This is a genomic window from Mycobacterium sp. NGS50, assembly GCF_059812545.1.
On the sequence record NZ_JCALCW010000022.1, the window covers coordinates 1 to 83805 of the forward strand.

Below are 83805 nucleotides of genomic sequence, written 5' to 3' on the forward strand. Positions count from 1 at the left end.
TGAGAGTGCCGCTCGCGCATCGGGGTAGCTCGCAACCCGAGGCAGCTACACGTCGACCCAGTCCAGCGTGCGCTGCACGGCCTTTCGCCAGCCGGCATAGGCCTCGGCGCGCTGCTCCTGCGTCCAGGACGGCGTCCAGCGTTTGTCTTCCTGCCAGTTCTCCCGCAGCTCATCGGGGCCGTGCCAGAAGTCGACGCCGAGACCGGCCGCGTAGGCCGCACCCAGCGCCGTGGTTTCAGAAATCCGCGGCTTGACGACGTCGACGCCGAGCACGTCGGCCTGGATCTGCATGCACAGATCGTTGGCGGTGATCCCGCCGTCGACTTTCAGAACACCCAGGTGCACACCGGAATCGGCTTCCATCGCATCGACCACGTCGCGGCTCTGGTAGCAGATCGCCTCCAGCGTGGCGCGCGCCAGGTGCGCGTTGGTGTTGTAGCGGGACAGGCCCACGATCGCGCCCCGGGCATCGGATCGCCAGTAGGGGGCGAAGAGCCCGGAGAAGGCCGGGACGAAGTACACCCCGCCGTTGTCGGCGACTTGGCGCGCCAGAGATTCGCTTTGGGCGGCACCGCTGATGATACCGAGCTGATCCCGCAGCCATTGCACGGCCGAGCCGGTGACCGCGATCGAGCCTTCCAGCGCGTAGGTGGGTTTGGCGTCGCCGAACTGGTAGCACACGGTGGTCAGCAGCCCGTTGTCCGAGCGCACGATCTTCTCACCGGTGTTGAGCAGCAGAAAGTTTCCGGTGCCGTAGGTGTTCTTGGCTTCGCCGGTCGCCAGGCATACCTGGCCGACCATCGCCGCCTGCTGGTCGCCGAGGATGCCGGTCACGGGCACCGCGCCTCCGACCGGGCCGAGCTCGGAGGTGATGCCGAGCGGCCGCCGCGACGACGACGGCGCGATCCGCGGCAGCATCGATCGCGGGATCGAGAAGAACGACAACAACTCGTCGTCCCAGTCCAGGGTTTCCAGGTTCATCAGCATGGTCCGGCTGGCGTTGGTGACGTCGGTGACGTGCACGCCGCCGCGGGGGCCGCCGGTCAGATTCCACAGCAGCCAGGTGTCGGCGGTTCCGAAGATCGCGTCACCGCGGTCGGCGGCGGCGCGCACCCCCTCGACGTTCTCCAGGATCCACTGCACCTTGCCGGCGGAAAAGTAGGTGGCCGGCGGCAGCCCGGCCTTGCGCCGAATCACCGCGCCGCGGCCGTCGTGCTCCAGCGCCGCCGCGATGTGATCGGTGCGGGTGTCCTGCCAGACGATAGCGTTGTAGTAGGGCCGTCCGGTGTTCTTGTCCCACACCAGCGTCGTTTCCCGCTGGTTGGTGATACCCATCGCCGCCAGGTCACCGGCCTGCAACTTGCTGCCGTTGAGCGCCGACGTCACCGCGGCCGCGGTGCGCTCCCACAGCTCGAACGGGTTGTGCTCGACCCAGCCGGCCCGCGGCAGGATCTGCTCGTGTTCGAACTGCTGACGACCCACCTCGGCGCCGTCGTGGTCGAAGATGATGCAGCGGGTGCTGGTGGTGCCCTGGTCGATTGCAGCGACGAAGTCGGCCAACGGTGGTGCTCCTCTCGTTGCATCGTCCATGATGTCCTACGTGGCCGGCGAATCCCGCGACATCACGCGCATGCCGCGCGGGGGTTTCGACGCGTCGTGCCTGGACCGGCGACTACAGACCGACCGCCTGGAGTATCTGGATCGCGACGACGCCGATCAGCTCAAGCAGCAGGTGGTGCGCTCGCTGGAGATGGCCGGTGCCTTCTTCGGTGATCACCAGCGCTACGCCCGGCTGGCGCTGGCCGAGATCGCCGAGGTTCCCGACCCCAGGATTCTGGAGCTGGGCGCCGGGCATGGCGCGCTGTCGCGGGCGCTGCTGGAGGACCATCCGACCGCACACGTCACCGTCACCGACATCGAACCCGCCTCGGTGGCGGCGATGGCGGCCGGACCGCTCGGCAGGCACCGCCGCGCCAGCGTGCGCGAGATGGACGCCACTGCCATCGACGCACCGGACGGGTCCTTCGACCTGGCGGTGTTCGCGTTGAGCTTTCACCATCTGCCGCCGGTGCTGGCGTCGCGGGTGTTCGCCGAGGGAACCCGGGTGGCGACGACGCTGCTGATCATCGATCTGCCCCGGCCGCCGGCGCCGCTGCATCTGCTGCAGGTGGCGGCGATGCTGCCCTGGACGGTGGTGCCGCTGCTGCACGACGGGGTGATCAGCTCGCTGCGCGCGTATAGCCGCTCGGCGTTGCGGTCGCTGGCCGCCCATGCCGATCCGGCCCTCACCGTGCAGCTGCGCGGCGGCGGGTGGGGTCTGCCGCTGCGGGGGCGCCCGCAGGTGGTGGTGGCGTCGCGGCGATAGCCCAGGTTGCGCAAACCCCCCGATCCCGGTTGCATCGTCGGTGTGGGCGACGAAGTCGAGCAGACCGCCTATAGCCGGACCCGTCGCGACGAGTACCGGCGCAAGGTGCGGCGCTGCCTGGATGCCTTCGAGACGATGCTGGCCCACGCCAGCTTCGAGGTCGGGCGCCCGCTCACCGGCATGGAGATCGAGTGCAACCTGGTCGACGCCGAGTACCGGCCGGCCATGTCGAATCAGGATGTGCTGGCGACCATCGACGACCCGGCGTATCAGACCGAGCTGGGCCGATACAACATCGAGTTCAACGTTCCGCCGCGGCCGCTGTCCGGCCGATCCGGCCTGGATTTGGAGAACGAGGTGCGCGACAGCCTCAACGCCGCCGAAGCCAAGGCGCAGGCCAGTGGCGCCCACATCGTCGCAATCGGCATCCTGCCGACCTTGATGCCCGACGATCTCGATCGCGGATGGATGAGCGAGTCGACCCGCTACACCGCGCTGAACAACTCCATCTTCGCCGCCCGCGGTGACGACATTGTCATCGATATCGCCGGAGCCGAGCGGCTGACGCTGCAGACCTCGACGATCGCCCCCGAATCCGCCTGCACCAGCATGCAATTGCACCTCCAGGTCGCTCCGGAGAATTTCGCCGGCACCTGGAACGCCGCGCAGATGCTGGCCGGACCGCAACTGGCGCTCAGCGCCAACTCGCCGTACTTCTTCGGCCGGCAGCTGTGGTCGGAGACCCGCATCGAGCTGTTCACCCAATCCACCGAGACGCGGTCCAACGAGTTGAAGGCGCAGGGGGCACGGCCACGGGTGTGGTTCGGCGAGCGGTGGATCACCTCGATCCTGGATCTGTTCGAGGAGAACGTCCGCTACTTCCCACCGCTGCTGGCCGACGTCTCCGCGGAGGATCCGCTCGGTGAGCTCACCGCGGGCCGCGCGCCGCAGCTCTCGGAGCTGCGGCTGCACAACGGAACGGTGTATCGGTGGAACCGGCCGGTCTACGACGTCGTCGATGGCCGCCCCCACCTGCGGATGGAAAACCGGGTGTTGCCGGCCGGACCGACGGTGGTGGACATGCTGGCCAACGCCGCCTTCTACTACGGCGTGCTGCGGACCCTGTCCGAGCAGGACCGTCCGTTATGGGGCGAGATGCCGTTCGCCGCCGCCCACGACAATTTCCTCGCCGCGGCCCGTCACGGGATGGGGGTGCGCCTGTACTGGCCGGGGCTGGGCGAGGTGGCCGCCGGCGAACTGGTGCTGCGGCAGCTGCTACCGATGGCCGAGGAGGGATTGCGGCGTTGGGGCGTGACCGCCAATGTGCGGGATCGGTATCTCGGCATCATCGAGGGCCGCGCGGCGACCGGCCGCAACGGCGCCACCTGGCAGGTCGCCACCGTGCAGGAGCTGGAGTGTGGCGGGATGACCCGGCCGGCGGCGCTTCGCGAGATGCTGCGGCGCTACTGCCAACACATGCACAACAACGAACCGGTGCACACCTGGCCTGCGGTGTGAGTGTGCCCGCGCAGCGGATCCTGCGGTGAAAACCGCGCCCAACCGGTGCGCAGCGGATCACACTGGGCAGTATTTCGTCGAGGATTTAGGACGGCAGACGTGACGGACGCCCGGAGGCTCACGATGCCTGAGCCACCGCTGATCGAGGTCCGCGAGTGGGGCCAGCGTCCGCGCCGCATCGCGCTCAACGGGCCGATCCTGGTGGGCCGGGACTGCCCCGGCGTGCAACTGGCCGACGACAAGATCTCCCGCCGGCACCTGCGGCTGTTGCCGGGCCCGACCGCGCTGTCGGTGGTCGATCTCGGCAGCCGCAACGGGTCGACGCTCAACGGTGTCACCCTCACCGGTCGTGCGGTATTGACCTCGGGCGACGTGTTGCGTTTCGGTCGTTCGGAGATCATCGTGCTGCAGGCGCCGTCGGCGGCCCCGGACGCCGTCGAGGACGAGCACGACGCGACCCGGCTGATCCACCTGACGTCGGCCACCCCGCCGCCGCTGCCACCCACCGCCGATGCGGTCCGGGGACCGCTGATCACGGTGGCCGAACGCGTCCTCAACATCGATCCCACCGGTGAGCGACAGCTTTTTCCCGCCTACACCGAGCTGCGCAGGCATCTGAAGCCGGGCCATTGGCGCATCATCCGCGTCGCCAGCGTCACGGCCTACCTGCTGGTGATCGCCTTGATGTTTGTCCGCCCGGCGGCCGGGCTGTTCGTCTTCTTCGGGGTGATCGTGCCGCTGTGGCCGATCCTGTTCCTCGTCGCACCGGGGCTGTGGCGCAACATCTGTCCATTGTCCGCCTCCAATCAGACACCGCGGGTGCTGGGCTTCACCCTGGGCCGCAATCCGCCGGAATGGCTGCGCCGCTACGGCTTTCTGATCGCGTCGGTGTTGTTCTTCGGGATCGCCGGTTCGCGGCTGGCCGGACTCGACCGCAATGGTCCGCTGATGGGTCTGGTGCTGTTCGCCGTCATGGCCGCCGCGTTCAGCGGCGGCCTTGTGCTGAAAGGCAAAAGCGGCTGGTGCAGCAGCATCTGCCCACTGCTGCCGCTGCAGCGAGCCTACGGACAGACGCCGTACGTCACGGTGGCCAATTCTCACTGCGACACCTGTCTGGGCTGCGCCAAGAACTGCTACGACTTCAAACCCCGCGCGGCCTACCAGGCCGACGTCGTCGACCCCGAACCGGGTTGGAGCGCATCACGTCTGCTGTTCGCGGCCGCGCTGCCCGGCTTCATTCTCGGGTTCTTTCTGATCAAGGCGCAGTCGGATACCGAGCTCCCGCACCGATACGGCCTTTTGGGGCTCTGCGTACTGGCCAGCATCGGAGTGTTCTACGCCGCGCAGGCGGTCCTCCCGCTGAGCCCGGCCCTGCTCGCGGCCGGCTGGGCGGCGTTGGCACTCAACGTCTTCTACTGGTTCAGCGGACCCGTCCTGACCGACTCGCTGCGCCGGATAGCCGGCATAGACCTGCCCTGGTTGCACTGGCTGATCAGCGTCACAGTCGCCGTGCTCACCGTGCTGTGGATAGCGCGGACCCGGGTCAGCGAGCTGCAGTTCGCCTGGACCACCGGGGCGCGCGCGGAACCGGTTCTGCTGATGGCGCCCAAACGGATCACGCACGAACCGGCTGCCCAGGTCCGATTCGGTGCCGACGCCGCACCGGTCGTCGCCGAGTCGGGCACCAGTCTCTTGGAGATCGCCGAACGCAACGGGCGACGTATCGAGGCCGGCTGCCGGATGGGGGTCTGCGGAGCCGATCCGGTCGCGGTCCTCGAGGGTGCCGCCTGTCTGTCCGCGCCACAGCAGGACGAACTGAACACGTTGCGCCGACTCGGCCACGCCTCGTCCACCCGGATGGCCTGCTGCGCCCGGATCAGCACCGGGACCGTCACCGTCTCGCTGACCCCTGAACCCGGCGACACCGACGCTGAGCGGCCGCGACGATACGACCGGTCGATCATGAGCGTGGTGGTGATCGGCAACGGCATCGCCGGTGTCACCTCTGCCGACTTCATCCGCCGTGGGCACCCCGATTGCGAGATTCACCTGGTCGGGCAGGAACCTCACGCGCTGTACAACCGGATGGGAATCTCCCGGTTGGTGTACGGGCGCTCGGCGATGCAGGGGCTGTATCTACTGCCCGATCACTGGTATGACGAGCACCGGGTCACCGCGTGGCTCAACACCGTCGCCACCCATATCGACCTGCGCCAACAGCGGGTTCTGCTGGGCACCGGTGAGACGCTGCCCTATGACCGACTGATCCTGGCCACCGGCGCCAGCGCCGCGCTGCCGTCGGTCGACGGCGTCGGCCGCCCCGGCAGTTTCGTTCTCCGGGAGGCCGGCGACGCGATGCGGATCCGCGCCTACGCCCAGCAACACCATTGCCACCGAGCGGTGGTAGCCGGCGCCGGTCTACTCGGGTTGGAGGCGGCCTATTCATTGTCCCGGCTGGGATTGCAGGTGACGGTGCTGGAGAAATCCGAGCGGCTGCTCAGCCGCGTGCTCGACGCGCGCAGCTCGGAACTGGTGGGCGCGCACTTCGCCAAGGCGGGAATCACGGTCGTGCCGAGCGCCCGGGCGACGCGCGTCTTGGGATCGCCGGCGGTGAGCGCGGTGGAAACCACGAGTGGCCCGATTCCGTGTCAGCTATTTCTCGCCGCGACCGGCATCCGACCCAACGCGGATCTGGCGCGCAACGCCGGTCTGCAGGTGCACAAGGGGGTGCTTGTCGACGACCGGCTGCAGACTTCGATGCCGGGTGTCTTCGCGGCCGGTGACGTCGCCGAGCACCGCGGACAGGTGTTCGGGTTGTGGCCGATCGCCACCCAGCAGGCACAGGCCGCCGCCGTCAATGCGCTCGGCGGCAACGAGTTGGTGCCCGCCGAGTTGCCGGCAACCATCCTGAAAGGCGTTGATCTGGAGTTATTCTCGATCGGCCGCGTGGAGGCGACGACACGCTTCGATGAGGTCATCGTGGTCGAAGATCCGGCACGGCCGTCCTATCGGCGCCTGGTTCTCAGCGCGGACCGGGTGGTGGGTGCCATCGTGCTCGGACACCATCCCGGCGATGTGGCCGCCGTCCAAGACGCTGCGAAGAGCCGACTGATCCTGGATGAGCGGGCGAAAACGGCTTTGCGTTCCGGTGATTGGAGCGTGCTGCGCGGACCGACCGGCTAGATCTTGCGGTAGGTCAAAATTCGATCGGCGATCCGCACACTCCAGCCCGGTTTGAACTCGATGGGTGCCACACCGATCCGGGTCCAGTCCGCAGCGCCCGGAGCCGCGATGAAGGTACCGGCCGGTGTGCCCGCGTCGCGGATCCAGATCACCTCGCCGTGCCCCCACACATAGGCGTGCACCCGCGAAACCCGCGGATCCTCGCGCAGAGTGATCGGCGACGCCATGCCGGTGCGGGCGGAATCATCCAGCATCGGCTGGCGGCCGATCACATAGGGGCGATCCAGGACGAAGACCCCGCCGTCGTCGGCCACCAGGGCACGGTCGGCGACTTCGACCTGGACCGTCTCCCCACCGACAGGCTCCGTCACGCGGCCATCGCCGCGCGGCGCGTTCGGGAGTTGGTTGATCACGGGTGTGTCCTGGGTTGGGCTGTCTGCCGGCCTGGCAGAAAGTTTACCGCTCACTTGGTCGCGAGCGACACACCAAAATCGCCGGCACTATCGGTCCACCAACGCATCTGGTGCAGCCCCGCGGCGGCCAACTCCGCAGCCACCCCTTGGCGGCGGAATTTGCAGGACACCTCGGTGAGCATCTCCTCGCCGGCGGCGAAGTCAACCGTCAAATCCAGGGCTTCAACCCGGACGCGCTGCGGTCCAACCGCTCGCAACCACATCTCCATCCGCTCCGCGTCGGTATTCCACCGCGCGACATGCTGGAATGCGTCGACGGCGAAATCGGCATCGAGTTCGCGATTGACCACCGACAGCACATTCCGGTTGAAGGCCGCGGTCACCCCGGCCGCGTCGTCGTAGGCGCGCACCAGCCTGTCGCTGTCTTTGACCAGGTCGGTGCCCAACAGCAGACTGTCTCCCGGCGCCATGACGGCAGCCAACGCCGCCAGGAATGCCGCGCGCGGACCCGGGGTGAGGTTGCCGATCGTCGAACCCAGGAACACGAACAGCCGCCGTCCACCGCCGGGGATCTCGTCGAGGTGCTCCTCGAAATCTCCGCAGACAGCGGAGATCTCCAGGCCGTGATACTCCTGCTGGAGCGCACCGCCGGCAGCCTCGAGCACTCCGGCATCGACATCGAACGGGATGAAACGGCGCAATGTCCCGGCCGCCCGCAGGGCGTCCAGCAGCATCCGGGTCTTCTCTGAGGTGCCACTGCCCAGTTCGACCAGGGTGTCCGCACCGGTGGCCGATGCGATCTCGGTCGAGCGCACGCGGAGGATCTCCGCTTCGGTGCGGGTCGGATAGTACTCGGGCAGCCGGGTGATCTGCTCGAACAACTCACTGCCGAGCGCGTCGTAGAACCATTTGGGTGGAAGGGTTTTCGGGGTCTTACCCAAACCTTCCAGGACGTCACGGCGCAGCGCCTGATAGGCCGAGTCGGCCCCCAGGTGGTTGGCCAGTGCTATCGAAGCTCCCGACATCACAGTCCTTTCAGCGGTGTCACCGTGACACCGTCCGTGCTGACCTCGACCAGGTGGCGATCCGGCACATCCCGCCACTCGGGGTCGTCATCGTAGGGTTCGCTGGCCACCACCACGCCGTCCGCGCGGTTCAGCACCGACAGGGAGTCGCCCCAGGTGGTGGCCATCAGCCGGGTACCGTTGGCGGCCACAATATTCAATCGGGCCCCCGGGTCCTTGGCACCGATCTCCGGGATCAGCTCGCTCAACGCATCCACGCCGCGGGCGAAGATCGATGCCGCCAGAATCGCGCTGTCACAGACTGATTCGGCTCCCGAACAGGTAGGTAGCACCCCGCGGTCCACGACACCGTTATGCGACAACAACCAGTTCCCGTCGGTGAACGGCGCGGTCGCGGTGGCCTCGATCGGCATCCCGACGGTCGCCGAGCGGACCGCCGCCACCACGCAATGACTGTGTAGCGCCGGCGCAACCGAGGCAAACGACGCGTCTCCCCACAACGGTGCCGGACTGCGCCAGCGCCGCGGTGTCACTCCGTCGAAGAAGCCGACGCCCCAGCCGTCCGCGTTGAGCAGGCCGTAGCGCTGGCGCCGCGGCGCATAGGACTGCACCGCCAGCCCGTGTTCGGGTTCCACCACCAACGATGCCACCGACACCGGCGCCCCGAGCCAGCCCAGATGCCGGCACATCAAGCGTCCCAAGCCAATCGGACACCGGAGAAGATCTGCCGGCGATACGGGTGGTCCCAGTTACGGAAGCTGGGCCGCAGAATATCCGCTGCAACCGCCCACGACCCGCCACGCAACACCCGATAATCGCCGCCGAAGAACGGCTGCGAATAGCGTCGGTAGATCATCGGGACAAAGCCCGGCCAGGGCTGCAACACGGAACTGGTCCACTCCCAGACGTCGCCGAGCATCTGCTCGACCCCGTACGCCGAGGCGCCCTGCGGGTAGGCACCCACCGGCGCCGGGCACCGGGCGGCGCCTCCGAGGTTGGCGTGCGACGCCGAGGGCTGCGCGCCACCCCACGGATAGCGGCGGCGGGTAACTGTATGCGGATCCCAGGCGCACGCCTTCTCCCATTCCATTTCGGTGGGCAGCCGCGCCCCGGCCCAGGCGGCGTACGCCTCGGCCTCGAAGTAGGTGACATGCTGCACGGGCTGGTCGGCGGGGATGTCCTCGACGTGTCCGAATCGGATGCGGCTGCCGTCATGATTCCAGAACTGCGGCGCAGTCAACCCGGCACGCCGGCGGTGTTCCCAACCGCGCGACGACCACCACCGGGGCTCGGTGTAGCCGCCGTCGTCGATGAAGGCGCGCCATTCACCGTTGGTGACCGGTACTCGTCCGATGCGGAAGCTGGGGATGTCCACCCGATGGGCGGGGCGTTCGTTGTCCAGCGCGAACGGTTCGGCCAGGGCTCCGGTGGCGTCCACCCCCAACACGAACGGCCCACCGGGTATCAACACCGACGTCCCGGCCAGTTCGGGTCGACCGGCCGGCAGCGGGGCCCCGCGGTCCAGCAGGGGGGCGCCGGGACGAAGGTTCAGGGCCTGCAGCATCGTTTCGTCGTGCTGATGCTCGTGGCTGACCACCATCGCGAACACGAACCCAGAGACGTGGAAGTCTTCGACGGGCAGCGCGTCCAGCGCGTCCAGCGCAGCCGATCGCACGGTGCGGCAATACGCGCGCGCCCGGTCCGGGGCCAGCAGCGGCAGGTCGACCCGGCTGGCGCGGGAATGCACGAAGGCGTCATAGAGCCCGTCGACGTCGGCGGGCAACAGACCGGGCCGCCGCGGGTCGCCGCCGCGCAACAACCACAGTTCCTCCTGCTGGCCGATATGCGCCAGATCCCAGACCAGCGGACTCATAAGCGGGTCGTACTGGCGGTGCAGCTCGGTCTCGTCGAAGTCGGTCAGCGTCAGCGTGCGTTCGCGGGCCGCGGTCAGGTTGTCCGCCAAGGCATCGCGGCCGCTCACCGGTCTCCTTGTGCCAGTTCGGTGACCGCCACCGGTACGCCGGCCTCGATCACCCGGTCGGCGAAATCGTCGGCGGGACAGCGTCGCCGCTCGATCAGCGCCACCAACCGCGCCATCCCCGCCTGTAGCCCGTCGGGTACGCGCTCGGCGGCCACTGTCACACACCGGGTCGCTGCGGCGTGGATTCGACGGTCGCCCAGCCCGAGTCGGGCGGCGGTGTCCCACGCGGTGGCGACCGGCTCGACGGCTTCGGCGGCAATGTCGGCGGCCTGCGGGTCGTCGAGCAGGGTCACCAGCATGAACACCAGCGCCGGCCAGAGTGTGTCGCCCACGCAGTCCAGATAGCGGATCTCCAGCCACCGGCGCGGACGCACCGGCGGGAACAAGGTGGTGAGGTGATAGTCCAGGTCGGCCTGGGTGGGGCGACGCCCGCCCAACAGCGTCCGCCCGTCGGCCCAGTCGGCGAACGGGACGTGGCGAGTCAACGCCACCGCATCCGGGGTGTGCGCCAACATCACCGGCGCCTTCATCGCGTAGCGCGCCCAGTCGATGCCGGGGTCTGCACCGATTCCGCCCAGGATGGGTCCGCAGCGGGCCGTGTCGAGCTGGCCCCACACCCGCTGCCGGGTGGAGACCCACCCGGTGAATTCCCCGGCCAACAGCGGGGAATTGGCAGCGATGGCCACCATCGTCGGGCCCAGCGCGTGAGCCAGCCACACCCGCGCCGCCCACCCGGCGCGCGGCCCGGTGTCCAGGTTCACCTGGATGGATGCCGTGGACGTCATCATCGCCGCGCCGGCGGTCGCGGTGTGACTGGCCGCGAAAAAGTGCTCCATGGCCTGATAGCGGGCACCCGGGTTGATCCGGTGGGCGGGTCGCAGCGGGTCCGCGCCCAGCAGTACCAGGCCCAATCCGGCGTCGGCGAACGCCGCACGCAGCACGGCCTGATCGGCGGCCATCGCCTCGATCGCGGCCAGCACACCGGATGCCGGCGGGCCGGACAGCTCGACCGCACCGCCGGGCTCGATGGTGATCACGCCGCCACCGGGCAGCGGCGGCAGGGTGTCCAGGATCCCGTTGATTTCGTCCCAACCGGGCCGCCGCCACGGGGCGGACAGGTCATAGCAGTGCGCTTCGAGTTCCAGGCCGACCCGGCCCAGCGGGCTATCGATCAGGCAGGTGTCCGCCAGGTGTTGCGCGGCGTCCGACGAGCTGACCAGGCATGCGTCATCGAGGCAGACACCATCACGCTGCGACGCGACGGCGATCGCCATATATCCGATGTCCCTCCGGGCCCCCAGACGCGGGCCGTTGGCTAGCGGCTACTCAGCCAGCGTAACCATTTCCTGGTCCGGCGCTACTGGCCCAGGGTGTTCTGCATGGCCCCGGCCAACACGTTGACCGCGGGACCGCCGTTGCCGGACTGGCAGACCTTGGCCTGCAGCAGCACGTTCTCGCGCAGCCGGGTCTGGGTGAAGCAGCGGCGGTCGGTGCCGGCTTCCTGTTTGGTCCAGGCCGCGTCGGTCGCCGCGACCGGACCGCCGTCAAACGACCACACCTGGGTGGCCCCGCTCTCCAGGTGCATTGCGGTGCTCTGCCCGGAGCAGCCCCCGGTGCGGTCGACCACCCGGTGAAATGCCCGATCGGCGGCCTCGGCCGTGGCGAACACCCCGATGGCCTGTTTGACCAGGTGGGACTCGTCGGTGGCCGTGGTCTGGGTGACGGCGCTGTTGAACGACGCCAGGTCGGGGTCGTTATAGACCTCGGGTAACCCGATGTCCGCCCAGTTGTTGCAGATCGGGTCGTCGACCCAGTAAGCCTGGTAGGGCTCGCGGGACACGGTTTCGAAGCCCATCGGCGCACCGACGATATTGCCAATGGAGCCCTTGCCCAGCACGGCATAGGACACCACACCGGGATCCGACGGATTCGCCGCAGCCGGCGCGATGCCGACCGCCGCGATACCGGTCAGGGCGAACAGCGTCGCGGCCGAACACCGTCTGCTCATAGCGCTCGATACTAAGCGCAGGTCCGTTACGGACGCGGCGGTGCCGGCGGCGGCGGCGGGGGCGGCAGGTGGGCGGGGCCGCCCGATCCGGCAGGCCCGTTACCCGGTCCGGCCGGTCCGTTACCCGGTCCGGGAGGTCCGGGAGGCGCGAATTCGGGGCCCATCATGTCCGAATCCGGTCCCGGCCCGCCGTGGTGCATCATGCATGGGCCGTGGTGATGGTGGTGGCCGTGCCAACCGTGGTGGCTGACGAAGACGCCGGCGAAGAAGATCGTCGAGACGATGAACACGATCCCGGCAACGATGCCCACCCAGGCCGCGACGCGGTAAAGCCAGTACGGCTTCTCCGGTTGCGGCGGCGGGCTGCTGGATTCGGCTGTTTCAGTCATGACAGCCATGATGCTCGGGCGATTCCGCCTCGCGGGTGGGTTCTACCAATGAATCAGCTATGTGTTTGCCGACCCGGGCATGGCAAACGCCCCCCGGGATTCGGGCGCGGGGGGCGTTTGCGTCTGGGTGGGTGCGGTCAGGGAGTGTGCGGGGCCGGCGACGACGGTGCGACGGAGCTCGGAGGCTGCTCGGGACCGGGCGGCAGCTGTCCTGCCGGCCCGCCGTGCCCCGGACCGTGGTGCCTCGGGTGATGCCCGGGATGAATCATGGCGTGGTGGTGGCCGCCGTGGTGGTGACCGTGCCATCCGCCGGGATGGGCGAGCCGGGCGCCCGAGAAGAAGATGACCGCGACGGTGAACACGATTCCGGCGATGATCGCAACCCAGGCCGCGACCCGGTAAAGCCAGTACGGCTTGGGCGGTGTGGTGGCGACCGGGGTCGCCGTGGTGGCGGTGTCGGTGTTTTCGTCCATGGGGGCAATCCTGGGCCCCCGACAGTGGTGCCAGCTAGGCGTCGGCTATGTGGCAGCTATGTACCTCGGCGCCCCGGTTCGGTCAGGGCTTGACCGGGTTGACCGCGAATTGAATAACCCGGTAGGGACCCCGTTCGCGTGGTGTGGTGTCCCACTGGCTGACGAACACCCGCAGCTCGTCCAGCGTTGATCCGGGCGAGATGTATCCGCCATAGGGTTGGGCGAGCCGGTTGTCGAAGGGCGGTGGCAGGCTTTCGGCCGGTTCGGGCCACTCGTCATGCTGCACAACGGTGGTGGCCGGCGCTTCGCCCAGCGACATCGGATCGCTCGCGACCCTGACTTCGATGTTTCCGGTGGTGCCGTTGAAGTAGGACAGCACCGTCATGCCGTCGATCTGCCGGATGCTCAGTTCGCCGATCTGCTCGTCCCACAACGGTGTCGGCGACTTGTTCCAGCCGGCGACGGCGGACCAGCCCTGCCAGCTGGATCGGTCGGTGAAGGTTCGCGGCGCGGCCCGATAAAGCGTCACCGGCCCGCTGCGGTCGAAGTTGTTGGCCACGATGTACACCCAGCCGGCCGGTGAGTCCGCGGTCGGGATCGGGTCGTAGTACCCGCTGATCTGGGTCTGCAGGCCGCCCTGATAGGCGGCGGGACGCGCCGATCCCGGCACCGTCGGCCAATACCCGCGGGCCGCTTCGGCTTTCACCAGCCGAGACGTCTGTGGCACCAGGCTGGTCGTGGTGGTGATCAGTAGATAGTTGGTCCGGTTGATCCGCACCACCCCGGCGGGCAACTGCGAGGAGGCCGGCGGTGTCGGCTCGGCCAGCAACGGCTGCCACATCCCGGTGACACCGGTATACCGCAATCCGGCCGGGTCGTTGACCGAGTCGGTGTCCACGTGCAGCGCGATCGGTGAGTACCAACTGCCGAACCCGACGCCCTGGCCGGAGAAGCTATCACCGCAGATCTGGAGAACTTCGGTCGGGAATTCCATGAACTCGCACAGATCCGTGGCACCGATCCCGTAATCCCTTGTGTCAGTTCCCGTCCCAGCCGCCGGGCCGATACGTATCACCTGACCTTCGGCCAGCGGTGTCAGAATCGGCTCAGGCATCGGAGCGGCGGGTTCGGCGTAGGCCGGAGCCGATAACAGCAGGCAGACGGCGCACGCGCCGATGGTGCGGGCCGCGTTCACCCGAGGGTCACAACTGGGCGGCCAGCAACTCGGCGATCTGAATGGTGTTCAGTGCCGCACCTTTTCGCAGATTGTCCCCGGACACGAACAGTGCCAAGCCACGACCGTCGGCCACCCCCGGGTCGCGCCGGATCCGACCGACCAGGGAGTCGTCGGCACCGGCGGCGGCCAGCGGCGTGGGCACATCGACCAGCCTCACCCCGGGTGCCGACCCCAGCAGTTCAGCGGCCCGCTCCGGCGTCAGCGGCCGAGCGAACTCGGCGTTGATGGACAGCGAGTGTCCGGTGAATACCGGTACCCGCACGCAGGTTCCGCTGACCGCGAGGTCGGGAATCCCCAGGATTTTGCGGCTCTCATGGCGCAACTTCTGGTCCTCGTCGGTCTCCCCGGAGCCGTCGTCGACCAGCGAACCCGCCAGCGGCACCACGTTGAACGCGATCGGCGCAACGTACTTCTCGGGCGCCGGGAACTGCACCGCGCCGCCGTCGTGCACCAGTTGCTCGGCCCCGTGGGCCACCGCCCGGATCTGCCCGGCCAGTTCGTCAACGCCCGCCAGCCCGCTGCCGGAGACGGCCTGGTAGGTCGAGACCACCAGGCGAACCAGCTGCGCTTCGTCGTGCAGCACTTTGAGGACCGGCATCGCGGCCATGGTCGTGCAATTCGGGTTGGCGATGATGCCCTTCTTCAGGGTCACATCGCGCACGTCCCGGTCGAAGTTGACCTCGGACACCACCAGCGGCACGTCGGAATCCTTGCGCCACGCCGAGGAGTTGTCGATCACCGTCACCCCGGCCGCGGCGAACCGCGGCGCCTGCACCCGAGACATGGTCGCCCCGGCGGAGAACAGTGCGATGTCCAGACCCGCCGGGTCGGCGGTGGCGGCGTCTTCGACCTCGATCTCCTGGCCGCGGAACGGCAGTTTGCGGCCCTGTGAGCGCGCCGAGGCGAAAAACCGCACGCTGCTGGCCGGAAAGTCGCGGGCTTCCAGCAGGGCGCGCATCACCTGGCCGACCTGCCCGGTGGCGCCGACGATACCGATGGCAACCATTACCGCCCCGTCCCCGCGTATACGGTGGCGTCCTCGTCGCCGCCCAGCCCGAACGCGCCGTGCAACGCCACGACGGCCTTGTCCAGATCGGCTTCGGCGCACAGCACCGAGATGCGGATCTCCGAGGTGGAGATCAGGTCGATGTTGACCCCGTTCTGGGCCAGGGTTTCGCAGAATGTGGCCGTCACCCCGGGGTGGCTGCGCATCCCGGCGCCGATCAGCGAGACCTTGCCGACCCGGTCGTCGTAGAGCACCTCGGTGAAGCCGATCTCGTTTTTCTGCGACTCCAGCATCGCCACCGCCGCCGGCCCGTTGTCGCGCGGGCAAGTGAAGGTGATGTCGGTCTTGCCGTCCTCGATCTTGGAGACGTTCTGCAGCACCATGTCGATGTTGATGTCGGCGTCGGCGATCGCCCGGAAGATCTTGGCGGCGTAGCCGGGCAGGTCGGGGATGCCGACGACGGTGACCTTGGCTTCGCTTCGGTCGTGGGCGACTCCGGTCAGGATGGCGTCTTCCATGGGGATGTCCTTGATTGATCCGTTGACGATGGTGCCCGGCTTGTCCGAGTAGGAGGACCGGACGTGAATCGGCAGGTGGTAGCGGCGGGCGTACTCCACGCAGCGCAGCATCAGCACCTTGGCGCCGCACGCGGCCAGTTCGAGCATCTCTTCGAACGTGACGGTGTCCAGCCGTTTCGCGTTCGGCACGATCCGCGGGTCGGCGCTGAAAATGCCGTCGACGTCGGTGTAGATCTCGCAGACGTCGGCCTGCAGCGCCGCGGCCAGCGCCACCGCGGTGGTGTCCGAGCCGCCGCGGCCCAGCGTGGTGACGTCCTTGGTGTCCTGGCTGACGCCCTGGAACCCGGCGACCAGCACCACCTGGCCGTGGTCGAGCGCGGACTGCAGCCGGCCCGGGGTGACGTCGATGATCTTGGCCTTGCCGTGGGCGCCGGTGGTGATGACCCCGGCCTGCGACCCGGTGAACGACCGCGCGTCACAGCCCAGCTCCTCGACGGCCATCGCCACCAGAGCGTTGGAGATCCGCTCGCCGGCGGTCAGCAGCATGTCCAGCTCCCGGGCCGGCGGCGCCGAGCAGACCTGTTGGGCCAGGTCCAGCAGGTCGTCGGTGGTGTCGCCCATCGCCGAACACACCACGACGACGTCGTGGCCGGCCTTTTTGGTTTCGACGATGCGTTCGGCGACCCGGCGGATCCTGTCGGCGTCGGCCACCGAAGATCCGCCGTACTTCTGCACGACGAGCGCCACTGTCGTCCTTTCTGTGTCGACGGCGATGATCCGCCGCGCCCGGCGTCGTCGCCGAGCCTGCGATCATCGCTATGCCGATCGCGATGACCTGCGGCGCTCGGCGTCGTCACCGAGCTTGCGACCATCGCTGTGCCGATCGCGATGACCCGCTGCACGCGGCTTCGGCGCGCTGGCGATCATCACGACAGGCTCGTCCCAGGATAAGGGGAAGCGTGCGGACCCGTTGACCGCGCCGGGGGTGCCGACCGGCTTCGGTGGGACTACCTCGGCAAACCGTGGGCACACCACCTGGTGAGCACGCAGTCAACGTGTAAACTGGCCGACGTGCAGCGGGTGCTCCTTCTCGGACGCCGCGACGGGGTCTGATCCAGACCGGCCTCCCGTCGCGGGTGTTCGCGATGCGCCGGTCTGAGGTCCATCTCACAAACCGGAGCAATCACCGTGACTAGTTCTTTCTCATCGTCGGCCGACGCGTTCTCCTCGGCCCGCACCATCACCACCCCGGCCGGCCCGCCGAATCCGGGCCAACCAGCCTGGAACACCCAGCGCGCATCGTCGATGCCGGTCAGCCGTTACCGCAGCTTCGCCGCGGAGGTTCCGGGCGGCAGCCCGGCATTGGGCGCGGTACCGATTCCGTTCGACCGCACCTGGCCGGACAAGGTGATCGACAAGGCCCCGATGTGGTGCGCGGTGGACCTGCGCGACGGCAACCAGGCGCTGATCGACCCGATGAGCCCAGCCCGTAAACGCCGCATGTTCGACCTGCTGGTGAACATGGGCTACAAGGAGATCGAGGTCGGGTTTCCGTCGGCCAGCCAAACCGACTATGACTTCGTCCGCGAGATCATCGAAGCCGGCGCGATCCCCGACGACGTCACCATCCAGGTGTTGACCCAGTGCCGCGACGAGCTCATCGAACGCACCTTTGAGGCCTGCGTGGGTGCGCCCCGGGTGATCGTTCACTTCTACAACTCGACGTCGATCCTGCAGCGCCGGGTGGTGTTCCGCGCCGACCGGCCGGCCGTGCAGGACATCGCGGTGGCCGGCGCACGCAAGTGCTTGGAGGAGCAGGCCAAGTACCCCGGCACGCACTGGCGATACGAGTACTCGCCGGAGTCCTACACCGGCACCGAACTGGAATACGCCAAGCAGGTCTGTGACGCAGTGGGCGATGTGATTCAGCCATCGCCCGATTCGCCGATCATCTTCAACCTGCCGGCCACCGTGGAGATGGCGACCCCTAACGTCTATGCCGACTCCATTGAGTGGATGAGCCGCAACCTGAACCGGCGGGACTCGGTCATCTTGAGTCTGCACCCGCACAACGACCGTGGGACCGCGGTTGCCGCAGCGGAATTGGGCTACCAGGCCGGGGCCGACCGGATCGAAGGGTGTTTGTTCGGCAACGGTGAGCGCACCGGGAACGTGTGCCTGGTGACGCTGGGACTCAACTTGTTCTCCCGTGGCGTCGATCCCCAGATCGACTTCTCCAACATCGACGAGATCCGTCGCACCGTGGAGTACTGCAACCAGCTGCCGGTGCCCGAGCGGCACCCCTACGGCGGCGACCTGGTGTACACCGCGTTCTCCGGCAGCCACCAGGACGCCATCAACAAGGGCCTGGACCAGATGAAGGCCGATGCAGATGCCGCGGATTCAGATGTCGACGACCTGTTGTGGCAGGTGCCGTATCTGCCGATCGACCCGCGCGACGTCGGCCGCACCTATGAGGCGGTGATCCGGGTCAACTCGCAGTCCGGCAAGGGTGGGGTGGCCTACATCATGAAGGCCGACCACGGGCTGGTGCTGCCGCGGCGGCTGCAGATCGAGTTCTCCCAAACGATCCAGAAGCTCACCGACGGCGAGGGCGGCGAGGTCTCGCCGAAGGAGATGTGGGACGCGTTCGCCGAGGAGTACCTGGCGCCGGTGCAGCCGCTGGAGCGGATCAAGCAGCGGGTGATCGCCGCGGAGGTCGACGGCGGCACCGATCGGATCGAGGCCGTCGTCAAGATCGACGGCGTGGAGACCGAGATCAGCGGCGCCGGCAACGGCCCGCTGGCCGCGTTCGTCGATGCGCTGGCCGGTGTCGGTATCCACGTTCAGGTCCTGGACTACTCCGAGCACGCGATGAGCGCCGGCGACGACGCCCAGGCCGCGGCGTATGTGGAGGTTTCGATCAACGGCAAGACGCTGTGGGGGGTGGGTACCGCGCCGTCGATCACCACCGCCTCGCTGCGCGCCGTCGTCTCGGCGGTGAACCGGGCCGCGCGGGTCTAGCGGCGAGCGGCGCCGAGCGGCACCGTCACGACACGACACGCCGGCGGCGCGTCGTGAAGGTGCCAGTCGTGGACGCCAGGGTGGCCGCCGTTGCCGAGATCAGAACAGCGCGAACTGCGAGCCGGTGTGCGCCTCGGTGAACTCTTCGATGCCGGTGCCGCCGACGACCCCGTCGACGCAGTCCATGAACTGTGCGTCGGAGACCACCGGCACCCCGAGCTCGCGAGCCAGATAGCCCTTGCCTTGGTCGGGCGAAGGTTCGTTGCAGATCACCAGTGAGGTGTCGATGTCGACGCTGTCGCTGTAGGCCAGCCCGGCGTACAGGATCCGCTCGACGAGTTCTTCGTGGGTGCGACTGCATTCGGCGGACAACGCCACCCGCATGCCCTGGACCAGCGGCCGGCCGCGCACGTAACGGCCCGGGTTGACGTAGGGGCAGGGCATGCGGGACGCCAGCATCTTCAGCGGACGCAGTTCGTCGTGGGTGACCCGCCCGTTGGGCCAGCGCCGCCGCGTCACCGGGCGCACCGGCAGCCAGACATCGCGTTCCCGGGCGCGGTGCAGCGCCGACGTCAGGACCTGCGAGAGCACCAGCGCATCGTCGAATGCGTCGTGCGCCCGGGTCTGCGGCACCCCCCAGTGCGCGGCCAGCGTCTCCAAACGCAGATTGTCCACCCCGAGTTCGAGGCGCCGGGCCAGCTCGACGGTGCACATCACGTCGTCGACCGGCAGTTCGATCCCGGCGATCTCGGCCTCCGCTGCCAGGAACCCGTAATCGAACGCGACGTTGTGGGCGACCAGGATGCGCCCGCGCAGCAGGTCGACCACCTCACCGGCGATGTCGGCGAACTGCGGCTGTCCGTCGAGCATGGCGGTGGTCAGTCCGTGCACGTGGGTGGGTCCCGGGTCGACCCCGGGGTTGAGCAGGCTGGACACCGAACGCCGCACCTGCCCGTCGGCGTCAACTGCCAGCACGGCGATGCTGAGGATGCGGGCCGGGTCAGGTCGAAAACCCGAGGTCTCGACGTCGATGACGGCCCAGCCGACGCCGGATTCGCCGGGCGGCCGACCCCATATGGTGCCCATCAATCGAGGATGGCACGTCACGGCGACATCGCCGGGTCGCTGCGCGCCGTGTCGCCGCTTTAACTACCCGAGGACGACCCGCAGCGCCCGGCGCAGGCACCGCGCTTGCGATCGCCCTAAACTCACGCGCGTGATCACCACCCGTGGACGCCTGGCGCTGGGCGCCGGTGCAGCTGCCCGTTGGGCGTCGCGGATGACCGGGCGCGGCGCCGGCGCCATGATCGGCGGCCTGGTCGCGATGACTCTGGACCGCTCGATCCTGAACCAACTCGGCGCCCAGCGGCGCGCCGTCGTCGTCACCGGAACCAACGGCAAGTCCACCACCACCCGGATGACCGCCGCCGCCCTGGGCACGCTCGGATCGGTCGCCACCAACGCCGAGGGCGCCAACATGGACGCCGGCCTGGTAGCGGCGCTGGCCGCCGACCGAGACGCCACGTTGGCCGCACTCGAGGTCGACGAGATGCATGTGCCGCACGTCCTCGACGCCGTGCAGACGGCCGTCATCGTGCTGCTCAACCTGTCCCGCGACCAGCTGGACCGGGTCGGCGAGATCAACGTCATCGAACGCACCCTGCGGGCCGGTGTGGCCCGCCATCCGGCCGCGGTCGTGGTCGCCAACTGCGACGACGTCCTGATGACGTCGGCTGCCTACGACCACCCCGAGGTGGTGTGGGTAGCCGCCGGCGGTAGCTGGTCGGGTGACTCGGTGAGCTGCCCGCGCAGCGGCGAGGTGATCGTCCGCGAGGCGGGCCACTGGTATTCCACCGGCGCCGACTTCAAACGGCCCACGCCGCACTGGTGGTTCGACGACGACACCCTCCACGGTCCCGACGGGTTGCAGCTGCCGATGCGGTTGGCGCTGCCCGGCGCGGTCAACCGCGGCAACGCGGCGCAGGCCGTCGCGGCGGCAGTGGCGCTCGGCGCCGATCCCGCTGCCGCGGTGGTGGCGGTGTCAGGTGTCGACGAGGTCGCCGGGCGGTACCGCACCATCCAGCTGGGTGCGCACACCGCGCGGATTCTGCTGGCCAAGAATCCGGCCGGCTGGCAGGAGGCGTTGTCGATGGTGGACAAGCACGCCGCCGGGGTGGTGATCTCCGTCAACGGCCAGGTGCCCGACGGCGAGGACCTGTCCTGGTTGTGGGATGTGCGCTTCGAGCACTTCGAAGACACCCAGGTGGTGGCCGCCGGCGAACGCGGCACCGACCTGGCGGTGCGGCTCGGCTACGCCGGCGTCGAGCACACCCTGGTGCACGACACCGTGCGGGCCATCGAGTCCTGCCCGCCCGGTCACGTCGAGGTGATCGCCAACTACACCGCGTTCCTGCAGCTCAATCGGCGGCTGGCATGACCGCCGCCGCCGATGCAGGGCGCAGTGATGAGGAGAAGGCGGCGCGACAATGACCGTGCGGATCGGGTTGGTGCTGCCCGACGTCATGGGCACCTACGGCGACGGCGGCAACGCGGTGGTGCTGCGGCAACGCCTGCTGCTGCGCGGCATCGACGCCGAGATCGTCGAGATCACGCTGGATGACCCGGTGCCCGACAGCCTCGACCTCTACACCCTCGGCGGCGCCGAAGACTACGCGCAGCGGTTGGCCACCCGGCATCTGATCAAGTACCCGGGCCTGCAGCGGGCGGCCGATCGCGGCGCACCGGTGCTGGCGATCTGCGCGGCCATCCAGGTGCTCGGCCACTGGTATGAGACATCGGCCGGGGAGCGGGTCGACGGGGTCGGCCTGCTCGACGTGACGACCTCACCGCAGGAGGTCCGCACCATCGGCGAGGTGATCGCCACCCCGAGGGTGGCAGGCTTGTCGCAGCCGTTGACCGGATTCGAGAACCACCGCGGCGGCACCGTGCTCGGCTCGGCGGCCACGCCGCTGGGGGCGGTGACCAAGGGCGCGGGCAACCGGGCCGGCGACGGCATCGACGGCGCCGTGCAGGGCAGCGTCGTCGCCACCTACCTGCACGGCCCGTGTCTGGCCCGTAACCCGGAGCTCGCCGACCTACTGCTGTCCCAGGTGGTCGGCGACTTGCCGCCGCTGGAGCTGGCCGAGGTGGCACTGTTGCGCCGCGAGCGGCTACACAGCTAGGGACGTATCGGTCCACCGAGATCGACGCGAGCGCGCGAAGGGTCGAGTAGACATCGCGCCATCGTCGATCTCGACGCAAGAAATTCAGACCATGGCGCGGCGGCCGGTGAACGCCCGGCCCAGTGTCAGCTCGTCGGCGAATTCCAAGTCGCCGCCCATAGGCAACCCGGACGCGATACGCGACACGGTCAGGCCCGGAATATCGCGCAACACCCGCAGCAGGTAGGTGGCGGTCGCCTCGCCCTCGGTGTTGGGGTCGGTGGCGATGATCACCTCGGTGATGTCGACGCCGTCGATCCGTTCCCCCACCCGGGTCAGCAATTCGCGGATCCGCAACTGCTCGGGGCCCACCCCCGACAACGGGTCCAACGCCCCGCCCAGTACGTGGTAGCGGCCGCGGAACTCCCGGGTGCGCTCGATGGCCTGGACGTCCTTGGGTTCCTCCACCACACAGACCTGGGAAAAATCCCGGCGCGGGTCGCCGCAGATCCGGCAGCGTTCGTCGTCGGAGACGTTGCCGCACACCGCGCAGAACTGCACCCCGTCGCGGACCCTGGCCAGCACCGCGGTCAGCCGGTCGATGTCCGGCGGCTCAACCGACAGCAGGTGAAACGCGATCCGCTGCGCGCTCTTCGGGCCGATTCCCGGCAGCTTGCCGAGCTCGTCGATCAGGTCCTGAACCGGCCCCTCAAACATGTCGGCACACGTCAGAGCCCGGGGATGCCCAGCGCGTCGCCCATACCGCCGGCCAGCGGCCCCAGCCGCTGCTGCGCCATAGTGGTGACCCGGCCGGCGGCGTCGGCCAGCGCCCCGACAATCAAGTCCTGCAGGGTGTCGATGTCCTCGGGATCGACCACCTTGGGATCGATGACGACGCCGACCACCTCGCCGCTGCCCTTCATGGTGACCGTCACCAAGCCGCCACCGGCCTGACCCTGCACTTCGGAATTGGCCAGCTGTTGCTGGGCGGCCATCAGCTGCTGTTGCATCTGCTGTGCCTGTGCGAGCAACGCCGACATGTCGGGTTGGCCTCCGGGTTGCATGACAGTCCCCTTGCGTATTGGTCTCGACTTGGTTTCGCCTGCGCGTCGGGCGCGGTTTGAAGTACTCAGCGTAGTCGCCGCGGAGCTACGGTGACGCCGTGCGTGTTCGAGTTAGCCCGCGTGTCGGGATCGCGATCGTCACCGGCGTGCTGGTGGCCGCATCGACATCGATCACCCCCACCGCGGCCGCAGCCCCGACCAATATCGCCGGCATGATCGTGTTCCTCGACCCCGGTCACAACGGGGCCAACGACGCGTCCATCAGCCGTCAGGTGCCCACCGGCCGCGGCGGCACCAAGGACTGCCAGGCCAGCGGGACCACCACCAACAGCGGCTACCCCGAGCACTCCTTCACCTGGGACACCACCCTGCGGGTGCGCCAAGCGCTCAGCGCGCTGGGGGTGCGCACGGCGATGTCCCGCGGCAACGACGACGCATTGGGACCCTGTGTCGACGAGCGCGCCGCCATGGCCAACGGGCTGCGCCCCAACGCGGTGGTGTCCCTGCACGCCGACGGCGGCCCGGCGACCGGGCGCGGCTTCCACGTCTGCTACTCGGCTCCCCCGCTCAACCAGGCGCAAGCGGGTCCATCGGTCCAGTTCGCCAGGATCATGCGGGATCAGCTGCAGACCTCGGGGATCCCGCCGGCCACCTACATCGGCCAGAGCGGGCTATACGGGCGGTCGGACCTGGCCGGGCTGAACCTGGCGCAGTATCCGTCGGTGCTCGTCGAGTTGGGCAACATGAAAAACCCCGTCGATTCGTCGCTGATGGAGTCCGAGGCCGGCCGGCAAAAGTACGCCAACGCGGTCGTGCAGGGCATCGCCGGGTTCCTGAGCACCCAAGCCCAGGCGCGCTAGGTACCGGGGTCGGCCGTTTTGCGGCGGCGCCCGCGGACGGTCAAGGCGCTCAACACGATCGCCGTGATCAGCAGGCCAGCGCCGAACAACGTCTCGACCGTGCCCTCGATACGGTTCAGCGCACTCTGACCGTCGACGGACTTACCGCCACCGGCCGGAACGGTGGCGGTGATCGTGGGTAGATCACCCCACACATCGGGGACGTCGTCGCCCATTGCCGGCGGGAACGTCGGCCGTGGCGGCAGCGTCAATATCGTCGTGGTCGGGGACTGCAACCGTTCGCCGCCCCGGCCGTAGTGGCTGCAGGTGTCGTCGGCGGCCATTGCCCGTCCGTCGCAGGTGGCCGAATTCGTCAGATCGTGGACGCCGGTAAACAGGCAGTAGGCGGCCGCGGCGGCGAGCATCACCAGCATCATCACCCGAGACGCCAGCGACGTCTGCTTTGGCGGTTCGGCCATGCTGGCCGTCGGCTAGCCTTCGACCTGCTTCTTCAGGTTGGCCAGCACCTCACCCTGAATCCGCTTCAACCCCAGCGGCGCGAACGTCTTCTCGAAGAAGCCCTTGACGCCGCCGGCGCCGGTCCAGGTGGTCTTCATGCTGACGGTGGAACCCTCGCCGGCCGGTGACACCGTCCAGTTGATCACCATGGTGGAGTTGGCGTCTTTTTCGATGACGGTGTGCCCGGCGACGTCGACGTTGGCCTGCACCTCACGCACCCGCGATTTGGTGGCCTGCAGCTTCCAGGTGGCGACGGTGCCGCGGCCCTGGCCACCCTCGAGCACCCGGTAGGCGCTGTAGGCGTCCGACAGAATCTTCGGACGCACCTGCTGGTAGTCGCTGATCGCGTCGAGCACCGCCGCGGGCTCGGCGTTGATCAACACGCTGCTGGCTGCACTGACCTGTCCCATCAGGCAAAACTCCTGTCATTGTGGTCTGCAGACCTGGTGCGGCGCGTCGCTGCGTCCGTGCACCGGCTGCTATCGCGGACTAGCGTATATGTAGTGGCTGTTCGTGCAGGTGGCCCGTCCGCATCGCACGCCGCGGGAGTCCAGCGTCTGCTGGAGAGCTACCGATCCGTCCCCGCGACGGCGTCGGTGCGGTTGGCCAAACCCACCTCGAACCTGTTTCGGGCTCGTTCGACACCCGACGCGCCGGGACTGGACACCTCCGGGCTGACCGGGGTCATCTCGGTCGACCCCGATGCCCGCACCGCCGATGTCGCCGGCATGTGCACCTACGAGCATCTGGTGGCGGCGACGCTGCCCTACGGATTGTCACCGCTGGTGGTGCCGCAGCTGAAAACCATCACCCTCGGCGGCGCCGTCACCGGGCTGGGCATCGAATCGGCGTCGTTCCGCAACGGTCTGCCGCATGAATCGGTGCTGGAGATGGACGTGCTGACCGGCGCCGGCGAGCTGCTGACCATATCGCGTGAGCAGCACCCGGACCTGTTTCGCGCCTTCCCGAACTCCTACGGAACCCTGGGCTATTCGACCAGGCTGCGCATCGAGCTGGAAGCCGTCAAACCGTTCGTTGCGCTGCGCCATATCCGGTTCACGTCGGTGCGCGACCTGCTTCAGTGCATGGAGCGCATCATCGACACCGGCGGGTTCGACGGCGTCACGGTCGACTACCTGGACGCCGTGGTGTTCGGCGCCGGCGAAACGTACCTGTGCGTGGGCGCGCAGACCAGCCGGTCAGGCCCGGTCAGCGACTACACCGGCCGGCGGATCTATTACCGCTCGATCCAGCACGAAGCCGGTGTCACCGACGACCGGCTGACCATCCATGACTATCTGTGGCGCTGGGACACCGACTGGTTCTGGTGTTCGGCCGCCTTCGGTGTACAGAATCCGCGGCTGCGGCGGTTCTGGCCGCGCCGGCTCAAGCGCAGCAGCGTCTACTCGAAGCTGATCGCCTATGACCGGCGCTTCCACATCGCCGACCGGATCGAGGCGCGGCACGGTCGGCCGCCGCGCGAACGCGTGGTGCAGGACATCGAACTGCCCATCGAACGCTCCGCCGAATTCCTGGAATGGTTCCTGCGCACCGTGCCCATCACACCGATCTGGCTGTGCCCGCTGCGGCTGCGCGACCCCGAACCCTGGCCGCTGTATCCGATCCGGCCCGGCCGCAGCTACGTCAACGTCGGCTTCTGGTCGTCGGTGCCGGCAGGGCCGACCGCGGGTGCGACGAACCGGTTGATCGAAACGACCGTCGACGAGCTGGGCGGACACAAGTCGCTGTACTCGGACTCCTATTACAGCCGGGAGGAGTTTGACGAGCGCTACGGCGGGGAAACGTACAAGGCAGTCAAGAAGTGCTACGACCCCGATTCGCGGCTCCTGGATCTCTACGGAAAGGCGGTGCAGCGGCGATGACCACCTTCCGGGAACATTCCCACACCGATACCGGCAAACTGCCCCTGGCGCACATCTTGGAGATGTGTGCCGCCGACGGTCGGCTGCCGTTGAAGTTCACCGCCTACGACGGCAGCAGTGCCGGACCCGACGACGCCGAGCTGGGGCTGGATCTGCTCACCTCGCGCGGCACCACCTACCTGGCCACCGCGCCCGGCGACCTGGGCTTGGCGCGCGCCTATGTCTCCGGTGACCTCGAGATGCACGGCGTGCACCCGGGCGATCCCTACCGGCTGCTGCGGACGCTGACCGACAACCTGCACTTCAAGCTGCCGCCGGCCCGGATGCTGGCCAACATCATCCGATCGATCGGCCTTGAGCATCTGGTGCCCATCGCACCGCCGCCGCAGGAAACCCCACCCCGCTGGCGGCGTATCGCCGAGGGCCTCCGGCATTCCAGGACCCGCGACGCCGATGCCATCCACCATCACTACGACGTGTCGAACACCTTCTACGAATGGGTGCTGGGACCGTCGATGACCTACACGTGCGCGGTGTATCCGGCCCCTGACGCGAGTCTGGAAGAGGCGCAGGAGAACAAGTACCGGTTGGTCTTCGACAAGTTGCGGCTGCAGCCCGGCGACCGGCTGCTCGATGTGGGCTGCGGCTGGGGCGGCATGGTGCGTTACGCCGCTCGCCACGGCGTGCGTGCCATCGGGGCGACGCTGTCCGCCGAGCAGGCGGAGTGGGCGTCCCGTGCCATTGAGGCCGACGGACTCTCGGCGCTGGCCGAGGTGCGGCACGGCGACTACCGCGACGTCACCGAGACGGGGTTTGACGCCGTCTCGTCGATCGGGCTTACCGAGCACATCGGGGTGGCGAACTATCCTGGGTACTTCGGTTTCCTGAAGTCGAAGCTGCGCCACGGCGGCCTGCTGCTCAACCACTGCATCACCCGTCACGACAACAAGTCCGCCTACAGCGCCGGCAGTTTCATCGACCGCTACGTCTTCCCCGACGGGGAGCTGACCGGTTCGGGCCGGATCATCACCGCGATCCAGGATGCCGGGCTGGAGGTGTTGCACGACGAGAACATCCGCCACCACTACGAGCTGACGTTGCGTGACTGGTGCCGCAATCTGGTTGACCACTGGGAAGAAGCCGTCGCCGAGGTGGGGTTGGCCACGGCCAAAGTCTGGGGTTTGTACATGGCCGGTTCGCGGGTCGGCTTCGAGCAGAACGCGATTCAGCTGCACCAGGTGTTGGCGGTCAACACCGGCGCCGACGGCGGTGACGGCGGACTGCCGCTGCGGCCCTGGTGGCAGCCATAGCGGTGATCGCAAGCGCGGCGAAGCCGGGTGCAGCGGGTCACCGCCATCAGCCCTAGCGGTGATCGCAAGCGCGGCGAAGCCGGGTGCAGCGGGTCACCGCCATCAGCTAACGGCGGGCGAACGCGGGCGCACGTTCCGGGCGAACGCCGACCCCTACGAAGTAGGCGGGCAGCGCCGACAGCCACGGCAGTCGTTGCATCACGGCGAACAGCGCCGGCGGCGGGGTGAAGTCCGCGCCGCGCAGCAGCGGACCGAGCAGCTGGCGGTGCAGGATGCGCTGCACCGCTTGGGTCACCGCGGTGGGCAGCGCCCGGCGCCGACGCACCGCCGCCAGATCACGAACGCTGACCCGGTGCCGTCGCAGCGGTTCGGCGAGCAACGTCGCGGCCGCGACCGCGTCCTGGACCGCCAGATTGATGCCGACGCCGCCCACCGGCGACATCGCGTGCGCGGCATCGCCGATGCACAGCAAGCCCTCGGTGTGCCAGCGCCGCAGCCGATTGACCCGCACGTCAAGGTGTTTGACGTCATCCATCGACTCCAGCGCCGTCACCGTGTCCGCCGCTTCCGGGATGAGGTCGGCGACATCGCGACGAAACGCCTGCACGCCTCGCTGTCGCAGCTGGGCGTCGCCGCCCTTGGCGCCGAGGTATGCGACCTGGAAATAGCCCTGGCGCGGGATCAGGATGGCGGCCTTGCCCCGCGCGATGCGAGGCACCAGGGTGAATTCGGCGGCGCCGGTTCGCGGCAGCCGAAACCACCAGACGTCGAAGTTCACCGGGAACTCGCGGGCCTTCAGCCCCGCCACCCCTCGCGCGATCGACCACCGGCCGTCGCAGGCCACGGTCAGCTCGGCCCGCAGTTCACCCGCGCCGTCGCAATCTCGGTAGCGCACACCGGTTATCCGATCGGACTCCGTCAGCAATCCGGTGACTTCGGTGTTCATCCGCAGCGTGAAGCTCGGTTCGGCGCGGGCCGCCTCGGCGAGCAGGTCCAGCAGATCCCACTGCGGCACCATCGCGACGAACGGGTGCGGCTGGCGCAGCCGCTCGAAGTCGACGAAGGTCGCCGACCGCCCGCCGAACTCCAGCCGCCCCTGCCGGATTTCGCTGTAGGGCAGTTTCGCGAAACGCTCCCACAAACCCAGCTCGTCGAGCAGCCGAAGCGTGGTGGGATGCACGGTGTCGCCGCGGAAGTCGCGCAGGAAGTCGCCGTGCTTCTCCATCACGGTGACCTGCACGCCGGCACGCGCCAGAAGCAGCCCCAGGATCATCCCGGCGGGACCGCCTCCGATGATCGCGCAGGTGGTCGTCTGCTTCATTGCAGCTCCCTAGCCGTTGTCGATAGGGCGGGCACCCAGCTCGTTTTGCAGCAGTTCCAGCGCGACCTCTTCGGGGTCGCGGCGAGGTGCCGACGGGTCACCGCGCTCGGCTTCCGCCTCGGCCAGCATGGCTTCTTCGTCGGCACTCTGCGTGGGATTCACCGGTGCCGCCGCCGCGGCAGCCGGCGCCACGCCGGCGGCCGACGGCGAGCCGGCGTCGCAGCGAACCCGCCAGTTCACCCCGAGAGCGTCTTTGAGTGCGTCGACGATGACGTCGGTATTGCGCTGTTCGCAGAGCCGTTTGGCCAGTGGGGCCGATTCGTGGGTCAACACCAGCGTGTTGCCTTCGACCGCGTGCACGGTGGCGCCGGCCAACATGACCTCGGTGGTGCGGCTACGTTGGCGCACCTTGTCGCGCACCGTCGGCCACATGGTGCGTACCGCGGCCGCATCCGGTTCCCCGGGGACCGTGGGGGCCGGCGCTGCGGGCACGGGTGCGGCGGGCTGCTCCGGCGGCGGCGCGGGGGCAGGTTCTGGCTGCACCGCCGCGGGTGTGACCGGTTGAGGCGCAACGGGTTCGGGCGCGGGCGGTGCGGAGGGTTCGGTGGCGTTAGACGCCGACCGTCGGGCGAACTGGCGCCCCTCCGGAGGCGACGAGCGTTCACGTGAGGAGGGAGCCGGCGGCTCCGGACCCGCCGGGGGCGACGAACGCTCACGCGGCGCGGAGCCCGTCGGCAGCGACATGTCCAGCCGGCCCTCGATCCGCTCGATGCGTTGCAGCAGCGCGGCTTCGGAGTCACTGGCCGAGGGCAGCAGCAGTCGCGCGCAGACCACTTCCAGCAGTAGCCGCGGGGCGGTGGCCCCGCGCATCTCGCCCAGCCCGGCCTGCACCACCTCGGCGTAGCGGGTCAGCGTCGCGGTCCCCAGCCGTGCGGCCTGCTCGCGCATCCGGTCCAGCACGTCTTCGGGCGCGTCCACCACACCCTTGGCGACCGCGTCGGGAACCGCTTGCAGCACAATGAGATCGCGGAATCTTTCCAGCAGGTCGAGCGCGAATCGGCGCGGATCGTGTCCGGCGTCGATCACCGACTCCACCGCACCGAACAATGCCGCGGAATCACCGGCGGCCAGCGCGTCAACGGTGTCGTCGATCAACGCGATGTCGGTGGCCCCCAGCAGCCCGAGCGCCCGCTGGTAGGTGACCCGGTCGGCCTCGGCGCCGGCCAGCAGCTGGTCGAGCACCGACAGGGTGTCGCGGGGTGATCCGCCGCCGGCCCGGATCACCAGCGGGTACACCGCATCGTCGACGTTGACGGCTTCCTGGTCGCAGATCCGCTGGATCAAGGCACGCATGGTGCGCGGCGCCAGCAACCGGAACGGGTAGTGGTGGGTACGCGACCGGATGGTCGGCAGCACCTTCTCCGGCTCGGTGGTGGCGAACACGAAGATCAGATGCTCGGGTGGCTCCTCGACGATTTTGAGCAGTGCGTTGAAACCGGCGGTGGTCACCATGTGCGCCTCGTCGATGATGAAGATCCGATAGCGCGACTGGGCGGGGGCGTAGAACGCGCGGTCTCGCAGCTCGCGGGTGTCGTCGACACCGCCGTGGCTGGCGGCGTCGAGTTCGACGACGTCGACGTTGCCCGGCCCGTTGGGTGCCAGGGCCACGCACGACGGGCACTCGCCGCACGGGGTGGCCGTGGGGCCCTGCTCGCAGTTCAGCGAGCGGGCCAGGATGCGCGCCGACGACGTCTTGCCGCAGCCGCGCGGGCCGGAGAACAGGTAGGCGTGGTTGACCCGTCCGGCCGCCAACGCCGTGCACAGCGGGTCGGTGACATGCTCCTGCCCCACCACTTCGGCGAACGTCGCCGGTCGATACTTGCGGTAGAGGGCCACCTCAGCAGGCTACCGACGGGCGGCGACAGACATCTCGCTGGGCGCCGAGTGTGAACACAGGGCGCGATGCCGGCCGATTCACCGCCACCAGTTCACACTCGAGGAAAAACGTTGGGCGCTCAGGCGTTGAGCATGGCCTCGGTGCCGGCCAGCAGCGCGCAGGTCGCCAGCCCGTCGATCGCGTCCCGCAGCTCGGGCAGCGACGGGAAGCTGGGCGCGATGCGGATGTTCTTGTCGTCGGGGTCCTTGCGGTACGGGAACGACGCCCCCGCCTCGGTGACCGCGATCCCGGCGTCCTTGGCCAGCGCGACGGTGCGCCGCGCGGTGCCCGGCAACACGTCGAGGCTGATGAAGTAGCCGCCCTTGGGTTCGGTCCACGACGCGATCTTGGACTCCCCCAGCCGGCGTTCCAGGATCTCGAGGGCCGTCGCGAATTTCGGTGCCAGCAGCTGCTGGTGGCGGCGCATCTGCAGGCGCACCCCGTCGGCATCCCCGAAGAAACGCAGGTGGCGCAGCTGGTTGACCTTGTCCGGGCCGATCGACTTCTTCCCCGCGTACTGCAGATACCAGGCGATGTTGCCCAGTGATCCGCCGAAGAAGCTGACACCGGCCCCGGCGAACGTGATCTTCGAGGTGGAAGCGAACACGTAGGGCCGGTTCGGGTTGCCGGCTTTGGCGGCCAATCCGAGCACATCAACCTGGCGCGGGAAGTCCAACGTCAGGGTGTGCACCGCGTAGGCGTTGTCCCAGAACAGCCGGAAATCGCTGGCCGCGGTGCGCATCTGCACCAGCCGACGCACCGTCTCCCACGAATAGGTGACCCCGGTCGGGTTGGCGAACACCGGGACGCACCACATGCCCTTGATGGCGGGATCAGCGGCGACCAGTTCCTCGATCAGATCGACGTCGGGGCCGTCGTCGTAGGTCGGGACCGGCACCATCTCGACGCCCATCGTCTCGGTGATGGCGAAGTGCCGGTCATAGCCGGGAACCGGGCACAAGAACTTCACCACCGGCTCCTGGGCCCACGGCCGCGGAGAGTCCACCCCGCCGTGCAGCATCGAGAAGACGACGGCGTCGTGCATCATCTCCAGGCTGGCGTTGTTGCCGGCGATCAGGTTGGGCACCGGGATGGACAGCAGCTCGCCGAAGATGGCCCGAATCTCGGGCAGGCCGTGACCGCCGCCGTAGTTGCGGGTGTCGGTGCCGTCGCCGTCCCGGTAATCCTCCGTCCCGGGCAGACCCAGCAGCGCGTTGGACAGGTCCAGCTGCTGGGGTGACGGCTTGCCGCGGGTCAGGTCCAGCGCCAGCTTCTTGATCTGCAGATCCGCGTATTCGCGCTGGTGGAGAGCATGCTGAGCGGCGAGCTCCGCGGGGCTGAGGGTGCTGTAGGACACCATGGGCCTTTCACCGTCGAACGCCGCGAGTGATGGCAGCAGGACCGGACCGCACGCGGGCTCCGAATATTAGGGGACCCCGCGCACCCGCCAGAGCCCATTGACCCTTGCTGCCTTCCGGCCCTGGGGGAGTTCACAGGATGGACGCCGCGCGGGGTCCATCGGCGAGTGTAGTACCCGAGGATGCGACGACGGTTAGCCGTCCGAGCCGACTCCGCTACCATTGCCAGCGGAGGATTCGCCTAGTGGCCTATGGCGCTCGCCTGGAACGCGGGTTGGGTTAATAGCCCTCGCGGGTTCAAATCCCGCATCCTCCGCACGCGGTCCGGGGTGTGACCAGGCCTGATGCCCAGGTCGGGTCACACCCCGGATCAATCAAGCGCCGACGATCACGAGGAGAACTATGGGGCGCACGGTCGCCATTGTGTGGCACGCGTCGTTCTCGGTCATCGCCGCTGTCCTGTACTTCCTGTTCGTGTTGCCGCGCTGGTGGGAGCTGACCGACGAGACCCCGCACACGCTGGGGACCGCCCTGCGGATCGTGGCGGCGGCGCTGGTCGGTCTGGCCGCGTTGCCGGTGGTGTTCACCTGGCTGCGGAGCCGTCAGCCGGAGTTCGGCACCCCACAGCTGGCGCTGACGCTGCGGGTCGTCTCGATCGTGGGCCATGTGTTGGCCGGGCTGCTGATCGCCGGTGCGGCGATCAGTGAGATCTGGCTGTCGCTGGACAATGTCGGTCAGTGGCTGTTCGGGATCTACGGCGCGGCCGCCGCGGTCGCGCTGCTCGGGATCAGCGCGTTCTACCTGTCGTTTGTCGCCGAGCTGCCGCCCCCGCCGCCGACTCCGCTGAAACCCAAGAAACCCAAGAAGCCCAAGCAGAGCCGGCGCGGCCGCAAGGACGACGAGGAAGCCGCCGACGGCGAAACGGCCGAGGACACGCAAGACGCCGAAGAAGCCGAAGCGGCCGAGGAAGCGACAGAAACCGCGGACGCCGAGGCAACGGCCGAGTCCGAGGATGCCGAGGACACCGAGGACACGGCCGAAACCACGGAAATCAGCTCCGAGGACGCGCCGGCCAAGACCGGCCGACTGAAGAACCGCCGCCCGTCGAGCAAAGTGAATCGTCGTAGCTCGACGAAATCGTCGGCGCCCGACGAGCCCAGCTGATCGGCGGACCTACCGCCAGGGCTTGCTCCAATGGCCCGGCGGCGGGACGAACGGCAGGTGCGCGACCTGCCCCGGCGGCACGATCTCGCCGTGGCCGGGCCCGGGAACCGGCGGGTTCGGGTACAACGGCTTGGCCTGCGCTTCGCCGGCCCCGAACCCGATCGCACCGAAACCAAGCGCCCCGGCAACCGCGGTAGCTATCAACGCGCTTTTTAGTTTCATAGACTAAGCATATCGTTTCGTCTCGTCCGTCGCGCTGGAAGGGCCTCCATCGGCCAGAATGGACGCGTGGATCTGCCCGTACAGCCGCCGGTCTCGCCGATGCTGGCCAAGGCGGCCGACCGGGTCCCCGACGAGACCGGGGCCTGGTCCTATGAGCCGAAGTGGGACGGATTCCGGGCGCTGGTGTTTCGCGACGGTGACGACGTGGTCCTGCAATCCCGCAACGGCAAGGAGCTGGGACGCTACTTCCCCGAACTGCTGACGGCGTTGCGGACCGAGGTGGCACCGCGCTGCGTGCTCGACGGGGAGGTCGTCGTCCCGCGCAAGGTCGACGGCCGCATCCGGTTGGACTGGGAGTCGCTGAGCCAACGCATCCATCCGGCGGCCAGCCGGGTGGCGATGCTCGCCGAGCAAACCCCGGCACACTTCATCGGTTTCGACGCGCTGGCCACCTCCTCGACGTCACTGCTGAACGAGCCGTTCCACGCGCGCCGCGAGGCACTCTCGCAACTGGTCGTCGGCGGTCAGTGGTGCCATGTCACCGGGGCAACCGAGAACCCGAAGCTGGGAGCGCACTGGCTGACCACCTTCGAGGGCGCCGGACTCGACGGCGTGATCGCCAAGCGCCTCGACGGGAGTTATCTGCCCGGCAAACGCGAAATGGTGAAGGTCAAACACCATCGCGACGCCGACTGCGTGGTGCTGGGCTACCGCATCCACAAGAGCGGCGAAGGGGTCGGATCCCTGCTGTTGGGTCTGTATTCCGACGCCGGTGAGCTGCAGATGGTCGGCGGGGCCGCCTCGTTCACCGTCAAAGACCGGCTCAAGCTGCTGGCCGACGTCGAGCCGCTGCGCATCGGTGACGACGTGGTCTACGACGGTGAGGCCAGCCGCTGGAACTCCGCCGCCGACAAGCGTTGGGTCCCGATCCAGCCGGACAAGGTGGCCGAGGTCGCCTACGACCAGATGGAAGGCATCCGTTTCCGGCATACGGTGCGCTTCGTGCGCTGGCGCCCCGACCGCGACCCGCGCGATTGCACCTTCGCCCAGCTCGACGTCCCATTGAACTACGACCTCTACGACGTCTTGGAATCGTGATGGCGGCCGGCAACGCGGAAGAACTCGACGTCGACGGCATCACCGTGCGGCTCACCAGCCCCGACAAGGTGTACTTCCCGCAACTCGGCTCGGCCGGCACCAAACGCCGCCTCATCGACTACTACCTCGCGGTCGCGGGCGGACCGATGCTGACGGCACTTCGCGACCGGCCCACCCATCTGCAACGGTTTCCCGACGGCATCGACGGTGAGGAGATCTATCAGAAGCGGATCCCACCGCACCATCCCGACTACCTGGAGACCTGCCGGATCACCTTCCCGTCCGGCCGCACCGCCGACGCACTGAAGGTGCACCACCCCGCCGCCATCATCTGGGCGGCACAGATGGGCACCATCACATTGCACCCCTGGCAGGTGCGCTGCCCCGACACCGAACACCCCGACGAGTTGCGGCTGGATCTGGACCCGCAGCCGGGAACCGGGTTCGCCGAGGCCCGCGCCGTCGCCGTGCAGGTGTTACGCCCACTACTCGACGAACTCGGGCTGGTCGGCTATCCGAAGACCTCCGGTGGTCGCGGCGTCCACGTCTACCTGCGGATCAAGGCCGACTGGGACTTCGTGCAGGTTCGCCGGGCCGGCATCGCGCTGGCCCGAGAGCTGGAGCGGCGTGCCCCCGACGCGGTGACCACCAGCTGGTGGAAGGAGGAGCGGGGGGCGCGGATCTTCGTCGACTTCAACCAGAACGCCCGCGACCGGACGATGGCGTCGGCGTACTCGGTGCGGCGCACCCCGATCGCGACCGTATCCACGCCGCTGAGTTGGGACGAACTGGCGACCGCCGATCCCGACGACTACACCATCGCGACCGTGCCCGACCTGATCCGCCGGCGCGACGACCCGTGGCGCGCCCTGGACGCGGTCGAGCAGTCGATCGAACCACTGCTGGACATGGTCGCCGCCGACGAGGCGCGCGGGCTCGGTGACCTGCCGTACCCGCCGAACTACCCCAAGATGCCCGGCGAACCCAAGCGGGTTCAGCCCAGCCGCGACACCGACCGAAAATAGTGACCTAGTCCGTATCGCAGGCCACCGGGTGGGCGGCGTCACAAAGTCGCTGAGCGATGTAGCAATAAGAACTTTGATCAACTAATCTATTGCGACGGTAAGAGCGACGGTAAGAGCTGGGGGTTTGGATGTTCCGCGTTGCCAGGCGGGCGTGGCTGCCGCTGCTCGTTGTCGCAGTCGTCGCCGTCGGCATCTTCATGGTGCATCGGATCCGCGGCTACGGCGACGCGAACGCCCACGCCGGCACCACCGAGGTGTATCAGGACACCAAGCCGTTTCACCCCAAAGTCGTGGTTTACGAGATCTTCGGTTCGGCGGGCCAAATCGCCGATGTCAACTACCTCGACCTCGACGCTCAGCCGCAGCGTCAGGACGCCGTCAGCCTGCCGTGGTCGCTGACCCTTTCGACCACGGACCCGGCGGTCAGCCCCACCATCGTCGCCCAAGGTCCGGGCAGCACCATCAGCTGCCGCATCACCGTCGACGGTGTGGTCAAGGATGAAAGGACGTCCGACGGCGTGCACGCCCAAACCTTCTGCCTGGTGAAGTCCGCATGACCCACCACCCCCACGACGCCCCGACCGAAGTGCTTCAGGTCGCCAAGCCCCCCGTACATGCCCGCATCCCGAAGTGGATCCGCCGGCTGGCGGTGCCGATCATCCTGGCCTGGGTGGGGCTCACCATGCTGCTCAACACCGCGGTGCCCCAACTGGACAAGGTTGGCGAGATGCGGGCGGTCGCGATGAGCCCTACCGATGCGCCGTCGATGAAGGCGATGAAGCGCATCGGCGCCGTGTTCCAGGAATTCAAGTCGGACAGCTCGGTGATGGTCGTGCTGGAAGGCGACCAACCGCTGGGTGACGAAGCCCACGCCTTCTACGACAAGCTCGTCGCCAAGCTGCGGGAAGACACCAAGCACGTCGAGCACATCCAGGACTTCTGGAGTGACCCGCTGACGGCGTCGGGCTCCCAAAGTCCCGACGGCAAGGCCGCCTACGTGCAGGTCAACCTGGCCGGTAACCAGGGCGAGACGCTGGCCAACGAGTCCGTCGACGCGGTGCGCGCCACGGTCGACGGCATCCCCGGCCCCGACGGTGTGAAGGCCTACGTGACCGGGGCTGCTGCTCTGACGGCCGATCAGCACCTCGCCGGTGACCGCAGCCTGAAACTGATCACTTCGCTGACGTTCCTGGTCATCATCGTCATGCTGCTGTTGGTCTACCGGTCCATCGCCACCGTGTTGCTGGTGCTGGTGATGGTGTTCATGGAGTTGGCCGCGGCCCGTGGCGTGATCGCATTCCTGGGCTACTACAACATCATCGGGCTGTCGACGTTCGCGGTGAACCTGCTTGTGACACTGGCCATTGCCGCCTCCACCGACTACGCCATCTTCCTGCTCGGCCGCTATCAGGAAGCACGCGGCGTCGGCGAAGACAAAGAGTCGGCGTTCTACACCATGTATCACGGGACGGCCCATGTGATTCTGGGTTCGGGCCTGACGATCGCCGGTGCAACGTTCTGCCTGCGTTTCACCCGGCTGCCGTATTTCCAATCGCTGGGGCTGCCGTTGGCCATCGGGATGACGGTCGTGGTGTTCGCCGCACTCACGATGGGCGCCGCGGTGGTCGCGGTGGCCAGCCGGTTCGGTCTGCTGGAACCCAAGCGGACCATGCGGATTCGGGGCTGGCGCAAGGTCGGCGCGCTGGTGACGCGGTGGCCGGGGGCCGTGTTGGTGGCCACCACCGCGGTGTGTCTGGTCGGGCTGCTGACCCTGCCCGGTTACCGGACCAACTACGACAACCGCCACTACCTACCCAAGGACATTCCGGCCAACGTGGGATATGGCGCGGCGGACCGGCACTTCTCCTCCGCCCGGATGAACCCCGAACTGCTGATGATCGAAACCGATCACGATATGCGCAATCCGGCCGACTTCTTGGTCATCAACCGGATCGCCAAGCGGGTCTTCGAAGTTCCGGGTCTGGCCCGGGTGCAGTCGATCACCCGGCCCCAAGGCACCCCGATCGAGCACACCTCGATCCCGTTCCTGATCAGCATGCAGGGCACGACTCAGAAGCTGAACGAGAAGTATCAGCAGGACATGATGGCCGACATGCTCAAGCAGGCCGATGACATGCAGACGACCGTCGACACGATGGAAAAGATGCAGAGCATCACCGAACAGATGGCGGCCACCACCCACAGCATGGTCACCAAGATGAAGAGCATGACGGTGGACGTGGCGCAGTTGCGGGACTACATCGCCAACTTCGACGATCAGTTCCGTCCGCTGCGCAACTACTTCTATTGGGAACCGCACTGTTTCGACATCCCGATGTGCAACGCGATCCGCTCGATCTTCGACGCGATGGACGGCATCGACCTGATGACCGAGGACATCCAGAGCATCATCCCGGACATGGAGCGGCTCGACACGCTCATGCCGCAGATGGTGGCGCTGATGCCCGACATGATCCGAACCATGAAGCATATGAAGACCTACATGCTGACCATGTATCAGACCCAGAAGGGTTTGCAGGATCAGAACACGGCGCAGATGGACAACGCGACGGCCCTGGGGAAGGCGTTCGACGAGTCCAAGAACGACGACTCGTTCTATCTGCCCCCGGAGGCCTTCGACAATCCCGACTTCAAACGCGGCATCAAGCAATTCCTGTCGCCCGACGGGCACGCGGTGCGTTTCATCATCTCCCATGAGGGCGACCCGATGTCGCCGGAAGGCATCGCGCACATCGATCCGATCAAGCGCGCGGTGCACGAGGCCATCAAGGGCACCCCGCTGGAGGGGTCCAAGGTTTATCTCGCCGGCAGCGCGTCGGTGTTCAACGACATGGCCCGGCTCTCGGCGTGGGATCTGCTGATCGCCGGGATCGCCTCGCTGTGCCTGATTTTCATCATCATGCTGATCATCACCCGTGCCGTCATCGCGTCGGCGGTGATCGTCGGCACCGTGCTGTTGTCGCTGGGCACGTCGTTCGGCCTGTCGGTACTCATCTGGCAGCACATCATCGGGCTCGAATTGCATTGGATGGTGCTGGCGATGTCGGTCATCATCCTGCTGGCCGTCGGCTCGGACTACAACCTGCTGCTGGTAGCGCGACTCAAAGAGGAGATCCACGCCGGCCTCAACACCGGCATCATCCGCGCCATGGGCGGCAGTGGGTCCGTTGTCACCTCGGCGGGTCTGGTGTTCGCGTTCACGATGATGGTGATGGCGGTCAGCGATCTGCGGATCATCGGACAGGTGGGCACCACCATCGGGTTGGGCCTGCTGGTGGACACCCTGGTGATCCGGTCGTTCATGACGCCGTCCATCGCCGCCTGGCTCGGCCGCTGGTTCTGGTGGCCGCAGCGGGTCCGCACCCGGCCACCGGCGCCGAAACTGCAACGGGATCTGGTCGAGGCGCTGCCGGTACGGTGAGCGCCGGCCGTCGGCCGACCCTCACCTGAGAGTGCCCATCCGTTGGATTGAAGCTTCTCTCAGAAACGAATTCCGGCACTTCTCGACCGTATGCGGGTTCGGCGCGCCCTGTCACCCACCCTGCTATCCCACCCGCCTGCGAAAACTCTCCGACACCGCGCACCGGATTGCCCCCTCCGGAACCATCAACTTGTTATTGACATGTGACCCGCATCACCCCTAGATTATTAACGTCTGAGAAATTCACAGGCTCAACCCCGTCTAGGGAAGGACGCAATCATGTCTCGTCGTTCCGCCATCCGGCTGCACCGCGGTGATCTCCACACCTCCACTTCCGTGGGCCGGCATCGATGGCTGACGCTCGGCGCCAGCGCAATGATTGCCAGTTCCGTGGTCGTCGGCCCAGGACTGGCCACCGGGCTGGTCGCCGCTCCGGCGGTACCCGCGGTGTCCGTGCAGGACGTGGCACTGACCGCCGACAGCGGTCTCGGCAGCATCCTCGACATGCTTGGTCTCGGCGATCTGACGGTGGGCGCCGCATTGGGGTTGGTCGGGCTGGACGCCGATGAGACGGTCGGCGGTGCGGTCGACAGCCTGCTGGGCAGCCTGGGCAGCACGTCGCTGGACAGCTTGCTGAGCTCGGTGGTTCCTGACATCTCGGTGGGAACCCTGCTGGGCTATGCGGGGCTGGAAGGAACCGACAGCCTGGGCAGCATGCTGGGCGAGATCAACGGCCTCATCAGCTGGACCGGTCTGGACCTCGGCAGCATATCGCTCGAGGACCTTCAGATGTGGCTCGGCTTCACCATTCCCGCGGATGACTTGACCAGCCTCGGCCTGACCGAAAGCTCGACGGTGGACGACATCCTCGGCTCAGACGCGGTGGGCGCAGCGCTGGGCCTGGACGGATCGTTGGGCGGCACCTCCTTCGACGATCTGCTGGGCGTGACCGACGACACGTCGCTGGCCGACATGGTGCTGGGCTTCATCGGCGTGAACGGCAGCCAGACCATCGGTGACGCGGTCGCGAGCCTGATGGGCCTGGACGCCGACACTACGCTGCTCACCATGCTGGGCGACGCGCTCGGTATCAGCGGCCTCGACGCCAGCACACCGCTGGTTGATCTGCTCGGCGGCTTGTTCTAAGGCCCGTCCACTGCCGCCGGCCCGGTGCACCCGCACCCGGCCGGCGGCAGTTGCCGTTTGCCCTCGCGATCCGCCCTACTGCGTCGACACCGGCAGTTCGGTGGTCACCGCGTCATCGGAACTCGTTGCACCCGTTCGTGCTTGGCGTGCCGGCTTGGACCGTACGTTCATCGGCCACCAGAACCAGCGGCCCAGCAGCGCCGCGATCGACGGCGTCATAAAGGAGCGCACCACCAGCGTGTCGAACAGCAGACCCAGCCCGATGGTGGTGCCCACCTGGGCGATGACTCGCAGGTCGCTGACCGCCATCGAGGCCATGGTGAAAGCGAACACCAAGCCCGCGGAGGTCACCACCTTGCCGGTGCCGCCCATGGCGCGGATGATGCCGGTGTTGAGTCCGGCGTGGATCTCCTCCTTGAACCGTGACACCAGCAGCAGGTTGTAGTCAGATCCCACTGCCAGCAGCACGATGACCGACATCGCCAGCACCATCCAGTTCAGCTCGATGCCCAGCACGTACTGCCATGCGAGCACTGAAAGGCCGAACGAGGCGCCCAGCGACAATGCCACCGTGCCCACGATGACCAACGCGGCGACCAGGCTGCGGGTGATGACGAGCATGATCATGAAGATCAGGCACAGCGCCGAGATCCCGGCGATCATCAGGTCGTACTTGTTGCCCTCGCTGATGTCTTTGAACGTCGAGGCGGTGCCCGCGAGCGAGATGGTGGCGTCCTCCAACGGAGTGCCCTTCACCGCCTCGATCGCCGCCTCTTTGATCGGGTTGACGTGGGCGATGCCCTCCGCGCTCATCGGGTCGCCGCGGTGCGACACGATCATCCGGACGGCTTTGCCGTCCGGAGACAGGAACATCTTGAGGCCGCGCTTGAAGTCCGGGTTGTCGAACACTTCCGGCGGCAGATAGAACGAGTCGTCGTTCTTGGACTCGTCGAACGCCTTGCCCATCGCCGTTGCGTCCGAGCTCATCTCGTCCATCTGGTTGTACATACCGGACATGGTGCTGTGCATGGTCAGCATCATCGTGCGCATGCTCTCCATGGTGGCGATCATCGGCGGCATGATCGTCAGCATCCGGGGGATCAACTCATCGAGGTGATCCATGTCGGGCAGGATCGACTGGATATCCTCGGTCATCAGGTCGATGCCGTCCATGGCGTCGAAGATCGAGCGGATCGCGAAGCACATCGGGATGTCGAAACAGTGTGGTTCCCAATAGAAGTAGTTGCGCAACGGCCTGAACTGGTCGTCGAAGTTGGCGATCTTGTTCCGCAGATCCTCCACGTCGACGACCATGCCGTGCATCTTGCCGACCATGCTGTGGGTGGTTTCCGCCATGCCACGGGTGACCTCGAGCATCTCCTTCATGCCATCCAGAGTGGTCTGCATATCGTCGGCCTGCGTTCGCATTTCGGCGATACGGTCCTTCATCAGCTTCATGTTCTGCAGCTGGCCCACGCCCTGCATGCTGATCAGGAACGGGATCGAGGTGTGCTCGATCGGGGTGCCTTGGGGCCGGGTGATCGCCTGCACGCGTGAAATCCCGGGAACCTGGAACACGGCCTTGGCGATCTTGTTGATCACCAGGAAGTCCGACGGATTACGCATGTCGTGGTCGGTTTCGATCAGCAGCATCTCCGGATTCATCCGAGATGTGTTGAAGTGCCGGTCCGCGGCCGCGAATCCCTCGTTGGCCGGAATGTCTGGCGGGACGAACTTGCGGTCGTCGTAGTCGGGGGTGTAGCCGGGCAGCGCCGCCAACCCGACGATGGCCACGCCCACCGAGGTGGCCAGCACCGGAAGGGGCCAGCGGACGATCATGGTCGCCACCCGGCGCCATCCGCGCGTGCTCATCTTGCGTTTGGGGTCGAACAGCCCGAACCGGCCGCCGACGGCGATCGCGGCCGGCCCCAACGTGAGTGCGACGGCGACACCCACCATGATGCCCACCGCGCACGGCACCCCGAGGGTCTGGAAGTAGGGCATCCGGGTGAAGCTCAGACAGTAGGTGGCGCCGGCGATGGTGAGCCCGGAGCCCAGGATCACGTGCGATGTTCCATGGAACATCGTGTAGTAGGCCGATTCCCGGTCCTCACCGGATTGGCGGGCTTCCTGGTATCGACCGAACAGGAAGATGCCGTAGTCGGTGCCTGCGGCGATCGCCAGCGAGGTGAGCAGGTTGGTGGCGAACGTCGACAGCCCGATGACGTGATAGTGCCCGAGCATGGCCACGATCCCGCGCGCGGCGGACAGCTCCAGGCCCACCATGACCAGCAGGACGACCACCGTGACGATGGAACGGTAGACCAGCAACAGCATGGTGATGATCACGGCGAACGTCACCACGGTGATCTTGACCATGGTCCGGTCGCCGGAATGTTGCACGTCGGCCTGCAGCGGTCCGAACCCGGTGAGGTACAGCTTGATTCCGTCCGGCGGCTTGGACTGGTCGACGATCTTCTGGACCGCTTCGACGGATTCGTTCGCCAACGATTCGCCCATGTTGCCGGCGAGGTTGAGCTGAACGTAGGCGGCCTTGCCGTCCTTGCTTTGGGCGGCGGACTCGGTGAGCGGGTCCCCCCAGAAATCCTGAATGTGCTGGACGTGTTTGGTATCGGCTTCCAGCCGCTTCATCAGGTCGTTGTAGTACTTGTGCGCCTCGGCGCCGAGCGGCTGTTCGCCTTCCAGCACGATCATGGCGACGTTGTCGGAATCAGATTCCTGGAACACCTTGCCCATTTGCTCCATGGCCTGCACCGACGGTGCATCCTTGGGGCTCATCGACACGGTGTTGGCCTTGGCCACTTCTTCCAGCGGCGGGACCGCGGTATTGACCAGGAACACCACCCCCAGCCAGGCGAGCAGGATCGGTACGGCCAAGCGGCGGATCCACCGGGCAATGGAGTCGGTGGCGTAGGCGGTGCGGGGCGGCAAGATACTCATGCGGACTTAACAAAGCAGTAGGTGTAGGCGTTCACTTCGTGCGAGGTTCTCTCGGCTTTGACTTCGCCGTCCGCGGTGATGCGGCAGCCCAACAGGTTGCTGTTGCCCTGCGCCAGGATATTTCCGGCCATCGACGGGGCGGTGGTGACGATGGTGAACGACCACGGCACCTCGGCCCCGTTGACCTGGTGCGGCTGGCCTTCTTCGTCGATGTAGTTGATGTCGGCGATCGTGCCGGGGGGACCGAAGATCTCGTAGGTGACCTTCTTGGGGTCGGAATTGTTCTCGTCGTCGGACATGCTGCCGGCATAGGTTTCCAGCTTGTGCGAGCCGAAGATGCCGCGGATGCGCATCACCGCGAACCCGCCGACGACGAGAACCACCACCAAGATCAACGGTATCCACGTCCGAGAGAGCACTCGGAACATCACCCGATCCATACGTTGCTCACCTCCCTATGGCTGCGGCAGACCGCGGCGCAGTTGTGCGTAGGCCTGCCGGACCGCGTCCACCAGGACCTGCCTGGGTGGCGCGGTGTCACGGCCGGCATTGATGTAGAGCTCCAAGACGGCCCGCGCGATCGCCCCGCTGGCGTGAAACGCCAGCCGCGGAAACAGGTCGACGTCGGGGTCGGTGCCCGACCGTCGGCCGATCTCGGCCAGGATCGCGTCGGACTTGGAGTCGGACAGCGCGACGTGGCGCGCGATCAGGGCCGGATGGTCGGCCATCAGCCGGGTCACCGCGACCATCCACTCCACACCGTCGGCGGATTCGAAGAAGCTGATCACGGTCGCTTCCAGCGAGTCCAGCACCGGTTCTTCGGGACTGCGCTGCGCGAAGCTGTCGACCAGGTCTTGCACCGACTTGTCCAGTATGAACAGGACGGCATCTTCCTTGCTGGAGAAGTAGTTGTGGAAGGTCCGGGTGGATACGCCGGCGGCTTCGGCGATCGATTCCGCGGTGGTCGCGTCGAGCCCGCGGTCGATCGTCAGTTCCACGGCGGCACGCCCCAACGCCACCTTGGTGGCGACCTTCTTACGCTCGCGCAGCCCGATCACCGACACGAAGGTAAACCTGCCCTATCTTGCGTGGACACGCAAGTTTTCAGTCTACTGCAAGTATGTGACGGGTGCCACGTCGCGGGTGGAGGTGTGATCTAGGCCACAGTCGCGCCCAGGAACGTCACGATGTGCTCGGCGAGCTCCTGGCCCGCATCCTCCTGAAGGAAGTGCCCGGCGTCGCGGATCTGCGGGTGGTCGATGCCCTGGGCGCCGCGCATCTCGCGGGCGAAGATCGGTGCCATGGCACCGGTGATCGGGTCGCCGTCGCTGAAGGCGACCAGCATCGGCGTGGCGCTGGCGCACAGTGTCGCCCACGCCGCTCGGTTGGCCACCGTGGCCGGGTCGTCCGGCGAGGTCGGCACCAGCGACGGCATCGCCCGCGGGCCCGCGGTGTAGGTGTCGTCGGGAAACGGTGCGTCGTAGCCGGCCCGAACCTCGTCGGTCATCGGCCGACGGCAGCCCGATTGCACGAACCAGCCGACATCCACGGTGGGCGCCGCCTGGATCGCCTCCCGGAAACGCCACCAGATCTCGGGCATCGGAATGTCGCCGGTGGGCAGCCCGGTGTTGGCCACCACGATCCGGCTGAACCGCTCCGGATGTTCCGCGGCCAGCCGCAATCCGATCAGCCCGCCCCAGTCCTGCCCGACCAACGTCACCCGGTCGAGGTCCAGCACGTCGAACGCCAGCGCACGCATCCATTCGACGTGGCGGGCATAGCTGTGGTCCTCGCGCCGGGTCGGCTTGTCCGAGCGTCCGAACCCGACGAGATCCGGGCAGATCACCCGGTGACCCGCGGCCGTCAGGATCGGGATCATCCGGCGATACAGATAGGACCAGGACGGTTCGCCGTGCAGCATCAGCACCGGGTCGGCGTCGGCGGGACCCGCGGACACCCAGGCCACCCGCAGCACGCCCCCCTCGTCATCGCTGAGCTCGCAATAGTTTGGGGTGTAAGGGAATTCCGGCAGGCCGACAAAGCGGTCATCCGGAGTGCGCAGCGTCTGCATGACTCACCATATCCGGTTGACCGCCCCTTGCGGCTGCGCATTACGGTGATCATGCGTGGGGCGATCCCAGACCGGATCGCGGCAACAACAGAGGAGCAGCGTGGTGAAGCGTGAAATCGTGACCGCATTGACCGGCGCGGCGGTACTGGTCGCCGGCCTGTCGGGATGTTCGAGCCACCCCTCGGCGCCCACGACCAAAGTCACCGTCGGCGGCCAGGAGCAGCCGACCGGCAGCGTCGCCTGCGCCACCCGCGACGGCTCCACGGCGATCACCATCGGCGACAGCGCGGTGGTGGCCACGCTGACCGACGCCGACGCACCGAAATTGCTGAGCGTGGTGTTCGGCAACGTCGAGGGCACCAAGTACATGTTTGTCGAGGACATGCCGGTTACCGGCGCCGTCACCGAGGCGAAGGCCACCAAGGACGGCAAGCACTACACCATGACCGGTACCGCGAGCGAGCTGCAGCCCGTCCCGCACCCGCAGAGCAAGCCGTTCGAGATCGACGTCACCTGCCCCTAAGGGCCGACCTCACCCGCAGACCGCACGCTCCAGGTCTTTGAGCGCGGTCTCCAGGTGCCCGAGCAGCCGCTGCAGGTGCGGCACACTGCGCCGGCAGCCGACCAGGCCGAAGTCGAGATTGTCGGCGTTGTTGGCCAGCGTGATGTTCAGGGCCTGCCCGTCCAAGGCGATGGACAGCGGGTAGTTGCCGTCGAGCCGGGCGCCGCGCCAGTACATCGGCTGGGTCGGCCCGGGCACGTTGGAGATGACGATGTTGAACGGCGGCGGTGTCGACGACACGACGCCAGGGATCGCGGCCAGCGCCAGCGGAGCCATGTTGAACGCCGACAGTGCCAGCGCCTGCACCCGGGGCAGCTCGGAGAACACCTTCTTGTTGCGCCGCATGGAATCGCTGATCGTCTCCAGCCGTTGCACCGGATCCTCGAGATCGGTGCCCAGATTGCACAGAATTGTGCCGACCATGTTTCCGCCGCTGTCGGTTTCGGCTTCGGTTCGAAGGCTCACCGGAACCATCGCCACCAACGGTGTGTCGGGTAGCGCGTTCTGCTCGGCCAGGTAGTAGCGCAGCGCACCGGCACACATCGCCAGGACCACATCGTTGACGGTCACCCCGGCGGCCCGCTTGACGTTCTTGATCCGCTCCACCGACCAGGATTGGGCGGCGCAGCGACGGGCACCGCCGATTTTGACGTTGAGCATGGTGCGCGGCGCGGCGAACGGCAGGGTCAGTTGCTGTTCGAGTAACGCGGCCCGCGCCAGCGATACGGTCGAGGGGCCCAGTGCCGCAACACTTCCCAGCGCGCCGGCGAGCGTCTGCCACCAGGGGGAGCCTGGGGTCGGCGGCTGCCGGCGCGACGGCAACGTCCAGGGCACCCGCATCTCGGGTTCGCGGGGGTCGGTGGACAGCGTGCGCTGCATCAGGCGCAGTGCCGACACCCCGTCGACCAGGGCATGGTGGAACTTGCTGTACACCGCGAACCGGCCGTCGTTGAGACCCTCCACCACGTGGGCCTCCCACAGCGGGCGGTGCCGGTCGAGCAAGGTGCCGTGCATCAGGGAGGTCAGCTCCAACAGGTCACGGACCCGCCCCGGTACCGGCAGCGCCGATCGGCGCACGTGATAGTCGATGTCGACGTCGTCGTCGTAGGACCAACCGACGTTGCTGATCGTGCCCATGACGGTGGCCGGACGCTTTCGGAACGTGGGCTGGAAATCCTGCTGGTTGATCATGGCGTGGAAGAGCTCACCGACGAATTCCGGTCCGGCCCCCTCCGGGGGCTCGAACAGCATCAGGCCGCCCACATGCATGGGGTGCTCTCGGGATTCGGTCAACAAGAACATTGAGTCCGTCGGACTGATCAGTTTCATCAACGACTCCTCGAAGGCAACCATCACGCGGTGCCACATTTCCCCGGCGCGTAAGGTCCATAACGATTCCACAGATGCGCTGCACTAGCAGACAGATCAGCCAACCATGAAGGGCAACACCGGCAGCACCCGACAGGGGAGGTCGAGACGATGGCACGCAAGTTGTTCGGCGAGTTTCTGGGTACAGCGATCCTGGTCTTCGTCGGGGTCGGTGCGGCCACGTTGTCGTTCGGGGATTGGAATGCCGGACTGCTGGTCGCCGGTGCCGCGGGCTGCAGCGTCGCCGCCGGCGTGGTCGCGACCGCGCTCGCCTTCGGGTTGGCGATGTTGATCCTGGCCTACGCGCTGGGGCCGATCTCGGGCGCGCACGTCAATCCCGCGGTCACCATCGGGTTCGTCGCCAGTGGCCGGATGCGCGTCATCGAGGGCATCGGGTACTGGGTTGCGCAGTGCGTGGGCGCGATTGTCGGTGCCGCGGCGCTGTACGGCATCTTCCGTTCCAGTCCGCTGTACTCGCCGGCCAAGACGGGGCTGGGTGCCGACGGGTGGGGTTCGCATTCGCTGATCGGTATCGGCTGGGGCGGCGCCTTCGCTGTCGAGGCGGTCCTGACGTTCATCTTCGTGCTCGTCGTCTTGACGGTCACCTCCCAGATCCGGCACGCCGCAGCGTCGTCGCTGGCGATCGGTTTGGCACTGGGCGCGGTGCACCTGCTCGGCGTCCCGATCACCGGCACGGGCGTGAACCCGGCGCGCAGCCTGGGCCCGGCGCTGCTGCTCGGCGGCGACGCGCTGGCACAGCTCTGGCTTTTCCTGGCCGCGCCGCTGGTCGGCGGCATTGTGGCCGCGCTGGTCCAGCGGTACCTGTTTCCGGGTTTCTCGAAGGACGCCGCGGCCGCGTGAGACGACAGCGCCTGTATCGGCTGGCCGCCGCCGGGCTGTGCGGGGCGTTGGCGCTCATTGATGCGCCGCCGGTGCCCGCGGCCCCGGGCATCGCCGGAATGACGGTTTTTCTGGATCCGGGGCACAGCGGGGCCAGCGACGCGTCAATCAACCGGCCGGTCCCCAACGGGCGCGGTGGGGAGAAGCCGTGCCAGACCACCGGCACCGCGAGCAACGACGGCTACGCCGAGCACACCTTCACCTGGGAGGTCGTCACCCGGATTCGGGACGAGCTCGAGCAGCTCGGGGTGCGCACCCAACTGTCCCGCGACAACGACAGCGCGGTCGGTCCGTGTATCGACCAGCGTGCCGCGGCGGCCAATGCGCTGCGACCGGACGCGATCGTCAGCATCCACGCCGACGGCGGGCCGGCGTCGGGTCGCGGCTTTCACGTGAACTACTCCGCGCCGCCGTTGAATGAGGCCCAGTCCGGTCCGGCAATGCGGTTGGCGACCACCCTGCGCGATGCGCTGGCCGGCGCGGGCGTCCCGGAATCCACCTATCTGGGATCCAACGGCCTCTACGGCCGCGCCGACCTGGCCGGATTGAACCTCGCCCAGTATCCGGCGGTGCTGGTCGAGCTGGGCAACATGAAGAACAGCGAGGACGCCGCACAATTGGAAAGCCCGCAGGGCCGGGCGCACTATGCGCAGGCCGTCACGCAGGGAATCGTCAGCTTCCTAGGCGGGTAGCGACCGGTCGATACCGGCCCTCATGACTGAAAACGACGCCCCAGCGGCCCAACCCCCCGGATTTGGGGGCGGTATGTCCGCTGGAGCGTCGTTTTCAGCAGTGATGATCTAGGGCTGCGGCGGGCCGGGCAGCACCACCGGGTCGGGCTCGGCGTCCGGCGGCGGCGCGGTCGGTACGCCCTTGCCGCCGGGGGCGCCGGACAGCAGGGTCACCGGCGCACCGACAGCGGCGGGCACACCACCCGCGATCGGGGCGCCGGCCACCACCGGCACACCGGCAGCCACCGGCACACCGGCCGCCACAGGGGCACCGGCTATCACCGGCACACCGACGGGAAGCGGCGCACCGACGGGAACCGGAGCACCCACCGGCAAGGGTGCACCCACGGGAACCGGCGCACCCACCGGGATCGGTGCACCCACGGGAACCGGCGCACCCACCGGGATCGGTGCACCCACGGGAACCGGAGCGCCGACCGGAACAGCGGCCGCCGCCGGTGCCACACCGCCCACCGGAACCGCACCCGCGACCGGGGCGACACCGCCTACCGGGGCGACGGCGCCCGCCGGCACACCACCGGCGGCCATCGCTACTTCGGCTGCGGTCGCGGCCGCACACGGCGCCCCCGCCCCTGCCGGCGCGACACTGTCTGCCAGCACCACACCGGTGCCGGTATCGGCAGCTGCTGCGGCAATGTCAGCGGCAGCGGCCGCGCGCTCCCCACAGGTGGGCCCACCCGTGGGATGCGGGGCGGCTGCAACGCCCGGGCTGACCGCTAGTGCAGCGGCGAACAGCCCCATGTTGGCGACCGCGGTGAGGTTGAAGCGATCGAAGATCTTCACTGCCTGCTCCCGATATTCATGCCCCCCGCATTTGTTCGCGATCAGATAACCGCGGCGGAAACGTATCGCCTGCTCTCTGGCGGTGTCCAGGCGACGCCACGCAGGTTGCAAAACTGATATCCAACGTGCGTTAACGTGACCACACCTTTCTCAAATAGTGACCTTCGGGCGGTGCCCGGGATCATTCCGGTAACCCACGACCGCGCCGAGACCACGGTAGCGACAACGGGCATCGCCCAGTACCCGCTGCATGAAACCCGTTATTTTACTGAGACTTCGGATGGCTGTCCTCTCATTGCGAGCGCCGCGCCCAGCACATGACGCGTCCGGCGACACCAACAAGGTCGATTCGCCCCGACCAGTCGGCGAGCATCACGCAATTCCCGCGGAATCACCGTGAATTTGACAACGACGCCGCAATCAAAACTTGACCAATACTTGACCGAACCGCCCAGCGGCGTGCGCGGGCCGACGGGTTATTCCATCCTATTATTGGCGCCACATAATTGGTGATCGCGAAGGCGGTTTGGGTGATGCGCGCGGCTATACAGTCTGTGCTTGCGGTGATCGGGATCGCCACCACAGTGGCAACCATGCAGGCGGGTTCAAGCGCGGCGGCGGCCAATCCGCCCATCACGTCGGTGCTGCCCTCGCGCGGCCAGGTGGTCGGCGTCGCGCACCCGGTGGTGGTGACGTTTCACGCACCGGTGGCCAACCGGCCCGCCGCCGAACGCGCCCTGAGGGTCAAGTCGCAGCCACCGATGACCGGCCGGTTCGATTGGGTCGCCGACGATGTCGTGCACTGGACCCCCGACCGGTTCTGGCCGGCCCACAGCACGGTGGCGTTGTCGGTCGGCGGCCTGGCGACAGGATTCAAAACCGGTCCCGCTGTCCTGGGCGTCGCCGACATCTCCGACCACACGTTCGTGGTGAGCATCGACGGTGTCGAGGCGGGCGGGGCGCCACCCCTGCCGGCACCGCACCACCGACCGCACCACGGCGAGGAAGGCGTGATGTTGGCGTCGATGGGCAAACCCGAGTTCCCGACACCGGTCGGCACCTACTCGGTGTTGGCCAAGGACCGTTCGGTGATCATGGATTCGAGCAGCGTCGGCATCCCGATCGATGATCCGCAGGGGTACCGGTTGTCGGTCGACTACGCCGTCCGCATCACCGGCCGCGGCCTCTACGTGCATTCGGCGCCGTGGGCGGTCCGTTCCCTGGGGGTGGACAACACCAGCCACGGCTGCATCAGCCTGAGCCCGGCCGACGCGGAGTGGTACTTCAACACCGTCAACGTCGGCGACCCGGTCATCGTGCAGGAGTAGCCAGCGGCACGGCGGTGACCGATCTCGAATACCTATGCGGCCGGCGTTATTTCCAGAATGCATTCATGGGTTGGGCGTACATGTCGTTGGCCGTGAGCGGGGCCAGACCCAAGGCGTCTTCAATAGTCCTCATCAGCCCGTACTCGTTGTAGTAGGCGTCGGTGGTGAATTGGCCGGATTGCATCCCACCGGCCGTCACGGCGTCCTGGTTCGGGATGACGATCATCGGAACGTTGTTGCCGTCGTTACCAAGGCCCAGGGACAGGTTGTTGTTGTCCTCGTCGAACGTGATGATGATCGCGTCCTTCTGGTTCGGGTCATTCCACGTTGCCGACTGTTCAATGGCGGCCACCTGTTGCTGGACGAACTGGTCGCCGGCCGCGACGTTGTACTGATGGTCCGTGAACTGGGTGGCAATGAACTGGAGAACGCCACCAAAAGTATCGACGGGGCCTTCCATGTTGTGGTCCTCGTCGGCGGCGATCCAGGTGAATTGCGGGAAGGTGTTCGGGTTCTGCAGATCGGTGGGCAACTGCGTCAGCGGGAGCAGGTGTTCCTGCAGGTAGGCGGGGGTGTTGTCGTGGACGTAGCTGAATTGGGCAAAGGGTAATTCGTTGACGTCGTAGTCACCCGATGACTCGATGTCACCGGGGTTGGGCATGCTCTGCGCGTAGCCGGCCCACGAAATGCCGGCCTGGTCCATTTCTTGCATGAGGTTGGGTGCGTCGATGTTGGCCGAGTCGGGGTTGTAGTCGATGCCGAAGTCTGATCCGCCCACGATCCGGATGTAGTTGGGGTCGCTGGGGTGGCTCAGCGCGTAGTAATCGTCCGCAGACCCGTAGCTGTTGATCAGGCTGTTGATGTACGGCGCGTTGGGGCTGCCGACGATGTCGTCGAAGCCCTTGTTCTCCATGTAGATGAGGAACACATGATCCAGTTGGCCGACATCGGACGTCGGTGGGGTGAGCGGCGCCGCGGTGAGGCTTGGATCGCCGACGGTGAATGACTCGTTGTCGGCGTAGGCACCGTTGTAGTTGCCGAGAAGCGCGTTTTGGTCGGTGAAGGTCGTGGTCACCTGCGCGGAGGTGGTGCCCTCCGGGACCGTCCCGGACACGTCGCGTTCCTCAAACCCGGTGATACCCAGGCGATCCCATACCGTGACCGGGTTGAGCGAGCCGGTGCCCAGAACGTTCCCATTCGCGTCGAAGAAGGTGACCTGCACTGAGGCGTAGGACGCGTTGAAGCCCTGGCCGCCGAGATCTGCGCTCAGTGTGTACGGCGTTCCTGCTGCACCGGTGAGGTCGACGGTTTGGCTGATGGTGGACGTGGCCACCGGGCCGCCGCCGGCGAAATTATCGCCGCCGCCGGCGGGCGCGTCCTGCGGAAAGCTGAAGAGCGGTGGGAACGGAGAGGAAGTCGGCGACGGATAACCGAACGGGGTGCCGTAGGCGATCACGGTCGGAGTACCGGTCTCCGTCCAGCCCGGAATGGTCACCCCGCTGAAACCCGACCCGGACGGGTCGGCCGTTTCGAAGCCGGGGTTGACCAGCAGGTTCTGGCTCATCAGCTGCGCAACGCCGGCGGCCCCATTGTCACCGAAGATCAACCCGCCGCCGACCCCATCAGTGCCGTTGCAGATCAACCCGCACGCCCCGGTGGTGGGATCGACCTGGTTGAACCAGGAATTGAGCATGGTGTCTACCTGCTGACCGAAGTCGCTGCTGATCCAATCCTGCTCGAGCCCGTGTAACCAGGTATCGACCGGACTGGCCGCCGCCAGCGAGCCCAGCTCCGGTACCGCCCCGGAAACGACAGCCTGATCGTCGAAAGCACCCAAGATCGCATTGAGGACCTGGTCCATGACGACGTCGAACTCATCGGCACTGGCCTTGGGGGCCCAGGCCAGCGACCCCAGCCCCACCGTCAAAAACGCGCTGATAACGCCGGTCAACCCGGCGGCACGCCGACAGCGCTGGATCGCTGTGCGCGAGTGCGGATGGTACTTCCTGATACGTCGATCAACCATCGCTGGTACTTCCTTAGGCAAGGGGCCGCACGATCTCACGTGCGCTTAAGGTAAGCCTCGTTGTTTTGTTTCGGCAAGGTTTTCGGCTCTTACAGACCGGTGTTTTTCGCCCCGCGGGTAAGAACCGGGCGTGGCCGTCATCCCTCGGAAGGTGCGCAGAGGAGCCGGGTGCCATGCCCAGACAAACGGAGCCGTAGTTTCGCGGCGGGGCGTCAACGCTGCACTAAATGCCGAAGCCCAGCGTTTACCTGCGTAAACGCTGGGCGTTATGGCGGTGGCGGAGGGATTTGAACCCTCGGAGGGGGGTTACCCCTCACACGCTTTCGAGGCGTGCTCCTTAGGCCGCTCGGACACGCCACCGCGGGACAGAGTACCTAACCGGGTGCGCCTCATCCCAATCGCTGGTGGGTGAAGAACTTTTCCAGCGGCGCCGCGCACTCCTCGGCCAGGACACCGCCGCGCACCTGCGGCCGGTGGGTGAGACGGCGGTCGCGGACCACGTCCCACAGCGAGCCGACCGCCCCGGTCTTTGGTTCGAAAGCCCCGAACACCAACCGGTCGATCCGCGCCATCACCAGCGCGCCCGCACACATCGTGCAGGGTTCCACGGTGACGGCCAGGGTTGCGCCGGTCAGCCGCCAGCCGTCGCCGAGTACCTGCGCAGCCGCGCGGATCGCCATGATCTCGGCGTGCGCGGTGGGATCGCCCGACGCTTCACGGGCATTGGCGGCGCGGGCCAGCACCGTGCCATCGGCGGCCACGATCACCGCCCCGATCGGCACATCGCGGGGATCGGCCTGCGCTGCCGCTGCCAACGCGTCGCGGATCAGGTCTTCGTCGGTATTCACCGACCGAGACGGTCGAGCACCGCGGAAAGCTCGTCGTCGAAGCCCATCTCCTGGGCGATCCGGGCCAGCTGTTCGTCGATGTCCAAATCGCTCTGGTCGAGGATCACCCCGAGCACCGCTTCGGGCAGCCCGATGTCGGCCAGCAAACCCAGATCGCCTTCTTCGAAGGGGTCCGAGTCCTCGAGGTCCTCGGCGTCGATGTCGGCGTCCAACTTGTCCAGCACCTCGTCGGCAATGTCGTAATCCAGGGCTGCGGTCGCGTCGGACAGGAACAGCCGGGTGCCCGACGGCGCCGGCCGAACGATCACGAAAAACTCCTCGTCGACATCAAGCATCCCGAAAACAGCACCGGCACTGCGCAGTTCACGCAGCTCGGTCTCGGCGGCGGCCAGGCTGCTCAGTGCGGCGGGCCGCATCGGCCGGCAGCGCCACTTGCCGTCCTCGTTCACAACGGACACCCCGAAACCGTCCGGCGTGTCCGCCGACCGGCCCTGCATCGAGGCTTGCTGTGCACCCATGGGCGCCAAGGCTAGTCGTCCGCTACGTAGTTGACCAGCCATTGACCAGCACATCACCGATGGTGTGCCAACCTGGAGAGGTGGCAAAGACACCGGTGTGCGTACTCGGTTTGGGGTTGATCGGCGGCTCGGTGCTGCGCGCGGCCGCGGCTGCCGGTCGGGAGGTGTTCGGCTACAACCGGTCGGTGGCGGGCGTGCAGGCGGCCACCGCCGAGGGCTTCGACGCCACCACCGACCTGGATCACACCCTGGCCCGGGCCGCCGCCAGCGAAGCGCTGCTGGTGCTGGCCGTGCCGGCGCCCGCGCTGCCGATCCTGCTCGGCCACATCCGCTCGGCGGCACCCGACTGTGCGCTGACCGACGTCACCAGCGTCAAGGGCGCCGTTCTCGACGAGGTCACCGCCGCCGGGCTGCAGGCGCGTTTCGTCGGTGGTCACCCGATGGCCGGGACCGCGCAGTCCGGGTGGAGCGCCGGCGACGCCCGGCTGTTCGTCGGCGCACCGTGGGTGCTCAGCGTGGACGACCACGTCGACCCGATGGTGTGGTCGATGGTGCTGCAGCTGGCATTGGACTGCGGCTCCGTGGTGGTCCCGGCCCGCTCAGACGAACACGACGCCGCCGCGGCCGCGATCTCGCACCTGCCGCACCTGCTGGCCGAAGCCCTGGCGCTCACCGCCGCCGACGTACCGCTGGCTTTCGCACTGGCCGCCGGCTCGTTCCGGGACGGCACCCGGGTTGCCGGCACCGCCCCGGACCTGGTGCGGGCCATGTGTGAGGCGAACTCCGACCAGTTGCTCCCGGCGCTGGACCGGACCCTGGATCTGCTGAACCAGGCCCGGGACGCGCTTGCCGAAAGCGGCTCGGTGGCCGAACTCGTCGAAGCCGGCCACGCCGCGCGAACCCGCTATGAGTGTTTCCCGCGGCCGGACATCATCACCACCACGGTCGGCGCGGACAACTGGCGCGCGGAGCTGGCCGCCGCCGGTCGGGCGGGCGGGGTGATCAGATCCGCTCTGCCAATCCTGGATAGTCCACGATGAATCCGTCGGCGTCGATGGTGACGGTGGTGTCGGCGACCGGCGAGCGCAGTTTGAGCCCGTCCTCCACGCTGCTGTAGCTGACCGTGGCGGCGTCCACCGACATCTCCGGCAGCGTGACATAGATCGTCGGCAGGATCACCGACTGGGGCTGTTCGTGCAGGCCGGTCCGCCGGATCGCCAGCGCATTGAAGAACGGGCTGAACACCACGTCGACGTCCAGCGCCCCGTCATAGCTGGCCCGAGACTCCCCGCGGGTGTCGGTGACCAGCCACATGTTCTCCTCGTCGCGGGCGATCGAGAACTGGTGTTCCCGCTCGGCCAGCGTGACGGTCAGCCCCAACCGCTTGGTGGCGCCGGTTTCATCGGTCTGCAGGTCGTAATAGGCGCTGAAAGCCGGGTGCTTGTCGGTGGCCGCCGCCACGATGCGGCCGGTGGCTTTGATCCGCTTGCCGGATAGCTGTACCCGCACCGATTCCATCCGCGGGACATCGTGTGCGCGCCAGGTCAATATTGCCGGCCAGGTGCTCGGTGCCGGATCAGAGGGGGCTGAACTCACCCGTTTACCGTAAGCGACGGAGTTGTTCCTGCCCAGCGCAGCCGGACGCGGCCCACGACGTTCGCGGCGATCTGGCGCATTTCTCAGCGGAATCGGGTAAGGATGACGCCATGAGCAGCGATCCCGACGTCTCGTCTGACGAGTCATCGCCCGAGCCATCGACACCGACGCCAACCTCGGCGCCGGCGGCGGAGACCAAGTTCACCCGCGCCGCGGCGCTGTGGTCGGCGCTGATCGCCGGGTTCCTGATTCTGATCGTGCTGCTGATCTTCGTCGCGCAGAACACCACACCGACCAGCGTCGATTTCCTGAGCTGGACCTCGCCGAAACTGCCGCTGGGCGTGTTGATCCTGCTGGCGGCGGTCGGTGGTGGGTTGCTGACGGTGCTGGCCGGCACGGCGCGCATCGTGCAGTTGCGCCGGGCGACCAAGAAGCTCACCGCCCGCGGGAAAGCTCGCTGAGTCCGCGGGCGATCAACGGCCCCACCGTGTCGCCGACCTTGTCGGTGGTGCCGGTGGTGCCGCCGCCGACACGCAGCCGGTAGGCGATGCCCGCGGCGATGATGGCCACCTTGAAGTAGCCGAGCGCCATATAGAAGTCCCAGTGCGCCAACGGCTGTCCGGACAGCACCGAATAGCGCTGCGCGAGTTCGTCGGCGTCGGGCAGCAGCGGCGAGGTCCAGGCGGCGTGTTCGTCGATGATCAGGTCCAGCGACGGGTCGCGGTAGACGCACATCAGCGCGGCGTCGGACAGCGGATCGCCCAGCGTCGACAGCTCCCAGTCGACAACGGCACGCACCCGGCCGGCGTCGTGCGCGTCCAGGATGGTGTTGTCGATCCGGTAGTCCCCGTGCACCAGCGACACCCTGCCCTGTGGCGGGACGGCCTCGGTGAGCAATTCATGCAGCCGGCGCACATCGGTGTCGCGCGGGTCGTCGGGCAGCCGGACCAGGTCCCACTGCGATCCCCACCGGCGCACCTGGCGTTCCAGGTAGCCGGCGGGCTTCCCGAAGTCACTGAGCCCGACGGCGTCGGGATCCACCGCGTGCAGGTCGGCCAACACCCGGATCAAGCCCTGCACGCAGGCCTCGATGGTGTCGACACCACCGAGCGCTTCCAGCTCTGCCTGGCTGCGCACCACCCGGCCGGCCACATACTCGACCATCTGGAACGGGGCGCCCAGCACGGAATCGTCGTCGCACAGCGTGATCGGTCGCGCCACCGGGACCGGGGTGTCGGCCAGTGCGGCGACCACCGTGTATTCGCGGGTCATGTCGTGCGCCGACGGTGTGAGGCCGGCCAGCGGCGGGCGCCGCAGCACCCAGCTCGACGCATCGTCGGCGACCAGGAACGTCAGGTTGGATCGTCCGCCGGAGATCAGTTCAGCACGCAGGTCCCCGGCGCGTGCGACGCCGATCGCGCGCAGGTGCCCGTCCAGTGCCGTCAGATCCAGTCCGGGCAGCTCGGCAGTCGTCATCGTGCGTCACCCAATTTCACGGTTGTTGCGCGGCAGCAGGTCCCAGACGTGCTCGGTGCCGTTGGTGGCCACCACCACGGCCTGCCCGGTGCGCGAGTACAGCAGCCGGGTCACCGATACGTAGTCGATTGGGAACGACAACAGCCTCTGGGTGCCCAGGATCTGATGCAGCAGCACGTTGATCACGCCGCCGTGGCTGAACACCGCCACCGTGTCATCCGGATCGGCGGCGGCCACCACGTCGCTGACGGCGGCGCTGACCCGCCCGCAGAATTCGTCCTCGTCCACCCCGGGAGGCAAGTGGCCCGCGGACATCCGTGCCCACGCTTCGGGCTGCTCGGCGCGGATCTGTTCGATCGGCACATAGGCGTGCATGTTGCGGTCGTATTCGGCGAACCGCTCGTCGATGTCGATCTGAAGGCCTAGCTTCTTGGCGACGGGCTCGGCGGTCTGGATCGCGCGCCGCTGCGGGCTGCTGACCAACCGGGCCAGGGGGAAGCGGGCCAACGCGGCGGGCAGCCGCAGCGCCTGCTCGAAACCGGTGTCGGACAGGGCGGGGTCGGACCCCTCCCCGTGTTCGCTGCGCAACGGCAGCGCGTGACGGACCAGAAGCAACTGCATCGTGCCACCATATTCGGCCCGCACGGGATCCCCCTTCGGTGGGCACGCCCCGGCGGAGAATGCTATTCTCTGCACAGAGAGCGAGGTGTGCAGCATGGCCGAGATCGACATCGTCGCGCTGGCACGGTGGCTCGACGCAAACGCAGTCCCCGGCGACGGCGAGGTGCCCGTGCTCGAGGCGCTGTCGGGCGGGTCCCAGAACACGCTGTACCGGATCCGGCGCGGCGGACAATCGATGGTGCTGCGGATGCCCGGCGTCCGCGCCGACGCCGCCCGCCTCGACGGGTTGCGCCGCGAGATCCGGTTGGTCCGCGCCCTGTCCGGCACCGACGTCCCCCACGCCGCGTTGATCGCCGCCGACGACGCCGGCGACGTGCTGGGCCTTCCGTTCTATGTGATGGCCGAGGTGGACGGCTGGAACTCCACCGGCAACGCCTGGCCCCCGCCGTTCGACACCGACCCGTCGGCTCGGCGCGGACTGGCGTTCGAATTGATCGACGGCGCCGCCCGGCTCGGCCGAGTGGACTGGCGCGCACAGGGATTGCAGGGGTTCGGTCGGCCCGACGGCTTCCACGAACGGCAGGTCGACCGCTGGCTGGCCTTCCTCGACAGCTACCGGGTGCGCGAGTTGCCCGGCCTGGACGAGGCCGCGGACTGGCTGCGCCGCAACCGCCCCCGGCATTACGTGCCCGGCATCATGCACGGCGACTACCAGTTCGCCAATGTGATGTACGCCCACGGCGCACCGGCGAAGCTGGCCGCGATCGTGGACTGGGAGATGACGACGATCGGGGACCCGCTGCTCGACGTCGGCTGGGCGCTGCTGGGTTATGACGGCGAAAACCCACGTACTGAAGGGTTTTACGCGGATCTGTCGGGTATGCCGACCCGCAGTGAGCTGCTGGCGCACTATGAGAAGGTCAGCGGGTTGTCGACGGAGAACATCGACTACTACCTGGTGTTGGCGAACTGGAAACTGGGCATCGTGCTGGAGAAAACCTACGCGGCGTCGGTGACCACCGATAAGGTCGATCCGAAGATCGCGCAGGCGATGGGCCCGATGATCCCGGAGCTGATCGCCCGGGCAGCCGAGATGGCCCGGGCACTGACTGGAACGAGCTGAGCCATGGGATTTGCCGACCGGTTGTTCGACCTGACCGACCAGGTGGTGCTGGTCACCGGCGGCAGCCGGGGGCTCGGCCGGGAGATGGCGTTTGCCGCCGCCCGGTGCGGCGCCGACGTGGTGATCGCCAGCCGCAAACTTCAGGCGTGCGAGGCGACGGCCGCAGAGATCGCGGCGGAAACCGGGCGTGCCGCAATGCCGTACGCGGTGCACGTCGGGCGCTGGGATCAGCTCGACGGGCTGGTCGAGGCAGTCTATCAACGGTTCGGCAAGGTCGACGTGCTGGTCAACAACGCCGGGATGTCGCCGGTATACGCACAGCAGACCGACGTGACCGAGAAGATGTTCGACGCCGTGGTCAACCTCAACCTCAAGGGCCCGTTTCGGCTGTCGGCGTTGGTCGGTGAGCGGATGGTGACGGCCGGTCGCGGGGTGATCATCAACGTCAGCACCCACGGCTCCGTGCGTCCGCATCCCTCGTTCATCCCGTATGCCGCATCCAAGGCCGGCCTCAACACCATGACCGAGGCGCTGGCGCAGGCGTTCGGCCCGGCGGTGCGGGTCAACACGTTGATGCCCGGGCCGTTTCTGACCGACATCTCCAAGGCGTGGGATTTCGGGGATACCGCCAACCCGTTCGGCGACCACGCCTTGCAGCGCGCCGGAAACCCAACCGAGATCGTGGGCGCCGCATTGTTTTTGATGTCCGATGCATCCAGTTTCACCACCGGTTCGATCGTGCGGGCCGACGGCGGCATTCGCTAGCGGCCGGTTGCCGCCAAGGATCCTGAAAGGAACAGAACATGGCATGGGATTTCTCCACCGAGCCGGAGTTTCAGGCCAAGCTGGACTGGATCACGGAGTTCGTTCGCGACGAGGTCGAACCGCTCGAAGTGCTGTTCCCCGGCTGCGAGTACCTGCCGCTGGACTCCCAGCGCCGCCGGATCGTCGACCCGCTCAAGAACCGGGTGCGTGAGCAGGGTCTGTGGGCGCCGCACCTGGGTCCCGACCTGGGCGGGCAGGGTTTCGGGGCGGTCAAGCTGACGCTGATCAACGAAATCCTGGGCCGCAGCAGTTGGGCGCCGATCGTGTTCGGCACCCAGGCTCCCGACACCGGAAACGCCGAGATCCTGGCCCGCTTCGGCACCCCCGCGCAGAAGGAACGCTATCTGGCCGGATTGCTGTCCGGGGAGATCTTCTCCTGCTTCTCGATGACCGAGCCGCAGGGCGGTGCGGACCCTCGGGTGTTCACCACACGTGCGGTCCGCGATGGTGAGGAGTGGGTGATCACCGGGCGAAAGTACTTCTCCTCCAACGCCTCGGTGGCGTCGTTCTTCATCGTGGTGGCGATCACCGACCCCGATGTGCCGGTGCACCGGGGCGCCTCGACCTTCCTCATCCCTGCCGACACACCCGGTTTGGTGATCGAAGCCACCCACCACCTGGTCGGGTCGAATCACCACGAGGCCGGGCATTCGCTGGTGCGTTACGACGACGTCCGGGTTCCCGCCGAGGCCATTCTCGGCGAACCTGGACAGGGCTTCCTGATCCTGCAGAACCGGCTGGCCGGCGGCAGGCTGCATCACGCCATGCGGTCGATCGGGGTCGCGCAGCGGGCCATCGACATGATGGCAAGGCGCGCGAAAAGCCGTTTCACCCAAGGAGGTTCGCTGGCCGACAAGCAGCTGGTGCAGGCGTTCATTGCCGATTCCTACGCCGAGCTTGTTCCGTTTCGGCTGACCGTGCTGCACGCGGCCTGGCTGATCGACAACGGCGACGAGAAGGCGGCGCGCGCCGAGATCGGGGTGTGCAAGATCCTGGCGTCGCAGGTGCTCAAGTCGATCGGGCTGCGTGCGATCCAGGTGCACGGCGCCATGGGCCTGACCGAGCAGCTGCCGCTGGTCGGCGTGTTGCTGGGCGGGGTGGCGCTCGGGCTGGCCGACGGCCCCACCGAAGCACACAAGGTCAATCTGGCACGGCAGCTGCTCAAAGGCTACGAGGCCGAGGATCCGGAATGGCCCAGTGAGTTTCTGGACAACCGCATCGAGGCCGCCCAGGCGAAGTACGGCGGGCTGGTCGACCGTATCCCGGCGGTGCCGTGACGAGCACCCGCGTGACCGCGGCGGTGCACCGCGCCCTCGATGACCGGCAGCGGGAGGCCACCGCCGAAGTCGAACGCATTCTGGCGGCGGCGGTGACGGTGATGGAGCGCACGGCGCCGGATCCGCCCCGAGTGTCCGACATCGTCGCGCAGGCGGGATCGTCGAACAAGGCGTTCTACCGCTACTTCGCCGGCAAGGACGACGTGATCCTGGCGGTGATGGAGCGCGGGGTGACGATCGTCGTGTCCTACCTGGAGCATCAGCTGGCCAAAGAGTCCACCCCGGAGGGGAAGGTGGCGCGATGGATTCGCGGTGCGCTGGCCCAGGTCTCCGATCCGCACCTGTTGAGCCTGAGCCGCGCGGCCAGCAGCCAATTGGCGGTCAGCGCCGACCGGCGCCTGTCCAACGACGATATCCTGCTGCCGTTGCGTGACCTGCTCATCGAACCGGTCACGGCGCTCGGCGGCAGCGACCCGCGCCGGGATGTGGACCTGGTCTTCAGCTGTACCCTGTCGACCATGCGTGGCTACCTCAACTCCGGCCAGCGCCCCAAACGGGCCGACGTCGAACACCTGGTGGCGTTTTGCCTACGCGGACTGGGCGTCTGATGCGCGCGGTGATGTGCCGGCGGTACGGCCCGCCGGAAGACCTGGTGGTCGAGGAGGTTCCAGACCCGACCCCCGGCCCGGACACGATGGTGGTGCGGGTGCGCGCCGCCGCGGTCAACTTCCCCGATGTGCTGCTGATCGACGGAAAATATCAACTGAAGATCCCGCCGCCCTTCACCCCGGGCAGCGAATTGGCCGGGGACGTGATCGCGGTCGGCGACGGCGTTTCGTTCGCACCCGGTGACCGGGTGGTCGGCACCTCGTTCGTGGGCGCGTTCGCCGAACAGGCACTGGTGCCCGCCTCGTCGGCGACCGCGATTCCCGACGGCATCGACTACGCGGCCGCCGCCGGATTCGGCGTCACCTACCGCACCGCCTATCACGCGCTTCGTTCGGTTGCCCAAGTGGCGCCTCGGGATTGGGTGGTGGTGCTCGGCGCCGCCGGCGGTGTGGGTCTGGCGGCGGTGGATCTGGCGGTGACGATGGGGGCCAAGGTTCTGGCCGCGGCGTCCAGCCCGGAGAAACTCGAGGTGTGCCGACAGCGCGGTGCTGCCGCCACCGTCGACTACGACCGCGAAGATCTCAAACAGCGGATTCGCGACATCACCGGCGACGGCGCCCAAGCAGTGCTGGATCCGGTCGGCGGCCCCTACGCCGAGCCGGCGCTGCGCAGCCTGGCCCGCGGCGGGCGGTTCGTCACCCTCGGTTACGCCGCCGGATCCATCCCGTCGATCCCGCTGAACCTGGTGATGTTGAAGGGCATCACGGTGCAGGGCATGGAGATTCGCACATTCGCCACCGATTACCCGGCGGAGAATGACCGCGACCTGGTCGAACTGCACCAGCTGTTCGCCGAGGGCCGGGTCAGCCCGTATATCGGCGCCCGCTTCGCGCTGGCCGACACCGCGGCGGCGTTGCGCTACGTCGCCGACCGCAAGGCGGTCGGCAAAGTCATCATCGACGTCGACTAATCAGGCCGAGCAGACGCAAATGTGCTCGTAATGGGGTCAAAAGGGGCACATTAGCGTCTGCTCGCGGTTATTAGCTCACGGCGTGACGATGTTGAAGGCCGGATCCGGCCGGTCCAGCACACCCAGCAGCGCTTGCACCGCCGAGCGGTCACCGTCGACCTCCAGACCAGATGAGCTGAAATCGCCGGCCGCCGCGGCCAACAGTCGCATCGTGGTGGCCAGGCGCACCGTCGCATCCGCCGACGTGGGGTCGGCGAGCGTCCGGCGATGCACCAGCACACCGTTGCGCAGCGTCACCCGATAGTTGGCGGCCGAGTCGGTGAACGAGAAGTCCAGCGCGACCTCCAGATCCCAGGCGCGCGGACCGTTCACGCTGATCGCCAACATGTCGAAGACCTGCTCGGGCGAAAGCTGGGCCAGCATGGTCGGCGACGTCACCTTGTTGGCGGTGCCGAAGTTGCCGACCCGCAATTCGGTCGCACCGGACAGAAAGAAGTTGCGCCAGGTGGCGTTCTCAGCGCCGTAGCCCAGCTGCTCGCACGTGTCGGCGTACAGCGCCCGGGCCGCCTCGTGCGCATCGTCGGTGAACACCGCGTGGTCGAGTAGTGTGGCAGCCCATCGAAAATCGCCGTCATCGAACGCCGAGCGAGCCAGTTCCACGACGCGGTCTATTCCACCCATCGCCGCCACGTAGCGCGGCCCGAGCTCTTCCGGCGGGTGCGGCCACAGCCGGGCCGGATTGCCGTCGAACCAGCCCATGTAGCGCTGGTAGACGGCTTTCACGTTGTGGCTGACCGACCCGTAGTAGCCGTGGGCGTGCCAGGCGTTCTGCAACGCCGGCGGCAGCTCGAACTGCTCCGCGATCTCCACCCCGGTGTATCCCTGGTTGAGCAGCCGCAGCGTCTGGTCATGCAGATAGGCGTACAGATCCCGCTGCAGCGACAGGAATTCCACGATGCGGTCGCGACCCCAGGTCGGCCAGTGATGCGACGCGAAGACCACATCGGCGCGATCCGTGAACGTGTCGATCGCCTCGGTCAGATACCCCGACCAGCCGTGCGGGTCGCGCACCAGCGCCCCCCGCAGGGTCAGCAGGTTGTGCAGGTTGTGGGTGGCGTTCTCGGCCATGCACAGTGCGCGGTAGCGCGGGAAGTAGAAGTGCATCTCGGCGGGGGCTTCGGTTCCCGGCGCCATCTGGAACTCGATCTCGACGCCGTCGATGGTGTGGGATTCGCCGGTCTGCCGGATCGTCAGCGTCGGCGCGATCAGCGCGACCTCCCCGGTGGAGGTGTTCTGCCCCAGACCGCAACCGACCTGTCCGTGCGGGCCGCGCGCCAGCAGGGTGCCGTACATGTAGGTGGCCCGCCGGGTCATCGCGGTCCCGGCGTAGACGTTCTCCTGCACGGCGTGTTCGACGAAACCCTCGGGTGCCAGCACAACGACCCGGCCCGCGTCGACGTCGGCCTGCGAAATGACGCCCAGGACACCGCCGAAATGATCGGCGTGGCTGTGGGTATAGATGACCGCCACGACGGGCCGGTCACCGCCGCGGTGACTGCGGTACAACGTCAGCGCCGCCGCGGCGACCTCGGTGGAGATCAGCGGGTCGATCACAATGACACCGGTGTCGCCCTCGACGAAGGTGATGTTGGAGATGTCCAGGCCGCGAACCTGGTAGATGCCTTCCACCACCTCGTAGAGGCCTTGTTTGGCCGCCAGCTTCGACTGGCGCCACAGGCTGGGGTGCACTGACGTCGGCGCGTCACCGGTCAGGAAGTCATAGCTGTCGTTGTCCCACACCACCCGGCCGTCCGCGGCGGTCACCACGCACGGTGTCAGGGCTGTGATGAACCCCCGGTCGGCATCGTCGAAGTCTCTGTTGTCGCCGAACGGCAGGGTGTTCAGCTGCTCGCGGTGAGCCGCCGCGATGACGGGGCTGACAGGGTTGTGGTCCACCACTACGACAATGCCACCGTCGCCGACGATGTCGAACCCGGACCGTCCGGCATGTGAAGATTAGGCCGTTTCGCGTTCCTTATCGCCCGCGGAGACGCATACTGCCGAAACGGTCGAACATCGACCGGATCACATGGCAATAAGGAGAAGGTGATGCGCAGATTGGTGATCGCGATGGCCGGCGCGGCGGTCCTGGCCGCGGGGTTGTCTGGTTGTTCGGGCGACAAGGACAAGAAGGAGTCGAGCGCTCCCGCGACGTCGGTATCGGTACCTGGCGGTTCGGCAAGCGTTTCGGACGCAGCGAACGCGAAGGTCACCATTGATGGCAAGGACCAGAACATCGGCGGCACCGTGGCATGCACGACGATGGGCGGCAACGTCAACATCGCCATCGGCGGGCCGGAGGCCGGAATCGGCGCCGTCCTCACCGACGCCAACCCGCCGGCTGTGAAGTCGGTCGCGCTGGGCAACGTCAATGGTGTCTCGCTCGGGTACGCCGAGGCCTCCGGCCAGGGTGATGCCACCGCAACCAAAGACGGCAACAGCTACAAGATCAGCGGGCACGCGACCGGGGTCGACATGCAGAACCCCATGCAGCCGTTGACCAAGCCGTTCGAAATTGATGTGACCTGCAAGTAGGAAGCACCGGTCAGCGCGGTGCGGCTGTCGTGGCCTGCCAGGGCAGCCGCACCGCGAATTCGGTGTGGCCCGGTGTGCTGTGCACGGTGATGGTGCCCTGATGGGCCTTGATCACCGCCGACACGATGGCCAGGCCCAGCCCGGTACTCCCATCCCTGCGGGATCGCGAGGAGTCACCGCGGGCGAAGCGTTCGAACACCTCTGACTGCAGCGGCTCGGCGATTCCGGGCCCATTGTCGGTCACCGTGAGCACCAGGTGCGTCCCTTCGGTCACCAGCTGGGTGGTGACCTCGGTGCCCGGCGGGGTGTGTACCCGGGCGTTGGCCAGCAGATTGGCCAGCACCTGGTGCAGCCGCGCGGCATCCCCGGTGACGACGACGGGTTCGGCGGGCAGATCCAGCTTCCAGTGGTGGTCCGGCCCGGCGACGTGGGCGTCGCTGACGGCGTCGACCGCCAGCGCCGACAGCTCCACCGGTTCACGCTCGAGCGGGCGACCCGAGTCCAGACGCGCCAGCAATAACAGGTCCTCCACCAGGTGGGTCATCCGGTCGGTTTCGGACTCCACCCGGCTCAGCGCGTGACGGACCGCCGCTGCGTTCTCGCCATCCTTGGGGAGGCGTTGCGCCAGCTCGGCGTAGCCACGGATGGCCGCCAGCGGGGTGCGCAGTTCATGGCTGGCGTCGGCGACGAACTGCCGCACCCGGGTTTCGCTGGCCTGGCGCGCCGACAACGCGGCGGCGATGTGGTCCAGCATCCGGTTCAGCGCCGACCCGAGCTGGCCGACCTCGGTCGCCGGATTGGCGTCGGGTTCCGCGACCCGCACAGGCAGGGCCACCTCCCCGCGATCCAACGGCAGGTCGACCACTTCACCGGCCGTCTGCGCCACCCGTCGCAGCGGTTCCAGCGCCCGGCGGATGATCACAATGCCGGCGGTGGTGGCGGCGGCCACCGCGACCAGGGTGACCAGTCCGAAGATCATCAGGACCCGGACCATGGTGTCGTCGACGTCGGCCATCGGCAGTCCGGTGACCAGGACATCACCCGCGGCCGCCAGGCGCCGCGGATGGGTGGCCACCACCCGGTATCGGCCCAGGCCAGCGAGATCGACGGTCACCGGGCTCTGGTCCTGCGCGCATGCGGCCAGCTCCGCCGCGGCCGGCGGGGTCAGCGCCGCACGCGCCCCCTCACCGGTCAGATAGCCGCTGTTCGCCGTCGCGCCGTTTCGGACCACTGCGGCGACCATCCCGGCCCGCTGACCGGGAATGTCGAGAAAGTCCGGCCCCGGGCCGGGCCGGGGGTGCGGGTGGCGGTGACGCCAGCCGGGCGGGGGCGGACCGTACACGTCGGCAGAGCGGTGGGCGGCCTTGTGCAGTTCCTGGTCGAGCTGTCCGATCAGATACTGGTGCAGCGCCAGTTCGGTCACCACGGCGATCCCGACGCAGGCGATCACCAGCACCACGACCTGGCCGATCAACAGCCGGGCCCGCAGCGACAACGCCCGCCGCGGCTTACCGGGCGGGTTTGAGGACATAGCCGGCGCCGCGCAGCGTGTGGATCATCGGTTCCCGGCCGCTGTCGATCTTCTTGCGTAGGTACGAGATGTACAGCTCGACGATGTTGGACCGTCCGCCGAAGTCATAACTCCATACCCGGTCCAGGATCTGCGCCTTGCTGAGCACCCGCTTGGCGTTGTGCATCAGGTAGCGCAGCAGCTCGAATTCGGTGGAGGTCAACGAAATCAGCTCGCCGGCCCGAGACACCTCGTGACTGTCCTCATCCAGAATCAGGTCCCCCACCACCACCTGCGCGCCGCTGTCGGCGGTCGTCACCCCCGTGCGGCGCACCAGCGCCCGCAGCCGCAGCACCACCTCTTCGAGACTGAACGGCTTGGTGACGTAGTCATCGCCCCCGGCGGTCAGGCCGGCGATGCGGTCTTCGATCGCGTCCCTGGCGGTGAGGAACAACACCGGCAGGTGCGGGATCTGGCTACGCAGTTTGCGCAGCACCTCCAGCCCACTCATATCGGGCAGCATCACATCCAGGACCACCACGTCGGGTCGCTCGGCGCGGGCGGCGGCGATCGCCGAGGCGCCGTCGCCGGCGGTCGTCGGGTTCCAGCCCTCATAACGCAACGCCATCGACACCATCTCGGCCAGGACGTTCTCGTCGTCGACCACCAGCACGCTGATCGGGTTGCCGTCGGCGCGGCGCATCACCGGACGCTCAACTGGGTGCGGCTCGACCATGACTACCAGTATCGATGCCGGAATTTGCCGCCGCTGTGCCGATCCTATGCGTCCGCTGTGAACCGCCGTCAGCTCCGCCAGAACGCCAGCGACCGCCACAACTTTCGCCACCACGCGGCCTCCGGGGCCACGTTGCTCTTGGCCTGCTGCGCCTCGTGCGCGTAGTCGTTGATGGATTCGTCGCCTTCTTCAGCACGCATGGGACTCTCCAATCCGATCGCTGTGCGCGGCGTTACTCTCGCTCGGACGGTTCTGCGGGAGTGAGCCGCTCCGGGAGTTCCTCGGGGGTGAGCCGTTCGGGGGTTTCGGTCGGGACCAGGCGCTCCGGTGGCGCTGCCGGTGTGGCGGGTTCCGGTGGTTCGGCAGGCACGCCCGGCTCATCCGGCTCGTCTGCCGATCCATGACGCTCGTCCACACCGTTCACCTCCCAACGGGCCCGGTCAGAGCAAGGCCTACCCGTATCGGAGGGCTGCGAAACGACGCCCGGTCAGTCCAACCAGTGCAAGACGACATCGGACAGCGTCTGGTCGGCCACCGTCGCCGTCAGGTATGAGCAGTGCGGTTGGCGCCGACGGTCGGTCGGTGAGCCCGGGTTGAGCAGCCGCAACCCGGTCGTCGACGTGGTGTCCCATGGAATGTGGCTGTGCCCGAAGACCAGCACGTCGGTATCCGGGTAACGCGCCGACATGCGCGCCTCACGTCCGGCCGCAGCCCCGGTCTCGTGCACCACGGTGAATCGCAGCCCGCCGAGCGTGGCGTCCGCCTGCTCGGGGAGGCGCGCCCGGATCTGCGGCCCGTCGTTGTTGCCCCAGCACGCGATCAGCCGGGCCGCCCGGGTCTGCAGCTCATCGACCAAGGCGACGTCCACCCAGTCCCCGGCGTGAATGACCACGTCCGCGTCGGCCACCTCATCCCACAGCTGCGCCGGCAGATCGCGGGCGCGTTTGGGCACATGGGTATCGGCGATCAGCAGCAGGCGCACCACGCTTACCGCTGCTGCAGCAGCGCACCCATCATCGGGACGATGGTCTGCAGCGCTTTCAGCGGTCGCAGCATCACCTTGACCGCGGTGATCTTGCCGTCGTCGTCCCAGTGCACCATGTCGATACCGTTGACGTAGATCCCGTCGATGGTCGCGGCAAACTCCAGAATCGCGGACCGGTCGTTGTACCACTGCTCGACGTAGTGGAATCCGGTGTCGGAGAATACTTTTCCGGCAGCAGTCAGATAGGCGACCACGGTGTCGCGTCCGTGTTGCGGGGTGAACACCGCCGGGGAGTAGAAGACGGCGTCGTCGGCCAGCAGATCGGTCACTTCGTCCATGCGTCCGGACTCGACCAGGTCGACCCAGCGCTGCATCACCTCATGCGTCATGACGTCCACGGTAGGTTCTGGGGCGTGGACCCGAAAGCGATCGCGGAATGGATGTCGGCGCGCGGCCTCGGTGCGGGCCCGCTCGAGGACGTCACCGAACTGTCCGGCGGCACCCAGAACGTGATGCTGCGTTTCAGCCGGGCCGGACGCTCCTATGTGCTGCGGCGCGGGCCGCTGCATCTGCGGCCCCGGTCCAATGCGGTGATCCTGCGCGAAACGCAGGTGCTGGCGGCGTTGGCCGGAACCGATGTGCCGCATCCGGGGCTGATCGCCAGCTGCGAGGATCCGGCGGTCCTCGGCGACGCGGTGTTCTATCTGATGGAGCCGATCGACGGCTTCAACGCCGGTGAGGGACTGCCGGAACTGCACGCCGGCGATCCGGCGGTGCGGCACCGGATGGGGTTGTCGATGGCCGATGCGCTGGCCAGGGTGGGGGCCGTCGACCACGTCGCGGTCGGCCTGGCGGATTTCGGTAAACCGGACGGTTTCCTGGAGCGCCAGGTGCCACGCTGGCTCTCCGAGCTGGAGTCCTACTCCTCGCTGCAGAACTACCCCGGCCCCGATATTCCCGGGCTGGCCGACGTCGCCGCCTGGCTGGATGAGCACCGGCCGGGATCGTGGACGCCGGGCATCATGCACGGCGACTATCACGCCGCCAACGTGATGTTCTCCCGCAGCGGCCCCGAGGTGGTGGCGATCGTCGACTGGGAGATGTGCACGATCGGCGACCCGTTGCTGGATCTGGGCTGGCTGCTGGCCACCTGGCGGCAGCGCGACGGGTCCAGCGTGCTGGATCACGGGTTCCTGTCCAGCGACGGCGTGGCCGGCCCCGACGAACTGATCGCCCAGTACGCCGCCAACACCATCCGCGACCTGGGCTCGATCACCTGGTACACCGTGCTGGCGTGTTTCAAGCTCGGCATCGTCTTGGAGGGCACCCGCGCACGGGCCTGCGCGGGCAAGGCGCCGAAGGAGATCGGTGACCAGTTGCACGAGGCCACGCTGCGGCTCTTCGAGCAAGGGCAGCGACTGATCGCGGGCGAGCTGTGATGTGCTCCCGATTCGCCGAGGACGGTAAGGAGTTTCGCTGTGGGTGAGCATCAGGATCGTGTCGACGCGCTCGTCGACACCGACACTCCTCGACTGATCGAGGTCTTCAAAGACATCCACCGCAATCCCGAGCTCGGCTTCGCCGAAGTCCGCACGGCACGCATCGTCGCGCAGGCGCTGACCGACCTGGGTTTCACCGTCACCACCGGGATCGGCGGCACCGGTGTGGCGGCGATCCTGGAAAACGGCGCCGGGCCGACGGTCATGTACCGCGCCGACATGGATGCACTTCCGGTGGAGGAAGCCACCGGACTGGACTACGCCAGCACCAAACGCGTCAAACGCGCGGACGGCACCGAGACGCCGACGGCCCACGTGTGCGGCCACGACGCGCACACCACCTGGATGCTGGGGATGGCCAAGGTGCTGGCGCAGGCGACCGACACCTGGTCGGGTACCGCGGTGCTGGTCGGCCAGCCCGCAGAGGAGCTCATCGGCGGTGCGCAGGCGATGGTCGATGACGGGTTGTACGACTACATCCCCAAACCCGATTACTTCCTCGGCATGCACACCGCACCCGTCCCGGTGGGCATGCTGGCCGCCGCGGGCGGCGAGCGGATGGCCGGAACCGACCAGCTCGACATCGTCTTTCGCGGCGTCGGCGGCCACGGCTCGATGCCGCAGCTGGCCAAGGACCCGGTTCTGATGGCCGCGCTGGCGGTCGTTGAGTTCCAGAGCATCGTCAGCCGCACCATCGCCCCGAACGAGACGGCGGTGCTGACCGTCGGTGCGATCCAGGCCGGGTCCAGTCACAACGTCATTCCCGATCAGGCCTTGCTGAAAGTGAACCTGCGCTGGTTCCAGCCCTATGTCCGCGAACAGCTGATCACCGGCATCAAGGCCATCAGCGAAGGCATCGCCCGCGGCTACGGCATGCCCGATGACCGGATGCCGGTGATCACCATGCACGGCGGTTCCACGCCGCTGGTCAACGACACCGCGCTGACCGATCGGGTGGCCTCGACGTTGGGCGCGGTGATCGGCGCCGGCAACGTGGTGACCGAACTGCCGGCACTGGCCGGCTCGGAAGACTGCCACCTGCTCAAAGGACCGCACGGCGATGTGCCGCTGGCATACCTGTTGGTCGGTGTCGCCGACCCGGGCGTCTACGCCGAGGCTGCCGCCGCCGGCAAGCTGTTCCCCTACTCGCCGCACAGCCCGGACTACGTGGTGGATCTCGCCGCGATCGGCTTCGGCACCAAGGTGGCCGCGCACGCCATGCTCGACCTGCTCGGCACCGCCTGACCCCCCCGCGAGCAGACACAGAATCGCACAAATTCGGCCCGAATCGTGCGATTCTGTGTCTGCTCGCGAAGATGGGTCGAACGCTCGGCGGGCGGGAGTTAACCCCCGTGACGGGTGGGGTAAATGTCCACCGTCGGGCTGTGCAAACCTGAAGTGACAGTTGCTGATACGCGTCTAGACTCAGACCCACGCCCGGCGCCGGGCGTTGGAGTTCGAAGGAGAGTCTGATGGCGCCACGAGTACCACCGGATCTGCTGGCAGAGGCTCAGCAGACCCTGTCCAACATCATGACCGAGTCGTATGCGGTGGCCATGAACGCGCTGAACAGCCACGAGGATGTGCTGGCAGCGCAGTCCTTCTCCGGCGACGCTGCCGTCAAGTCGCAGCTGACCGCCGAACGGATCAACCGCGGACTACGCGACGTCATTGCCGGAGGTCAGCAGATGGCGCATGCCATGGGTGTGACGCTGAGTTCCTGGGATCAACAAGTTGTCGATGCAAGCCACTCGTTCGACGGTGTGCTCGGCAGCGTCGGCTATTCGGTTTAACCCCCCAGAAGTTAGGAGCCACCATCATGGGTGCTTCCGATATCACCTACAACTACGGTCACATAGGCACCGTGTCCGCTGGGTTCGCGGGGGGCTCAGCTCAACTGCTCGACCATCACGACCAGATCGTCAGCCTGATCCAGCGGCTGGAAGCGTTCACCGGTGACGGCGCTGATGCACTGCGTGACGGGGCGACGCTGATGCTGAAGGGGCTGGCCGAGCTCGGCAGTGCCGTCGGCATGCACGGTAAGGCGCTGGATTACGCCGTAGATACCGCCCAGGCCACCGACCTGATGAGCGCGCAGAGCTTCAACGGGATTTTCGGCTGATCCGCTGAGCCCGGCTCCCGCGTGAGTTGGTAATCACGTTCCGGGACAACGTGTTAACGACCACCGTCGACGGCCTGTGGGCGCTTCAGGTGCTCACCGGAATCGAGGCGCTGGCCCCCGAGCTGGCGCTGCGTCCCATTTTGCCCAGCGTCGAGTCGATCGACTCAGCACTGGCACATCCGGTGTGCGCCGAGCTGCGGTCGGCGGGCGTGATCGACGACGCCGGGACGGTGGACGCCACTGTGGTGGAGTGGTTGACCGTGCTCGCCTGCCGCGACATCGCCCTGGCGATCGAGCTGCGTGGCCCCGGTGACGACCCGCCGGCGCGAGCACTGCTGGCCCGGTACGCACGCTGGTGGGTCGTCGCCGAGCGGTCCGAGGACCTGGTTCGCATCAGCAGCGCTGGAACCGCCGGCTCCGAGGACGCGGCCAACACCGTCATCGCCGACCAGATCCGGCGGTTGTGCGGTCGGCTGGCACCGGCGCCACTACGCCCGGTCACACTGGACGCCGCGGCGCTGACCGCGAACGCCGCAGATCTGCAATCGCTGCGCGGGTATCTGATTTCCCAGCGGCTCGATCCCGATCAGTTGCAGATCCTGACGATGGCCGCCGATTCCCGACGTTCGGCGCAGGCAGCGATCGTGGCGATCCAGTCCGGCCTGGAAACCGGACGGCCCACCCGGACCCAGGTGGAGCACACCATGGTGTGCATCATCGACACGCCAGCGGGTCGACTTGTCGCAGAACATATTCCAGCGAACGGCAAGACGTGGATGATCATCGCTCCGGGAACACCGGGTCACCTCACCCGCGCCGTCACCCACCTGCTTCGACGTCTGCCCGCCGACCACCAATGGCATTCCCACCGCAAAGTTGTGTGAGCAAAGGATCGGTGCACGATGAGTCTCAAGACCAGCAACGGAACCCAGACCGGTCCGCATCACCACTCGGTCTCGGATACCCTGCGCATTTCGGATCTTGTTGCCCCACGCAAGATTCCACCCGGCGCCGGATGGCGACGGCTGCTCTACCAAACCTCGTTCCACGGGTTGAATCTCGGTGAATCCCCGGCCGAACGTCACTACCGCGAGCTGCAGGGCCGGATCCGGCGGCACATCCGCAAACAGTTCGTGATCGCGGTGGCCTCGGGCAAAGGCGGTGTCGGCAAGACCACCATGACCGCATGCATCGGTGCCGTGTTTCGCGAATGCCGGCCCGAGAACGTCGTCGCGGTGGACGCCGCGCCGGGTTTCGGGACGTTGGCCGGACGCATCGACGAAACACCACCCGGTGACTACACCGCGGTCCTCAACGACACCGACGTGCAGGGTTACGCCGACATCCGGGAACATCTGGGGCAGAACAGTATCGGGTTGGATGTGCTCGCCGGAAACCGGGCGTCCGACCAGCCTCGTCCGCTGGTCCCGGCGATGTTCACCGGCGTGCTGTCCCGGCTGCGGCGCACCCACACCGTCATCGTGGTCGACACCTCCGACGACCTCGAACATCCGGTGATGAAGGCGGTGTTCGACGCCTGCGACACCCTGGTGCTGGTGTCCGGCCTGACCGCCGACACCTCGCTGCCGGTCACCCGCTCCATCGACCTGCTGCGCTCGATGGGGCACCACGACCTGGTGTCGCGCAGCATGGTGATCCTCAACGACAGCCGCGACAACTATGACGCGGAGGCACGCGATTACCTCACCGAGCGCTTCGCGCAGACCGGGGCCAGCGTCGAATTCATGCCGTACGACCCGCATCTGGCCTGCGGCGGAATCATCGACATCCAGCACGAACTGCACCGCAAGGCCCGGCTGCGGTTGTTCGAGATCACCGCCGCCGTCGCCGACAAGTACATTCCCGACGCCGACCGGCCGCATTGACCATGGCCACGGTCGCGTTTCCGGCGCGCTGCGCGGTCGCCGTGGTGTGCGGACCACACCTGGTGTCCCAGGTCTACCCGGCATCGGTTCCGGTGGAGGCCTTCATCGACAACGTCGTCGAGTTGCTCAGCGACGAGCTGAACCGCCGCGGATTGGGCGGGCTGGACGACGGGGTCGGCTATGAACTGCACAAGGCCAACGGGATCCGTCTCGACGTCACCAGGACGCTCGACGAACTCGGTGTCGAAGACGGCGCCACCCTGGTTCTGGTTCCGCGCGTCGACGGCGATTCGTTCGCACCGCAGTACGAGTCGTTGTCCACCGGGCTGGCCCGGATCGGCAAGCAGCTGTTCGAGCCGGTGACCGCCCGCACCGCCGCCCACACGGCGCTGGCGATTCTGGCGATGAGCGCGGCGGTGCTGCTCGGTTTGGCGCTGCGGGTACGCAGCGCCACCGACGCGCTGGCGCCCAGCGCGGTGACCGGCGCGGCCGGGGTGCTGAGCGTCTCGGCGGCGGCGGCGGTGCGGCGGTGGTGGCCGCGGCGCACCGACCTGTTCGACGGCTTCGCCTGGCTGGCCGTGCCGCTGCTGGCCGTGGGGGTCGCCGCCGCCGCACCCGGCGTCCTGGGATCTGCGCATGTGTTCATCGCGGCGCTCGCGACGGCCATTCTGGTCTACGGAATCGTTTCGACCACGGGCCGGTTCGTCACCCCGGCGGCGGCGATGGTGACGGTGTGCGGTTTGGGTGGCACGGTCGCCGCAGTGCGGATGTGGCAACCGGTTCCCGCGCAGTGGCTGGGCATGTGCACGTTGGTCGCACTGCTGCTGCTGTTGACGCTGGCACCCAACATCGCCCTGTGGTGTGCCCGGATTCGTCCGCCGCACTTCGGGTCGATCACCGGTCGCGACCTGTTCCGTCGCGGCGACGGCCTGCCCGCCGACGCGGTGGAGCCGGTAGCTGATTCCGAGGATTCCGGCGAGGAAACCGACCATCCCGACCGCACGGTGCGCGGGACGCGGCTCGCTGCCGCGGCGGTGCGTGCCAATCGGGTGCTCAGCGGAGTCTGCGTGGGTGCGGCGGCCGCGCTGCCGGCGGCGGTGTGGGCCACGCTGGCCCCCGGCCGGCACCGGGGCGGGGCCGCGGCGGTGCTGGCCGGGTTGTTTGTGGTGATCTTCATCAGCCGGGGACGCGCATTCGCCGATAAGCGGCAGGCCGTCGCGCTGGTGTGCGGGGCCGCGGCGGCCGTTTGCGTGGGCGTGCTCAAGTATGTCGTTTGGCAGCCCGCCGGCTCGGTGGCGCCGCTGGGGTGGGCGGCTGCCTGGCTGGCGGCGTTCGCCGGTGCGGGCCTGGCGGCCGGATTGCTGGTACCGGTCACCCGGTTCACCCCGCTGGTGCGGATGGCCGCCGAATGGCTCGAACTGCTGGCCATCATCATTGCGCTTCCGCTGGCCGCATGGATCGGTGGCCTGTTCACCTGGGTGCGGATGCGATGACGACGGCAGCGCGGCGGATCGCGTCACCGGCGGCGACGCTGCTGCTGGTGGGCATGCTGGTCACACCGCCGCGCGCGCTATCAATTCCGCCGCCGGGTATCGACCCGGCCCGGGTCCCGGTGGACGCCGACGCGCGCCCCGATCAGCCGATGCGGCAGAGCAACATCTGCGCGCAGACGATCACCGTGGCCGACCCGAACGTGACGATCACCGCGCCCGGCTTCACCATGCTCAACGTTCGCGAAGCCTGGCGGTACTCCACCGGAAACGGCGTGCCGGTGGCCGTCATCGACACCGGTGTGCAGCCCAGCCCGCGACTCCCGGTTGTTCCCGGGGGTGATTACGTCATGGGCGGTGACGGGCTGACCGACTGCGACGCGCACGGCACGGTGGTGGCGTCACTGATCGCCGCGGCACCGCAAGGCAGTCCGATGCCCGCGCCGATGCCGCAGTCGCCGGCGTTTCCCGCGCCGCCGGCGGCGCCCGCGGAGTCTGCCGTACTTCCACCCGCAGGACCGCCACCGCCCCCGGTACCGCCCCCGCCGCCGACCCCGGTCACGATCACCCAGACCGCACCGGCCCCGCCGCCTCCCCCGGCCCCGGAAGCAGCGTCCGATCAGCCGGCGAACGCGCCCGGCGATCCCACCCCGGGCCAGCCCGAGAATCCCGAGGTGCCGGCGCCGGCACCGAATTCCCCCGACGGTGTCGCCGGGGTCGCCCCGCATGCCCGGATCATCTCGATCCGCCAATCTTCGCGGGCCTACGAGTTGGCCGATCCCGGACCAGGCGACGCGCAGGCGCGCAAGAAGGCCGGCACCGTCGCCACCCTGGCCAGCGCGATCGTGCACGCCGCCAACCTGGGCGCAAAGGTCATCAACGTCAGCGTCGCCTCCTGCACATCCGCCGCCGCCCCACTGGATCAGGGCGTGATCGGCGCTGCGGTCTGGTATGCCGCCGCGGTCAAGGACGCCGTGATCGTGGCCGCCGCCGGCAACGACGGTGAGGACGAGTGCGCCCAGAACCCGTCCTTCGATCCATTGGACCCCTCCGATCCGCGCGACTGGCATCAGGTCAAGACCGTCTCGTCACCGTCCTGGTTCGCCGACTATGTGCTGTCGATCGGCGCGGTCGACAATGCCGGCGCACCGATCGCCAAAAGCCTTGCCGGGCCGTGGGTATCCGCCGCCGCACCGGCGGTCGGCATCATGGGGCTCTCACCGCAGACCGGTGGCCCGGTGAACGCCTATCCCCCGCTGCGGCCGGGTGATAAGACGCTGCCGTTCTGGGGGACCAGTTTTTCGGCGGCCTACGTCAGCGGGGTAGCTGCGCTGGTACGGGCGAAGTATCCCGACCTGTCCGCCCACCAGGTGATCACCCGGATCCTGCAGACCGCGCACAACCCGCCGCGCGGCGTCGACAACCAGATCGGGTACGGGGTGGTGGACCCCGTCGCGGCGCTGACCTTCAATGTGCCCGCCGGGCCGCGGCTGGCGCCGGACGCGCGGAGTCGGGTGATCACACCTGCCGCGCCCGCTCCGCCGGCCGATCACCGTGCCCGCACGGTGGCGGTGGTGTTCGCCGGCGTGGTCCTCGCCGGCGCGCTGCTGGTGTCGCTGCTCGCCCGGACCAGGCGGACGCGATGACACGCCGGCTGGCAACCATCCTGGGTGTTCTCGGCACTGCACTGCTGGGCTGGTCGGTCGCCGGATACATCGGTGCGGCAGTCGGTTTGGCGCTCGGCGCCGCGACCGGCGTGCTGCGGATCCGGGGCGTTCCGGTGTGGCGCTGGCTGGCGCTGTGGAGCCGACGTGATCGCCCACTCCTGCTGGGTGAGCCGGTCACGGTCGCCAATGATCGCGCCGGCGGCGGGGTGCGCAGCCAGGACGGCGTCGTGGCCGTCGCGGTACAGGTGCTCGGAAAGCCGCACTCCCCCACCTTGTTCACCGGATCCGCGATCGCCACCACCGACAACACCCTCGACGTCGGCGACCTGCTGCCGTTGCTGCGCCAGAGTCTCGGTTTGAACCTGGACTCGATAAGCGTGATCAGCACCGGTGCCCGGCGGCGCGGAACCGGCGACTATCCCCGGGTCTACGACACTTTGATCGGCACACCGCCGTATGCCGGGCGCCGGGAATGCTGGCTGTTCCTGCGCCTGACCGCGCTGGAGAACGCTCAGGCGCTGCAGTGGCGCACCTCGTTGGGGGCCGCCGCCGTCGCGGCCGCGCAACGAACAGCCGCGGCATTACGTCAGCGCGGCATTCGCGCGCGGGTTGCGACAGCCACCGACATCGTCGAACTCGAACGACGACTGGGTGCCGCCGCCCTGGCGACACCGCGGCGGGAGTGGCGTTCGGCGCGCGCTGAAAGCGGCTGGTGGACCACCTACTGGTATCACCCCAGCACCATCGCGGCAGCGACGTTGGCGCAGGCCTGGACCTGGCGCGTCGACGGAATCATCCAGAACGTCACGGTATTCCGAGACGGGAACGCCACAGCGACGGTGACCGTGCGGACCTCCCGACGGCCCACCGTGGCGCCCAGTGTGCTGCTGCGGACACTGCCCGGCGAACAGGTGGCCGCACTCGCGGCCAACCTGTGCGGTCCGCGACCGGCGTTGGCCGGCGTCGCTCGCGGCATCCCGATCGGCCCGCTGACCATCCCGGTGGGTCCCTCCGGCGTGTTGCTGGGCAAGGCCGGCTCCGGCACCCGGTTGATGCTGCCGCTCGATGATCCCGCGGAGCCCACCCGCGTGCACCTCATCGCCGGCGATGCACTGGCCAACCGAATCCTGGTGCGTCTGGCGGCGACCGGCGAACGCATCACCGTTCATACTCGCGATCCACACCGCTGGAGCTGCATCCGGATGCCCGACATCTTCATCGCCGACACATCACGGCCTGCCCCCGGCACCACCATCAGCGTCACCGACGACACGCTGGCCCCGGCACCGCGGCCGAACACGGTGATCTCGGTCATGCCCCCGGGTACAGCCTCCCGAGCAGCCGCCGAAGTGCTGATCACCCAAACCGGTCCGGTCACTCTCGCGGTCACCGCCGCAGGCCGCACACACAGCGTGGACGTAGAACTGTTCCGGGCCGAGAATCGTTATGTCCCCGGCTGGTCCACAGAACTCCGACCGGTGGGCTGAGCGATGACCAGCAGCGCCCTTATCGTGTCCGCGCGAAAACGATTCGACCACGCGATGGAATCGATCGCCACCGACCAACCCGGCGCCCGCGCACGGTTCACCGAGGCCACCGAAATCGACCCGACGATGGCCGACGCCTGGCTGGGACGCATCGCCACCGGCGATGAGGCGCTGTCGACCTTGCAGCAGCTGTACCGGCACGGGGACCGGCTGCACCGGGAAACCCACCGGCTGGGCACCCGGTTGTCGGCGGCGATCAAAGCCGGCCCCTACCTGTCGATCTCGGTCACCGAGTCCTCGCACGCCGGGCTGGCCCTGGCCAGCGCCCTCGTCGACGACGGACAGTATCGGGAAGCCGAACAGCTGCTGGAGGATTCGGCGCTGCTGGACAGCTGGGAGAACCACCAGTGGCAGCAGTACGTCCGGGCATACCTGATGTTCGCCACCCAGCGCTGGCCGGACGTCACCGACACCGCCGCGGCTGTGCTGCCGCCGCGCGCCATCATCATGGCGGCGGTGACCGCGGCGATCAGTACGCTGGCCGCCCACGCGGCGGCCCATCTCGGTCAGTCCCGGGTCGCGCTGGATTGGATAGACCGGGTCCAGATCGCCCGGCTGGGCACCGCTGACGGCCGGGCCACCGCGCTCGCCGCGGTCACTGCCATCGACTCGGTCGAATTCCCGCTGATTGCCGCTGATCTGGCGTATGTCCGCGGTATGGCGCATCGTCAGCTCGGCGAGCATGAGAAGGCTGAGATCTGGCTGTCGAAGGCCACCATCAACGGCGCCCTGATCGACGCGGCCAAGCAGGCATTGGCCAACCCGGCCGTGCAGCTGGTGGTCACCGACGAGGAAACCATCAACAGCCGCGCCGACAAGTGGGACGTGCGCACCGAACAGTCCCGCCAGCAGCGGCGCGCCGACGAGGACGACGACCGCCGCGCCGAGCTGCTGGCCGAGGGCAGGGCATTGCTGAACAACCAGGTGGGGTTGGCCGACGTCAAGCGGGCGGTCGCCGAGCTCGAAGACCAGATCGAGGTACGGGCGCTGCGGCTGGCCGCTGGGCTGCCGGTGACCAACCAGACCAACCACATGCTGCTGGTCGGCCCGCCGGGCACCGGTAAAACGACCACCGCCGAGGCGTTGGGCAAGATCTACGCCGGGCTGGGCATCGTGGCACACCCGGAGATCGTCGAGGTCCGCCGCGCCGACTTCTGCGGCGAGCACATCGGCGCGTCGGGCCCGAAGACCAACGAACTGATCGACCGCTCGCTGGGCCGCATCCTATTCATGGATGAGTTCTATTCGCTGGTGGAACGCCATCAGGACGGCCGCCCGGACATGATCGGAATGGAGGCGGTCAACCAGCTGCTGGTCGCCCTGGAGGTGCACCGGTTCGACTTCTGCTTCATCGGCGCCGGATACGAGCGGGAAGTTGACGAGTTTCTCACCGTCAACCCCGGCCTGGCGGGCCGCTTCAACCGCAAGCTGCGCTTCGCCTCCTATTTCCCGGACGAACTGGTGCAGATCGCGGTCCGCTACGGCGAGCCGCGCGCGACGGTCCTGGATTCGGCTGCCCGCGACGCACTCGGTGCGGCCTGCACGACGCTGCGGGGCTATCGCGCCCCGGACGGCCGCCACGGCGTCGACGTCATGCAGAACGGGCGGTTCGCCCGCAACGTCGTCGAACGCGCCGAGCGGCTGCGGGACTCGCGGGTGGCGGCCCAGCATCGCAACGCCAAAGGTTCGGTGACGATCGAGGACCTGCAGACACTGCACGCCGATGACATCACCGCCGCGGTGGCCGACGCCTGCGCGGAGAAGCATGTCCCGATCGACGTCGGCCGTTGAGTCTGCTGCTATGGCGCAAATGGGCAAGTGAAGCGCGCCCTCAACGCGGAGTCAACAATGAGCCGACAAGGTACATTGCTAGGCGGCATGTCACTATGCGCACCGTCGCGGTGAGCAAACACGGACAAGGGGTGCTGGTTCGCGATGACGCTCGCTCCGGGCACCGTGCTGGCCGGCTACACCATCGAGCGAGTGTTGGGCTCCGGCGGCATGGGCACCGTCTACCTGGCCCGACACCGGACGCTTCCGCGTAGCGACGCACTCAAGGTGCTCTCCGCCGAGTTGTCCCGTGATCAGGAATTCCGGGCCCGGTTCATCCGGGAAGCCGATTTGGCCGCCACCCTGAACCACCCCAACATCGTCACGGTTCACGACCGCGGCGAAACCGACGACGGCCAGTTGTGGATCGCCATGCAGTTCGTCGACGGCACCGACGCCAACGCCGAGTTGCATTCCGGGGGGATGCCGCCGGAGCGGGCGGTGCACATCGTCACCGAAGTCGCCAAGGCGCTGGACTACGCCCACGGCCGCAACCTGCTGCACCGCGACATCAAACCGGCGAACTTCCTGCTGTCCGGGCCGCGCGGCGACCAGGAACGGGTTCTGCTGGCGGACTTCGGGATTGCCCGCGCCCTGGACGACGCCACCGGGTTGACCGCTACCGGCTCGCTGGTGGCCACCGCGTCCTATGCGGCCCCGGAGGCCATCGAGGGCCACCGGGTGGATGCGCGCGCCGACCTGTACTCGCTGGGCTGTTCGCTGTTCCGGATGTTGACGGGCCGCACGCCCTACGGGCATCTGACCGGGATGAGCGCCGTGATGATGGCGCACGTCTTTCAGCCGGCGCCGCGGCCCACCGAGCTGGCGCCGTGGCTACCGCCCGCCATCGACGAAGTCATCGCCATCTCGATGGCCAAGGACCCGGCGGCCCGCTACCAGAGTGGACGTGCCCTGGCGGCCGCCGCCGCCGCGGCGCTCAGCGGCCAGCCGCTGCCCGCGCCCGACCGGCCGGAGCCGACCAACTGGTCGCCGCCGACCGGCACCTCGGCGATGCCGGCACCGCCCGGCACCACCGGGATGCAGCGGACCGATTCCCGCGCGGCGATCACCTACCCCTCCGGGCATTTCACCGCGCCGGGACAGCCCGGGCTGGTGCAGCCCCCGCCACCGAAGAAACCGTCGCGCCGCACCTGGGTTATCGCCGCGCTGGCCGCGGTGGTGGCGCTGGTCGCCGGTACCGCCGCAGCGCTGTTGATGCGCGGCGGCGACAAGGACGCGCCCTACCAGGCGCAATCGTTCGACGGCACATTCGGCACCGTCAAACTCGACCAACGCCCGCACGCGGTCGCGGCGCTGGGGCCGGGAGACGCCGACGCGGTGCTGTCCCTGCACGTGCAACCCGTGGTGATGACGGCGCCGCAGGGCCAGATCCCGCCTTGGGAGAAGGATTTGGCCACCTCCAGCCCGACCGTGCTGCCGGCGGTCGACCCGGCGGCGATCGCGGCCGCCAAACCCGACATCATCATCAACAGCGGTGACCTCGATCAGGCCACCTACGCCAAACTGTCCTCGATCGCCCCGACCATCACCCGCCCCAAGGACGCGGGTGGGCCCTGGGACTGGCAAGCGCAGGTGACCTGGATCGGCAAGATCCTCGGTAAGGACGACGCCGCCAAGAGTGTCATCGCCGATTCGGCGAACCAGTTGACCCAGGTGCGCATGAAGCACGGCAACTTCGCCGGCAAATCCATCACGGTCATCAACTATGGCGGCAACGAATCCACCGTGGCGCTGCGGGAATCACCGGCCACCAGCTACCTGGAGAGTCTCGGCTTCTCCTACAACCCGAAATACGGGCGTGCCGCCGGTCAACCCGGTACGCAGATCATCAACCCCAGGTCCGAGTACGACGCGTTCCAGACCGATGTCGTGATCGTGTGCCGCACCGACCCCGCCGCCGGCTCAGGGGGATTCGGGGGACTGCCGGGCTCGTTCACCAGCTACAGCGGCGTGCTGGTCATCGTCGACAACCCGGCCACCATCGCCGCACTGAGCACCGGCGGCCCCGCGGCAACCAACTACCTGAACACGGCGTTGGTCGACACGCTCGCCGAGCAGATCCACTAGGCGCCACGACATGTCGAGCATCTACCGCGTTCCACGCCGCTGGCCGGGCCTGGTGGCCGCCGCGGCGGCCGGCGCCGTCGTCGCCGGGGTGGCCGTCGGTGCGGGCACCGCTTACCTGACGGGTCAGAACGCCTCGGCCGCGTCGGAGACCATCACCGTCGCACCCCCTCCGCCCGCCGCGCCGGCGGCCCTGCCGACCAATAAAGCCGACCGCAAAACGTGCACCGGCTGGGATGCGGCCGGAAAGCTGATCAACGAAGCGGCAGAAGAACTGTCGGTGATCCCGCAGGGAACCACCATCTTGGACCCGGCGGTACGCGACAATCCGGAGCGGTCGGCCGCCGTGCAACGCGCCGCGGACCTGTTCCATCAGGCCTCCACGGCTCTCAACACGGCGATCACGCCCGGCACCACCCAGCTGCTCGCCGAGATGGCCCGCACCACGGTTGATTCCCTGACCGCGCTGTCGACGGCGTACCAGGCGTTCGACGAATCCAGCGGTGATGCGATCACCGTCACCCGCACCACCGCCCACGCGATGAGCGGACTGTGCAAACGGCTGGTTCCGTAAAGCCTGGGCGAGCAGACGCAAAGGTGCCCTAAACCAA

At 67.8% G+C, this 83805-nt stretch carries 78 protein-coding genes, 2 tRNA genes and 1 other RNA gene; 40 read left to right on the forward strand and 41 right to left on the reverse strand.

Annotated features, from left to right (window positions below):
- Positions 1-45: 45 nt before the first annotated feature.
- Positions 46-1590 (reverse strand): glycerol kinase GlpK, encoded by a 1545-nt coding sequence (gene glpK / locus AC5Y36_RS16220; protein WP_500041957.1) that lies wholly within the window; start codon positions 1588-1590, stop codon positions 46-48.
- 1 nt (position 1591) lies between these two features.
- Between glpK and AC5Y36_RS16225 the strand changes: the two genes are divergently transcribed.
- The 3 genes from AC5Y36_RS16225 to AC5Y36_RS16235 all read left to right on the forward strand — a co-directional run bounded on the left by AC5Y36_RS16225 (position 1592) and on the right by AC5Y36_RS16235 (position 7066).
- Positions 1592-2365, forward strand: coding sequence for a class I SAM-dependent methyltransferase (locus AC5Y36_RS16225; RefSeq protein WP_500042029.1), 774 nt, complete (start codon positions 1592-1594; stop codon positions 2363-2365).
- A 42-nt stretch (positions 2366-2407) separates the two neighbouring features.
- The gene (locus AC5Y36_RS16230) at positions 2408-3883 is read left to right on the forward strand and encodes a glutamate-cysteine ligase family protein (protein ID WP_500041958.1); all 1476 of its coding nucleotides are present in this window, start codon (positions 2408-2410) and stop codon (positions 3881-3883) included.
- 123 nt (positions 3884-4006) lie between these two features.
- Positions 4007-7066 (forward strand): FAD-dependent oxidoreductase, encoded by a 3060-nt coding sequence (locus tag AC5Y36_RS16235; RefSeq protein ID WP_500041959.1) that lies wholly within the window; start codon positions 4007-4009, stop codon positions 7064-7066.
- On the opposite strand, the gene AC5Y36_RS16240 is transcribed toward AC5Y36_RS16235, so the two are convergent.
- From AC5Y36_RS16240 to AC5Y36_RS16290, 11 genes are all read right to left on the reverse strand, one after another.
- A complete protein-coding gene (locus AC5Y36_RS16240; RefSeq protein WP_500041960.1) occupies positions 7063-7437 on the reverse strand; it encodes an FHA domain-containing protein in 375 nt (124 codons plus the stop codon). The two genes, AC5Y36_RS16235 and AC5Y36_RS16240, sit on opposite strands and share 4 nt — an antisense overlap.
- A gap of 92 nt (positions 7438-7529) precedes the next feature.
- Positions 7530-8504: an L-histidine N(alpha)-methyltransferase gene (gene egtD / locus AC5Y36_RS16245; RefSeq protein WP_500041961.1), complete on the reverse strand. Its 975-nt coding sequence runs from the start codon at positions 8502-8504 to the stop codon at positions 7530-7532.
- Positions 8504-9193: an ergothioneine biosynthesis protein EgtC gene (gene egtC / locus AC5Y36_RS16250; RefSeq protein ID WP_500041962.1), complete on the reverse strand. Its 690-nt coding sequence runs from the start codon at positions 9191-9193 to the stop codon at positions 8504-8506. The genes egtD and egtC overlap by 1 nt, the downstream gene beginning before the upstream one ends.
- Positions 9193-10485: an ergothioneine biosynthesis protein EgtB gene (egtB, locus tag AC5Y36_RS16255; protein ID WP_500041963.1), complete on the reverse strand. Its 1293-nt coding sequence runs from the start codon at positions 10483-10485 to the stop codon at positions 9193-9195. Before egtB ends, egtC begins: the two co-directional genes overlap by 1 nt.
- Positions 10482-11759, reverse strand: a complete 1278-nt coding sequence (egtA, locus tag AC5Y36_RS16260; protein WP_500041964.1) for an ergothioneine biosynthesis glutamate--cysteine ligase EgtA — start codon at positions 11757-11759, stop codon at positions 10482-10484. The genes egtB and egtA overlap by 4 nt, the downstream gene beginning before the upstream one ends.
- Positions 11760-11842: 83 nt before the next feature.
- A complete protein-coding gene (locus tag AC5Y36_RS16265) occupies positions 11843-12493 on the reverse strand; it encodes a sensor domain-containing protein (RefSeq protein WP_500041965.1) in 651 nt (216 codons plus the stop codon).
- A 26-nt stretch (positions 12494-12519) separates the two neighbouring features.
- Positions 12520-12882, reverse strand: coding sequence for a hypothetical protein (locus AC5Y36_RS16270; protein WP_500041966.1), 363 nt, complete (start codon positions 12880-12882; stop codon positions 12520-12522).
- 137 nt (positions 12883-13019) lie between these two features.
- A complete protein-coding gene (locus AC5Y36_RS16275) occupies positions 13020-13355 on the reverse strand; it encodes a hypothetical protein (protein ID WP_500041967.1) in 336 nt (111 codons plus the stop codon).
- Between the two features lie 82 nt (positions 13356-13437).
- Complete coding sequence (locus AC5Y36_RS16280; protein ID WP_500041968.1) at positions 13438-14550, reverse strand: DUF4185 domain-containing protein; 1113 nt, start codon at positions 14548-14550, stop codon at positions 13438-13440.
- A 7-nt stretch (positions 14551-14557) separates the two neighbouring features.
- On the reverse strand, positions 14558-15598 hold the full coding sequence (locus tag AC5Y36_RS16285) for an aspartate-semialdehyde dehydrogenase (protein WP_500041969.1): 1041 nt from the start codon (positions 15596-15598) through the stop codon (positions 14558-14560).
- Complete coding sequence (locus AC5Y36_RS16290) at positions 15598-16863, reverse strand: aspartate kinase (protein ID WP_500041970.1); 1266 nt, start codon at positions 16861-16863, stop codon at positions 15598-15600. Before AC5Y36_RS16290 ends, AC5Y36_RS16285 begins: the two co-directional genes overlap by 1 nt.
- A 441-nt stretch (positions 16864-17304) precedes the next feature.
- On the opposite strand from AC5Y36_RS16290, the gene leuA reads away from it, so the two are divergent.
- On the forward strand, positions 17305-19140 hold the full coding sequence (leuA, locus tag AC5Y36_RS16295; protein WP_500041971.1) for a 2-isopropylmalate synthase: 1836 nt from the start codon (positions 17305-17307) through the stop codon (positions 19138-19140).
- A 99-nt stretch (positions 19141-19239) separates the two neighbouring features.
- On the opposite strand, the gene AC5Y36_RS16300 is transcribed toward leuA, so the two are convergent.
- A complete protein-coding gene (locus AC5Y36_RS16300; RefSeq protein WP_500041972.1) occupies positions 19240-20226 on the reverse strand; it encodes a DEDDh family exonuclease in 987 nt (328 codons plus the stop codon).
- Positions 20227-20356: 130 nt separating this feature from the next.
- Here AC5Y36_RS16300 and AC5Y36_RS16305 point away from each other — a divergent pair, with 130 nt between their 5' ends.
- Entirely contained in the window at positions 20357-21577 is a 1221-nt protein-coding gene (locus AC5Y36_RS16305) for a Mur ligase family protein (RefSeq protein WP_500041973.1), read from the forward strand.
- 49 nt (positions 21578-21626) lie between these two features.
- Positions 21627-22322 carry a type 1 glutamine amidotransferase gene (locus tag AC5Y36_RS16310; protein WP_500041974.1) on the forward strand — a complete coding sequence of 232 codons (696 nt, stop codon included), beginning with the start codon at positions 21627-21629 and terminating at the stop codon, positions 22320-22322.
- 84 nt (positions 22323-22406) lie between these two features.
- Here AC5Y36_RS16310 and recR read toward each other — a convergent pair whose 3' ends face one another.
- Together recR and AC5Y36_RS16320 are read right to left on the reverse strand one after the other, a co-directional pair.
- Positions 22407-23018: a recombination mediator RecR gene (recR, locus tag AC5Y36_RS16315; protein ID WP_500041975.1), complete on the reverse strand. Its 612-nt coding sequence runs from the start codon at positions 23016-23018 to the stop codon at positions 22407-22409.
- An 11-nt stretch (positions 23019-23029) separates the two neighbouring features.
- A complete protein-coding gene (locus tag AC5Y36_RS16320; RefSeq protein ID WP_500041976.1) occupies positions 23030-23365 on the reverse strand; it encodes a YbaB/EbfC family nucleoid-associated protein in 336 nt (111 codons plus the stop codon).
- 98 nt (positions 23366-23463) lie between these two features.
- Between AC5Y36_RS16320 and AC5Y36_RS16325 the strand changes: the two genes are divergently transcribed.
- Positions 23464-24225 (forward strand): Rv3717 family N-acetylmuramoyl-L-alanine amidase, encoded by a 762-nt coding sequence (locus tag AC5Y36_RS16325; protein ID WP_500041977.1) that lies wholly within the window; start codon positions 23464-23466, stop codon positions 24223-24225.
- On the opposite strand, the gene AC5Y36_RS16330 is transcribed toward AC5Y36_RS16325, so the two are convergent.
- Together AC5Y36_RS16330 and AC5Y36_RS16335 are read right to left on the reverse strand one after the other, a co-directional pair.
- Positions 24222-24683, reverse strand: a complete 462-nt coding sequence (locus AC5Y36_RS16330; protein WP_500041978.1) for a hypothetical protein — start codon at positions 24681-24683, stop codon at positions 24222-24224. The genes AC5Y36_RS16325 and AC5Y36_RS16330 overlap by 4 nt on opposite strands.
- Before the next feature lie 12 nt (positions 24684-24695).
- Complete coding sequence (locus AC5Y36_RS16335) at positions 24696-25133, reverse strand: SRPBCC family protein (RefSeq protein WP_500041979.1); 438 nt, start codon at positions 25131-25133, stop codon at positions 24696-24698.
- Between the two features lie 93 nt (positions 25134-25226).
- Here AC5Y36_RS16335 and AC5Y36_RS16340 point away from each other — a divergent pair, with 93 nt between their 5' ends.
- Positions 25227-26606, forward strand: a complete 1380-nt coding sequence (locus tag AC5Y36_RS16340) for an FAD-binding oxidoreductase (protein ID WP_500041980.1) — start codon at positions 25227-25229, stop codon at positions 26604-26606.
- Positions 26603-27916: a class I SAM-dependent methyltransferase gene (locus tag AC5Y36_RS16345; RefSeq protein WP_500041981.1), complete on the forward strand. Its 1314-nt coding sequence runs from the start codon at positions 26603-26605 to the stop codon at positions 27914-27916. Before AC5Y36_RS16340 ends, AC5Y36_RS16345 begins: the two co-directional genes overlap by 4 nt.
- A 106-nt stretch (positions 27917-28022) precedes the next feature.
- On the opposite strand, the gene AC5Y36_RS16350 is transcribed toward AC5Y36_RS16345, so the two are convergent.
- From AC5Y36_RS16350 to ffs, 4 genes are all read right to left on the reverse strand, one after another.
- Positions 28023-29237 (reverse strand): FAD-dependent oxidoreductase, encoded by a 1215-nt coding sequence (locus AC5Y36_RS16350; RefSeq protein WP_500041982.1) that lies wholly within the window; start codon positions 29235-29237, stop codon positions 28023-28025.
- A gap of 9 nt (positions 29238-29246) precedes the next feature.
- Positions 29247-31133 carry a DNA polymerase III subunits gamma/tau gene (locus AC5Y36_RS16355; protein ID WP_500041983.1) on the reverse strand — a complete coding sequence of 629 codons (1887 nt, stop codon included), beginning with the start codon at positions 31131-31133 and terminating at the stop codon, positions 29247-29249.
- A 119-nt stretch (positions 31134-31252) separates the two neighbouring features.
- Positions 31253-32530: an aspartate aminotransferase type Ic gene (locus AC5Y36_RS16360; protein WP_500042030.1), complete on the reverse strand. Its 1278-nt coding sequence runs from the start codon at positions 32528-32530 to the stop codon at positions 31253-31255.
- 68 nt (positions 32531-32598) lie between these two features.
- Positions 32599-32693, reverse strand: an RNA gene (ffs, locus tag AC5Y36_RS16365) — signal recognition particle sRNA small type.
- Positions 32694-32761: 68 nt separating this feature from the next.
- Here ffs and AC5Y36_RS16370 point away from each other — a divergent pair.
- A tRNA-Ser gene (locus AC5Y36_RS16370) sits at positions 32762-32847 on the forward strand.
- Positions 32848-32933: 86 nt separating this feature from the next.
- Positions 32934-33695, forward strand: a complete 762-nt coding sequence (lucA, locus tag AC5Y36_RS16375) for a lipid uptake coordinator LucA (RefSeq protein ID WP_500041984.1) — start codon at positions 32934-32936, stop codon at positions 33693-33695.
- Positions 33696-33704: 9 nt separating this feature from the next.
- Here lucA and AC5Y36_RS16380 read toward each other — a convergent pair whose 3' ends face one another.
- The gene (locus AC5Y36_RS16380) at positions 33705-33917 is read right to left on the reverse strand and encodes a hypothetical protein (protein ID WP_500041985.1); all 213 of its coding nucleotides are present in this window, start codon (positions 33915-33917) and stop codon (positions 33705-33707) included.
- A 66-nt stretch (positions 33918-33983) separates the two neighbouring features.
- Here AC5Y36_RS16380 and AC5Y36_RS16385 point away from each other — a divergent pair, with 66 nt between their 5' ends.
- The 5 genes from AC5Y36_RS16385 (at position 33984) to AC5Y36_RS16405 (ending at position 40628) form a co-directional block, all read left to right on the forward strand.
- Positions 33984-35015 carry an ATP-dependent DNA ligase gene (locus tag AC5Y36_RS16385; RefSeq protein WP_500041986.1) on the forward strand — a complete coding sequence of 344 codons (1032 nt, stop codon included), beginning with the start codon at positions 33984-33986 and terminating at the stop codon, positions 35013-35015.
- Complete coding sequence (ligD, locus tag AC5Y36_RS16390; RefSeq protein ID WP_500041987.1) at positions 35015-36040, forward strand: non-homologous end-joining DNA ligase; 1026 nt, start codon at positions 35015-35017, stop codon at positions 36038-36040. The genes AC5Y36_RS16385 and ligD overlap by 1 nt, the downstream gene beginning before the upstream one ends.
- Positions 36041-36168: 128 nt before the next feature.
- Positions 36169-36597 (forward strand): MmpS family transport accessory protein, encoded by a 429-nt coding sequence (locus AC5Y36_RS16395; RefSeq protein WP_500041988.1) that lies wholly within the window; start codon positions 36169-36171, stop codon positions 36595-36597.
- Positions 36594-39482: an MMPL/RND family transporter gene (locus AC5Y36_RS16400; RefSeq protein ID WP_500041989.1), complete on the forward strand. Its 2889-nt coding sequence runs from the start codon at positions 36594-36596 to the stop codon at positions 39480-39482. Before AC5Y36_RS16395 ends, AC5Y36_RS16400 begins: the two co-directional genes overlap by 4 nt.
- Positions 39483-39761: 279 nt before the next feature.
- Positions 39762-40628, forward strand: coding sequence for a hypothetical protein (locus tag AC5Y36_RS16405; RefSeq protein ID WP_500041990.1), 867 nt, complete (start codon positions 39762-39764; stop codon positions 40626-40628).
- Positions 40629-40703: 75 nt separating this feature from the next.
- On the opposite strand, the gene AC5Y36_RS16410 is transcribed toward AC5Y36_RS16405, so the two are convergent.
- The 4 genes from AC5Y36_RS16410 to AC5Y36_RS16425 all read right to left on the reverse strand — a co-directional run bounded on the left by AC5Y36_RS16410 (position 40704) and on the right by AC5Y36_RS16425 (position 45660).
- Positions 40704-43589 carry an MMPL/RND family transporter gene (locus AC5Y36_RS16410; RefSeq protein ID WP_500041991.1) on the reverse strand — a complete coding sequence of 962 codons (2886 nt, stop codon included), beginning with the start codon at positions 43587-43589 and terminating at the stop codon, positions 40704-40706.
- A complete protein-coding gene (locus tag AC5Y36_RS16415; RefSeq protein ID WP_500041992.1) occupies positions 43586-44029 on the reverse strand; it encodes an MmpS family transport accessory protein in 444 nt (147 codons plus the stop codon). Before AC5Y36_RS16415 ends, AC5Y36_RS16410 begins: the two co-directional genes overlap by 4 nt.
- A 15-nt stretch (positions 44030-44044) precedes the next feature.
- A complete protein-coding gene (locus AC5Y36_RS16420) occupies positions 44045-44647 on the reverse strand; it encodes a TetR/AcrR family transcriptional regulator (RefSeq protein WP_500041993.1) in 603 nt (200 codons plus the stop codon).
- A gap of 98 nt (positions 44648-44745) precedes the next feature.
- On the reverse strand, positions 44746-45660 hold the full coding sequence (locus AC5Y36_RS16425) for a haloalkane dehalogenase (protein WP_500041994.1): 915 nt from the start codon (positions 45658-45660) through the stop codon (positions 44746-44748).
- A 103-nt stretch (positions 45661-45763) separates the two neighbouring features.
- Here AC5Y36_RS16425 and AC5Y36_RS16430 point away from each other — a divergent pair, with 103 nt between their 5' ends.
- A complete protein-coding gene (locus AC5Y36_RS16430; protein WP_500041995.1) occupies positions 45764-46183 on the forward strand; it encodes a lipoprotein LpqH in 420 nt (139 codons plus the stop codon).
- Positions 46184-46192: 9 nt separating this feature from the next.
- Here AC5Y36_RS16430 and AC5Y36_RS16435 read toward each other — a convergent pair whose 3' ends face one another.
- The gene (locus AC5Y36_RS16435) at positions 46193-47551 is read right to left on the reverse strand and encodes a WS/DGAT/MGAT family O-acyltransferase (RefSeq protein WP_500041996.1); all 1359 of its coding nucleotides are present in this window, start codon (positions 47549-47551) and stop codon (positions 46193-46195) included.
- A gap of 150 nt (positions 47552-47701) precedes the next feature.
- Here AC5Y36_RS16435 and AC5Y36_RS16440 point away from each other — a divergent pair, with 150 nt between their 5' ends.
- Together AC5Y36_RS16440 and AC5Y36_RS16445 are read left to right on the forward strand one after the other, a co-directional pair.
- Positions 47702-48451, forward strand: coding sequence for an aquaporin (locus tag AC5Y36_RS16440; protein WP_500041997.1), 750 nt, complete (start codon positions 47702-47704; stop codon positions 48449-48451).
- Positions 48448-49182, forward strand: coding sequence for an Rv3717 family N-acetylmuramoyl-L-alanine amidase (locus AC5Y36_RS16445; RefSeq protein WP_500041998.1), 735 nt, complete (start codon positions 48448-48450; stop codon positions 49180-49182). Before AC5Y36_RS16440 ends, AC5Y36_RS16445 begins: the two co-directional genes overlap by 4 nt.
- Positions 49183-49290: 108 nt before the next feature.
- On the opposite strand, the gene AC5Y36_RS16450 is transcribed toward AC5Y36_RS16445, so the two are convergent.
- Positions 49291-50025: a hypothetical protein gene (locus AC5Y36_RS16450; RefSeq protein WP_500041999.1), complete on the reverse strand. Its 735-nt coding sequence runs from the start codon at positions 50023-50025 to the stop codon at positions 49291-49293.
- A 533-nt stretch (positions 50026-50558) separates the two neighbouring features.
- Between AC5Y36_RS16450 and AC5Y36_RS16455 the strand changes: the two genes are divergently transcribed.
- Positions 50559-51353, forward strand: coding sequence for a L,D-transpeptidase (locus AC5Y36_RS16455; protein ID WP_500042000.1), 795 nt, complete (start codon positions 50559-50561; stop codon positions 51351-51353).
- A 46-nt stretch (positions 51354-51399) separates the two neighbouring features.
- Here AC5Y36_RS16455 and AC5Y36_RS16460 read toward each other — a convergent pair whose 3' ends face one another.
- From AC5Y36_RS16460 to AC5Y36_RS16475, 4 genes are all read right to left on the reverse strand, one after another.
- Positions 51400-53379: an alkaline phosphatase family protein gene (locus AC5Y36_RS16460; RefSeq protein ID WP_500042001.1), complete on the reverse strand. Its 1980-nt coding sequence runs from the start codon at positions 53377-53379 to the stop codon at positions 51400-51402.
- 269 nt (positions 53380-53648) lie between these two features.
- Positions 53649-53739, reverse strand: a tRNA-Ser gene (locus tag AC5Y36_RS16465).
- A 29-nt stretch (positions 53740-53768) separates the two neighbouring features.
- Positions 53769-54227, reverse strand: a complete 459-nt coding sequence (locus tag AC5Y36_RS16470) for a nucleoside deaminase (protein WP_500042002.1) — start codon at positions 54225-54227, stop codon at positions 53769-53771.
- Positions 54224-54745 (reverse strand): tRNA adenosine deaminase-associated protein, encoded by a 522-nt coding sequence (locus tag AC5Y36_RS16475; RefSeq protein ID WP_500042003.1) that lies wholly within the window; start codon positions 54743-54745, stop codon positions 54224-54226. The genes AC5Y36_RS16470 and AC5Y36_RS16475 overlap by 4 nt, the downstream gene beginning before the upstream one ends.
- 95 nt (positions 54746-54840) lie before the next feature.
- On the opposite strand from AC5Y36_RS16475, the gene AC5Y36_RS16480 reads away from it, so the two are divergent.
- Entirely contained in the window at positions 54841-55785 is a 945-nt protein-coding gene (locus AC5Y36_RS16480) for a prephenate dehydrogenase (protein ID WP_500042031.1), read from the forward strand.
- Here AC5Y36_RS16480 and AC5Y36_RS16485 read toward each other — a convergent pair.
- On the reverse strand, positions 55748-56341 hold the full coding sequence (locus AC5Y36_RS16485) for a putative glycolipid-binding domain-containing protein (RefSeq protein WP_500042004.1): 594 nt from the start codon (positions 56339-56341) through the stop codon (positions 55748-55750). The genes AC5Y36_RS16480 and AC5Y36_RS16485 overlap by 38 nt on opposite strands.
- Positions 56342-56451: 110 nt before the next feature.
- Between AC5Y36_RS16485 and AC5Y36_RS16490 the strand changes: the two genes are divergently transcribed.
- Positions 56452-56802 (forward strand): LapA family protein, encoded by a 351-nt coding sequence (locus AC5Y36_RS16490; protein ID WP_500042005.1) that lies wholly within the window; start codon positions 56452-56454, stop codon positions 56800-56802.
- Here AC5Y36_RS16490 and AC5Y36_RS16495 read toward each other — a convergent pair.
- Positions 56777-57817: a phosphotransferase family protein gene (locus AC5Y36_RS16495; RefSeq protein WP_500042006.1), complete on the reverse strand. Its 1041-nt coding sequence runs from the start codon at positions 57815-57817 to the stop codon at positions 56777-56779. The two genes, AC5Y36_RS16490 and AC5Y36_RS16495, sit on opposite strands and share 26 nt — an antisense overlap.
- Positions 57818-57823: 6 nt before the next feature.
- The gene (locus tag AC5Y36_RS16500; RefSeq protein ID WP_500042007.1) at positions 57824-58438 is read right to left on the reverse strand and encodes a histidine phosphatase family protein; all 615 of its coding nucleotides are present in this window, start codon (positions 58436-58438) and stop codon (positions 57824-57826) included.
- A 94-nt stretch (positions 58439-58532) separates the two neighbouring features.
- On the opposite strand from AC5Y36_RS16500, the gene AC5Y36_RS16505 reads away from it, so the two are divergent.
- Genes AC5Y36_RS16505 through AC5Y36_RS16525 form a run of 5 tightly spaced genes read left to right on the forward strand, consistent with a single transcriptional unit; the run spans position 58533 to position 63242 of the window.
- Positions 58533-59561 carry a phosphotransferase family protein gene (locus AC5Y36_RS16505; protein ID WP_500042008.1) on the forward strand — a complete coding sequence of 343 codons (1029 nt, stop codon included), beginning with the start codon at positions 58533-58535 and terminating at the stop codon, positions 59559-59561.
- Positions 59562-59564: 3 nt separating this feature from the next.
- Positions 59565-60326, forward strand: a complete 762-nt coding sequence (locus AC5Y36_RS16510) for an SDR family NAD(P)-dependent oxidoreductase (RefSeq protein ID WP_500042009.1) — start codon at positions 59565-59567, stop codon at positions 60324-60326.
- Positions 60327-60364: 38 nt separating this feature from the next.
- The gene (locus AC5Y36_RS16515; protein WP_500042010.1) at positions 60365-61663 is read left to right on the forward strand and encodes an acyl-CoA dehydrogenase family protein; all 1299 of its coding nucleotides are present in this window, start codon (positions 60365-60367) and stop codon (positions 61661-61663) included.
- Entirely contained in the window at positions 61660-62271 is a 612-nt protein-coding gene (locus AC5Y36_RS16520; protein ID WP_500042011.1) for a TetR/AcrR family transcriptional regulator, read from the forward strand. Before AC5Y36_RS16515 ends, AC5Y36_RS16520 begins: the two co-directional genes overlap by 4 nt.
- Entirely contained in the window at positions 62271-63242 is a 972-nt protein-coding gene (locus tag AC5Y36_RS16525) for an NADPH:quinone oxidoreductase family protein (protein ID WP_500042012.1), read from the forward strand. The genes AC5Y36_RS16520 and AC5Y36_RS16525 overlap by 1 nt, the downstream gene beginning before the upstream one ends.
- Positions 63243-63317: 75 nt before the next feature.
- On the opposite strand, the gene AC5Y36_RS16530 is transcribed toward AC5Y36_RS16525, so the two are convergent.
- Entirely contained in the window at positions 63318-65201 is a 1884-nt protein-coding gene (locus AC5Y36_RS16530) for an alkyl/aryl-sulfatase (protein WP_500042013.1), read from the reverse strand.
- Positions 65202-65348: 147 nt separating this feature from the next.
- On the opposite strand from AC5Y36_RS16530, the gene AC5Y36_RS16535 reads away from it, so the two are divergent.
- Positions 65349-65837, forward strand: a complete 489-nt coding sequence (locus AC5Y36_RS16535) for a lipoprotein LpqH (RefSeq protein WP_500042014.1) — start codon at positions 65349-65351, stop codon at positions 65835-65837.
- A 10-nt stretch (positions 65838-65847) separates the two neighbouring features.
- Here the strand turns inward: AC5Y36_RS16535 and AC5Y36_RS16540 are convergent, their stop codons facing one another.
- From AC5Y36_RS16540 to AC5Y36_RS16560, 5 genes are all read right to left on the reverse strand, one after another.
- A complete protein-coding gene (locus AC5Y36_RS16540; protein WP_500042015.1) occupies positions 65848-67368 on the reverse strand; it encodes a sensor histidine kinase in 1521 nt (506 codons plus the stop codon).
- The gene (locus tag AC5Y36_RS16545; protein WP_500042032.1) at positions 67346-68050 is read right to left on the reverse strand and encodes a response regulator transcription factor; all 705 of its coding nucleotides are present in this window, start codon (positions 68048-68050) and stop codon (positions 67346-67348) included. The genes AC5Y36_RS16540 and AC5Y36_RS16545 overlap by 23 nt, the downstream gene beginning before the upstream one ends.
- A gap of 101 nt (positions 68051-68151) precedes the next feature.
- Positions 68152-68283, reverse strand: a complete 132-nt coding sequence (locus AC5Y36_RS16550; RefSeq protein WP_500042016.1) for a hypothetical protein — start codon at positions 68281-68283, stop codon at positions 68152-68154.
- Between the two features lie 287 nt (positions 68284-68570).
- Positions 68571-69065: a metallophosphoesterase family protein gene (locus AC5Y36_RS16555; protein ID WP_500042033.1), complete on the reverse strand. Its 495-nt coding sequence runs from the start codon at positions 69063-69065 to the stop codon at positions 68571-68573.
- Between the two features lie 5 nt (positions 69066-69070).
- A complete protein-coding gene (locus AC5Y36_RS16560; protein ID WP_500042017.1) occupies positions 69071-69457 on the reverse strand; it encodes a nuclear transport factor 2 family protein in 387 nt (128 codons plus the stop codon).
- A 51-nt stretch (positions 69458-69508) separates the two neighbouring features.
- Here AC5Y36_RS16560 and AC5Y36_RS16565 point away from each other — a divergent pair, with 51 nt between their 5' ends.
- From AC5Y36_RS16565 to AC5Y36_RS16620, 12 genes are all read left to right on the forward strand, one after another.
- Positions 69509-70507, forward strand: coding sequence for a phosphotransferase family protein (locus tag AC5Y36_RS16565; RefSeq protein ID WP_500042034.1), 999 nt, complete (start codon positions 69509-69511; stop codon positions 70505-70507).
- Positions 70508-70546: 39 nt separating this feature from the next.
- Positions 70547-71812 carry an amidohydrolase gene (locus AC5Y36_RS16570; RefSeq protein ID WP_500042018.1) on the forward strand — a complete coding sequence of 422 codons (1266 nt, stop codon included), beginning with the start codon at positions 70547-70549 and terminating at the stop codon, positions 71810-71812.
- Positions 71813-72039: 227 nt separating this feature from the next.
- Entirely contained in the window at positions 72040-72360 is a 321-nt protein-coding gene (locus tag AC5Y36_RS16575) for a hypothetical protein (protein WP_500042019.1), read from the forward strand.
- Between the two features lie 26 nt (positions 72361-72386).
- Positions 72387-72689 carry a WXG100 family type VII secretion target gene (locus AC5Y36_RS16580; protein WP_500042020.1) on the forward strand — a complete coding sequence of 101 codons (303 nt, stop codon included), beginning with the start codon at positions 72387-72389 and terminating at the stop codon, positions 72687-72689.
- 50 nt (positions 72690-72739) lie between these two features.
- Complete coding sequence (locus AC5Y36_RS16585) at positions 72740-73573, forward strand: ESX secretion-associated protein EspG (RefSeq protein WP_500042021.1); 834 nt, start codon at positions 72740-72742, stop codon at positions 73571-73573.
- 18 nt (positions 73574-73591) lie between these two features.
- On the forward strand, positions 73592-74575 hold the full coding sequence (locus AC5Y36_RS16590; RefSeq protein WP_500042022.1) for a MinD/ParA family ATP-binding protein: 984 nt from the start codon (positions 73592-73594) through the stop codon (positions 74573-74575).
- A 2-nt stretch (positions 74576-74577) separates the two neighbouring features.
- Positions 74578-76068, forward strand: coding sequence for a type VII secretion integral membrane protein EccD (gene eccD, locus AC5Y36_RS16595; RefSeq protein ID WP_500042023.1), 1491 nt, complete (start codon positions 74578-74580; stop codon positions 76066-76068).
- The gene (locus tag AC5Y36_RS16600) at positions 76065-77711 is read left to right on the forward strand and encodes a S8 family serine peptidase (protein ID WP_500042024.1); all 1647 of its coding nucleotides are present in this window, start codon (positions 76065-76067) and stop codon (positions 77709-77711) included. Before eccD ends, AC5Y36_RS16600 begins: the two co-directional genes overlap by 4 nt.
- Positions 77708-79219: a type VII secretion protein EccE gene (eccE, locus tag AC5Y36_RS16605; RefSeq protein WP_500042025.1), complete on the forward strand. Its 1512-nt coding sequence runs from the start codon at positions 77708-77710 to the stop codon at positions 79217-79219. Before AC5Y36_RS16600 ends, eccE begins: the two co-directional genes overlap by 4 nt.
- A gap of 3 nt (positions 79220-79222) precedes the next feature.
- Positions 79223-81070 carry a type VII secretion AAA-ATPase EccA gene (eccA, locus tag AC5Y36_RS16610; RefSeq protein ID WP_500042026.1) on the forward strand — a complete coding sequence of 616 codons (1848 nt, stop codon included), beginning with the start codon at positions 79223-79225 and terminating at the stop codon, positions 81068-81070.
- A 144-nt stretch (positions 81071-81214) separates the two neighbouring features.
- Positions 81215-83197 (forward strand): serine/threonine-protein kinase, encoded by a 1983-nt coding sequence (locus AC5Y36_RS16615; protein WP_500042027.1) that lies wholly within the window; start codon positions 81215-81217, stop codon positions 83195-83197.
- Positions 83198-83207: 10 nt separating this feature from the next.
- Complete coding sequence (locus AC5Y36_RS16620) at positions 83208-83768, forward strand: hypothetical protein (RefSeq protein WP_500042028.1); 561 nt, start codon at positions 83208-83210, stop codon at positions 83766-83768.
- Positions 83769-83805: the final 37 nt, after the last annotated feature.

Coding starts and splice junctions, on each gene's coding strand:
- glpK (WP_500041957.1), bottom strand. CDS start 1,590: ATGGACGATGCAACGAGAGGAGCACCACCGTTGGCCGACTTCGTCGCT.
- AC5Y36_RS16225 (WP_500042029.1), top strand. CDS start 1,592: ATGTCCTACGTGGCCGGCGAATCCCGCGACATCACGCGCATGCCGCGC.
- AC5Y36_RS16235 (WP_500041959.1), top strand. CDS start 4,007: ATGCCTGAGCCACCGCTGATCGAGGTCCGCGAGTGGGGCCAGCGTCCG.
- egtD (WP_500041961.1), bottom strand. CDS start 8,504: ATGTCGGGAGCTTCGATAGCACTGGCCAACCACCTGGGGGCCGACTCG.
- egtC (WP_500041962.1), bottom strand. CDS start 9,193: ATGTGCCGGCATCTGGGCTGGCTCGGGGCGCCGGTGTCGGTGGCATCG.
- egtA (WP_500041964.1), bottom strand. CDS start 11,759: ATGGCGATCGCCGTCGCGTCGCAGCGTGATGGTGTCTGCCTCGATGAC.
- AC5Y36_RS16265 (WP_500041965.1), bottom strand. CDS start 12,493: ATGAGCAGACGGTGTTCGGCCGCGACGCTGTTCGCCCTGACCGGTATC.
- AC5Y36_RS16270 (WP_500041966.1), bottom strand. CDS start 12,882: ATGACTGAAACAGCCGAATCCAGCAGCCCGCCGCCGCAACCGGAGAAG.
- AC5Y36_RS16275 (WP_500041967.1), bottom strand. CDS start 13,355: ATGGACGAAAACACCGACACCGCCACCACGGCGACCCCGGTCGCCACC.
- AC5Y36_RS16285 (WP_500041969.1), bottom strand. CDS start 15,598: ATGGTTGCCATCGGTATCGTCGGCGCCACCGGGCAGGTCGGCCAGGTG.
- AC5Y36_RS16300 (WP_500041972.1), bottom strand. CDS start 20,226: ATGGGCACCATATGGGGTCGGCCGCCCGGCGAATCCGGCGTCGGCTGG.
- AC5Y36_RS16310 (WP_500041974.1), top strand. CDS start 21,627: ATGACCGTGCGGATCGGGTTGGTGCTGCCCGACGTCATGGGCACCTAC.
- recR (WP_500041975.1), bottom strand. CDS start 23,018: ATGTTTGAGGGGCCGGTTCAGGACCTGATCGACGAGCTCGGCAAGCTG.
- AC5Y36_RS16320 (WP_500041976.1), bottom strand. CDS start 23,365: ATGCAACCCGGAGGCCAACCCGACATGTCGGCGTTGCTCGCACAGGCA.
- AC5Y36_RS16330 (WP_500041978.1), bottom strand. CDS start 24,683: ATGGCCGAACCGCCAAAGCAGACGTCGCTGGCGTCTCGGGTGATGATG.
- AC5Y36_RS16335 (WP_500041979.1), bottom strand. CDS start 25,133: ATGGGACAGGTCAGTGCAGCCAGCAGCGTGTTGATCAACGCCGAGCCC.
- AC5Y36_RS16345 (WP_500041981.1), top strand. CDS start 26,603: ATGACCACCTTCCGGGAACATTCCCACACCGATACCGGCAAACTGCCC.
- AC5Y36_RS16350 (WP_500041982.1), bottom strand. CDS start 29,237: ATGAAGCAGACGACCACCTGCGCGATCATCGGAGGCGGTCCCGCCGGG.
- lucA (WP_500041984.1), top strand. CDS start 32,934: ATGGGGCGCACGGTCGCCATTGTGTGGCACGCGTCGTTCTCGGTCATC.
- AC5Y36_RS16380 (WP_500041985.1), bottom strand. CDS start 33,917: ATGAAACTAAAAAGCGCGTTGATAGCTACCGCGGTTGCCGGGGCGCTT.
- ligD (WP_500041987.1), top strand. CDS start 35,015: ATGGCGGCCGGCAACGCGGAAGAACTCGACGTCGACGGCATCACCGTG.
- AC5Y36_RS16395 (WP_500041988.1), top strand. CDS start 36,169: ATGTTCCGCGTTGCCAGGCGGGCGTGGCTGCCGCTGCTCGTTGTCGCA.
- AC5Y36_RS16400 (WP_500041989.1), top strand. CDS start 36,594: ATGACCCACCACCCCCACGACGCCCCGACCGAAGTGCTTCAGGTCGCC.
- AC5Y36_RS16405 (WP_500041990.1), top strand. CDS start 39,762: ATGTCTCGTCGTTCCGCCATCCGGCTGCACCGCGGTGATCTCCACACC.
- AC5Y36_RS16410 (WP_500041991.1), bottom strand. CDS start 43,589: ATGAGTATCTTGCCGCCCCGCACCGCCTACGCCACCGACTCCATTGCC.
- AC5Y36_RS16415 (WP_500041992.1), bottom strand. CDS start 44,029: ATGGATCGGGTGATGTTCCGAGTGCTCTCTCGGACGTGGATACCGTTG.
- AC5Y36_RS16425 (WP_500041994.1), bottom strand. CDS start 45,660: ATGCAGACGCTGCGCACTCCGGATGACCGCTTTGTCGGCCTGCCGGAA.
- AC5Y36_RS16435 (WP_500041996.1), bottom strand. CDS start 47,551: ATGAAACTGATCAGTCCGACGGACTCAATGTTCTTGTTGACCGAATCC.
- AC5Y36_RS16440 (WP_500041997.1), top strand. CDS start 47,702: ATGGCACGCAAGTTGTTCGGCGAGTTTCTGGGTACAGCGATCCTGGTC.
- AC5Y36_RS16455 (WP_500042000.1), top strand. CDS start 50,559: ATGCGCGCGGCTATACAGTCTGTGCTTGCGGTGATCGGGATCGCCACC.
- AC5Y36_RS16460 (WP_500042001.1), bottom strand. CDS start 53,379: ATGGTTGATCGACGTATCAGGAAGTACCATCCGCACTCGCGCACAGCG.
- AC5Y36_RS16475 (WP_500042003.1), bottom strand. CDS start 54,745: ATGGGTGCACAGCAAGCCTCGATGCAGGGCCGGTCGGCGGACACGCCG.
- AC5Y36_RS16490 (WP_500042005.1), top strand. CDS start 56,452: ATGAGCAGCGATCCCGACGTCTCGTCTGACGAGTCATCGCCCGAGCCA.
- AC5Y36_RS16495 (WP_500042006.1), bottom strand. CDS start 57,817: ATGACGACTGCCGAGCTGCCCGGACTGGATCTGACGGCACTGGACGGG.
- AC5Y36_RS16500 (WP_500042007.1), bottom strand. CDS start 58,438: ATGCAGTTGCTTCTGGTCCGTCACGCGCTGCCGTTGCGCAGCGAACAC.
- AC5Y36_RS16505 (WP_500042008.1), top strand. CDS start 58,533: ATGGCCGAGATCGACATCGTCGCGCTGGCACGGTGGCTCGACGCAAAC.
- AC5Y36_RS16510 (WP_500042009.1), top strand. CDS start 59,565: ATGGGATTTGCCGACCGGTTGTTCGACCTGACCGACCAGGTGGTGCTG.
- AC5Y36_RS16515 (WP_500042010.1), top strand. CDS start 60,365: ATGGCATGGGATTTCTCCACCGAGCCGGAGTTTCAGGCCAAGCTGGAC.
- AC5Y36_RS16525 (WP_500042012.1), top strand. CDS start 62,271: ATGCGCGCGGTGATGTGCCGGCGGTACGGCCCGCCGGAAGACCTGGTG.
- AC5Y36_RS16540 (WP_500042015.1), bottom strand. CDS start 67,368: ATGTCCTCAAACCCGCCCGGTAAGCCGCGGCGGGCGTTGTCGCTGCGG.
- AC5Y36_RS16545 (WP_500042032.1), bottom strand. CDS start 68,050: ATGCGCCGCGCCGACGGCAACCCGATCAGCGTGCTGGTGGTCGACGAC.
- AC5Y36_RS16550 (WP_500042016.1), bottom strand. CDS start 68,283: ATGCGTGCTGAAGAAGGCGACGAATCCATCAACGACTACGCGCACGAG.
- AC5Y36_RS16560 (WP_500042017.1), bottom strand. CDS start 69,457: ATGACGCATGAGGTGATGCAGCGCTGGGTCGACCTGGTCGAGTCCGGA.
- AC5Y36_RS16565 (WP_500042034.1), top strand. CDS start 69,509: ATGTCGGCGCGCGGCCTCGGTGCGGGCCCGCTCGAGGACGTCACCGAA.
- AC5Y36_RS16575 (WP_500042019.1), top strand. CDS start 72,040: ATGGCGCCACGAGTACCACCGGATCTGCTGGCAGAGGCTCAGCAGACC.
- AC5Y36_RS16580 (WP_500042020.1), top strand. CDS start 72,387: ATGGGTGCTTCCGATATCACCTACAACTACGGTCACATAGGCACCGTG.
- AC5Y36_RS16590 (WP_500042022.1), top strand. CDS start 73,592: ATGAGTCTCAAGACCAGCAACGGAACCCAGACCGGTCCGCATCACCAC.
- eccD (WP_500042023.1), top strand. CDS start 74,578: ATGGCCACGGTCGCGTTTCCGGCGCGCTGCGCGGTCGCCGTGGTGTGC.
- AC5Y36_RS16600 (WP_500042024.1), top strand. CDS start 76,065: ATGACGACGGCAGCGCGGCGGATCGCGTCACCGGCGGCGACGCTGCTG.
- eccE (WP_500042025.1), top strand. CDS start 77,708: ATGACACGCCGGCTGGCAACCATCCTGGGTGTTCTCGGCACTGCACTG.
- eccA (WP_500042026.1), top strand. CDS start 79,223: ATGACCAGCAGCGCCCTTATCGTGTCCGCGCGAAAACGATTCGACCAC.
- AC5Y36_RS16615 (WP_500042027.1), top strand. CDS start 81,215: ATGACGCTCGCTCCGGGCACCGTGCTGGCCGGCTACACCATCGAGCGA.
- AC5Y36_RS16620 (WP_500042028.1), top strand. CDS start 83,208: ATGTCGAGCATCTACCGCGTTCCACGCCGCTGGCCGGGCCTGGTGGCC.